We start from the raw sequence: 115,343 nt of genomic DNA on the forward strand, positions 1-115,343 counted from the left end.
TACGACGAAAGGAAGAAAATGCTTATAAAACCAAAAGTCACGAGAAGGAAACAACATTGATCTTTAACCCAAAAAGTGTTACCCATGTGGTGAGTCTATTCTGTTACCTATCTAGTGAAACGTTCATGATTCGAAATAAACCCACCTGTTAGGTGGGGTACCGGAGTTTGATTGATCAAACGCGACATCACGCCTCTTTCTCCCTCGCCCTCCGGGAGAGGGCCGGGGTGAGGGGGGGATGGGTAGATGTCGAGGGAGAGCTCTCTCGTAGGGCGGGTCCGTCTTCGAACCCGCCATGGACAGCGGTATCGACAATTTGTCATTTCTGGGCTTCCGAGAAATCTTTGAAGACAACCATAAGATTTCTCCCTTCGGTCGAAATGACATTGCTCACTGGATTCCGTTTTTCAACGGAATGACTAAACGGAATGACTAAGAAGGGGTGGAATGACTAAGAGGGGTTGGAATGGCCAAAGAGGACTGGAATGACATCGTCCGGGTGGCAGGCTCAAACTTGTTTGGGCCTGACATCAAAAAATACACCTGGCGCATCCGTAGGCGTTTGATTGATCAAACGCAACGTCACGCAAAAATGAAGAAACGAACAAAGGTACCCCACCTAAAGCGTCAGCGGCAGGTGGGAGATGATTCGAGAAAAACCCACCTGTTAGGTGGGGTACCGGAGTTTGATTGATCAAACGCAACATCACGCCTCTTTCTCCCTCGCCCTCCGGGAGAGGGCCGGGGTGAGGGGTCCTAAAAATGATGAAACGAACCCAAACCGATTTGAGAACGACCCAAACCGTTGGCACAAAGAAATTCGGTTGCGATAGCAAAGCGCATGTGTTACCTTCCCGCGTACGAAGGCGTAAGCAAAAGAAAATCAATAGAATCGAGGGAAAAAGTGAAAAAGCATGCCAGGAATCTGTCGCTCGTTGTCGGACTAATAATCATCGCCGCCATTGCCATAATAGCGGGATGCGGCGGTCAGTCCGACAAAACATACGATGACGCTGTCGCGGTGGTCGATCAGGGAAACAAGGCGCTCGAGGACCTCAATTTCAAAGTTTATGCCGATTTGGTCGATCCGACGGATCTGGCGCGGTTCAAGACGATGATATTCACCGAGATCGAGGCTATGGCGGCGCGCACCAAGGCCGACTCTATCAAGCTGTTCGACCGCGATTTCGATCTGGACGATATGCGTCAGTCGGACCCGCGCGATTTCTTCGCCAATCTCATGGAGACAATCTTCGCGATATCGCCGGAACTCGGCCGAAGTTTCTCCGGCATGCAGACCCGCCGGGTGGGCATTGTGGCGGAGAACGACTCGACCATTCACGTTGTGGTGGCGACGCACATGGAAGTCGGGCAGAAGTATGTCGATGAAATGAATGTATCGACGGCGCGTTTGGTGGATGGTCAGTGGAAGGCGGCAATGTCGCCGAAGATCGAGGGCGTGGGGATGATGCTCCAGCAGAGCCTTCAGATGCAAACCCGATAAGACCGCACAAGGGGGATTTCGGGCGATGAGTGTCAGATATAAAATCGGCGTGATGGCGGCGATACTCTCTGTGGTCGCGCTTATGGCGGGGTGCGGCGGGGCGCCGGATGGGATTATATCCGAGGCGGATGAGACCGCGACAGCCGAGCGGGCGGAGAAGGCCAATTTCAAGTATTGTAAGATCGAGTCGGACAGGATGTGTCAGTCGCCAGATGGGTCGGTGGTGTTTCGTTTGCCGCTGGATCTTTTGGTAAGTGCATCGGACAGAATTGTCGAGGCCACAATCAAGGTCAAAAACGAGAGTCTCGATTCGGTGGTGATCGATAATTACTATATCATGATGATTGACAACAAGGGCAACTCGTATAATCCCAATTTCCGCGGGCCGAACAATTACGACGCGTTTTCGAAGAAGACTCCGGCGATGACGCTCAGGCCGGGTGACGAAGAGGATGTCTATTTTTCGCAGCAGCTTGACCGGTTGTCCGAGAGCGTGAAGGCGGTGACGATTTTCTATCGCCTGGAGGGGGATGAGGAATTCACGCAGGTGATGGTGTCGTACCGTCCGCAAAACATCTATCAGTTACAAAAGTAAGCAAGAAGACATCGATGGAACCAGCAGTAAAAGTGTACAGGGGCAGAGCGCTTGAGGCGGTGCATTATGCCTCGGTGGCGGTGGTCGATAAAGACGGCAACCTGACGCATTATCTGGGTGACCCGGATGTTGTGTTCATGACGCGATCATCGATCAAGCCGTTTCAATTGATCGCCCTGGTGCGATCGGGTGGGGCCGATAAGTTCGGGTTTTCGCCGGAGCAGCTTTCGATCATGTGCGGATCGCACGCCGGCACGGATAAGCACCGGGAGGTGGTGCTTTCGAATCTCGCGAAGGCGGGCAACAGTGTGGAGAATCTTCAGTGTGGGACGCATCGGCCGATCTGGATGGAGGTTGACAATGTCTATCCGCAAGGCGGAGAGGACAAAGACCCGGCGCGGCACAATTGTTCGGGGAAGCATTCGGGGTTTCTGGCGCTGGCGCGTTTTGTTGGCGACCCGATCGAGGATTACCTGAAGCCCGACAGCAAAACGCAACAGTTGGTGCGCGAGGCGCTGGTAGAGTACTGCGAGTATGACGCTCAGCCGTTGCCGTGCGGGGTTGATGGATGTTCGGCGCCGAATTATCCGCTTCCGCTGAAGAACCTCGCGCTGGGATTCAAAAAGCTGGCCAACGGTGAGGGCAAAGATGAGAAGACACGAGCGGCGATGAAGCGGATCAAGGAGGCGATGACGGTTTTTCCGTTCATGGTGTCCGGGGAGAAACGGTTCGACTATGATATCAAGCGGAGTTTTCCGGGCAACGCGGTGTCGAAGATCGGCGCGGAAGCGATTCAGGGAGTGGGATTTTCGGAGCCGGCGATGGGGATTGCGGTGAAGGTGTCGGATGGGAATTTCCGGGCGCTGGAACCAATCATGATCGAGGTCTTCAAGCAGCTTGGGATTTTACGAGATGTTGCCGAGAAGCCGTTTTTGAAGCGGTATGAACATCCGGAAATCCGCAACCAACGGGATATTTTGACCGGGTATATCGAGGTTGAGTTTAAGTTGAAAAAATGTTGAAATGTTTTATATTAACGGCATGGAAAGCGCCCATCATTTAGGATTGGATTATCATCGTCGGAGAATCAAAAACGTGATATAGTCGTGCCTTCTTTGTTTGATGTTGTAACCGTTTAACAGAAAACAAGGAGGTACGGGTGAAAGACCGTCGCCAACCCACCGAACCATATCGTATTAAATCCGTAGAGCCGATTAAGCTACTCGGCCGCACCGAGCGCGAGCGCAAGATCGCCGGGGCGCATTACAATATTTTCAAGATAGACGCCGAGGATATTTATATCGACCTGTTGACCGACTCCGGGACAGCCGCGATGTCCAACAAGCAGTGGGCCGCCCTGATGATGGGGGATGAGTCTTACGCCGGGGCGCGGTCGTTTCGCAGGTTCGAGGAAGTGGTAAAAAGCATATTCCGCAAGAAATTCGTTATTCCCTGCCATCAGGGGAGATCGGCTGAGAATCTGATGTTCAGTACGATCCTCAAGCCGGGCCAGTTCGTGCTCAATAACACCCATTTCGATACCACCCGCGGCAATACCGAGCACAAGGGGGGAGTGGCGGTGGATCTTCCTTGTCCGGAGGCGGACGCGCCGGTGCCAATGCCTTTCAAGGGGGACATGGACACGGAGAAGCTTGAGGCTTTTATCCGTGAGCACGGGGTGGAGAATATCCCGATGGTGCTGATGACGATCACCAATAATTCGGTGGGTGGTCAGCCGGTGTCGATGAAAAATATCAAAGCGGTATCATCTATTTGTAAAAAGTATAAGCTGCCGTTTTTCTTCGATTGCGCGCGTTTCGCCGAGAATTGCTATTTCATTCGCCGGGATGAGCCGGGGTATGAGGATAAGTCGATCGAAGAGATTGCGCACGAGATGTTCGAGCAGTGCGACGGGGTGATGATGTCGGCCAAGAAAGACGCGCTGGCGAATATTGGCGGGTTTATCGCGCTCAATGATGAGGATCTCTATCGCAGGGTGACGGATCTGATGATCCTGGTGGAAGGTTTTCCGACTTACGGCGGTCTGGCCGGCCGGGACCTCGAGGTACTGGCGGTGGGTCTTCAGGAAGTTCTGGGGTTGGATTATCTTCATCATCGTGTCGAGCAGGTGCGGTATTTCGGCGAGTGCCTTAAAGAGGCGGGTATGCCGATTGTGGAGCCGACCGGCGGGCATGCGGTGTTTGTCGATGCCGGGCGGCTTTTGAAGCATATACCGGCGGGTCAGTTTCCGGGGCAGTCGCTGACGGTTGCTTTTTATGTCGAGGGGGGGATCAGAGCCGTTGAGATCGGATCACTAATGTTTGGCGGAGTCGATCCGGAGACGGGAAAGGAAATGAAAGCTCCTCGCGAGCTGGTGAGGATGGCGCTTCCGCGCCGGGTGTACACCAATTCGCATCTTGATTATATAGCCGAAATCGCCGAACGCATTGTGGCGGGCAAGGACACTCTGACGGGATACAGGATCAGTTATCAGTCGAGGTTCCTGCGTCATTTTACATGTGAGCTCGAGGCGATTACTTCGGAAAATGTCGAGGTTAATTCCTGATTTTTGACAGGCTGAAAAGACCGGTTATCCGGATGTTGCCGCTATTGGCGGCAGTCTGGGCGAGCGGGTGTGTGAAGATTGAGACCGGTGCGTCGCCCGAAAGAGCCGCCGAGATATCGGAGGAGACGGCCGGGAGGATTCGGCGGGAGTGGGCGGCTCAGGTCAAGCAGGCTACACCGTATCAAGTCGCCGGTCTTCTGGTTGAGCATTTTGACCGGGTGACGGCGGTCTATTTCCATTTTGGACGGGAGCTGGTCGAGAAATGGCGTGAGGGAGAGCAAGGGCGCGGCCAGGTGATCCCGGGGTCGGAAATGCGGGAGATGGTTGACCGTTGGACGGAGACTCAGCAGCCGGTCCTGACGGCTTATGACGATAATCTCGAATTGGCTTACCGGGAATTGACTACCTCAGGGATTTTCGCTGATGATTTCAGGCGGATTCTCAAGCGACTGGTGGATGAGTATTACGGGGTTTACTCGGCGGTATTTCTGCCGATGGGGACGTTAGGCGAGTATGAACACCGGTTGGAGCAAGTCGAATATGAGGCTGAGGCGATTTCTCAGGAATACCGCGATTATCTTGAGAGATTCTGATTCTGATGTTCGTCAGAACCGTAGATAAGAGGATTTTGTTTTTATTTTGTGAAGTGTTTTTCAGCTAAGTGCTGAAATTGGCATACAGATGGAGCTATATGTTGTTTCCGGTACCGGCCTCGCACGTGCGTACTGTGCTGTTTGACAACAACATAGGATGTTTTCAAGCCGTTGGAGCCAATTTGGCTGCTAAATTGCAGTATCGGGTGTCAGGCAACACCCGGCCGGTATTGAGGTAAGTTGTTTCTGCTCTTGACATTTTAGGGGGAACTTCTTACCTATTGAAGTTTAGAAAAGCAGAGGAGATAATATATAGCTCATTGGTTAACGATTTTGCTGCACGTAAGTTAAGAGGCTGATACAAGGTCGATGGAGCTATATATTACTGACTTTCTCCGGAGGATTGTTCCTCTGCGCGCCGGGGCCGGCTTTTTCCCGGCTATCGCAGCCTTGATATTTCTTTGTCTTTCCACCGCAATTTCTTTCGCTGCCACGAAATCCGAGGTAAGAACTATTTCATCGACATCATCCGGTTTTCATTTCGAACTGCCAATCGAATCGGAGAAGCTCAGTTGGTTTGTTGATGGCGATTCGCTGGTGAATGGATATGTGTCGGTGGTAATTGGGTTGCCTTATGGGGCGAGTCCGCAGGTGAGTCTGGTGAGTACCGGTCAGGCGATTCCTTTCAGGAGCCAGAGGGTTGCGGCCGGGGATCTGTCGCGGGTCGTTCACCAGGTTGTTGAGATATCGGATCCTCGCACTTTTAGGGGAAGGCAGTTGGTTACGGTCAGGATCTTTCCGCTGAGTCAGGGCAACTACTTCGACAGGGTGGAGGTTCGGGTTGATTTCACAGGCGGTTCGGTTGCGGGAGTCGCTCCATCCGATGATCCCGTTTTCGATAAGATGTTCAGGGCGGTGGTGGTCAATTATGATGAGTTCAGGACATGGCCAACAGCGCCTCTACCGGTGGCCAAGCCGTCAGCCGCTCTGGCAGGTCCGTTCGGCCAGGATGGGCAGTGGTTGAAGATAGCGGTGAACCAGACAGGGCTTTACAAGATAACGGCCGCACAACTTCAAGCCGCGGGGGTTTCTCTAACAAATCTTGCTTCGAGCGATATTCATCTGTACACCGGCGGCGGTTTGCCTTTGCCAGTTGAGAATGAGATTGACCGCCCCGTACTGACGGAAATTCGGGTCGATATGTATGATGGGGGAGACGGTGAGTTCGGCTCCAGCGATTTCTTTCTGTTTTTTGGAGAGGGGCAGGACAGGTGGGTTTATTCCGCCGGGGATGCAGCCGAGTTCGTTCACAATCCCTATACCGACAGGAATATTTACTGGTTGCATCTAACCTCGAGCAGTATTGGCAAGAGGATGGCCGCGCAGACAGCGGCTCTGAGCGGAGAAGCGATAGATACGCATCGAAGGTACGTTCATGTCGAACAGAGCAATTATTTACGTCGCTATGATGACGGTCATATCAATGATTATTATAACTGGTACTGGTCTAATCTCGAGGATGTTTCGCTGTATGTGTCAACGCCGGACATTGTATCCGGCGACACGGCCGAGGTAAGAGTGGCGGCGCTGACGGCATCGCCGTATGTTGACCTGACTGTAAACGGCACGCCGGCAGCGTTGGACTACGCGTCTTCGGTTGAATGCAGATTTTCCACGATGGCGTTTTACAGCGGTTCGAATCAATTGAATCTTCATCTCTATCCTCCGAGCAATGCTCCGTCATACCTTGACTACGTGGAGGTATCCTATACCAGCGCCAATGCCCCGGCCGCCGACCGTCTCGACTTGACCCTCGGTGTTTATGACGGTTCGTATCAGGTGGAAGTATTGAATGAGTTTTCGGACTGGCCGGAGATTCTCGATGTGACAGATCCGTATAATCCGCAGCGGGTGGCCGCGACCGCTTCAGGGGGAATGCTCAGATTTGGTTTAGAGGGCAACGGTGTCGATTTCAGGAGGTTTTACCTGACGCCCATCGGTGCCGCTCTGGCGCCGCTTTCAATCGAGGCGGCGGACCCGGCGGATCTTTATGTCACAGACCGGCAAGTAGACTTGTTTGTCGTGGCGCCCAGAGTGTTTGCCGGGGCGTTGGAAGATTACGTGCAGTATCGTGAAGAGGACGGTTATTCGATCAGTCTCGCGAGCGTTGAGGACATTATGGACAATTTCGCATACGGGTTGTATGATCCGATAGCCATTCGTGATTTCCTCAAGTTTGCCTATGAGAACTATCCGTCGCCGGCTCCATCGGCGGTACTTTTTGTCGGCGACGGCAATTATGATTTTATGGACTATTTGTCCACCGGAGTGCCGAATTTTGTTCCACCCTGTCTGCATCGTCTGGACCAGTCGGCATCGGATGACAACTACGTTTATTTCGGCGCGTATGGGATTCTGGATAGTGATACATCGTACGCGCTCGACGGTATAGGTTTTGATATGATAACGGCGCGCTGGCCGGTGAAGTCGATCAGTGAATTATCATCGGTAGTGGATAAAATTCGCAGCTACGAGTCGTCATCGCATTTCGGAATCTGGCGCAACAATATAACGCTGGTAGCCGATGATGAGTACAGTGGAGGAGGGGTCACGACCGAGACAATTCACACGATCCAGGCTGAGGAGTTGGCCGACTATCACATTCCTCGTCAGTTTAATTGCGACAAAGTCTATTTGTGGGATTATCCGTTTGTCGGCAACCGGAAACCAGAGGTTAACGCGGCGATTGTAAAGGCGATCAACGATGGAACGCTGATCGTGAACTATATCGGGCACGGCAATCCGGATGTCTGGTCGCACGAGGCGGTGTTCACCCGCACGGATGATTTGCCGCGTTTGTCGAACCCGGAGAATTTGCCGCTGGTATTCGCGGCGTCGTGCGCGATCGGTTTCTTCGATGATCCTGAGCGCGAGGGCATGGCGGAGGATTTTCTTGCTCTTGCGGGGCGTGGCGCGATCGGGGTGATTTCGGCCACGCGGCTGGTGTACTCCAGCGCCAATGCCGACTTTAATCAAACGGTCTATGACGTGCTTCTGAATAATGACTCGCTGTCGATTTGCGAAGCGATGTACGCTGCCAAGCTTATTCGTCAGTATAGCAGTGCGGTGCCGACACCGGTGACCAATGATCGCAAATACCTGTTTTTCGGCGGTCCATTCGTGAAGTTGGCGGTGCCGCGGCTGGAAGTAGAGTTTGCGGAGGTTCCGGATAGCCTGACCGCCCTGGGGTTGACGCGCATCACCGGCAGGGTGGTAGATATTGATGATTCCACTTATGCCCGGGATGGAGTTCTGAGCGTGAACGTATACGACTCGGAGCGGGAGATGGTTCACCGGATAGTGAATTCGAGCGGCGTGGTAACTCAGACAGTTGAGTACAGCGTTACCGGGCCAACGATCTATCGCGGCTCGGCGACGATAGCGCAGGGGGAATTCGAGTTCAGCTTTTTGCCGCCGCTGGATATCGGATATGGCGGCGAGGGGGCGAAGATTTCGGTTTATGCCCGGTTTGACGGTATTGACGCGGCGGGAATTGCCGATTCGATCGCGGTTTCGGATACCATTGCTTCCCTTGTGGATTCAGCCGGTCCGGTCATAGAAGTCGCTTTCGTGGGGCGCAGCAATTTCGCCAGCGGGGATTACATAAGGGCCGATGATCGGATGCAGGTCACGATAACGGATTCATCCGGTATTAATCTGACCGGGGCTCTCGGGCACGGGATTACTCTGGAGGTTGACTATCGTTCGGAGAATGTGGTAAATTTAACATCGATGTTCGAGGCGAATCAGGATGATTATACGACTGGTTCTTTGATATATCAATTGGACGAACTTTCCTCCGGGGATCATCATTTCAAAATAAAGGCATGGGATAACGCCAATAACTCGTCGAATTATGAATTTGACGCCGAGGTGTACGCCGTTGAGGAGCTGGCCATACGGGATTTGTTGAATTACCCGAACCCTATGAGAGAATCGACGAGATTTTCATTTTACCTTACCGAAGCGGTGGAGAGGTTTTCTCTTGAGATATTCACTCTGTCGGGCCGCAGAATCAAGAGTTTTGAGAGATATTCTCTGACCCCGGGCTATTATGACGATATAGAATGGTATGGACAAGATAATGATGGCAGTCGCGTGGCGACTGAGGTATATATATACAAGGCGACGGCTCATCCCGCCAATGGCGGCGAGAAGGTCGAGACATTTGGGAAATTAGTGGTAGTGAATTAATAAATCAGGAGAAACTGTATGAAACCGTCCAAACTTCTTACCGGTTTAATCGCCCTGCTGATGGTCATGGCGATGGTTTCAGAGACGTATGCTGACATATCGAATGCGGCCGTGCTCTATCTGCGAATAGCTCCGGGAGCCCGGGCGGCTGCCATGGGTGAGGCTTATGTGGCGATAGCCGATGACGCCACCGCGACTCACTGGAATCCGGCCGGTCTGGGATCGTATCCGTTGTCGCCGAGCTGGAAGGAGGCCGACATTCCGGCGAGCTTTCAGCCGATTACGGCAGTAGCCGCGCTCAAGACCCGCGGCGGCAACAACTATGCCGCGTACGATGTGTGGGCAATCACGGCCAAGGGTCTGGCTCGTTATGACAACAAGAAGTGGTATGAATACGAGTTGTTCGAAACGCGCACCGATCAGACGGTCGAGAAGATAGTGGGTTCGTATTTTAATATAACCGATCAAACGCGAATCGAGGCTGTGGCCAAAAGGGTCGCGGTCGCCAACAACAAGAAAGATTATGCCTGGCTGGAGGAGTTGATCGGCAAGATAAATGCGGGCATACCTGAAAATTATGGTCTTAAGAAGTCTTTGGCGGAATCGCTCGACACGCTTCTCGCCGGCTACGATCGTTGCCTGATTAACTGGGACGCCGTTTTCGATGCCGAGAAGAAGTACAACGAGGGTATGGAAGACGGCAGCATAAGTGAAGGGGAGATGGACAAGATCACCTTCGCGATCGACAAGGCACGTACGCGGTTTATTCCCGAAGAACTGGTCATAATGTATTCGGCGTATTTCGACGGGGAGCCTACGGCGCTGGCATCGGCGGGTGGCAACCTTCTGGTCGGTACCGACAAAGGGCTGTATTCATTCAATGGGCGTGATTGGATCAGGTTCAACGAGCAGAACGGGCTGCCATCGCTCAACATTACTGCCATTAGCGCTTCGGGGAGCGATTTCTATATCGGAACCGATAAAGGTGTTGTCAAGAGCGACGGTTTTGAAATTATGTCTCTCGGTGAAGGGGAAGGGCTTCCGGAGGGACCGGTCAGCGCGCTCTCCTTTGCGGGTAACGGGGAAATCTGGGCGGTCGTGAAGAGCCATCTTTATCATTTCAACGGAACAAACTGGTCCGGAACTCGCGATTATACCGTTGTGCTCGATGACAGTGTGGAGAAGATTGCCAGGAAGCTTGCCCTTTATGGTTCGGACAAGGAAAAGGAGAGACTTGTTAATCTCATTCAGAGCCTGAACCGTCCGGCGGCCGATGCGACCGACAGCGCCGGGACCCCCGCCGAATTGTTACTTGAACCCGGTCAGACCATCAGGGTGCCGTTTTCGGCCGGTTTTAAGGGGCAGGTGAACGATATCTATGTTGAGCCTTCCGGCCGCGTCTGGTTTGCCACCACGTACGGCGTCATATATTACGAAAATTCTGAGTGGGTTATGCCCGGATATCGGGAATACACCGTTTCCGAGCTGGGGCAGAATCTCGCCGATATACTGTCGTCCGGCGGTTCGGTTCCGATGGATGCCGAAGGCTACAAAGCGACCGTCATGGATATCAACGATCTCGAAAGCGAGTCGCTCAGAGCGGGTAAGACAATAAGGCTGTATCGCAATCCGACGGCCGCCCCGGTCAGGAGCATATCCGCTCGCGGCGGGCACACCTATTTCGCGACGAGTCTCGGTCTGGTTGAGTATGATGGTGTGTCGTGGAGCAAGGTGGATCTTGAGAGTCTCGACAAAGCCAGCATGGTTAAGGTTGAGACCCAGGATGACGAGCTCTGGTTTGCCGGAAGCTCAAGGATAGTGAGTAAGGCGAATGCCCGCACGGATATTTCCGCCATGTACGTCAAGTGGTTGCCGGAACTGGCTGATGATTTGTATTATACCTTTTTCTCGGCCGTGTCTCACAAGGAAGGGTGGGGTACATTTGGCGGCAATTTCACGCTGATTTCCTATGGTACCATAACGCGTACCGGCGAGCAGGGACAGGACCTCGGAACATTTGACTCGTATGATATGGCCCTGACCGGTTCGTATGGAACGTCGTTGACCAAGAAGCTCAAGGGCGGAATCTCGGCCAAGTTTCTCTATTCGCGGTTGGCCGACCAGGGAGCGGGTACGGAGCAGGGCGAGGGTACGGCATCGGGATTTGCCATAGATATGGGACTGCTTTATCACTGGTCATCCCGTCTGTCGCTGGGTCTGGCGGTTACGAACCTTGGCCCGGATATGGCCTATATCGACGCCGCCCAGTCTGACCCCCTGCCGCGCAACTTCGCCGTTGGAGTTGCTTACAAGCTGCTGGAGTCGGACTATTACCATCTGCTGTTGACATCAGAGGTGAATAAGTCGTTGGTTGGCGTGGACGACAGTTTCCGCGAGGAGTTGAAGCAGCTGGTGCTTAACGGAGGCGCCGAATTTTTGTATGCCAACCTGCTTGCCCTGAGAGGCGGATATATCTTCGACGAGGAAGGTGATATCAAGACCGCCACGGTTGGTGTCGGTCTGGGACCGGTGGGCATATTCAAGTTCGATTTCTCGTATATTCCGAGCAACAGCGATGTGGCTCTCGCGAACACGCTGAGGGTATCGCTGGCCATACAACCATAGGATGGGTTACGATATTGACTATCGCGCGACTGAAGAAACTTGCTAGAACCACAGCGCTTTTTGTAATTCTCGCGGCGGCCGGAGTGGTCGCCGCGGAGAACGTTATTCCACTCGGGGAGAAGCGTCCTGTTGAGACGTCCGAAGGGGACAATCAGGTTCTGAGGCGTTGTCTGACTCCGCAGATTCTGGAACGGGAGAGTTCAGAACTGGTTCGTGACAATCAGTGGAGTCTTCCGAAGATGGCGCTGGCGGCGGATTTCGCCGACACTATCAACATCGTTGTTCTCCGGTACAATTTCCAGTATGAGCAGACCGATGACCCGAACACGACGGGCCTGGGACATATGGATGTTACGACGACAGTTGAAGAGTTTTATGATTCGGCGGGGCATTTTATCGACCCGCCGCCACACGATTCGATTTATTTCGATGCCCACATGAAGGCTCTGCGGACGTACTATGAGTTCGTTTCGGATGGAAAGCTGACTCTCACGTGGGACATCTATCCATCGGGCATCGACTCGGTCTGGGAATTGCCCTATCCGATGAGCCACTACGGCAAATGTGATTTCAGCGAGGTGGTGGCGGGGCTGGAGCAGTATTTTATTGATTGCATTCAACTGGCCGATACAGTTGCCCCAGAGATTGATTTCGGTCGGTATGAATCGATATTTTTGTTTCATGCCGGCAGTGACGGACAGAATGATATCGGATTTCCGCCGACGTGTAATGATCTGTTTACCGGGTTTATTCGTTTTGGCGATTCTTTGGCGGTCGATCACGATTCCAATTTTGTTCGCACGGCTCTTTTGATGCCTGAGACCACCAACCAGGATAATCGCGCCACGGCGATGAACGCTGTTATCGCTCACGAGTTCGGCCACCAGCTCGGGTTGGTAGACTTGTACAGCACGAGCACTTTCATGAGCATGCTGGGTGATTTCGCGCTGATGGATAACAACGGGTTCGGCAGCGGGATTGATTTCGGGTTCGAGGTGGGGAGTGTGTTTGGAGCCATACCGCTGTATCCGATGGCATGGTCGCGTGCTTACCTGGGTTTTGTCGATGTTGTTGACTACCGTGAAAAGACGGATGTTCGGCTCGTAGCGGCAGAAATGGTGTCGGATGGCATTAAGGTGGCGCGGGTACCGATTACCGAGTACGAGTATTATCTGCTGGAGAATCGATTGGTCGATATCGACGGCGAGCCGCCGGCCGCCAAGCAGGACACGCTAAGCTATGTGCTTCTCGGGCCGACGGACACGACGCACGGCGAGCTGAACGGGGAATACGATTTTCTTATGCCCGGTTCGGGGGTGCTGGTATATCATGTTGATGAACGGGTGGCAGCGCTTGATTATGATTACGACGGTGTGAATAATTTTCAGGATAATCAGCTTCAGTGGGCGCGGGATATCTATGGCAACGATGTCGATCAGTTCATTACGCTGGTGGAGGCTGACGGTTTTGTCAATTTTGGCGGTTATTACCGGCTGGGTTATGGCAGCGAGGAGGATATGTTCCGCGACGACCGAAACCATTCTTTCACGCCCAATACGAATCCGGCTTCTATAGATAACTCCGGCAACAACACCCACATATTTATAACGGATATAACGCGAGCAACGGACTCTTCCACCGGTAGTCTTATGGATTCGGTGGTGTTTTTCGATGTCGCCACCGATATGATGTCATCGGGTTTCCCGGTTCGTGCCGGTCTGCCAGTGGCGGGAATTTCGCCGATCGCTGACGATCTTGACGGTGACGGCAATCCGGAGATAATAGCGGCGTCCGGCAATCTTCTGTCGGTGATATCGGCGGATGGTGGGCATTTTCTCGCGCAGTATACCGGTTGTGATACGTGCCCGGTTTATTTTGATATTGCCTATGCTTCGGTCAATAGTGGCGTACTCCACGCGCTGCATCTTTATGCCATAGCTGAGAATTTCATCAGCGCCGGTCCCGTTACGGGACGGTTTTCCGATGGTTCGTCCGATTACAGGCTGGTGGCGGTAGGATATCCAACGGGCGAGGGGGCCACCGGTCGAGTGGATTTGTATAGCCTGATGGACGAAGATTTCAACGGTCTGGCCGATCTCGAATCCGGTATCGATACGAGCTTTTTCAATACGATCGGTATGCCGCTGATTCTTTCGTTTGGAGATGTTCTCTATGCGGTGACGGACAGCGGGGTAGTGTATTTCAAGGAAACATTCGAAAGCGCACCGGTAGAGTCGTTTCTCGTCAGCGACGACGAGTTGTTCGGCGCGTGCCGTGTCGGAAACGCGCTGATACTGGCCGGCGGCAGCGATGAGTCCACGAGTCTGTACTATTTCAATAGTTCCGATAGCGTATCGGTTACTATTGACGGTCGCTATTCGCTTGGTCCGGTGGTAGGCGATCTTGATCTGGACGATACGCCCGAGATAGTGATGTGCAGCGAAGATGGCAACGTTGTTGTGGTCAAGTTTGACACAAATTCGTTGAGTACGCCGTTCTCAGTTGCGGACTTGAGAGAAACGGGTTATGAGTTCACGGCAAATCCGATTGTGGGTGACGTTGATATGGATGGTTATCCCGATATAGTGGTTGGTGGCGTGAACGCTGTCTGCGCTTTCAATTATCAGTTGACGCTTAAGACCGATTTCCCGATTGAGATAAATGATCGTTTCCCTATGGACCGGGTGTCATCATCGCCCGTCATTGCTGACCTTCAGGAGGGCGGTCTGGCGGAGATAGTGATGCCAACCGAGGCCGGTAATATTTATTCGTACGGTCCGGACAGGTCATTTGGGTTCCCTCTCTCGGCCGGAGAGCATGCTTCGGGGTCGCCGGTTCTATTCACCGACTCGGTCAGCGGTCGGCTGGGGTATCTTGGCGCCGACGGGTGGTTCTATCTGTGGGATGTCGATGATGATGAGACTTCTGACATGTGGCCGATGTACGGGGCGGATCCCGAGGGGACGTTCGCGTTCGATGCCGCCAAGCTCCCGGGAGTAAAACAGTACGCTACCTCGTTGCCGAAAGAGCGGTTCTACAATTATCCCAATCCCGTCGTTGATGGCAGTACGACGATACGGTATTTTCTCGGGGATGAGGCCAGCAGCGTTATGTTGACAATCTTCGATATGTCGGGGCGCGAGATAACGAAGCTGAGCGGTCCGACAACCGGCATGGTCGATAATGAACTGGTTTGGGATTGCGGCGATGTTACCCCGGGTGTTTACCGGTGCCGGATAGAGGTTGAATTCGGCGGGAACAGTGAAACGGCGTTTACGGATATCGCTATTATACGGTAGGAGGGTATGGTGAGGATAAAGTCGGTTTCTTTGATTATAGTGTTTGTGTTTGCCTGTATCGCGATGAGTGTCGTATCGGGTTTTTGCGCGGTTGACCGTTCGACGGGAAGCGCTCTGTCGAATGACCTGTTGAAGGTGCGGTATAATCTTGTCAACGCGGATATACATGAGTCGCCGGTGTTTGAATTATCGGATGATTTCGCGGCTGAGGATCCGTCGGGGTCTAAGTCCGGATCGGGATACAAATCGCCGGCGAAGGCTTTTATCCTTTCGCTGGCCGTTCCGGGGTTGGGACAGTACTATTATGGCAGCAAGATTAAGCCGCTGGTTTTTCTGGGGGTTGAGGTTACTTCGTGGGTGTTGTATTTCAAGTGGAACAGTGAGGGGGATGACATAACCGCCGAGTTCGAGGCGTTCAACCGGCTTCACTGGTCATCTGAGAGCTATGGGGATTACCTGTATGAGATATATGGCGTTCGAGATGATGACAGTATACCGGCGGGAGTCTCGGCCGTGACACATCATCTGCCCGATACCTACACGCAGCAATACTACGAGATGACGGGCAAATATGACCAGTTCGCCTGGGGATGGGATGACGCTGTTTTTGGAGGCAGTAATCTGGAGACTCTTATCGCGAACGGGACGCTTCAGGAAATAATAACCGGCGAAACCGTACCGTACTCGGCCAATAGAGTTTTTTATGAGACACGTCGCAACGACGCCAATTCAGCTTATGACAGGGCGACGCGCATGGTTTACATGGCTCTGGCTAATCGTCTGGTAAGCGCTTTCGAAGCGTTGTTTGCCACGAAATCGCGCAATGCCGCTATTAAAGAGGATGATGAGACGTTTGGTCGACTTGACGTGAAGCCGTCGTTAAAATCGCTGAACAGCTTGAAAGACACACCTTATTTGACGTTAACGTACAGGTTTTAAAACAGTATGCGAAGTTTGTTACTCTCCATAATAATAGCCACGCTTCTGTGCGGGCGGGTGGTGGCCGTAGAGTTTGCACCGACGCCGGTGCAGGACCAGTTTAAGACCAACCTTTCGATACTCGCGCAGTCCGACGATGATGAGTTTGGCGATCTTGACCGGGAGGGACGGGCGCATACGGATTCTTTTGAAGACGGGGTGAAGAAACCGTCGGTTCTGAAGGCGGCGGCTTTATCGGCGTTGTTGCCGGGGCTGGGTGAGTACTATGTGGGGAATAAGGGGAAGGCCAAGTATTTCTTCGCGGCCGAGGCGGCCACCTGGATAGGTTTTTTCGCGTTTCGCACCTATGGCGCGTGGAAAGAAGACGATTATGTTCGTTTCGCCTCGGAAAAGGCGAACGCATCGCTGGAAGACAAGGATGATGAATTCAGGGACTGGGTAGGGTTTTACGAAGATATTTATCAGTTCAATACACTCGGGCGGGTATCGGACCCGGATCGGCCATATCTGGAGGACACACCCGAGAATCACTGGCTGTGGTTGAGCGAAGCCGACCAGGAGACTTACCGGGACCTTAAGAACCAGAGCCGCGACGCTTTCCGGAAGTCCGAATTCATGATCGGAGTGGCGATCGTGAGCCGGGTTGTATCAATCATAGACGCAGTTCGGGACGCCCGCAGGGCGCGCAGGAGTCTTGATGATTCTTTCGGCAACGAACAGCAACCGCGCTATCGTTTCAGTTTCGATCCGTTAAACAGTCGGCAGATGGTGAGCCTGACGGTTTACACTCCGTTTTAATCGATGAGTATTGTCAGACATATCATATGGATTTTGGTAGTTTTGCCTGCTCTGGTTTCGTGTACGAAGCCGGATAAGGGTGTTCTGCAGCAGGATGGGTCGGATCCGCTACCGGTGGCGCTGCTGGTCGAAAGAGAAATCACGGGCCCAATCCTCAACAGCGACTTACGACGTCCTTTCGGTTTGGCCAGGGACGCACGGGGGAATATATATCTCAATGATTCAGGAAATGACCGTTTGTTGAGACTCAAGGCCGACCTGACCGCAGACCGTGAGATCGGCGGGTACGGGGCGCAGACGGGACTTCTAAACCGTCCGACCTTTGTGGCGGTGGATAATAGTCTGAATCTGATGGTGTCCGATGAGGGTAATCGCAGGGTCTCCCGTTACAATTCGCAGCTTGCTTTCGTGGATGCTTTGTCGTTTTACGATGAGGATGATCCGTTGAAATTCGGGTATCCATCGGGGATCGCCTTCACCGACTACGGCGAGGTGTGGGTGGCTGATCGCGACAACAATCAGATAGCAATCTTCAACAACGTCGGCAAGTTCGATCGATTTCTCGGCGACTATGGTTATTCCGGAGGGCAGCTTTCCAGTCCCGAAAAGATTGCCAGAGACGAGCGGGGTAATTTTATCGTCTGTGACGCCGGGAACGCGCGGGTAGCAGTTTATGACAGCTACGGCAATTTCGCCTATGAGACAGGTCTTGATGGCGACAGCTACCCGATAGCGGCGACAGCCGACAAGACGCTTTTATGGGTGCTGGACAGGCGCAACAGTAAGGTGCTGTGTTTTGACCGGGAGGGTTACCTGGTTTTCGAGGTGGGACCGGCTTTGCCGGGGGGGGAATCGTCGCTTAAGAATCCTTCGGATCTGATTATTCTTTCGTCGGGGATGCTCCTGATTTCGGATACCGGGAATAACCGTCTGGTCCTTTGTCGAATCGTATACGAAGACAAGTAGGATAGCCTATGCGAGGCGCGCCTGTCAGGTCAGCGCTGCTGGCTGGTATCATCTCGATTTTTCTTATATCATCAATCACCGCCAGGACCAATATTACGCTGGTAGGGGAAAAGATCCCGTCGCGCTATTTCATTGGCAGCGTGCTCATATTCGATCAGTCCGATTCGCTCTATCTGAACGCTGAATTGCTCGTCAGAGAGGTAGATTACCGATTCGACTCGCGTCGCGGCGCCTTCGATCTGTCGGGTTTAGAACACGGGACGCAGGACACGCTTCGAATCGTGTACACCGCCGTTCCATCGTGGCTGCGAGCTTCGTATGGCACAACTTTACCGGAAGCTACATCGTCGAGTTCAACACCGGCCGCCATACCGTCTAATATAGTCAATGAAGGCAGTCGTAGCGGGCAGAGTGATATCAGTATCAGCGGGGCGAAGACATTCCGATTTACGACGCGATCGGAGGGAGCATCGGATTTCAGTCAATCGCTTGATATGAAGATTTCAGGAAGACTGAGTCCGGGGCTGGAGTTGAGCGGCAATATCTCCGATCGCGGATACGACCCTTCCTATGGCACGGCCAACAGCCGGTTGAGTGAACTGGACAAACTCAACCTGAAACTCTCCTCAGATCTATTTGTGGCGCAAGTTGGGGATATTGTGGTTGGTGATGCCTATTTCGGGGCACCGTCCAAACAAGTGTCGGGGGCGTCATTTGACCTTCGCGGGCGGGCCGGACATTTCAACGCGGCGGCGGCCAGACCCAAGGGACGCTTTGAGACAGTCAGCTTTTTCGGCCGTGACGGAACCCAGGGACCATATCAAATCAGCTCCGGCACGGCCGGGTTGCCCATCGTGCCGGGTTCCGAGACGGTGTGGCTTGATGGAGAGCTTCTGGAGAGGGGCGCCAACAAAGATTACATCGTGGATTATCCCACCGGTCGGATAACGTTCAATGTGAATCATCCGATTGACGAACGCTCTCGCATAGAGTGCGACTATGAGCCGCTGCTGTCGGATTTCAAGGGGGAGTTATATTCTACCGGCGGCGGGGTGTCTGCGGCGGATTCATCGGTAAATGTCAGTGTGGGTTGGTTGCGAGAGGGGGACGACAAAAATGAACCGCTGATCGGAGAGTTGTCGCAGAGTGATCTGAGTATTCTGGAGATGATGGGAGACAACCTGGGTGACGCTGTTCGTTCGGGAGTGATAGCGGACAGTCTGGGTGATTATGTCATTGTGCCCGACAGCCTGCCCGATACCGTTTATCAGTATGTCGGGGATGGCGAGGGGGATTATTCGGTCGGGTTCAGTTATTTCGGGCAGGGGCAAGGGGATTATGTTTTTCTGGGCGGTTCGCAATATCGCTTCGTGGGTGAGGGCAACGGGGAGTACCGGCCGCTGGTGAAAATTCCGGCGCCGCAACGAACGGATTATTACCAGTCGAAGATTGAATTGCGGGATATCTTGTTCTCCAGTTTCATGGCGAAGATTCAGCAGTCGAAGCTTGACAGGAATCTTTTGTCGGATCGTAATGATGGGGACAACGAGGGATTGTATTATTTGGTCGAGGCACGAAGGGATTGGCGCATCAACAATGCCGTGAGTGATGTCAGTCTCACGACGAGTCGGAAAGAGGCGAATTTCAGTACAAGGGAACGTTTGTACGCCGCGGATTTCAGACGAGAGTACATGTTGCCGGAGGGGTTCGTAGGGGTAACCGATGAAGTGTGGCATGACGCCAGGAGTACTCTGCGGCCCTCGAAGAAGCTGGTTGTTTCGCCGTTTTACTCGCGGTTGGACTATGAGGACAGTCTGACATCCAGGCGGGGCGGAGTGTCACTGGGTTATGAGCTGTCCGATAGAGAGCACGTCAGCGCCGGTTGGAAAACGGTGCGCAGTGACCTTGAGGGCGTATCGCCGGCGAGCGGAGAAGGGGATGTATACAATATCGGGTTGGCCGCACGGCTGGCGCGTTCGTGGAATTTGAGCGCCGACTTTGAGAATGACAGGCGAAGGAACAGTTATTCGGGCGAGATGCGAGGGACGCGCTATTCGGCTGTTCGCACGACCGTATCGGGGCAGCACGAGCGGTTGACACATGAGTATTTCGTTGAAGACAGTCTTTCCGAATCTTGGCAGAGGCAGCTTGAGCGCAATCGTCTATCGGGGTCATCGAACAGGCGGCTGGGCGATCTAAGCTATGGCGCCATGGTCACCTATCAGTGGCTGAGTCGGCCGCTATCAGACGAGAACAGTCTTCTAAGCAGAGTAAGCTTCAATTATAGCAGTTCCCGCCGTCAACTCGGCTTCGGGGCGTCGTACGCCATTTCCGAAGAGACTCGCAACTCTCGTGGTATTACCTATCTCGAGGTACAGGCGGGTGAGGGTGACTATGTTCTCGAGAACGGCGAGTATGTTCCCGACCCGGATGGAAACTATATCCGCGTTGAAGAGACGTTGTCACAACAGGCCCGGGTGAGGCGCGGCGAGAAATCATTTCACTTCAATAAGGTCTGGTCGGCGGCATTACTGCGATTGAACTCAGGTATCGAAGAGGAGCTGCTTGCGGATGGCTCGCGCAATGCGTGGTGGGTGGTTCCTTTCTGGTCGGACCGCACACAGCCGTATTTGTTTTATATTCGCAGGTGGGATGCGGACTTTCGGATAATTCCCATCAAATCGGGCCACGCGGTTAATTTCAGCTATAACGAGGATCGCGAGATTCGCGACATCGCGGGGGCGGCGCGCGAGCGTAACGACTTCAAGGGAGCAGTCACGCTCAAGCAGACAACCGGGAAGAGCTATTTTGAACAAGCCGTCGAAATGTTCAGAAATGATCGTGACAGCTATTACAGCGGCGGAGGGGTGATAGAGGGATACCGGCTATCGGCAGGACTTCGTCAACAGGTCGAATCCAACGAGCTATCGGGGGCGGTGAGTTATCGCCGTGCCGATGCTGAGTCGGGAGAGCGGTCGAAGATATATTCCGCCTCGGCATCGTCGCGAATTCAGGTAGTCCAGCGGGGGGAACTTCGTTCCTCGGTGGAGGTCTATCATCAGACGCTCGATAATTTGAGCGGCGAGCCATCGTTTCTGCTGACAGATAACCGTCCGGGAAAGGACGGAGCGATCTGGTCGGTATCGCTTCGGTATGGTATCAAGGGGGGAATGAGGGTCAATTTCTCTCTATCGGGCAGACACTCGGACGACAGAACAGCCCGCGTCACCGGGCGCGGCGAATTCGTGGCGGGGTTTTAAGATGAGACGGTGGTATCTTTCATGCTTGACAGTGCTTCTGTGCTGCCCGATTTCCATCAGGGCCGAGGTTAATTTCACCGGCGAGCCACCATCGAACCGAAAAGCTGTCGAGCGGCTGGCCGAGCAGGGCGAGGTCGGCATCGACTCTCTCAGAGCACTTCTTGTTAACGAAGGGTATCTGGATGCCGCGGTTTCGGTTGAGCAGGGACGATTTGTTATTGATGCCGGCAGGCAGAACAGGATTGAGAGCATCATTTGGCTCGATGACGTTGTTGACACGGTGGATGTCGATGTCGTCTTCGCGAGGGAGGAAGTCGAAAGGCTCATCGAGCGGAAACTGCATAGCTATCGTCGTGAGGGGTATTTTTATGCTTCGGCGATTGTATCGCGGGTTGATCGGCGCGGTGAAAAGGTAACGATTGAGGCGAGGCTTAATCCGGGACCGGTGCTTGCGCTCGATGGTGTGATATATACGGGTTTGGTGAGGACGAGGCCGGAGATGGTGGAGAGGTATATTCCTCCGCTGGACAGTGCGCCGCTTACGGACGAGAAGCTTGGCGATCTGGAGAGGGCGGCAGGCTCGATACCGTTTTTGGATTTCAGGCCACCTTTGAACATACGACCCAAGCCGGGCTATACGGGGGCCGATATTGAGTTCGTTTTTGCCGAGAAGCGTCAGGCGCTTTTCAGCGGCGGCGCGGGGTACGTGCCGAACAATGCTACCAGTTTCGTGTGGGATTTGAATCTCCGTTTTGAGAATCTCTTTGGCGGTGGTCGTCGGATTGATATCAAATCCGAGCGCAGAGAAGAGGATCGTCAGATACTCGATATCGGTTACAATCAGCCGCTTTTTGTTGTGGGGGTTGGCGAGTTTGACTTAAGAGTCGCGACGCGCGACTATCGTGACAGGTTTTATGAGTTCGCTTTGAGCGGCGGATATACGGCAAGGCTCAGTTCGGATTTCTCAGCCGGGTTGTCTCTGGGATGGAGGAGCGTGGAACCGTCGGATAATACGCCATCGTACTCGAGTTTTTCCGGCGGTTTCACGATAGAGCGGGACAATATCGATAACAAGCTCAACCCAGGTTCCGGGCTTGGCGTAAGCTGGACAGTGATATATTCCTACCGAAGATACTCGGAGGATAGTCTTCTCGAAGTCGGTCAGAGGACCAGCTTTAATGAGACCCGCAATCGGATTGGTATAGATGCTTATCAAAAGATCGGCGGATATCTGGTGGGACATGCGGCTTTTGGATATGTCGGGTTGGAGACGAATGAGTCTTTGCCGCCGCCGGCGGAGTTGTATTATATCGGAGGGCCGGGAACGATTCGCGGTTATCGCAACGAGCAGTTTGCCGCGATTAGATCGGCATACGCGACTCTGGAGCCGCGGCTGCGGTTCGATTCGGGATATCTGTTTGTTTTCTACGAGGGGGCTTATATCAACAACCGTGTCGCCGCAGGTGATGGGGGTACTAGGGCGGATGAGTTTTATCGATCGAGTTACGGGGTCGGCGGGGCGGTAATTGACGGTTCGCGTTCGGTTAGGATTTCGCTGGGGTGGAACCCGGAGGCAAGTTTTGACCAACCGCGGCTATCGCTGGAATTCTCTTCCGAGATATAAAAGTTGACCTTGCGGCTCGTTCGGCATATCGTCATGGTGTGTTCAAACTATTAGAGACGCTCAAGCTCATTCGCGCGGTAAACTGCCTGATCGCCATGGCAGGTGTATGGGTCGGCGCGTATATGACATGGCTTCGCCCGGTTTACTACGCGCCGGCGGCCGCCGGCCTGGCCGCTTTTCTGATCTGCGCGGCGGGGAATATCATAAACGATCTGCTCGATATCGAAATCGACCGGGTGAGTCATCCGGGGCGCGTGCTTGTCAAGGGAACGGTGTCGACCCGCTATGCTCTGATTCTTTCGATCTGTTTCAATGTCGTGGCAATCGGACTGGCGCTAACTGTCAGTCTTCCCCTGACAGGGTTGGCGGTAATAGTGATATGTTTGCTTTACCTTTATAATTACAGACTGAAGAAGATACCGCTGGCGGGGAATGTGGTTATTTCCCTTTTAGCAGGACTGACTTTTCTCACCGGTGGGTTCGCCGTCGACTACCGTATGGCGTTGTACCTTCCCGGACCTCTTATAGCGGCCGTTTTCGCGTTTTTTATGAATCTGGTGCGGGAGATTATAAAGGACGTGCATGATGTTGAGGGCGATCGGGCGCTTGGTGTGAAGACGCTACCTCAGGTGATTGGCGAGCAGAAAGCCATTATGGTGGCTCTTTCGCTGTTTTTTGCCCTGGTACTTTTGACGCTGGCGCCGATTCTTTCCGGCTGGTTTGGCAAATGGTATAAAATCATCACGGTGTATATCGTTGACCTTCCGATTCTGGGTTTTCTCATATTTTTGTGGGGGGATCCCAACCGTCGTATGCTGGCTATCGGCGCGGCGCTGATAAAGGTTGGTATGGCTTTGGGAGTGTTGGCCTTAGTGCTGGCTTGATTTTTTTGAAACAATTCGTATTTTTCGCGGTATAATTGCTGTTGTATGCCATAAGCTGTTATATAGCAGAGCGTTAAACGGCGGCCCGAGAGGGACCAGGAATTTGAGTCTGTAGTTAGATAACGTAATTTTGACCATGACAAAGCTCTTATCGGGATTGATTTTTCTCTTATTGTTGGCGACGCCGCTGTGGGCTCAGAGTATCAGCGTGTCGCAATCGCTGGATAAGTCCAGCATGGGGTTCGATGATTCGGTCAGATTTGAAATAGTCCTGAAGTGGGAAGGCTCGCAGACCGCGTATTTGTTTACCAAGCCGCTTGATCCTTCGTTCGATAACCTCAAAATTCGTAGCTACAGTTCATCGGTGGGATCATCGATTACCGATGGCAAAGAAATTACGACGCGGAAGTTCGATTTTATTCTCGAGCCGACCTCGGCCGGAGTCGGCCGGATCGAACCGGTCGACATCGGTTATATCAGTTGGCCGGACAGTCTGCCGGGGCAGTTAGTGACAGAGGTCGTGACAGTGAATATATCATCGCCGAGAGTCGTTGAACCGCCGGGCAGGCCGGCGTGGTGGATTTGGCTGATTATAGTTGTAGTGGCCGTGGGAGCATTTTTCGCGGCGATATTTTTCGCTCGCAGGAGGTCCCGTGCAGTCGAGGAGCCGGTTAAGACGGCCCGCGAGGAGTTTTTGGACAAATTGAAATCAGTAAAGAACGCGGCCGGGTCGGATATGAAGGTATTTCAGACGGAGCTTCACCGGAGTCTGGTGCAGTTTCTGCGAGGTCAGTATAATTTTGATCCGGTGAATCTTTCTGAAGATAGCTTGATAGAAGAGTTAAAGACGGCCGGTCTGGATGATTTTAAAGCGCGCAAGATAGGCGGCTGGCTGGTCAGAGCTGGGAAAGATAAGTACAGCCCGATTTCATCGGGGCCCGGAGAGACTATCCGGCTGGAGTCGGAGATAAGAGATTTTTTTGAAAAGTTGTAATGTGATTATAAACGGAGGACAGTGAGTTAATGGACACTGACATTCAGCAAATTCAGGCGAAGGTTGAGAAAGAATCGGCATTCGTCGAGAAATTGATGGGCCAGATCAGCAGTGTTATTGTGGGCCAGAATTATCTGGTGGAACGTCTGCTGGTCGGTATCCTGGCGGACGGCCACATATTAATAGAAGGTGTGCCGGGGCTGGCCAAGACGCTTTCGGTGAACACTCTCAGCGCCGCTTTGGAGGCGAAGTTTCAGCGTATTCAATTTACCCCGGATCTTCTCCCGGCGGACCTGATCGGTACGATGATATACAATCCCCAGACGGCGGCGTTCTCGGTCAAGAAGGGGCCGGTGTTCGCCAATATTATTCTCGCCGATGAGATCAACCGCGCTCCCGCCAAAGTGCAGTCGGCTCTTTTGGAGGCCATGCAGGAGAGGCAGGTGACAATCGGGGAGAACACCTATAAGCTGGACGAGCCTTTCCTTGTCCTGGCGACTCAGAATCCGATTGAGCAGGAGGGCACGTATCCACTGCCGGAGGCGCAGATTGACAGGTTCATGTTGATGCTCAAGATCACGTATCCATCGCCTGCCGAAGAGCGGATAATCATGGATCGCAACACGGCTACGGAGAAGATTGCGGTTTCGAAGGTGGTGAGTCCTAAGGATATTATCAAAGCGCGCGAGGTGGTGCGTTCGATATACGTTGATGATAAGGTTAAGGACTATATCGTCAATATCGTCTTCGCGTCGCGTGAGCCGGAGAAATACGGCTTGGCCGAACTCAAGGATTTGATCGCTTATGGTGCGTCGCCGAGAGCCACGATATATCTCAATCTGGCGGCGAAGGCGCACGCTTTCTTGAAAGGACGCGGGTATATCACGCCGGAGGATGTGAAGGCGATAGGCCATGATGTAATGCGTCACCGCATTCTGATTACCTATGAGGCAGAGGCGGAAGAGATCACCAGTGACGACATTGTAACGAAGATATTCGACGCCGTAGAGGTTCCGTAATAGTCGGCTATGATACCGAAAGAGATACTGAAAAAGATTCGACGGATAGAGATCCGGACCAAGAAGCTGGTCAATGACCTTTTCTCGGGAGAGTACCATTCCACGTTCAAGGGGCATGGGATGGAGTTCGAGGAGGTGCGCCAGTATGAGCCGGGTGACGATATCCGGTTGATTGACTGGAACGTCACGGCTCGCACCGGGTATCCGTATATCAAGAAATTCAAGGAGGAGCGTGAGCTGTCGGTGGTGATGCTGGTGGACGCGTCGTCATCGGGCAAGTTCGGTACGCGCGACCGTTTCAAGAGCGAGACGGCCGCGGAGTTGTGCGCTCTTCTGGCTTTTTCGGCAATCAAGAACAATGATAAGGTCGGCTTGATTATTTTCACGGATAAGATCGAGAAATTCATCCCGCCGCAGAAGGGGCGCGGACACGTGCTCAGGTTGATTCGTGAGATACTTTATTTCAAGCCGCAGGGAGTAGGGACAGATATCGGCGGTGCGCTTGAGTATTTCAATAAAGTAATCAAGCGCAAGTCGGTGGTGTTTTTGGTGTCGGATTTTCTTTCGGAGCAGTATATCAAGCCGCTTCAGATCGCGAATAACAAGCATGATCTGGTGGCGGTGAAGATATCGGATCCCAGGGAGACGAGGTTCGACAGTCTTGGATTGATCGAGTTGGAGGATGCCGAGACGGGTGAGGTGATAATGGTCGATACGAGTTCGAAGGAATTTCGCAAGGAGTTTTCGGCCAGGGCGGAGGAAGATAACCTGGCGCTTAAAAAGGCGTTTCAGCTTATCAATGTGGATTTTGTCAATATCAGGACGGATGAGTCATACATCGTGCCGCTGATTAATTTCTTCAAGATGAGGGAGAGGCGTTTGTGATGAGCAGGTCATGGATTTTCGCGATGGGCTTTCTCGGGCTGATAGGGTCGGCCAACTTCTTGTCGTGCGGATCAAAAGCTGACTATGCGGATTCGATCGAGCAGCGCAAAAGGCTCGCGGGTGAGCTTCGTGACGCCAAACTCTACAGCGCGGCTATCGAGGAGTACGGTAAGATACTTGATTATCCCTCGCTTGATGTCAAGACGCAAGCGAACATCAATTATTTAATCGGCAAGATATACTTTGAGAATTTGTCCGATTATGAGGACGCGGCGGCATATTACATCCGTGCCCGCTCGCTGGATCCGGAGGGGTCTTTTGCCGGGGAAGCAACAAAGAACCTCGTGACTTCGCTCGAGCGCATGGGTCGCATGGTTGACGCCAGCCGGGAATTAAAGGCGGCGGTGGATATAGATTATTCCCCGAAGGATGACCAGGATGTCGTCGTCGCTAAAATCGGCGATGAGCCCGTGTGGTTGTCGGCCGTGGAAAAAGAGATGCAGAGTCTTCCGCCTAACGTGCAGCGTGATCTTATGGCGCCTGAAAAGAAGGCGGAGTTCGTAAGGCAGTTTGTGGGGATGGAGTTGATGTACCGCGCGGCCATAAGAGAAGGTTTTGATGATGACCCGGAGATAGCAGAGCAAATTCAGCAGTATCACCGGGACCTTCTGATCAATAAGTATGTAATCGACAAAGTGATGCCATCGGTGAAGATTGACAGTATGGATGTGCGCAATTTCTATCAGGCGAATAAGGATGGCCGATACCGGGGCTCGCCGTATGATTCGGTAAAGGCGCAGGTCTTCCTCGATTATCAGGGACAAAAGACGCAACAGGCGTTCTCGGATTATGTTGCGAAACTGGCCGAAGCAGAGAAGGTGCAGTTTATCGAGGAAAACATAAAATAGAGCGATTATGGCAAGACGATTCACATATATGCTCCCAACTCTGATAGTGCTGGTGTTGTCCGCGATGGTGTCGGCGCAGCAGGCAGATCAGCAGCCGGCGGATACCGTTGGTTCGATGGCCGGCGTATCGATAACGACATCGGTGGATAGGGCAGAGGTCTATATTGGGGATTTGATTACCTACAAGGTGACCATTCAGTATGATTCGACGCTGGAGCTTGTGCCGCCGCCGCTCGGGGCGAATCTGGGAGCGTTTGATGTTAAGGATTATCAGTCGGATATTCTGACGCGTCTCGATGACGGCCGGTTTCAGAGCGAGAATATATTTGTCCTGAGCACGTTCACGACCGGTGACTATGTGATTCCGCCGATTCCGGCGGTGTTCAATCTGCCGGATGGTAGCAGGAAGGTGCTGTTGTCGGATGTGGTGCCGATAAAGGTTTTGTCGCTCCTGGGCGACGCGAACGATTCGACTGATATAAAACCCCTCAAAGCACAGTATGAGTTTAAGCGTGACCTGATCAAATACTATATCTATGGCGGGTTGGGACTGCTGGTTTTGTTGGTAGCAGGTCTATTGATTTGGCTTAAGCTGCGAAAGAAGAAAGTAGCGGCCGAGTCGGTGGATCTTCGTCCTGCGTGGGAGATAGCCTTTGAGAAGCTGGCGATGTTAAAGCAAAAGAACCTCTCCGCCGAGGGACGGTTCAAGCAGTTCTATATCGAATTGACGGAAATAATCAGATCTTATTATGAGAAGATGTATGGCATCAATGTAATGGATATGACCACGGGTGAGTTTTTGACGGCGTTTCGGGGTCTGGAGTTGCCGTCTGGACATTTCGAGCGCACGGAGAAGTTTTTTGCTCATGCCGACCTGGTGAAGTTCGCCAAGTATGTACCGGAGCTGCAGCGGACGGAAAAGGATTTCGAAGAGGTGCATCAGGCGATTGAGACAGTCCGGGTGGAATATGAGCGCAGACTCACCGCTCAGGTAAGTATCAACGGGAAGGCGCGTCAGGCAACAGAGGTGACGTCATGATTCTGGAGTTTGCCGGTCTGAGCCTCAGTGTCTTTGATGTGATAGACACGACCATCCCGGCTATCGCCATATTTATCATCGGCGGTTTAGTAGTCGCGGCCATGGTTTACCACCATTTCAGACGGAAGCGGTTCAAGTCGGCGACGATAAAGTATTCGGACGTGAGGATTGTAAAGAGGGCGGCACGGTCGAGTCGTCAACGGTACCGGTTTCTTTTGAGTGTTTTTCGTGTTCTGGCGGTGATTTTGTTCGTGATCGCCTTCGCTCGTCCGCGATCGGGAACGGAGTACCAGGAGATAACTTCGGAGGGCGTGGATATCATGATGGCGCTCGACGTGTCTTCATCGATGCAGGCCGAGGATTTCAAGCCCAATAATCGATTGTATGTGGCCAAAGAGGAGATGAAGAAATTCATCAACCGTCGCGTGAATGACCGTATTGGTCTGGTTGTGTTTGCTCGTTATTCGTTTACGCAGTGTCCGTTAACGACTGATTACGGGGTGCTGTTGAATTTCGTCGATCAGGTTGATTTCGGTTTGGTTGAGGACGGTACGGCGATAGGCATGGCAATCGCGAACGCGGTGAACCGTTTGAGGGAATCGGAGTCGAAGTCGAAGATTATCGTTCTGCTTACCGATGGTGACAACAACGCCGGGGAGATTGATCCGCTTACGGCGGCCAATCTGGCCGAGGCCATGGGTATAAAGATATATACGATTGGAGCGGGTAAGCCGGGCAATGCCATGTATCCTTATCAGGATCCGGTATTCGGAAAGAGATATATCTACCAGCCGACGAAAATCGATGAAAAGACGTTGAAAGAGATTGCCGACAGGACGGGGGGGAAGTACTTCCGGGCCAGGTCGGGTGAGGAGCTGGAGGAAATTTACGGGATTATCGATAACATGGAAAAAACCGAGGTCAAGGTTGCGGCGCATATACAATACAAAGAGTTGTTCCATTACTTTGCCTACGCCGGACTGATACTTCTGGTCCTCGAGATGATTCTGGCCAATACGTTTTTCAGGAAGCTGCCATAGGGGTGATTTAGATGCGATTCGCGGAGCCGATAAATTTTCTTTTGATAGGCGTGGTGATACTCATCGCAGTATTCGTATTCTGGGCGATCGCGCGCAAGAAAAGGCTGCTTCGGCAGTTTGGTGACCTTCCTCTGATAATGAAGAACGCTCCATACATATCATTTGCCCGTCAGCGGACAAAGGCGTTATTGCTTCTGGTGGGGTTGGTGTTTGTGTCGCTGGCTCTGGCGCGCCTGCAGTTCGGTACGCATCTGGAGGTATTAAAGCGCGAGGGTATCGACATCGTGGTGGCCCTTGATGTATCGAACTCCATGCTCGCCCGCGATATGAAGCCAGACCGCTTGACCAAGGCCAAACAGGAGATAAACGGCATTATAGAGAGGCTCAAGGGGGATCGTGTCGGGTTGGTGGCTTTTGCCGGGCAGGCTTTTGTGCAGTGCCCGTTGACGCTGGATTATTCGGCGGCGCGTTTTCTTCTGGGGGCAATGGACCAGACATCGGTATCCCTTCAGGGGACATCGTTGACAACCGCGATAGAAACCTCGGCGAAGATGTTTGACCAGCAGCAGCGCAAGCACAAGGTTCTTTTGCTGTTGACCGATGGTGAGGATCATGAGCCGGGAGCGATACAGGCCGCGGAAAATGCCCGCAAAGAGGGTATAAAGATATACACCGTAGGAATTGGCGGCGCCGCGGGGGAACCTATACCGGTGATTGACCGTAATGGTAAACAGGTCGGGTTCAAAAAGGATGAAAACGGCGAAGTGGTCGTGACAAAGCTCGATGAGGATATCCTCAGGAAGATCTCGCTGGCGACCGGCGGCGATTACTACCATGCCACGGCCGGTGAGATGGAGCTTGACCGCATCTTTGATGAGATATATAAGATGGAAAAGAAGGAACTCGAGGGTACGCTGGTGACCCGGTATGACGACCGTTTTCAGTGGCCGCTTTTAATTGCCTTGTTTTTTATTGTCGGGGAGTTTTTCTTTTCCGAGCGTAAGAAAGTGAAAAGGAATTCGGTTGATGCTTAGAGCGGTACTGATATTGGCTTTGCTGTTGCCCCCGGCGGGTGTTTTCGCGGCGGATTATGTCGATCTGGTTAAGCAGGGCAACGAAGCATATAGAAAGCAGGATTACAAACAGGCGCTTGAGTATTACCACAGCGCGGAAACGGATTTGCCGGAGTCGCCGCAGTTGGAATACAATATCGCCGGCGCTTTGTATCAGCAGGGCAACTACGAGGAAACCGTTGAGCGTTACACCAGGGCCCTTAACGCCAGCGATTCGGCGCTGGAAGAGCAGGCTCATTATAATCTGGGTAATACCTATTTTCGCATGGCAGATTACGAAAAGGCCATTTCGGCATACCAGGAAGCGCTCACTCTGAACCCTGAGGATGTTGACGCGAAGTTCAATCTTGAGCTGGCGCGAAAGCGCCTGAAAGAGCAGATTAAGCCCGAGCAGCAGCAACAACAGGACGAGCAGCAACAACAGAAGCAGCAGGACCAGCAGCAACAGCAAGATCAGCAAAACCAGGATGAGCAGCAACAGCAGCAGGATCAACAGCAGCAGGATCAGCAGGAAAGCAAACCTGAAGAGCAACAGCAAAAGCAGGATTCCCAGCAGGACACGGAGATGTCGCGCGAGGATGCGGAGCGAATATTGAACGCTCTGCGCGATGACGAACAGGACCTTCAAAAGAAGATCAAGCGGGAAGATAGTGCCCGGGATTACCAGGGTAAGGACTGGTAGAAAGAGAACGATGAGAGCGGATCTGTTGAGATATATAGGATTGGCCGCCGCGGTGTTGACGGTACTCTTCACCGGCGCCGGTGTATCGGCTCAGGATATATCGGTCAGTGTTGCGCTGGACCGTGATAGTATCGGTCTGGATGAGCAGGCGGTTCTTCAGGTGGAGGTTTCGGGTAGCGTGCAGAATCTCCCGGATCCTCAGATGCCGACACTGTCGATGTTTGAGATTTATTCTCAGGGACGTTCGAGCAGTATTTCAATCGTTAATGGGCAGGTGAGTTCATCGGTTACGTATCGGTACGTGATGATTCCCACGAAGGCCGGGACTTTTCCGATAGATCGAATAGCAGTGGTGTATCAGAACAAACGATACAAAGGCAATCCGGTAGAGTTGACTGTTCTGGATAAGGGAGTAGCTACTTCTCCTCAGCTCAGCGAACAGGCCCAGGACACCAGCGGCACGACGAAGGATTATTTCCTTGAGGCGGTGGTAGACAATCGCAACCCGTATGTCAACCAGCAGGTGACTCTCACGCTAAAGTTCTATATCGCCGTTCAATACTACGGCAGCCCGGAGTTGACAGAGCCTACGACGACCGGTTTCTGGACCGAGGTGCTCGGTAACAAGGCGCCTTACTATCAGAGAATAAATGGGCGCAACTATCGGGTGATTGAGCGCAAGTACGCCCTGTTTCCCACTCAGACGGGGGAGTTGACGATAGGCAGGGCGATGATAACGACCACGGTTCCATCGAAGAGCCGCGCCCACAGGGATCCATTCGATGTATTCGGTGATGTGTTCGGTCGCGGGGAAGAGGTGGTGCTGCGGAGCAAGCCGATAATCATTGATGTTAAGCCGCTGCCGACTCTCGGGCGTCCCGATGATTTTAGCGGGACGATCGGTGATTTCAGTATTACCGCCACGGCGAGCAAGTCGGAGGTTGAAGTAAATCAGCCGGTGTCGGTTACGATCAAGATCAGCGGGACGGGGAATATAAAATCGGTGGCGCAGCCTGAAATTGGTGAGCTAATCGATTTCCGGGTGAGGCATGCTTCGAGCAGCGAGAACATATCCAAGGTCAATGACAGAATTGGCGGCACAAAAATTTACGAAGAGGTTTTTATTCCTAATCGACCCGGGGATCTTGAAATACCGCCGATATCGTTCAACTATTTCGATCCACAGCTCGGCAAGTATGAGTCTCTATCTACGAGACCGATCAGGCTGAAGGTGACCAAGCCCGAAGGTTACGTAGCATCGCCGGAGGTGCCCTATGCGCCGCCCGGTCACACTATCGGCAGCGAGGCGCGGGATATTCGTTTTATCAAGACTGATATCGGGGATTTGAGTTCGACGGGGAAGATGGTGATTGCCACGCCGGTCTTCGTAGTGGTCAACGGTTTGCCTGTTCTGGCATTCCTTGGGATCCTCGTCTGGCGAATTCGTCGCGAAAAGATGGCCGGGGATATCGGTTATGCCAGGTCCCGGGCGGCCTCGAAAGCGGCCCGCAAGCGTCTGGCGAAAGCACGGTCTCTGGCACAAACTGACACGGTGGGACAATTCTATGCCGAGATATACACGGCGCTGATATCGTACGTGGCTGACAAGCTGAATATTTCACCACATGGTTTGACCAGTGAGAAAGTCAGTCAGTTGTTATCTGACCGGGGCGCTGGTGAAGAGTTGATAGGGCAATTCGTAGAAATCATGGGGAAGTGTGATTTTGCCAGATACGCGCCATCTTCGATAACAGACCAGGATATTCAGGCCACACTCAGCCAGGCCGAGGCGGTTATGGTAGCGCTTGGGGGGGTGCGTTTTGAGCGGTAAAAGGCTTATTCTTTGCGCCCTGATTCTATTCGGTATGGCCGGTCAGGTGATTGGGGCCGGGGATATCGATGATGAGTTCAAGATGGCCAGCGGCTTTTATGAGAAGAAGGATTACCAGAGCGCTATCCGCTTATATGAAAGTATTCTCAGTCAGGGTAAGGAGTCGGACGCGATCTATTTTAATCTTGGCAATGCCTATTTTAAGACTGGTGACCTTGGACACGCCATATTGAATTACCTCAAGGCGAAACGCCTGAATCCCGGCGATGAGGATATAAGACATAACCTTGAGTTCGCCCGGCGGTATTCGAGAGTCCAGATGGAGGGAGTGGAGTTGAACCCCGTTAACTCATTTTTCAGTTCGCTGGTTGACAATTACGGGTTTGGGACACTGGTCTGGCTATCATCGGCGTTCTTTGTTTTGTTAATGCTGGTTTTGATAGTCCGGTACGGTATAGGAATTAACAGCTTGTTGGTGCGGGTTGCCATCGCTGTGCTTCTGATTTTTCTGATGGTGTCGGCCGGTCTGACCAGCTTCAAGTACCGTGAGGATTATGCTACTTCCCGGGCCGTAATTGTCGCCGAGGAAAGCCCGGTTTATACGGGTCCATCGGAGCAGTCCGGTATTGAACTTGAGGGCGCTCCGGGATTGATTGTCGAGATACTCGATGAGAGTGGCGGGTATTATGACGTGCTGTTCGAGAACAAGCGGCGCGGATGGATCCAAAAAGAATTAGTTGCTGTATTGTAACGATTTAGCCCACCGGACCATCTTTTATTTAATTGACACCCTTCCGGCAAACATCTATCTTTTAGGCCAATTACAGTAGCGTTTATCTGCCAAGGTTTTATGATTTTTAAGAAGAAACAGTTCTGGGGCATCATCATAGCGATTGCATTTCTGGGCTACTGTCTGTGGGGCGTGCGGCTGGAAGAAATAAAGGCATTGTCTGAGAAGCTCGATTTGGCCTTTTTGGTTCCCGCGATTCTGTGTACGTTCGCTTTTATCATAACGAAGGCGTTGCGGTGGCGGCTGATGGTGGCGCAGCAGAAAGAGATTCCCCGGGGCCGGGCGATTACGCTGTATTCAGCCGGTCAGATGCTGAATATCGTTATGCCGGCCTTGACCGGGCAGGTGGGACGTCTGTTTCTTTTCGCCCGCAGTGAGGGGTTGCGCAAGACCTTCGTTTTTTCCACCATAGTGCTCGAGATACTCTTTGACGCCATCAGTCTGATATTGGTTCTGGTGGTAACCTCGCTGGCGTTTGTGCTCCCCGACAAGTATCGTCCGGCGGGATATATCATCTCAGCCATAGTGGTTGTCGTTCTTATTCTGTTGTATTTGATCCTGCACTATCAGCAGTCGTTGGAAAACATGGGGCGCGACAAGCTCAGGGACCGCTGGCCGGGGGCTTATATCGGCATGAAGAAATTCATTCGATCATTCACCCAGGGTATAAACCTGCTTCGAAGCAGCCAGCATTTTCTGGGGAGTCTCGCTTATTCGCTGGGGTCGTGGATAACGCATACGCTGGTGGTGTATTTTCTGCTTCGTTCTTTCGGTTTCGATTTGCCGGAGGCGGCTTTAACGGTGATGATCATCAACACGCTGGCTTTGATGATTCCGATCACGCCGGGGAATGCGGGGACTTTCGAGTTTGCCGTGAGTACTTCTCTGGCGGCTTTTCCGGAGGTGGGACGCAGCGATGCTGTCTTATTTGCTTTGGCGCTGCACCTGCTTGACCTTCTGCCGATATCGGCGTTGGGCTTTATCTTTCTGAGGTCGGAGAAAGTCTCCATCCAGAAATTGAAATCCGAGCATGAGCACCAGGATATATTTGACAAAGTGTCGGAAGAGGGTACTTTAGTGGAGGATGAGGAAACAGTATGATCAAATCTTTCCACTATGTGCCCGGTGACGGGGTCAAGATTTATGACGGGATCGCGGATTTCGACAGTCTGATCGCGGTCGACAACTCGCATCTGTGGGTGGACCTTTGCAAACCGACAGATGAGGAGTCGTATATCCTGACGCACGACTTCAAGTTTCACCCGCTGGCAATCGAGGACGTTATTTCGGAAAAGCCGCGGACGAAGCTCGATGTTTACGACCGGTATATCTTTTTAGTGTTTCAGATAGTGGATTACATAGGCAGGGAGGAGGGGCTGAAGGTCGGGGAAATTGACTTGTTTCTGACGGCCAACGCGCTGGTGACAGTGCACTACGACGAACACCGCATATTCGACTATTTGTATCACCGGGCAGAGCGGGATGAGCGTCTCATCGGACGGGGTGCGGATTTTCTGTTCCATGCCGTTCTGGACACGGTAGTGGACAATTATAATACCACGCTTGACATTCTCGAGTATGAGGTCGATGAGGTGGAGGATGATGTTCTGGGTGAGCCGGACGAGGACACGATCAAGTCAATCTTCACGTTACGTCGCGATATAGTGCACCTCAAACGGATCGTTCTGCCTCAAAAAGAGATTCTCCATCGATTCAGCCGGGAGCAGTTCAAGCAGATTACGTCGGTGGCGGGCGTCTACTTTGCCGATATTCATGACCATCTTATGCGGATTAACGATATAACGGATGTTCACCGCGAGATTCTGAATTCCTCGCTGGAAGTGTACTATTCTTCGGTTTCGACCAAGACCAACGAGATTATCAAGGTTTTGACTATTTTTACCGTTCTGTTCATTCCCCCTACTTTCCTGGTGGGTTTGTGGGGTATGAATTTCAATTTCATGCCGGAGCTTGACTGGGAGTACGGCTATTTTGTGGCTCTGGGGTTTATGCTGCTGGTAGTGGCCGGCCTGGTCATTTTCTTCCGTAAGAAAAAGTGGCTCTGAACGCAATTCTAACATAATCGCAACTTTTTTCAGGCAATTCGTATAAATGTTATTGACAGGCGGAATCGAAGCGGTAGATTAGATACCTACCGGTTAGTATCTAAACCGGTTTTTTGATGGATTTACTTTTTATACGGGTTTTTCTTAATGAGCAAGATAAAGCAGAGTCCGAAAATGCCGGCTGAAGAGAGACGAGATCAGCTTTTGCTTTCGGCCTGGGATCTGTTTTTGAAGCAGGGTTACAGGGATACGACTACCGAGCAGATAGCCCGCCGGGCCGGGCTTACCAAGGGCGCCCTTTACCACCACTTCAAGTGCAAAGAGGATCTTTTGTACGGTCTGATAAAGCGGACCACCGATGAGCGTCTGGAGCGGATGCGGGAGGCCCTGGGCCAGTCGAAAACGCCGGCTGATATGCTGGAGATTTTGATCTCGACCGACAAGGCGTGGGTCCGTCATGATTCGGAGAATCATTTCGATATTTGGATTCAAGCCATGAGGGTGCCAAAAGTGCGTAAGCTGTTGAACCGTCAGTTTGACCGGTATCTTGACACTTTCGTGGCGGCTATGGGGAGTCGGTTCGGGAGTAAAAGTCGTCGTCGGGAGTTGGCCGTGCTTATAATGTCGCTTTTTCACGGTCTTCAGATTCGCAAGACGGTTTACCCGGCCTGTGTTAATATCCCGGCGCAAATAAGGCTTTTTGACAAGCTTGTGGCGGAGGGTATAACGAGGAACTCGGATGGGTAGACAGGTAGATTGAAAGAATATATCATGATAAGGATAACCATGGGGATTCAATTGGACAGTTTTGTCAAACGGATATGGGCGCGATGGGCGGCTGCCCTGCTGGCTGTGACCTTGACTTTCGCGGCCGGAGTCAGGGCCGCGACGCCCTTGACGATTGACGATGTGCGGCGGATGGCGCTTGAGTTCAACCGGACGTATCTGGCTGCGCAGGAGGATGTGATCAAGGCGGAGACCGAGATTACGACTGCCCGGGCGGACGCTTTGCCGGACATCACAGCCTCGAGCCATTACAATCGTAACCTGAAACTGGGTTCGTTTTTTCTCAACCCGGAGGGAGCCGAGACAATCGAGTTCAAGACGGGGTTCAAAAACGAATTTGGGGCCTCGCTATCGCTTCGCCAGTCAATCTGGAAAGGTGGCAAGGTGTTTAAGGCCCTCAAAATAGCCAAGCTTTACAAGGCCTATGCCGAGCAGATCAGCCAGGAGGTCAGGGCGTCGGTTATATACAACGCCGAGTTGTTGTTTTATCAGGCCATACTAGAGCAGTCAAACCTTCAGGTTTTGGAGAAGGCATTTGAGGCCAACAGCTATAATCTGGAGATGGTAGAGAAGTCGTATTCACAGGGGATGGTCAGTGAGTATGAGGTACTCAGGGCGAGGGTAGAGAAATCGAATTTAATGCCGCAAATTCTGGCGTCGCAGTCCAATCTGCGCTTATCGCAAAAACGCCTCAAGTCGTTTTTGGGTATAGACTTAAATGAGGATATCGTGCTGGTTGAAGCGGACGATGATACTTCGATTGTCACTTTGCCGGCGCTTGCCACGCTGACGGACACGGCGCTTGCGGTGCGTCCGGAGGTGAGGCAGGCGGAGAGCCTTACGGAGATAGCAGAGAAGGCGATCGGTGTTGCCCGGGGGGATTATTTCCCCAGTCTGGAAGCGGTTTCGACTTACAGTTGGTCGGCGCAGTCGGATGATCTGACGCTGAGCGAGAACCAAGCGACGGCGTGGACGGCCGGTTTGAACCTGAGCATACCGCTCTTCAAGGGTGGGGCGACGCGCGGCGCCGTGAGGGCTTCACGCGCCGATTACGAGCAGGCTAAACTGGCGGCCCAGGAGACGCGTGACGCGGTCAAGCTTGAGGTGGAAGAGGCTTATGATCTTTTGCTTCAGGCTAAAAAGTCTCTCGATGTGCAGGAGATTACGATTGCGCAGGCGGAGGAGGGGCTGAAGATCGCCAATCTGCGTTATGAGTCGGGTGTGGGAACACAGCTTGAGGTATTATCGGCGCAGACGGCCCTGACGCAGGCGAGAAACGCGCTCGCTCTTGCGAAGTTTTCCTTCCGTCAGGCGAAGGCGCAGCTAAAAAAGGCTACAACTCTTGAAACAATATAATTGGTGGGAATGTTATCCGATGAAACAATACTTTATGAGATTGGCACTTCTTGCTCTGGTGGCGCTCACGATTAATTCGTGCGGCCAGAATGAAACTTCCAAAGGAGAGGAGAATCGCGCGATTTCGGTGAAGGCCGAGATATTGAATCCGCGTGATGTCGAGGTCACGAGAACGTTTACCGGTTCGCTTGAGGGTGAACGTCAGGCGGTAATTTACGCCAAGATTGCCGAGGCCGTTGAGAAGGTTAATGTCAGTGAAGGTGAAAGCGTAGCCGCCAATACGATTCTGGTTTCTCTGGATAAGACCGGTCCCAGCTCAAATTATCTTCAGACCAAATCGTTTTATGCCAACGCTGAAAAGAACTACAAAAAGATGGAGTATCTGTTTGCGGAAGGAGCCGTGAGTGAGACACAGTATGACGCGGCCAGGACCGACTACGAGGTGCAGAAGGCGTCGTTCGATGCTGTCTCGCAGCTGGTGGATATTCCCACGCCGATAGCAGGACTGGTTACATCGGTTGATGTTACCCAGGGTGATTTTGTTCGGGTGGGCCAGAAGCTTGCGACGGTAGCATCGACAGGCAAGCTTCGGGTGAAGTTCGGGGTAAATCCCAACGATATCGGTTACTTCAGGGTTGGTGTGCCGGTCGTGGTTTCATCGGAGACCGCCAGGGGTTCGGCTTTTGGAAAGGTTATCACGGTGGCTAAATCGGCTGATCCGGTTACCCGTGCTTTTGAGGTACAGGCTTTAATTGACAACAGTGACGGCAGCTACAGGCCGGGAATGTTTGTTCGTATAAGCATTGTTCTTGAAGATTTGAAGGGTGTTTTGGCGGTGCCACGCCGTTCGGTAGTGATTTTGGAGGATAAGCCGACACTTTTCACTATTGTTGGCGGACAGGCGGTCAAGAAAGTGGTTGAGCTTGGTCCGGATATTGACGGCCACGTGGTGGTTATATCGGGGGTGTCTGCTGGTGACACGGTTGTCACGCTCGGGCAGGACTATCTCGATGATGGATTCGACGTCAAAATCGCTTCTCTGAGTGAAGGTGAGAGATGAAATTATCTGATATATCAATAAGGCGTCCCGTATTCGCCACGATGATGATTGGCGCCCTTCTCGTGGTGGGGGCATTTTCTTACACTCAGCTTCCGGTGGAGTTGATGCCGGATGTGGATTTCCCGTTCGTCATCGTCAATACCGTTTACCCGGGAGCATCGGCCGAGGCGGTGGAAACCGATGTAACGGAGACTATTGAAGAGGCGGTTAACACGATATCGGGGGTGCGACATATCCAATCCCGGTCGAGAGAGGGTTTCTCGAATGTTGTGGTCGAGTTTGAGCTGGACGTCGATGGCGCCCAGGCGGCTCAGGATGTGCGCGAAAAGGTGGCCACTATTCGCGGTGATCTCCCTGAGGATATTGAAGAGCCGCTGATCATCCAGTATGACAATGACGCTTTTCCGATTTTGTCGCTGGCGATAACCGGCAGTCGTCCGCCGCGCGACATTACCCAGTTGATCAAGGACAGGATCAAGCCGAGGCTGGAGGTAATATCCGGCGTGGGCAATGTCGAGATCGTGGGTGGTTTCGAACGTGAGATTCTGGTCTCGCTCAATCCGCAGAGGATGGAATCATACGGGGTTTCGATCAATGACGTACAGGGGGCGATCGCGGCGGCCAATATGGAGCTGCCGGGCGGCCGTATCGATGAGTCGTCGCGGGAGTACATCGTCAGGGTGATGGGTCGTCTGGATCGGGTAGCCGCTTTCAGCGATATTATCGTTAAGAACGTCGAAGGTATGCCCGTATATCTGCGCAACATTGCCTCGGTGGCGGATACGATTGCCGAGCAGCGGTCGATGTCGCGGTTTAACGGGGAGACATCGATAGGTCTTAATATCGTCAAGCAATCCGGCTCAAACGTGGTTGCGATGGCTGAAAAAGCCAGGCAGACCATCGAGCAGGTCAAAGCGGAACTCCCGCCCGATATCCAGATACACGTCGTGAATGACAACTCGACTTTTATTACGGACTCGATTCACGAGATCAATTTCAACATCTTGATCGGAACCCTGCTGGCCGTGTTTGTGATTTTCCTGTTCTTGCTGGATTTCCGTCCGACGATCATTACCGGTCTGTCTATTCCGATATCGATCATAGCGACTTTTAGTCTGCTGAAGATGCTTGGTTTCACGATCAACGTGATGACTCTGCTGGGGTTGTCATTGTCAGTGGGTATTCTTATTGACGATGCGATTGTGGTGATCGAGAATATTTACCGGCATTTAAGTGAGGGCAAGTCGCCGTTCAAGGCGGCATTTGAGGGTACCAAAGAGATCGGGCTTGCCGTAATGGCGACGACATTCACTATTGTGGTGGTGTTTTTGCCGGTGGCTTTCATGGAGGGGATTGTCGGGCGGTTTTTCTATCAGTTCGGTATGACGGTGGCGTTCGCGGTGATGATATCGCTGTTTGTTGCTTTCTCTCTGACGCCGATGTTGTCGTCGCGGTTTTTGAAAGAGTCACACGGCAGTCCGGAGCATGCGCCGGATCTGGCCGGCAAAAAAGGCGGGATATGGACCTCAATACTGGGCGTGTTGAACTACTGGAACAAGGGGTTTGACGCGATTGTCCCGCGCTACAAGAGCTTGTTGGCCTATTCGCTGAGGATGCGCTGGCTGGTGATGGTGGTTGCGACCCTGGCGTTTATTGCAGCCATCGTGATGGTTCCTTTTGTCGGGGCGGAGTTTTTCCCGCGTACCGACGAAGGGAAAATGGTTGTGACGGTTCAGACGCCTCCCGGTACCACCATTGAAGAAACCGCGGCGCGAATGACCCAGATTGAGAAAGTCGTTAAAACGAACATACCCGAGGTGACGGCATCGCTGGTCACGATCGGCGCCGGTAACAGTCCGGTCACGGAAGGAAACGTTCTGTTTCTGTTGACTGACGCCTCGGTGCGGGAGTTGGGCGCTCTGCAGGCTATTGACTCGACTCGTAAGCTTCTGAAGTCCATAGCGGGTATAAAGTATTCGATCGGCACCGAGGAGCATCGTGGTGGCGGAGGTAAAGCGATTGAGATTTCGATTCGCGGTGATGACCGTGATGATCTCGCGCGGCTGGCCCACCAGGTGCAGCGAGTTCTGGCAAATCAGCCGGGAGCGGTGGATGTCGACAATACGCTTGAAGAGGGGAAACCCGAGATTCAGATTGAGGTTAACCGCAATATTGCCGATGACCTCGGACTTTCTCTGGCGGCCATACCGATGACGGTTAAAGCGCTGGTCGAGGGAGATGTTGTCACCCGCTATAAGGAAGGTAACGACGAATATGACGTCCGCGTGAAACTTGGTGACAGGTTCAGGGAGTCACTTGATCAGGTCGGACGTATTCTTGTCGAGAGCGACAAAAAAATCCCGGGTCAGGAGGTATTCCTGGTGCCGCTTGACAGGGTGGCAAAGCTCAAGAAGGAAACATCGATTGGCGAGTTCCGTCGCTATGACAGGCAGAGCGAAGTTCGTGTCAACGGGAACGTGGCGGCGGGAGCTTTCGCGGGCTCGGTGACGCAGGCGATTATGGCCGAGGTCTCGAATATTGCTTTACCTCCGGGCTACAAGATTCTGGCCGGCGGGGAAGAGGAGATCCGGCAGGAATCCAACAAGAACATCTACAGCGCCCTGATTCTGGCGGTTATCTTCATATATCTCGTGCTGGCGTCGCAATATGAGTCATTCTGGGATCCTCTTTCAATCATGTTCTCGTTGCCGCTGTCGCTGGTCGGAGCCATCTTCGCGCTCTGGGCTACCGGGACTGCGTTATCGATTATGTCGCTGATTGGAATTGTTATGCTCATGGGTCTGGTGACGAAGAACGCCATTCTGCTTATTGATTTTGTTAAACAGCAGCGGGCAAAGGGCGTTTCCCGAACTGATGCTGTCCTGGTGGCCGGTCCAATCAGGTTACGTCCGATTCTGATGACGACCTTTGCGACCGTTTTCGGAATGCTTCCTCTGGCACTGGGGCTTGGTCCCGGGGCGGAGTTGAGGGCGCCGATGGCACGAGCGGCTATAGGTGGTATGATATCATCGACGCTTCTTACGCTGGTGGTCGTACCGATCGTGTATACTCTTATTGATGATTTTGTCGGACTGTTCAGAAGCAAGAAGAAAGAACCTTCCGCCCAATCTGAGGCGGTAACGTCAGAACAAATGGATGAGCAATATAATCGCGCCAAGTAAAACACTGGGCTACACGAGCATCTTTCTTGACTTTCTGACGGGCTCCGGGCCCGCCAGAAGTTTTTTCCATGCGTCGGGTCCTCAGGAGGTAGCGGCCGGGCTGGACGGTCTGGATTATGACCGATCCGCCTTGGTGGATATTCTCGTTGCCCAGAATCAGCTTTATAGGGCTTCAGGCAAGACATTCGAGAACATCAACAAGCTTCGCAAGGATGACGCGGTGTGTGTTTTTGCCGGTCAGCAGGCCGGCTTATTCGGCGGACCGCTTCTGGTGATGTACAAGGCTCTGGCCGTAGTGAAGGCGGCCGCGGAGTATGAGCGGCAGTTGGGGCGACCGGTGGTTCCGATGTTCTGGATCGCCGGAGATGATCACGATTTTGAGGAAGTCAATCACACTTTCGTTATCAACCGAGCATCGGAGGTGGCGCGGATATCCTACGATACCCCGCCGGATGTGGCCGTTTCGGTGTCGAAGGTCGTGTTTGTCGACGAGAACGCTCTTGCGAAAGCCAAGGACTCTTTGAAGCAGTCACTCGGGGAAACCGATTTCACTGGCGAGCTTTACGATCTGATTGATCGGTCATATACCGGCAGCGAGACGTTTGTCAGCGCCTTCGGTAAGATGATGGCTGAATTGACCGCCGATTTTGGATTGGTGTTTTTCTCACCGGGGGATAAGCGGGCAAAACAGCGGGCCGCGAGGCTGTTTAAGGCTATCGTTGAAAACGAGAAAGAGATCGGTGCGTTGTTCAGCGCCACGAATGAGCAGTTGCGCGGTTACGGGTATCATCTGCAGGTCCAAAAGGATGAGACCGCTACCCATCTGTTTTATGAGCACGATGGGCGCAAGGCGATACATCGCAGTAGCGACGGCTATATGGTTGGGGAAATGAAGATGACCAGGGAGCAATTGATTTCTGAAATAGATGCTCATTCGGAGAGATTCTCCCCGGATGTGATGACTCGACCGGTTCTTCAATCGTATCTCTTCCCGGTGGTGAGCCAGAAGGGCGGGGGGGCTGAAATAGCTTATCTGGCTCAGATAAACGGAATATTCGAGATTTTTGACCTGACGGCCCCGTATTATCGGGCGCGGCCTAGCATAACGGTTATCGAGAAGCGTTTCGAGAAGATGATGAAGGAGCACGGGATCGGCTTCGAAGAACTGGCGGGCGATATCGAGCAGGTGATTAACAGGGTGCTGGCCCGGTCTTTCCCCGATGATATCGAGAGCAGGTTCGATGAATTTCGCGGTCGCCTGGGTGAACATTTTCAGCAGTTTGTTGACGAGGCTTTGCAGTTTGATCCCGCGCTCAGAAAAGTCGCGGAACAGACTATGGGCAAAATCGATTATAATGTTAAGGCGTTTGAGGCCAAAGTGTTTTCATCGCACAAGAAGAAGTCCCAGGAGACCAGGGAGAGAATTTATCGGCTGCACGATGCCCTGCGGCCCGGCCGCAACTTTCAGGAAAGAGCCGTCAATATTAGCTATTTTCTTTCCAAATACGGTAGGGGTTTCGTAGATTTTATTTACGACAGGATGGAGTCTGAAGAGATGGCGCACCAACTTGTTTATTTGTCGGAGATGCAAGATTAGATGGTAATAGGCATAACGTGCTATCCCGTGGCCGGGGGGTCAGGCATAGTCGCCACCGAGCTTGGCCAGCAGCTTGCGGTGCGGGGGCATCAAGTTCATTTTATTTCATATGCTTTGCCGTTTCGCCTTGATCGCTATCAGGCCAATCTGATGTATCACGGTGTTGAGACGACGGCGTATCCGCTATTCAAGTATCCTCCCTATACGCTGACACTGGCGGCCAAGATGGCCGAGGTTGCCCGCAACACCAAAATCGATGTCTGGCATGTACACTATGCGATTCCGCACGCGGCTTGTGCTTTCCTGGCTAAACAACTGCTGATGGCTGCCGGCACACCCGCCCCCAAGATAATTACGACACTCCATGGTACCGACATCACGCTGGTGGGTTCGGACCCGTCGTATTATGACATCACCCGCTTTTCGATTCTGGCTTCCGATGGTATCACGGCGGTGTCAAAATATCTCGCGGATGAAACCAGGGAGGTTTTCGCGATCGATAAAGAGATCAGGGTGATTCACAATTTCATAGACAATCATCGGTTCCGGCCGGTGGAGAAGCAGTGTGATCGCAGCGAATTTGCCGAGGACAATGAGTTTCTGCTGGCGCACGTATCCAATTTCCGTCCGGTGAAGCGCACGCTCGACGTAATAGACATTTTTGACAGGATATCCCAACAGGTTCCGGCCAAACTTCTTCTCATAGGTGAAGGTCCCGATACGGTTCTCGCCCGGCGACAGATAAACAAGAGACGTCTTACCGATAAGGTGCATTTTCTCGGTAACCAGAGCCGGGTAGAGGCAATACTGCCTTGCGCTGATCTATTTTTACTGCCGTCGGAGGAGGAATCTTTCGGATTGGCGGCGCTGGAAGCGTTAGCGTGCGGAGTTCCGGTAATCGGCACGACCGGAACGGGCCTGGTTGAGGTTGTCGATGATTACCGCAACGGATTTTTGTTGCCGATCGGTGATACGGCGTCGATGGCGCGGGCGGGCGTATCTCTTCTGAAGGACAAGAAGCGTCTTGACGAGTTCAAGCGAAATGCAGCATCGGTGGCCCTGGAAAAGTTCGGAGCCGACAAGATTGTTTCTGAATACGAAAATTACTACAAAGAGGTGCTTGGTGGCTGAGTCTGGAAAGCTTGATATACTGGCCATCGCGGCGCATCCTGACGATGTGGAGATTACGTGCGGTGGTTTGTTGATTAAGATGTCGCTTCTGGGACGCACGACCGGCGTGCTGGATCTCACGCAGGGGGAGATGGGCAGTTACGGCGACGAAGGCGATCGCCTAAAGGAAGCTGCTATCGCCGCGAAGGTGATGGGGCTGGTTTATCGAGAGAATCTTCGCCTCAATGATTCCGCCGTGGAGGTCAACCAGGAGACTAAGCTTAAGGTGGCACAGATAATTCGCGACACCCGACCGGAACTGGTCGTTCTACCGCACTGGACTCAGCGCCACCCGGATCATGCCGCCTGCCATCAGGTCGGTTACGATGGTTGCTTTCTGGCCGGCTTAAAGAAGGCCAACCTGACGGGGGAGCCGTTTCGACCTCGAAAGATAATTTACGTCTCGTATTTCAGAAATACAGACTACTCTTTTCTTTTTGATATCTCTGATGTTTTCGAGAAAAAGTGTGAGGCCGTGGCAGCCTACGGTTCGCAATTCGATAACCCGGATAACGCGAGAAGGATTTTTCAGCCCGGGGTTGATATCTACGAGTTTATGCGTGCCCGCGCCCGCCAGTTGGGGTTATTGGTGGGTGTCCAATATGCTGAGGCCTATACTGTTAGAGAAAACATCCTGATTGATGACCCGCAGAAAATGCCGGTATCTTCGATTTAACGCGGGGAAAATTAGCTTGCTCGCCATGTCGGTTTTCATATATTGAAAACCGACCATTCAATTGATGGTCGCACCAGGGAGAGCAGTTTGGGAGATAACAATCAACACATACCAGCAGCCGGTACCCCCGACCATGAGGCCCTGATGCGCCGTGAGCTCACTTCGGGTCTCAGGGTGACATGGGCGGGGATGGTGATCAATGTGGTGCTGGTGGTGGTCAAGATAGCGGTCGGTGTTACAGCCCGCAGCCAGGCTCTTATAGCCGATGGTGTTCATTCGCTGTCCGATTTGTTCAGTGATTTTGTTGTATTGATAGGGCTTAAGCTGGGTCGCCGGGAGGAAGACGAAAACCATCCGTTTGGTCACGCCCGCATCGAGACTATATCCAGCATGATTGTCGGCGTCACGTTATTTGTCGTCGGTCTGGGCATCGCTTACAACGCGGTTACATCTATCTACGAACATCGCGAATCAACGCCGGGACTGCTGGCGATCATTGTGGCTTTCGCGAGTATAGTCCTCAAGGAAGCATTGTACTGGTACACGGTAAGAGTGGGCCGGAAAATCAGAAGTCTTGCTCTGATTGGCAACGCGTGGCATCATCGTTCCGATGCTTTTACTTCGGTGGCGGTGCTGATTGGCCTGACGGCCGCTTACTGGAATCCGGATTGGTACCTTGCCGATGCTTATGCGGCGCTGATAGTCACGATTTTCATTCTGAAAGTCGGTATTGACCTGACCTGGGGAGCGATGAAGCAGGTTGTGGACACGGCCCCGGATCGCGAGGTCTTGAATCAACTCGTCGAGATTGCGTGCAAAGTAGACGGCGTATGGCAGGTGCATGATGTGCGGGCGCGCTATTCGGGAAGCCAGATATTCGTCGAGATGCACATAGTAGTTGACCCGGAATTGACCGTGCGAGAGGGGCACCGCATAGCGGCGACAGTAAAATATTACCTTATCAATGAGATTTCCGACGTTACCAGGGTTATTATTCACGTTGACCCGGAGATCAAGAGCGAATAGCTCCCTCGATGCAAAAATGAAGGCCGGAATCCCTGCGTGAATCCCGGCCGAATCTGCTGACGGCAACACCCCACTATTTCACCAGAGTCTCCTGCGCGGATTCCAGACAAGTGTCAGTCATGATACGATACGGGGCAATGCCGTCCGAGGAGGCATTGTACCGAGTGTCTCTGCCGTCCCACATGACAGAGTGCTCGTCAGCAGTGAAGGGCTTTTCCAAGGGCGAGAGGCCCTGAGGTGTAGAGTATATCTTGATCATCTTTAAATCACACATTTCCGACGATTTTACAGCAACTTGTTTGCCAGCAGGGGCCTGCACCTTTTGTTGTTGATATGACATTGCTTACGGAATCGATCTGGCCCTGCTATGGGAAGGCCGTTGCATAGATAATGATGGTTGTGGAAGTTTTGTGTGCGCTGATTCACATGGAAAACTCTATTTGCCAGTGAGTTCGGCTGTTCATATATTGAACACGGAAGCGGATGTCGTCTGGTGGCGATCCCGGCCTTCAAAGCCGTGTGGGGGGCAAAGGTCTTGTCCCCGGTGGGTTCGATTCCCACCCCTTCCGCCAAATTCCACGGGGTTAAGGTGACAGTTAAGACACTCGCGTTCGTGAGATCATCGTTTTTGCTGCTTCTTATCGCGGCAGCTCTGCTGGTAATTTTCAAGCCAAGCCTGCCGGCGGGGGGGTTGCTTGTTATAGTTGCGGTTCTGATGTGGTTAACGGTCAGGTGGCATGCGCGCAAAACAGTTTATCTGTGTCAAAGGTGTCAGCACAAGTTTCAAATTACGCCCTGGACGGATTTCACCAGCCCTCACACCGGCAACAGCAAGTGGCTGAGGTGTCCGTCATGTGACAATCTCTCGTGGTGCGAGTCCAGTGAGACTAGTAGCGTTGAGGGGGTGCCGAGGAAACCTGCGCGGTTCGAAGAACTAATGAAACTAGTGGCCGAATTCAACCGGGAAGAGTTGTTTCTTTGGGCGCAGATAACCTCAATTCATCCCAACAATCAGCGTTATCAGTTGAGGTTGGAGTACCTAACAGCACTCCTCCTGTCTCTGCGCAACGAGACTTATGAGAATCGCCGCCTGCTGCGCGAAGACTTCGTGAGGGTCGTTGACCTTCTTGACTGTGCAGTAGAACACTTGCTGTCTCCCGTTGAGGATTGGCACCCTTTTGATCAACTAAAGACGATACCATTTGTGCTCAGGGGAAGACGTTACTATTTCTTCTATGGTATTTATGAAAAGCCTTATGAATTACTTTGTAAATTTCGAGATTTAATATTTAACGAAGGAACAGACGGAAACGCGGACGCCCTTGAGTATGAATTCCTTGGCAGTCTAAACTTTCAGACATTGTTGATTGAAAAGCTTATTGCGGACGGGGAATCAAAAGAGAAGAGTGAGGCCGTTTACGTACCCTCGCAAAAGTTCTATGAGTCCTTCAGGGGCGATTTCGAGTCGGCAAGTTACAGCCAGCGGGAAGGAGAGGTGTACGAGCTAACCGATTTTGACGTGACGCCAGAGCAAGTGCTTGCGAGGTTGCAGACTTTCTCGCTGTTCGAGAAAACAAAGGTGCGGTTCGATGATAAGTGTTACTTTCTCCTGCCTCAGGTTCATCTCCAGAGCTTTTATCGCTCAGCTAATGAATTTCTGGCGGGCGACGACGCTGTTGGGCTGCGCGCGGCGGAAAACCTGAGAAAACGTTTTCACGCTTCGGGGCTTAGGCACTTTGGCTTGAGAGGATACGTTAAGTCAGTCGAGAATCAGAAAGGTCAAAACCTTGCTACGGATGTCGACTTTATCGCGCATTTCGATGGGAACATACTCTATCTCTTCAAGATTGTGCTTGTCTTGGGAAAGACGGATTGCGTGCATGTAGTTAAGCAAACAGCTGATGAGCTTTATGGTAGAATCAAGGGTGTAAAACGCGAAGCGACGATCGGTCTAATAAAGTGGCCTGAATCGATTGGAGTGCCACCGGCGGAGCTGGAGATCCACGGTTTTGTCGTGTATGCCATCGCTGGACTGGATTTTCATGGAACCGTGCCGATGCCGGACGAAACAACTATTCTCAGTTGGGAAGACATCCTGCGTTTATTCGAGGTCTTTGATTCGCCGGTTTCGCTCCACAAGTTCCTCAGAGATAACAGGAATTTGGAGTTACGGTCGCGGGTAATCGCGATGGATTATCTCGATAAAGTGCCCTATTACGTCCAGAACAACTGCTCGTTCCCTGCGACAGGTGTGTCGCCAACGCACGTGCTCTTTCAACCTCATGATTGGCAGGCTTTTTACTATTCGAAAGAATATCGTCGGCTCCAAGATCCCGGTATTATCTGGCTGTTGTGCCGCTATGGCGAAAAATTCAATAGGTTTGAGGAAAGTGCCGACGGCATTTACAGCTTCGTCGATACGGCTTATTTGGACGGCGGTCTTCTCGTCAAGAATACCTTCTGCGAGTGGGCGATAATCGTATATCCTCTGAACGGCTTCTTGATTGATGGCGATGTTGTCAGTTCATATTGCAAGTTATTGGGTCCGCTGTATGCGGACTACCTCCAAAGATTGAAGCCGAGCCTCCACGGTTTGTTCGAGGAACGAGGGAAGGACTACACCAACTTTACCCTAGCACTGTATCCGAAAGAGATTGTGGTGAAAGAAGATGGTTTGAGACACTTTGTTCCTTGTCTTGAGCGACTCAACTCCGATGACCCAATTTATGTCTGGACCGGCAGCGGCGGCCCAAATGTTTTGAAATCTTGTGTTTTCTACGATCCCGAGAAATTATTAGCTAAGTTCGATTCGCCCAACAACGATGGCGAGAGATATTGTATTCTGAAGCTCTATGAGAGTTTTCTAAGTCACTTAGCACCTCTTGTGCCAGAAGCCCAAAGGCAGACGCAGTCTCGCGCTTTTATCAATAAGGAAGTCAGGCAGGCCACTAAGGGCTATTCTTTTGATGCGGTATCTGTCAGGAACCCTAAGCTCAGGGATTACGGTGTACCGATAAGTCAGTACAATTCCGAGATCATGATGGTGAATAGATCAATTGCTAAGTTCCTGAGGGAGGAAGGCGTCCCTCCCGGTATATACAAGGGAAAGGGGGCAGTTGACATCAATGAGCGCATATTTAAGTTTGTCGGACAGACCATTTTACTGGAGTTGAAAGATTATGCAGCGGAAATTCTTCCATTCGCTTATTACCAGGCAGAATGTGTCGAGGGTCAAAGGGAGACGAACTATATCCAGAGAGATATAGACTCCACTAAACTTGTGCAGTATGACTTCGTTAATGAGTATCTCAAAAAGCAAGAGGGGATTAGCGAGTTGGCTCTCTGCTCGAAATTGCTTGTGCAGCTCATTGCTAAGATAAGTCCAAGTGGAACTAGAGCGATTACGTCCATTGGCTGGAACTATTTACAGGCGCTTGCGATTGTCTATTACGACAGTAGCTTGATATTTGACTACATAAATTTCGGCCTTGAGGAACATGTCATAGAGATCACCGATGCCTATGAGCTGCGCGACCATAGGGAGAATTTGGTTTATAGCTACCAGAACTTTATGTTGGCAGAGGCTGACCTACAGGTGCGCGCACGTCGCGGGCGCAAGGTTTCCCCTATTGATTTAGATCAATTATTCTTGAATTCGATCGATGCCATCAACGCCGCGTTCACGAAGCGCTTTGGATTCCCCCTTGAGCATATACCGAGAATTTTGAGACTACTGGGGCAATCGGACATCGAAACCCCAAGAGCTCCATTAACCTATATTTCTAGCGATAAACTAGTCCAGTACCTTTGCACCCACGTCAGCGGCCTTGACAGCGCTATTGCCAGAAAAGTCATTGATTTCGTGTCTCTACCTACAGACTCTTCTGAGCCGGCGAACCTACCAATTGTGAGTCGAATGAATACCAAGAAGGAAAGATTGAATGTGTCACCGTTGATTGTGACCGACGGGAATATCTTATTCGGGAACCAACTTTGTTTGCTTGCGTCCGACCTGTGGCTCGATAAATTGACGAAGGGGGATTTTCCGTACACCGTTGAGGACAAGGTGATTCAGTCCGAAATTGACAAATACCGAGCATTAATAGAAGCTGAGCTGGAGAGGAGTGCGATCGAAGTAACACGAGCGGCCCTTGGCCCTACGAATGTTCTTGCTAATCTAAGAAAATACAGGACGTTGGGTGTTGAGCGAGATGGCAGTATTGAATGTGGAGAAATAGACATCTTGGCCGCAAATCGCAAGATTAAGCACCTATTCATACTTGAGGTAAAACACAGGCTGAAAAGGAGTTCGCCTTACGACAATAACATGGAGTTTCAGAAGTTCTTTTATGCTAGTAGGTCCTATTTGTCCAAGCTGCTCAAAAAGGAAAAATTTGTTGAACAGTATAGGGAGTCGATACTCGAATACTTTCGGGTATCAGACAAGTCTGGTTGGCAGGTCAAGAGGGGGTTTGTGACGCTTTACAATTATCCGTCAGCTCACCACGAGGCCTTCAAAGCAGAATTCATTGTTCTGCAGGAACTTGACGAGTGGTTGAGAGAACCGTAGAAAGAAATCCCTAGGGGCTTGTATCTGCTGGCACTTTGTAATTGACATCCGGGCCAAAAGAAGACAGACTTAGGCGTGGCAGAAATAAGACTCGATTCCCCGCTTCAATATATAAAAGGTGTTGGACCACGTCGGGCGCAGGCAATGGCCAGTCATGGCATGCACAGTGTGCGCGACCTTCTCCATTACCTTCCCAGGCACTACCTCGATCGAAGCAATATTGTTCCAATTGTGAAACTCCGCCAGAACGAATCGGCCACGATCGTCGGAACGGTGGTAGCCCATGGCATTCTTCACGGAAAGAGACGGCGTTACGAGGTAATTCTGCAGGATGATACCGGCAGGATAAGCCTGATGTGGTTTCAGGGGGTGCGTTATTGGGAAAAGGTGTTCGAGAAGGGTCAGAAGTTCGCGGCTACCGGTATGGTGAGTTATTTCATGGGGCTGCAGATGATTCACCCGGACCTTGAGAGACTTGAGGATGACACGGACAAAATGATACATGCGGGTAGAATCATCCCGGTATACCCGCAGACATCGGAGTTGTCAAAGGCCGGCCTGAACAGTAAGGGGATGCGTCGTCTGACCACTTTTGTGTTCGATAATTTAAGCGAGGCGCTGCCGGATTATCTGCCGCGCATCGAGTGTGAAAAACAGGGTTTGCCGACTCTTGACCGGGCGATACGCAAGATCCATTATCCGGAACATCGCGATGAAATTGAGGTCAGCCGCCGCAGGCTGGCTTTCGATGAACTTCTGAATTTTCAGTTTCTGGTGTTTCAAAATCGCAACCGGAAAGAGCGCACGGTCAAAAGCCGTGACTATAAGGCGCCGGGTGAGGTGACGAAGCGGTTTGTCAAGAACCTCCCGTTCGCACTTACCGAGAGCCAAAAGAGTGTATCAAAGGAGATTATCGGAGATCTTCGTTCGGACCACCCGATGTCCCGCCTTCTTCAGGGTGATGTCGGTTGCGGAAAGACGGTTGTGGCGGTAATGGCCGCTTTGTATGTGGCTGAGAACGGGCTTCAGACGGCCTTCATGGCTCCCACCGAAATTCTGGCCGAGCAGCACTATCGCGTCTGGAAAGAGCCTCTGGCGGCGGTGGGGGTGACATCGGCGCTGCTTACATCGAGCCTCAAACCGGCCGAGAAGAAAGCGACAGCGCAAAGGTGCGCCGAGGGCGAGGTTAAGATTCTGTTCGGGACGCATGCTTTGATTTATGATTATGTCTCTTTCGACAATCTTGGGCTGGTAATAATAGACGAGCAGCATCGGTTTGGCGTTGAACAACGGGGTAAGCTTTATGAGAAAGGGGATAATCCGGATTTACTTGTTATGACCGCCACGCCGATTCCGCGTACCCTGGCTCTGACACTTTATGGCGACCTGGAGATTTCTACCATCAAGGATATGCCCGCCGGCAGAAAGACGGTGCGCACGGTGTGGCGGACGAAAGATGTACGCGATAAGGTGTATCAGTTTGTGGCGGAGGAGGCCGCCAAAAAGGGGCAGACATTCATCGTTTATCCGCTGATAGAGAAATCCGAGCAGATGGAACTCGAGAATGTTGAGGATGCCTACAGGGAGTTGTCGGACGGGGCGTTGAAGGAATTGCGGGTCGGGATGGTTCACGGGAGGGTGAAAGCCGCGGAGCGAGACAAGACATTGAAGGAATTTCGGGACGGCGAACTGGATGTTTTGATGGCGACGACAGTGATTGAAGTGGGTCTGGATAATCCGAACGCGACGATTATGATTATTGAGCATGCCGAGCGATTCGGCCTGGCGCAGCTTCATCAATTGCGGGGCCGTATCGGACGCGGGTCGAGACAGGCTACGCTGGTGGCGATAGCTCACCCGCCGATATCCGATATTGGACGTCAGAGACTCGAGTATTTTACGTCGACGACTGACGGATTTGCCATCGCGGAGGCCGACTTGATACTCCGGGGGCCGGGGGAGATGTTCGGCGTGAGACAATCGGGGCTGCCGGAGTTGAGGACGGCGCGAATCACTCAGGATCGCGACCTGATTGAGTCGTCTCGTCAGCTGCTCGAGAAGCTGTTCTCCAATCAGTCTGGTCTTGACACGGAATACCGCAGACTTTATAACTATCTCGAAAGTAATGTCTCTTCCCGCGATGTCAGTCTTGGCGGGGGGTAACGGTTGGTCAATAACGCAGTTAAAATAAGAACTGGATGCTGTGTATGAGTGAAGAATCGTTTGACAAGATTGATGCTTATCTTTTTCAGCTGATTTTATCGCTTCAGGCGGGAGCGATGCAGCAGATGGGTAAGATAGTCTCACCCATAACCGGCAAGGTCGAACGCGACCTCACGATGGCTCGCAATTCAATCGACATGCTGGATATGCTTCAGAAGAAGACGGCAGGAAATCTTACGGAAGAAGAGGGCAAATTGCTTACGCATGTGCTCTATGAGCTTCGTCTAAACTACGTGGACGAAGCCAAGAAAGGCGATGGCAAGCGGGAATCCCCGAAGGCATCGGAGGAGAAGGCTAAAGAGTCCGGCGAAAACGCGCCCGAATCGGGTGCGGACGAAGAAAAATAGTGAACCTGATGGCAAGATTGGGGCGTAGCGGTGTATAACCTTGCGAAGAGGAACGCCCTGCCGCCAATAACAAAACAAAATTGCTTGCGTTTTGAAACGTCGGATGGTATATAGGACCGATGAAAATGACTGAACAGGTTAGAGTTAGCCCCAATATACCAAGGTCGGCCGTTAAGGAGGCTTTCGGCGATATGGTCGAGTTTGACCGTCCACTGGCTCCCCTGTCGACTTACCGGACCGGTGGTTCGGCAAAGTATTTTATCTGCGCCAAAACCGCGGATTTACTGTCGGGTACGGTCAAGGCCGCGCGCAGGTTGAAAATGCCGTATTTTGTTATCGGTGGCGGCTCGAACATCCTGGTATCCGACCGGGGGTATGACGGCTTGATTGTGAAGGTTGACATCCGGGGTCTTGGGCTTGTTGAGGTTTCGACGGTGAACTGCGGCGCAGGTGAAGATCTGAAATCGCTGGTGGATTTTGCCACGGAGAAATCTCTGACCGGGATGGAGTTCGCCGCCGGCATCTGGGGGACAGTTGGCGGAGCTATTTACGGTAACGCCGGGGCCTACGGTGGCGAGATGAAAGACGTTGTTTCGGAGGTCGAGTACGTTGACACTGCCGGTGATTTGCGGAAGGCGGGCGCTGACCACTGCCGCTTTGGTTATCGTGATTCATATTTCAAACGCAGCGGCGAGATTATCGCTTCGGCGGTGATAAGGTTGAAAGAGGGAACGAAAACGGCCATCGAGGGTAAGGTCAAGGAAATTCTTCGCGACAGAATGACGAAACATCCCGCGGTGGAAAAAACAGCCGGCTGTTTCTTTAAGAATGTTTTGGATTCTCGGGAAAAATACGGGAAATTGCCGGCGGGGAAACTCCTGGACGAGATTGGAGCGAAACAGATGAGAGTTGGCGGCGCGGTTGTTTTTGAAAAACATGCCAACATGATAGTAAATACGGGCAACGCCACTTCAAAAGATATCCGCCAGTTGGCCGATATACTGAAGAAGAAGGTCTATGATAGGTTCGGCATCACCTTAGAGGAAGAGGTAATACAGATAGGTGAGTTTTAGAAAAGAGAGGAGCGGTTATCGTATAATTTCTAAAGAGTTAAGATGTACGTCGAGTTGAGTCTATTGTGAACTCTTTGTTGTTAAGAGCATTTTTTACCCCCCTTCTGCTGTTGTTGACAGCAGTTGCCAGTCAAGCCGGTACAATCGGTTTCCAGGCGAATTTCACCAATCCGCCGTTGATGATATCTCCATACCATGAGGAAGTCTCGGAATTTTCGGCCGCGCTCGTGCCGAAGCACCGGATATTGATTTCTGACCGCCTGCGTTATGTTCCCCGCGTTACGTCTTCCGACTGGGATGACCGCACTCTTCGTCTGGAGGTGGAGGTTTTCAATGTTCGTGACGTTAAATCCGCTCTGACGCCCGTGTCGGTGGACGCGCCCACTTATATGCAGGCGCGGGTGGCCGCCAATGTCGAGCGGGGCTTTGTTGAGTCGGGGGCTTTGTTCGCCAAAGACCGTGAACGGGAGGGAGCCCGGGGGCTTGGTATCTCGGTGGCTCTTCCCAAACGGCTGGACAAGATATTCGGTGAGGGAGGCGCCGGCCTGAAGGTGGCGGGATTCCGGAGAATCACTTTCGCGGGCCGGTCGCAGTGGACCGATGCCGCCGAGACAGAGACCTTTCGGCAGAGTAAGTTTCCATCGCTTCGGATGGAGCAGATATCACGTTTCGATATCACGGGCAATATCGGCTCGAAGATAACCGTCAAGGTGTCGCAGGATAGCCAGACCGATATTCCACTTTCCAACCGGATACAGATTCGGTACAAGGGTGATGATGATGACATCCTGAAATCAATCGAAGCTGGCAATACTACGCTATCGCTTCCGAACACCAAGTTCGTAGGGTATTCGTCGCGCATCCAGGGGCTGTTTGGTTTAAAGGCGGAAGCTCAGGTCGGGCAACTGAAGTTCACGGCCATAGCTTCTCAGGAGAAGGGGACGACAGAAAGCGCTTCGTACACGGCGACCGGTGAAGCGACGGCCAGTTTTATTCGCGATGCCGCGTATGTTGATCGTCGGGTATTCGACCTTGCCAGAGATGGCGAACTGGCGCCGGGTGATAAGGTAGTCAAGTTGCGTGTTTTTGAGTCGGTAGTCACGGTGGGTAGTGAGGATCTTACGGCGACCCCCGCAAAATTCTATGTTAATCCGTTCTATCCGGATTCTTTCCCGGATGAGAGTATAACGACCGAGGGTGTGAAGGTGCTGGAGTTGGAGGTGGAAGCGTTTGAGTTGGTGACCACCGATCGGGATCACCCACAGCCTCATGTGATTTTCAGTCGTTCACGAGACAAAACGCGCATTCTGGGATACTATCTGGAGGTCATAAGAGCAGACAGCACGACGTATGTAGTTGGCGATATCAGCGGTGAGGAATACCAGCTCAAGCTTTTGGCGCCGCTTGCCGCCAACGCGCTGCCGGAGCACGAGACCTGGGATTTGATGTGGCGCAACTGCTACAGCATTCCGGTCAATTCCAAAGTTGAGGAGCTGGGGCTGAAGATATATAAGGGCTTGCCAAACACCGAGCAGACATCTGATAACCTCGAGTATCAGTCGGCGGGCGGACGAAGCGCCACTTATCTTCAGATTTTGGGCCTGGATCAGTACGATGGAACGGACAAACGTTTTCCTGACGGTGTTCTGGATGATCGTCAGGCGGTGTTCCGTCCGGATGACGGTCTTTTAATATTCCCGAGCCGGACGCCATTTGCGTCGGACACGACTTATCCGGCCAGAGAAGGTCTCAGCGAGCCGATGCCGGAACTGGAGGTGAAGGTCCCGAGCCTTTACTACTACACGAATGAGAGTGAAGAGCGGTATAAGGCCAGTCAGTATTACCTGCAGCTTACCGAGACAACGCGTAGCGCTATGATAAAGCTCAATCGCGCCAATATAATCGAAGGTTCTGAGACAATAACGCTCAACGGAAGACAACTGGCAAGGGGTACCGACTACAAGATCAACTATGACTTCGGGCAAATCGAGTTGATGACCGATGAGGCTCTGGACCCGAACGCGAATTTGAATATCGACTATGAATACGCGCCGTTCTTCGCGATACAGAAAAAGACACTTCTGGGGGCACGGGCCGAATACGAATGGAGCAAAGATTTCTCGTTCGGCTCAACGATCCTATACAAGTCCGACAAGACGCAGGAGAGAAAGCCGCGGGTGGGGCAGGAGACGGCCCGGACGGTCGTTCTCGATGGGGATATGAGCATCAAGCTACACCCGAACTTCATGACTTCGATGGCTAACGCCATACCGCTGGTGGAAGCTGATGCGCCGTCGAATATAGCCATCTCCGGCGAAGTGGCGCGTTCGTATCCGAATCCGAACGTTGATGATGTGGCTTATGTGGATGATTTCGAGTCAGCTCTTGAGCAGCTGTCGTTGGGCACCACACGCACCCAGTGGACAATCGCGTCGGAGCCGGCTCAACTCGAGGGGCAGGGTTACGTGAGGGGCAAGATGCTCTGGCACACTCCGGATTCGACGGTGTATGTCGAGGATGTGTATGATCGTGAGTCGGCGCAGGGAGAGGGTACTCTCAGAATTCTCCGACTGATTTATCGGCCGTACAACCACTCGCATCCCACAGAAGCCGCGGTGCCGTCGTGGGCGGGCATCATGCGTTACTTCGGATCTCGCGTTGACGCCGCCCGGGCGCAGTTGTTTGAGGTGCGCGCTCAGGGCAAGCATGGCCGGTTGCATTTCGATTTTGGCAAGATTAGCGAGGACGTTATTCCCAATGGCGGCCCCGACACGGAGGACAGAATTCTTGTCAATGGTGCGGTCGATGAGGACGAGGACACCGGATTGGATTACTTGATGGACGAGGAAGAGGAAGGATACGGTCCGAGTAATCCGGATCCCAGCGGTGATAATTGGTTTTTCAGGGGAAATGGTAAGTGTCCGGTGCCGGGAGGATGTGACGACTGGGAGTACTGGGATGATTCCCTTTACTATGAATTTCTTAATGGCACGGAAGGAAATCGGCTCGATGGCGCGGTGACGGGACTTCCCGACGAGGAGATTCTCTCCAACGGGATGAACCTGAACACCCTGAACGCTTATTATTCCTTCGTGGTAGATTTCGCGTCCGACTCATTCCTCGTTGAGAACTCCGAGCGGAACGGTTGGGTTACTTACCGCATACCCATTCGCGACCCGCTGGCAATTGAAGATTCGGTGGGACGGCCTTTGTGGAACCAGGTTACTCACGTCCGGGTATGGTTCGAGTCCGATCCCGGAGTCACACAAACTGACACGATAAAGATAGCCGACTGGTATTTTGTTCAGTCGAACTGGCAGGATTCCCTGGTGCTGGGTCCCAACTCCGATTCGATTACCACGAAATTTGTCGTAGCGGAGATGAGCGATGACCGCGACAAGGATTTCGTGCCGCCGCCCGGAGTGGAGTCGTACAAAGATCCCACTACGAACGTAACAGAGGCTCAGCGGGCGCTGCTTTTACAGTTCGAGAATATCAAGCCGGGGGACACCTGTTTTGCCACCAAGGACCTGCTTAGCGTTGAACAGTATTCGGGATACCGCCGTATGGAAATGTTTGTTTACGGTGATTTTCTGGATTCGGCCGATGTAGGCGGGATGGAGTTGTTTTTCAGAATCGGTCAGGATGAAGAAAATTACTACGAGTATTACACGCGGGTGTATAACGGCTGGGATGAGCGAAATTATATCAATATTGACTTCAATGAGATAACGGCGATCAAGGATAGTGTAATCAGGGCACGGAAGGATGATGAGATCTCATTTGATGATGGCGGGAAATACCGAATCGGAGGCGCTCCCGATATCAACAAGGTGAGATATTTCGCGGCGGGTCTGGCAAACACCGACAGCATCGCCACCAATGGCATGACGGGGCAGATCTGGCTCGATGAGCTTCGGGTGACAGAGGTGCGCAAGGATGTTGGCACGGCCGGACGTGTGACGGTGCAGGGCAATATATCTGACCTGATCAATTATAATTTCTCGCTGGAATCGCAGGATCCGTATTTCCGTAACATATCCTCGACCACGCGTGGTGGTTCGACGAACAATTTGGGTAGTGGACGCACGAGGACGACCTACAACTACGGGGTTACTCTAAACGTTAACAAGTTCCTGCCGCGTTCGTGGGGTGCGCGGTTACCGGTGACGTTCTCGTATGACAAGTCTATTGAAACACCGTTGCTCCGCACGGGGACAGATATTCTCTTGCCTGAGGATGTTCGTCAGCAGGAGCGCTCGATTCGAGAGACGAGGCGAGTGTCGGTGACGAGTTCGTTCAATAAGAAGGGGCGCAACCCGCTTTTCAGTTTGCTGTTGAACCGGCTGAATACGAGTTTCTCGTACTCGCGCTTTTATCAGCAGACAGTGATCACACCGTACAACTTCGGCGAGACATACAATGTGCGATCGAATTTCGATCTCACGGTGACCAAGCCGCCGGCGGTGCCGCTGTTTGAGTGGATGAAAAATATTCCGATCGCGAAAAAGCTGGCCACGACGAGATTATGGCTGTATCCGGAGAAATGGACAACGAGCGCGACCTTTGCCCGCAATCTGTCGCTTAAGGATGATATCAATTACAATCGCACTTCATCGAACAGTCGGACTTTTACCGGTAACATGAACATCAGTTACCGTATTTTCAACACGCTGATGGCCAACTACACATATACGACCAATCGAGATCTGACGGATCCCGATCTTGTCAATATTTCGTTCAAGGACCCGAAACTCGGTTTGGAGACGCATTTCGGGCAGACGCTTACTGCCAGTTACGACCCTAAGCTGTTCAGTTTTCTCAAGATGAGTTTCAGCCTCAAGGCCAACTACACCGATGACTGGCAGCGTTCGTACGACGCCCGGAAGTCGGTTCTGGCGCGGACGCGGAGTGTGGGCGGTACTTTTGATCACACCAAGCTCCTGGGAGCCGAGAAGAGTGGCGGGCGCAAGCAGGTGAGGCGTCGCCGTGACGTCAAGGAACCCGGCAAGCCGATCTACGTGTTGGCGCTAGATGGTTTGAGGAAGTTAACCGGATGGATTGATCCGTTTGACTACGGGTACGATGAAACCTACAACAATACTCTACCGGCCATGTCGGGGCGGCCGAGCTGGCAGTACCGATTTGGTTTCAAGGATGAGGCCGAGGTCGGCGAGGTTGAGGGGGCGGCCGGAGTGCGGACTACGACCGAGGGCCGCAAGTACAATCTTGGCTCCGGGTTCACGTTCCTTGGAGGTATGGTTACCAAAGTTAAATATGCCCAGTCGGTCAGCGAAGACATTTACAAGCAAGGCAGCCGGTATCGCACCACATCGACCAGCTGGCCGGACCTTACCATTCGGATTCAGAAATTCAAGAGCTTCCCGCTGATCAAAGACTATTTGAACAAGTTTATTGATGTTTTCGCTCCACGCACCGGGTATTCGCGGCAGGTGAGAGAAGCGGAGGATATCGATGCCGGATTCCCTACTTCCCGGACGACATCGAAAAATTACAAACCGCTTTTATCTATCAGCTTCAAGGTGTTCCGGGCGCTGTCACTTTCGGCTTCATATTCATTGACTGAAGAGACGAAGGAGATTTTCAACCCGACCACCGGTGATGAGCAGACAACGACCAACGGTACCAAGGAATCCATCGCGGCAACGACCAAGTATTCGTTTTCGTCGCCCAAGGGAATTACCCTGCCGATTTTCGGCAGCGTGAAGTTCAAGTCGACTGTTGATATCGAGGTGACGGTGCGCATCAATAGTGAAGTGTCGGAAACGAAGAGGCCGGGTGAGTCGTTTGTGCCATCGGTGGACAAGTCGGACTTTCTGCTTACACCGGTAATCTCGTATACGTTCAGTCAACAGATGAAAGGCGGGTTGACACTGCGGTGGCAGGATTCCAATGATAATTATCGCGGAAAGAAGAGCCACACGCGCGAGGTGCAGATCTGGACTGAGATCAGTTTCTGATAATTTCAATTGACTTAATTCTCCATTTCATTGACATTACTCTCATGACTCTTTCGCAAGGGCTTGCCACGACGTTTGTTAGCTCACTTTTGGTCCTCTCGTGCGGCCAAGGTGTGTTCGAGCCGCCGGTTTTCGACGGGCAGCGGGCCTTTGGGTACCTCGAAAAACAGGTTGAGTTCGGTCCCCGGGTACCCGGCAGTGAGGCTTCCGCAAGCTGTCGTGACTACTATTACCGACATTTCTCAGAGCTTGGACTTGAAGTTGATTCGCAGAAATTCGTCTTTTTCGATCCTTACTCGCAGAGTGACATACCCATGGTTAATGTGATCGCGTCTTTCAAGGTAACGCCGGATGACAAATCGCCGGGGATGGTGTTGATGGCGCACTACGATAGTCGTCCCCGCACCGACTTTGCGGAGAATCCCCAACTTCGCGCTCAGCCGATTCAAGGCGCCAACGATGGCGCCTCCGGTGTGGCTGTTTTAATGGAATTGGCGAATCTTTTCGCGCAGACGCCGCCGGAAGGCAATATTGATCTGGTGCTGGTTGACGGTGAGGACTGGGGGAAAGCGGGCGACCACCATCTGTATATGATTGGTTCCAAGGAATTCGCCAAAAGAGGGATACGTGACAAGTATCGATTTGGAATCGTTGTTGATATGGTGGGTGAATCCGATCAGCAGATATATAGAGAAGGTTTCTCCGAAAGGTACGCCAAAGACCTCAATGACATGGTATTCAGCACCGCCCGGGATCTCGGTTTGATGACTTTCATAGACAGCGTCAGGTACCCGATAATGGATGATCACCTTTCGTTGAATATAGCCGGGGTGCCGGCAATAGACATCATTGATTTCGACTACCCTTACTGGCACACGGAGTATGACACTCCCGATAAATGTTCGGCCGAGTCGCTGGCGAATGTAGGGCGTCTTCTGGCGTATGTGGTCTATAACAAATCTTTATGGCTAAAAAAGTAATCAAACAGCTGCGTGATTTCCCCGCCGTCGAACAGTTGCTGCAAAGCTCCAGACTGAGATCGTCCGTGGCTTCGTTGCCGAGACCGGTCGCGGCGGATATTATCAAAGAAGTGGTCGCAGGGATGAAGGAGAGTTTCAAAAAGGGCGACGAACCGGCTGAAGGTGATATCATCCGTGAGATAGAACGCAGGATCGGGGCGCAACGGCGTTTTGAGATTACGAAGGTTATCAATGCCACCGGTATCGTAGTGCACACTAATCTGGGAAGAGCGCCGCTTTCGGAGGCTATTTTCGAGGCCGTCAAGAAGACGGTTGTCGGGTATGGCAATATCGAGTTTGATCTCCAGAAGGGGGAGCGGGGGAGTCGTGGTGTGGCGTGCGAGCAATATTTGGCCCAGCTATCCGGCGCCGAAAGCGCCACAGTCGTGAATAATTGCGCTGCCGCTTTGCTGTTGACGCTCAACTCCCTCTCGGACCGCAAACAGGTGATTATTTCACGGGGAGAACTGGTGCAGATTGGAGGCGGGTTCAGGATTCCCGATATCCTTCGCAAGTCGGGGGCCAGGCTGTGTGAGGTGGGGACGACAAATATTACATCGCTCGATGATTACGAAAGCGCCATCAACGATAAGACGGGTTTGATACTCCGCGTGCACCAGAGCAATTTCGTCCAGAAGGGATTCACCGAGCAGCTGGCTCTCAAGCCGCTGGTGAAACTCGGCAGGAAACATAATCTTCCGGTCGTGAACGATCTTGGCAGCGGGGTTTTCATTCCGACCCGGGAAGTTCTCGGGTACGCCGAGCCAACGGTTCAGCAGTCTGTCCGCGACGGCGCCGATATCACCTGTTTCTCCGGCGACAAGATGCTCGGTGGATGCCAGGCCGGTCTCATAGTGGGGAAACGGGATTTCGTTCACAAGATCAAGCGCAACCCTCTTTATCGGACGGTGCGTGTGGATAAAATTGTCTTTTCCATGCTGGAGAAGATGCTGGCGTATTATCTCAACAACGAGTGGCAAACGGAAATCAAACTGTGGTCGTTGCTTTCGGTGAGTGAGTCTGAGTTGTACAGTCGAGGCAAGCAACTTCTGAAGAAGCTTGGTAACCCTTCGGGAGTCTCAGTAGAGGCGACCAAAGCATTTATCGGTGGCGGGGCGCTTCCGGAAGCCAATATTCCATCGGTAGGGTTGATATTTTCGACAGAATTCAAGGCGTCAGACCTTTTGAGAAAGTTGCGCGAGCTGCCGGTGCCGGTCATCGGGCGAATCGACAGCGACCGCCTTATCCTCGATCTGAAGGCTGTCGACGAGGCCGACCTTGCCTATCTCGAGACGGCCATAAAACAAGTCCTCAAGTAAGGGTGGTCCGAAGAAATGCTGATAATTGGAACAGCAGGCCACATAGACCACGGTAAATCATCAATCGTAAGAATTCTCACCGGTACCGATCCTGACCGTCTCCCGGAAGAGAAGGCGCGGGGAATGACGATCGATCTGGGGTTCGCGTTCTACCGGACTGCGGACGAAGATACGATTGCATTTGTGGATGTTCCCGGACATGAACGGTTCGTAAAGAATATGGTGGCGGGGGTTGGGGCTATTGACGCTGTCATGCTGGTGATCGCGGCCGATGACGGCTGGATGCCGCAGAGTGAAGAGCATTTTCAAATTGTCAGACTGCTCGCTGTGCATCGCGGACTTGTTGTCCTAAACAAGATCGACCTGGTTGATGCCGAATGGCTGCAACTACTGGAGCAGGATATTGCCGGCAAAGTCAAGGACTCGTTCTTACATAAAGCGCCGATCTTCAAGGTTTCAGCGCATACGGGAGAGGGTTTCGGCGAGCTCAGGACTTATCTCGATAAGCTTCCTGCAGAGCATGCTTCTCAAAAGGACATAGGCAAGGCCCGGCTGTATATTGACCGCTCTTTCGTTCGGCCCGGTATCGGCGGTGTTGTTACGGGAACACTTCGCGGCGGCAAGCTGACGATGGGGCAAACCGTTACTATATGGCCGTCGATGAAGCAGGCGAAGATTCGGTCGTTGCATTCGAATAACAGTGATGTCAACGTAGCGGTGCCGGGCCAGCGCACAGCGGTGTCTTTTACGGGGCTCGATAAGGAGAATCTCGTTCGAGGCGGTGTTGTCATCGATCATGCGGAGCCCGATTACTTTCGGCGCCACCAGGTGCTGGCGTTATCGCTGGAGTCCCTTAAGACGGCGCCTGTCGAGATAGAGGACCGTCGTCGTGTTCTGGTTATTGTCGGGACAACCGAGGCTGAGGGGGAACTCCGGCTGTACGACAGAAAGAAACTGGGACCGGGGGAGTCGGGGCTGGTATTTTTCAAACCGGATGAACCGGTTTATTCTTTGATTGGCGACCACTTTATCCTCAGATTACCGACGCCGATGGTTACGATAGGCGGCGGGCAGGTGCTCGATCACCTGGAACATTTTCCGCGTAAGCGACATGCGGAGCGTTATGAGTATCTCTCCAGCCGCATACCGCTCACCGCCCGCACTCTATTGGTCTCGGAACTGAAAAAGCAGACCCTTGTGCCGACCGATGCTCTGCTTATCAATTCAGACTATTCTGCCGAGGAGATTGAGCGGGAGTTGAAGAATTTGTGGCAGGCCAGAACTGTCAAGTTGCACGAGGGCTATGTTTACCACGAAGCTGATTTCAAAAAGTCCCTGGAGCGTTTTCAGAAATTAATTGAAGACCACCTGAAAGAACATTCGCATATCAAAGGTCTGACGGTTGAGCAGGTTTCGCGGCTTACCGGATTAGACAGCGCCCGGTCGCATGTCATGATTAAGTTGCTGATTTCGTCGGGGGAAATGATACAGTTGGGAGAATTATATAATCTCGTTGGTCGGGGCATGGCGCTTAAGGGAGCGGCCAGGCTGGCCCATGATGATATCATGGCGATGATGAAAAGGGAGCCGTATGCGCCGCCATCGCTCGCCATCCTCGCCGACAGAGGCAAAGCCTACAAGGACGCTATCAAGTTCATGCTCGATACCGGGCAAGGCTATAAATGCGGGGCGGATTTTGTTTTTCTGACCGAGGTGTGGGAGGAGCTTGTGACGTTTATCCGCGGCACTCTCAACTCGAGCGGCAAGCTGAATGTTACGGATATGCGCGAGCGGTTCGGGCTTACGCGCAAGTACCTGATTCCCGTCTTGGAAGAAACCGACCGTATCAAACTAACCCGTCGCGAGGGCGACATACGCGTTAAAGGTGATAAATTTGAAGGCTAAGACGCTTTTTTACAATGGGCGGATTCACACGCAGGCCGATTACCTGGTGGTTGACTCCATGGCGCTTTATAGAAGTAGGATTGTCGCAGTCGGCAACAGATTGGAGCATGACTCTGATTTCGATCGGTACGATAAAATTGATCTGAAGGGTCGAACAGTCATCCCGGGGCTGGTGGATGCCCATACGCATTTTCATTATTTCGCCCGTTCGCTGGGAAAGGTGGATCTCGATGGAGTTGACTCTATTGACAAATGTCTTAGCCGCATAAAGGCCTTTGCCGCCACGGTCAAGAAGGGGGCATGGGTAACCGGGGGCGGGTACTCTCCCGACCGGTTCAAGAAAAGAATCGAGCCGGACCGTTTCATGCTCGACAAAATCACCGGTGACAGACCGGCTTTCATTTTCTCAAAAGACCAGCACTCCGCGTGGGTCAACAGCAAAGCGCTGGAGATAGCCGGTATCACCTCGCGTACGAAAGACCCCGATGGAGGTAAAATTGAAAGGTGCGCTGATGGTGAGCCGTCCGGTATCCTTCGGGAGACGGCGTATCAAAAGGTGTACCGCCTCGTTCCGATTCCATCAGGCGCGGAGATCGATCGCTTGTATAAGAAGGCGCTGGATTACGCATACAGAAATGGCGTTACCGGTGTGCATTCGTTTGATGGTTCTAACGGTTTCATTTACTTTCTGCAATTGGCGCAGTCGGGCAAGGTGGGGCTTCGGATAAATTACTACTTTCCGGTTGAAATGCTTCCCCAGATGCACAAGAGCAAGGTGTACTATGGCACAGGCACCGATTTCTTCAGGGTGGCCGGGGTGAAAGTGTTTGCCGATGGTTCACTCGGCAGCCAGACGGCTTTGTGTTTTAATAAATATATTGGGTCGAAGGACAATTTTGGCATCGAAGTGACCCCGCCGCGGGAGTTGGAGCGGGTTGTCAAGTCGGCCGCCAAACTCGGGTTTCCGTGTGCTATTCATGCCATCGGCGACAGAGCGGTGGCCAACGTGCTCGATGCTTTCGAGAAGGGACCACAACTTCATTTCGGAGCGCGTCACCGGATAGAGCATCTCCAGCTCGTGCGTCGTGCGGACCTGGCGAGACTTAAAAGTCTGGGAGTGGTAGCCTCGATGCAGCCGTCGCACTGCCCATCGGATATTCAGATGATTCGTCGCTACTGGGGCAAGAGAGGGGCAAACGCTTTTATTTTCAGGACGCTTATCGACAAGAAAATGGACCTGGCGTTTGGTTCCGATGCTCCAATTGAGCCGTTGAATCCGATCGCCGGTATCGCGGCGGCGGTACGCCGGGCGCGTTCGAACAGCAGAGATGTTTTTTATCCCGACCAGCGCATAACGGCCGCGGAGGCTTTGTACCACTACACGGTCGGCCCGGCCAGAGCGGTTGGTCAGGAGCATTGCCGCGGCTATTTGTTGCCCGGTTACCCGGCGGACTTCGTATTACTTGAAGACGATATCACCAAAGTACCATCGACAAAAATAGAGGGGACGAGGGTATTGGTCACGGTGCTCGATGGCAAGGTCAGGTATACGCATTCGTCGGTCAACTGGTAGGCCGATTGTCGTCGCGTGAAATTGTTTGACATCGCGTTTTTGAGGGGGCATATTATAAACATGCGTACAAAGAGTTACATTGTACTCGTTTTGTGCGGATTTCTGTTGGTAAGCCCAATCATCTCGTTCACCATCAAGTCAGTGCTCGCCTCGGACACCGCCAGGGCGATTTTACAGGAGGATTCGTCGGCAGCCAAGTCTGAGCCGGCGGTGTTGCCTCCGGGGGAACCATCGCTGGTTTATACTATCGTAATAGAGGGGGCGATCGGGACGGTTACGGATGACCGCATTGAGGGCGCCATAGAGATAGCCGAAGAGGACAAGGCGGAGCTCTTGGTGATATATTTGGATACGCCGGGGGGATTTTCGAAGCCGACGTGGTCCATTTCCAAGAATATTCTGAATTCGTATGTGCCGGTTTGTATGTACATAGCGCCATCGGGAGCCCGGGCCGGGTCGGCCGGAGTTTATATGACGTACGCGGCGCATTTTGCCGCTATGGCGCCATCGACAAATATCGGTGCGGCGCATCCTGTTTCCGGCGATGGACAGGAGATCGATTCGGTGATGAACGAGAAAATCACCAACGATGCTGTCGCCCAGATCAGGGCAGCCGCGGAGAAGAGGGGACGGAACGCGGAGTGGGCCGAAAATGCGGTTCGCCAATCGGTCTCGGTTACGGATAACGAGGCGTTGCAGCTGAATGTGATCGATTTCAGGGCCGACAATCTGGACGATTTGCTCAAGCAGATAGATGGTAAGGTGACCGATATTCCTTCGGGCAAAAAGACGATGTCGCTTGGTAATTTTGAGGTCAGGGAGATAAAGAGCACGTTTGTTCACCGGGTTTTGGAGGTCATAACTTCGCCCGATGTGGCTTTTATACTCATGTCGATTGGCGGGCTTGGCATTATTCTGGAATTGTACAACCCCGGATCGATTCTTCCGGGAGTTGTCGGTGCGATCTGCCTGATCCTTGCCTTTTACGCTTTTCAGACTTTGCCAATAAACTACGCGGGGCTGGCGCTGATTGTGCTATCGGCCATATTGTTCATAGCCGAGATAAAGGTTGTCAGTCATGGTCTGTTAACCCTTGGAGGCATAGTCTCCTTCTTCTTTGGAGGCCTCATGTTAATTGATACTGTCGATCCGAACCTGCAGATATCCAAATCGGTGCTCATCACGGTAGTGGTATGTGTCGGTGTGATTGTGGCGGTGGTCTCGTGGTTGGTTATTAAGGCGGCGAAGCACCGGCCGTTTACCGGTGATGAGGGGATGATTGGAAAGTTGGCCGAGGTGAGAACCGAGGATATGGTTTATGTTGATGGCGCTCTGTGGAGGGCTGTCTGTGATCAGGCTCTCGTGAAAGGCGACAAGGTAGAGATAGTCAGTATAGAGGGACTTAAACTCAAAGTGAAGAAGATCAACCCTTAGAGAGGGGGATGGCAAATGCCTTTTCCAGCAATAGCGGTAGTAGCATTTATAGTTTTCTTAATCATCGTAAACGCCATCAAGATTCTAAAAGAATACGAGCGTGGCGTTATCTTCCGGCTTGGTCGCCTTATCGGCGCCAAGGGGCCGGGTTTGATTATCCTGATACCGATGGTCGATAAGATGGTTAAAGTCGACCTGCGCGTGCTTACATTTGATGTACCTCCGCAGGACGTGATCACCAAGGATAACGTCTCCGTGAAAGTCAACGCGGTGCTGTATTTTCAGGTGCTTGACCCCAATAGGGCCATTGTATCAGTAGCTAATTACTTCGAGGCGACATCGCAGATTGCCCAGACGACTCTCAGGTCGGTGTTGGGGCAGGTGGAATTGGATGATCTGCTGGCGAATCGCGAGAAGATCAATGCCGAGCTTCAGCACATTATCGACGATCAGACGGAGCCATGGGGTATCAAGGTTTCGGTTGTGGAAGTGAAAAATGTTGACCTTCCGCCCGAAATGATTCGCGCGATAGCACGTCAGGCCGAAGCCGAACGTGAACGTCGCTCGAAGGTCATTCATGCTGATGGCGAATTCCAGGCCGCGCAAAAGCTGGCTGATGCCGCTCAGGTTATCGGAACAGCTCCCCACGCGATGAATCTCCGATTCCTGCAGACGCTGGTTGAGGTGTCAGCGGAGAAGAATTCGACGCTGATATTCCCGGTGCCGGTTGATCTGCTTCAGTCGCTCAAGAATTTCCTCGACATCAAGTCCGGCAAGGATTCCAGCGCGATGGATGTGTAGGCGGGGACACAAGTGATTCGTAAAGGCAGGGTTCTTTCGAGCCCTGTCTTTTCATAACTGCGGGATCAAAATAAAAAAACGGCCGGTTTCCCGGCCGTTGCTATTTACGCTATCCGTCAAGTGTTACTTGAGCAGTCGCTTTCTGAGTCCCGCTCCGACCAGACCGAGACCGAATAGAAGCAATGTGCCCGGTTCTGGTATGGCAGTCTCGGTATCAGGACGAAGGATTTTAAAATCAACTGAACCATCGGCGGCGGCAAGGAGATGGTCAGCATTGTAAAACCCGGTGTTCCGAATGGTATTGAATTCATCGTAGGTTTGAGAGAACCCATCCTTCGCGTAAAAATCACCCCAGACCGGAGCCTGCCAGCTATAGAAAGAGTAGGTGGTAGCGCCGTCTTCGAGACCCCAATCGAGTTTCATGGAGTTGGTGATGCCATCGTAGCTGCCAAACTCAACATCGCCACCATCCATACTGAAGCCCCAGAAGCGGGACGACGGTACATTGGGGGAGATTTCGAGGGTCAGATGGCTGACTTCGTTGTCGTATAACGGAGCGCCGGCGAGAGTGGTCATGGTGTACTGATAGAACCAGGACTGATCTGCTTGCTGAGTGACATCCCACGAAATCATGAAATTCTGTCCCCAGTCACCGGTGCCCGTAAGACCGCCGTTGTCGGTGCTTAACATTCCGGCAAAGCCAAAAGCGCTCAATGGTGCCAAGGCTATGAGCACTGCCAAAGTTAGCAAAATTCTCTTCAAAATAAGCCCCTTATTGTTGTTTTCTTGTCCACGTCCATTTTGAATACAATTCAACACAATCTGTAAAGCAACTTGCGTACCGCAGACAGCGACCATGCCGGAGTATTTTGGCCTAATATAAGTTGTTTTTGTACAGCCGGTTGTAGGGCCCGGTGAAGTTGTCAGCGGTAACGGTTTGTGTTATCTCTTCCTGGAGTGTGAAATTAAAGTCACATTCTACGTACCCGAATGTCATTTTCTCACCCGATATTTCTTGTTTGTGCCGGGGTTCGTTTTGCTTATATTCCTTTCCATCATGAGAGGCAAACGGACCGACTACATAAGCTGGGAGGAGTATTTTATGGCTATTGCCCAGCTTTCGGCCAAGCGTTCGAAGGATCCTTCGACCCAGGTAGGCGCTTGTATCGTAAACAAAAACAAGCGGATAATCGGAATCGGCTACAACGGGTTTCCCACCGGCTGCTCGGACGACGAACTACCGTGGGACAGGGAAGGGGACTTTTTGAATACGAAATACCCCTACGTTTGCCATGCCGAAATGAACGCCATCACCAATGCCGCGAACAAGCCCGACCTCGATGGCGCCAGTCTCTATGTCTCACTTTTCCCTTGCAATGAGTGCGCTAAACTTATTGTACAGGTGGGGATTAAAGAGGTCGTATTCTTGTCGGACAAGTACAACGGCGATCCCATCTTTGTTGCCGCCCGTAAAATCTTTGATATGGCTGGGGTGACGTACCGGCAGTTGAAGCCGACCCACGGGGCGATCGAGCTGTCGCTTGACATGGACTGAGTCCGCCGGTTTTTCCACAAGGCGCCTCATCACCCAGAACTTTTTTAAGTTTAATGTTGTTAGACACTCATTAAAAATTATATTAGCCGCTTATTAAATACATGAAAAGTATATACCATCCCTGTAACCCCGTTGAGGAGATGTACCCATGACCAAGACCAAGGAAGATATCCTGAGGATGATCGACGAGGCCGGCGTCCGCTATATCCGGCTGTGTTTTACCGACATTCTGGGGAAGATCAAAGGAATGTCGATTACTCGTTCCGAGATAGAGCAAGTACTTGAGGAAGGTCAGGGGTTTGATGGTTCTTCGGTGGAAGGGTTCGCGCGCATTGAAGAATCGGATCTGATGGCCATACCGGATCCGGTTACTTTTCGAATCATACCGTGGGATATCGCCGGGGAGAAGGTCGCGACAATGTTTTGCGACATTCAGAATCCGGACGGCACTCCGTATGAAGGTGATCCCAGATGGGTCCTTCGCAAGAACCTGGCCAGGCTGGTCGACAAGGGCTGGACATATAATGTGGGGCCGGAGATTGAATATTTTTATTTCGAGAATTCGTGTTCCACAGTGCCTATAGATACGGCCGGTTATTTTGACTACGGCACGGTTGATATAGGCACGCGAGTTCGCAAGGAGACAGTGAGGGCGCTCGAGCAGATGGGTATTCCGGTGGAGTGTTCGCATCATGAGGTAGCGCCCAGCCAGCACGAGATTGACCTGAAATATCAGGAAGCTCTGGTCATGGCGGATTTCGCGCAGTTGTACCGTTTTGTGGTCAAAGAGGTGGCCATGGAGAACAGCTTATATGCCACCTTCATGCCCAAGCCCATATACGGTGAGAACGGAAGCGGCATGCATTGCCATATGTCGCTGTTCGACAAGAACCGCAACCTGTTTTTCGATGCCAGGGGACGGTATAACCTCTCCAAGCTGGGTCAGCATTTCACGGCAGGCGTTCTTCGTCATATCAAAGAGTTCACACTGGTCACGAACCAGTGGGTGAACTCTTACAAGCGGCTTGTTCCCGGTTACGAGGCTCCTGTGTATATCAGCTGGGGTCGTCGCAACCGTTCGAGTATGATCAGGGTGCCTATGTATCGTGTGGGTAAAGAACAGGCCACGCGTATCGAACTTCGTTCGCCCGATCCGGCGGCCAACCCGTACCTTGCTTTTGCCTGCATGCTGGCCGCGGGGCTTGATGGTATCGAGAAGGGTTGGGAACTTCCTGATCCGGTGGAAGAAAACATCTTCAATATGACCAGCGAGACAAAAGCGGGTCTTAAGATCGACACTCTTCCCAACTCGCTCGAGAACGCGGTAAATGAGTTCGAGCAATCAGAATTCGCGAGAGAGACATTGGGCGCTCATATCTTTGAGAAGCTGATAGCCAACAAACGCATCGAGTGGGATCGGTATCGCATACATGTCAGCCAGTTCGAGACCGACAAGTATCTCCCGATGTTATAGAGCGGTATTGTCAAGTGTGGTTGATAGGCAGCGCGAGGTCTTGCTATGACTTGGTGACTATGTCTCCCCAATCTGCATGTATGATCTCAAATATCTGACTTCCGAGGTGAGCATCGCCACCTGCGTCATCCCACTCGCAAGTAGGGGCGAAGATTAGCCAGAGTTTTCTCTTGTCCTCATTGGGTATATCACCTTGCGCCAGTCTTATGGACATTTGGCGACAGAATAATCCGAGTTCGTCGGAGTAATGTTGTGAGTCCCAAATATCTGTGTGTCCGCGGGATTCGAAAAAGTCAGAAGCCTTTTCCAAAAGAGGGATCAATCTCTCTAGTGACTGTTTTTCCATTTTTATCCTCCCAAGCGATTACGTCGTGCATTCCGTAAGCTAGGTCCACTTACCACTAATGTCAACAACTGCCGAATGTCAGGACAATGCCCTAGTCAACTGCCAGCCCGCTGGGAGACAAATTCGTTGACTATTGTCTGCCAATATCAGACAATTGGACTGTGGTATTTGCCCGGCACAAGAATTTGACAGAAAAATAACGCAGATGAGGTTACACAGTGCCATACGTTGAACTGAAAGATTTCAAGCTTCATTATATAGATATCCCGGCAAAGCGGGATAACAGCGGCAATTTCCCAATTGTCATGCTGCACGGGTTCACGCTCGATCACCGGATGTGGCTCGACGACGCCGCGTATTTCAGCCAGTGGTACCGGGTGATCCTTCCCGACTTCAAGGGGCATGGGCTGTCTGATGCTCCGCAATCGGGCTACAGTCGGGCCCACCGGGTAGAGGATATGATCGGGCTTCTGGACAGTCTGTCAATCGACAAAGCCCATGTGGTCGGATTGTCTATGGGGGGGACGACGGCACTGGGGATGGCACTCAAGTATCCCGGTCGGTTGGCTTCGATGACGCTGGTATCGACCTCGGCGGCAGGTTTTGACCCGGGGCCGAAAATACGCAAGATTGATGAAATCGCCCGCAGCCAGGGTCTTGAAAGCGCAAAAGAGAAATGGATCAAGTCTTCGCTCAGGTATTTCGGAAGCGACAAGCGCCATATCAGGGATTTGCTTGAGACCATGATGACCGAGCATTCGGGGGCGGTCTGGGCCGACCCGATGAGGGGAAAGTATCCGCGGGAGAGTGATCTTGAGCGGGTACACGAGATCAGGTTACCGACGCTGATATTGGCCGGGGAGTTGGACCGTCCTTTCGTGCCGCTGGCCAGGGAGCTTCATAAGAGGATTCCCGGCAGTCGACTCAGTATTTACGACAATACAGGGCACATGCTCAATTTAGAGACTGTCAACAAGTTCAGGGGTGACCTTAAAGTATTCCTTGAAGGAATTTATTGACCCTGATATCTGATTTCCCGTTCAGACAGGGAATGAGTTTGACAACGCTATCCGTTGGCGTATATTCCATTTTGACCTCGTAGGGAAGCCGTTATCCATAGATTAACAATGTTGATGAAAGGACTCAGGAGGTAGACTTGTTTCACGACGACTGGCCCAATATAGCGGTTTTTATCTCCGGAAGCGGCAGTAATCTTCAGGCTTTAATCGATGCTACCAAGTCGGGTATACTGGCGGCCAGGATTGCCTACGTGGTTTCGAACCGCCGCGATGCCTACGGGCTTGAACGGGCGGCCGGAGAGGGTATTGAGACATTCGTTTTTAAAGAGAAAAAGTTCGCGACAGCTGAGGCGGCCGGTGATGACCTTCTGAGTAAGCTCAAGGAACGTAAAATCGAGTATATCGCCCTGGCGGGATACCTCAAGTTGCTTCCGGTAGCAGTCGTCAAAGGGTATCACAGCAGGATCGTGAACATTCACCCGGCTCTGCTTCCTAAATATGGCGGTAAGGGCATGTACGGGCATTTCGTGCATGAAGCTGTGATTGCCAACGGAGACAAGGAGTCGGGAGTTACCATACATATAGTAGACGAGTTCTACGACCATGGCAGGATTCTCGAACAGGCCAAAGTACCGGTGCATGCGGATGACACGCCGGACACGCTGGCGGCGAGGGTCTTAAAACAGGAACATAAGTTGTACCCCCGGGTACTGGATAAACTTATAAAAGGAAAGTACGATTTAGACAATGGCTGATGTAGTATTGCACACTCATATCGAAGAATATCCTCTTCTTGTGCGCGGCAAGGTGCGCGATGTATATGATCTCGGTGATTCGCTTTTGTTTGTGGCGAGTGACCGTATCTCGGCGTTCGATGTTGTCATGCCGAACGGGATTCCTCACAAGGGGAAGGTTTTGACGGCGATGTCTTTGTTCTGGTTTGACTTTTTGAAAGATTCCGTGGAGAGTCATTTAATAACGGCCGATGTTGATGAGTACCCGGAGCGGCTGCGCAAGCATCGGGAAATGCTCGATGGCCGTTCCATGATAGTGATAAAGGCGGACAGGATTGACTGCGAATGTATTGTTCGCGGATATATTTCGGGTTCGATGTGGAAAGAACTCAAGCAGGCTCGCCAAGAGGGCAGCAATACAGTTCACGGTTTCGAGTTTCCGGCTGATCTTCAGGAGTCACAAAAGCTGCCGGAGGATTTGTTCACACCGTCATCGAAGAACGATTCCGGTCATGACGAGAATATAAGTTACCAGCAGTTGGTGGAACTGATTGGTCCGGAAACCGCGGCTATGTGCCGTGACAAGTCGCTCGAGATATACAAGAAAGCGGCGGATTACGCTCTCACCAAGGGGATCATCATAGCCGACACCAAGTTCGAATTCGGGTTCAAGGATGGTCGTTTTATACTTATCGACGAGGTGCTTTCGCCGGATTCAAGTCGTTTCTGGCCGGTCGACAAATACGAAATCGGCCGGGGGCAGCCGTCGTTCGACAAGCAGCCGATACGCGACTATCTCGACAAGTTGGGTTGGAACAAAAAGCCGCCGGCGCCGGAACTTCCAGATGAGGTAGTCAGCGCTTCGGCCGAGCGATATTTGAAGGCTCAAAAACTTTTGACAGGCAAATAGGAAATGGCAGATTCAGTCAATATCAAGAGGGCGTTGATTTCGGTCTCTGACAAGACCGGCATTGAAAAGTTAGCTAAATCTCTCGAGGAGATGGGGGTGGAGATAATTTCTACGGGGGGTACTCTCAAGGTCCTGAAGAAGGCGGGAGTGCACGTCATTTCCGTTTCGACATTCACCGGCGCTCCGGAGATACTTGGGGGACGCGTCAAAACCCTGCATCCGAGGGTTCACGCGGGCATTCTCTATCGGCGGGATAATGAAGGTGATATCGAGCAGATGCGCCAGACTGACTGCCGCGGTATTGATCTTGTGGTGGTGAATCTCTATCCGTTTCAGCAGACGGTTGCTAAGAAAGAGTCCACTGATTCGGAGATAATCGAGAATATCGATATCGGTGGACCGTCGATGATTCGCGCCGCGGCAAAAAACCACGAGAGTGTGACCGTAATCACCGACCCGTCTGATTATGACACCCTTCTCGGTCAGCTTCGCGACAACGACGGCAACACCACGCTGGCGTTCAGGCGCGAGTGTGCCCGCAAGGCTTTCGCGATGACGTCGGAATATGACACCGCCATAGCCTCGTATTTCACCGCCGGCAAACCGGAACAGGGGGGATTTCCGCAGATACTCAACCTGAATTTCGTTCAGAAGTCAGGGCTTCGCTATGGTGAAAATCCGCACCAGCAGGCGTCGCTATACAAGCTCAGCGGTTTTAAGAATGCCTCGCTTCTCGATGCCGAGCAGCATGCGGGGAAAGAGTTGTCGTTTAACAACTATTATGATCTTGATGCCTGTCTCGAGATGCTTCTGGATTTCGCCGAGCCGTTTGCCTGTGTTCTCAAACATGCCAACCCATGTGGCGCGGCGATCGGGAAGACGCTGGCGGAAGCGTATCAGAAAGCTTATGACAGCGATCCGCTTTCGGCCTACGGATCTATTATCGGGCTGAACAAGCGGGTCGATATCGATTGCGCCCAAATTCTACATGAAACGCCCTTCGTAGAATGTATTCTTGCGCCTTCATTCTCCGACGAGGCTATGACGCTTCTTCAGAAGAAGAAGAACCGCAGAATTCTCACTCTTGAGGCGATTGCCGCCGGACGTCCATCGGGAGAGACGGCCTATCGCTACATTCGCGGCGGGGTTTTAGTGCAAAGCGCTGACGACAGGGTGACCGACAAGGCAGAACTTCAGGTAGTCACCAAGCGTCCTCCAACTCAGAAGGAGATCACGGACCTTCTGTTTGGCTGGAAAGTGGTCAAACACACCAAGTCGAATGCCATTGTGCTGGCTAAAGACGGAGCCACGGTGGGAATAGGAATGGGGCAGACTTCACGCGTGGATTCGGGGTTCATGGCCGTAAAGCGGGCCGGTGAGCGGGCCAAAGGGGCGGTTATGGCGTCGGACGCGTTTTTCCCCATGCCTGATGGGGTGGAAGTGGCTACCGATGCCGGAGTCACGGCTATAATACAGCCGGGAGGCTCGAAGGGTGACGAGCAGGCTATTGAGGCCGCCGACAGGGCCAATGCCGCAATGGTGTTTACCGGCGTGAGGCACTTCAAGCACTAATATAATCCAGCTTTATTGGAGCAGAAACTCGCAATAATGCGGTAAAGCGCATTTCGCGCTGGAACCGACGGTTGGCGTTTGTCGTTTCTAACTCTTGAACGTCATTGGGTTGGTCACTTTCTAAGGCTGGTGGGAAAACACTTGTTGCAAAGTTTTTAACTGGGTGCTATTTTGAAAGAAATTAGGACGCTATTACGAGCTACATGAGAAATAGAATACTTGAGATCGTCGTATTCCTGATGGACTACATGAAGGACGAGCAGGACCGGCAGTCCGAATCCGACGATGTTTCCAATGCCCTGCGCAACCTTGGCTACTCCGAGCAGGAGATAGGGGCGGCCTATTCCTGGTTTTTGGAGCAGTTTAAGGGAGCTCCGGAGCAGTTCTTCTCGAAATTCCCCGAAAAGCATTCATCGCAGCGGATTCTTACGGAATCGGAGAGGCTATATTTGGCTTCGGAGGCGCATGGATTTCTCATCAAGCTTCTTAATGGCGGGATTATTAACGACGAGCAATTTGAATCGATTCTCGAGCGTGCAATTTTCTTCGCGAGCGAGCCGATTACGCTTGAGCAGATGAAGATAATCGCCTCGGCGGTGGTGTTTAACGAAGCCGATGATCTTGAAAGCCCGGCCTTGCTTCGTCCGGCGAATGACCAGTCTCATCTGGTTAACTGATTTCCCATGTCATTGAAAGACAAGAGAATACTGATTGGCTTAACGGGTGGAATCGCCTGTTATAAGATACCTTATCTGGTTCGTTTCCTGTGGAAGGAGAAAGCCGAGGTAAGGGTGATCATGACCGAGGCCGCTACCAGGTTTATCACACCGCTTACTCTTGAGAGCGTATCTAATAATCCTGTCGCTGTGGATATGTTTCCCGCTGACAGGTTCGTGGGTACCCGTCACATCGATATGGCACAATGGCCCGATTTAATCGTGGTTGCTCCTGCTACGGCCAATTTCATGGGCAAAGTTGCTTCGGGGATATCGGATGATCTTTTGACCACCGTTATATGTGCCTCGCCGAAGCCTCTTTTGATCGCCCCCGCGATGAATCCGCAGATGTGGCTCAACAAAATCACTCAGCGCAATTTCGCTGTTTTGAAGGGGTTGGGTTACGGGTTTATCGGTCCCGAAGAGGGTGGCACTGCCTGTGACCACTTTGGAATCGGGCGTATGGCCGAACCGCAGGAAATATTCGAAGTTATAAAAGCCTTCTTTGCCGCGCCCCCTGGCGGCCGAAAAAAAAAAGCCCTAAAAGATAAAAAGTTTGTTATCACGGCCGGTCCGACGCGGGAGGCTATTGACCCGGTCAGGTTCTTGAGCAATCGTTCATCGGGGAAGATGGGTTATGCGCTGGCCGAGGCTGCAGCTCAGCTTGGCGCGGAGACAGTCTTGATTTCCGGGCCGACGAATCTTGTAGCCCCGTCGGGAGTGAGGCTGGTAAACATAGAAACTACCGCCGAACTTCATGCTGCGGTAAAAAAAGAGTTCGCGAAAGCGGATTGTCTCGTGATGGCCGCCGCGCCGGCGGATTACATGCCCGAAAAGGCGGCAGTGAAGAAGATCAAGAAATCGGACAAGGGGTTGAGTCTGCCGTTGAAAGCGACGGTTGATATCCTCAAAGACGTTGGGAGCAGTAAGAAAAAGGGGCAGGTGGTTGTTGGATTCGCGCTGGAGACTGATGACGGCCTGACCAACGCCCGCAGCAAGTTGAAAAGCAAGAACCTTGACATGATTGTTCTTAACAGCCCGAGCGCGACGACCGGGTTTGAGCACGATACGAATGAAGTGACTATTCTGCTTCCGGGGAAGAAACCGATAGCTGTTCCCGTAGCATCAAAATCAGAAATCTCCATGCGAATCCTTGACGTGGTTGCCGGACTTCTTTAATATAGAAAGCCGGGACTAACCTCGTATGAAAGATAGCACTAACAATATTCAGCAGCTTCTGCGCCGTGCCATCGCGGCCCAGGTTGATATGGGTCTGGGGGAGGTTATTCTTCGCGGTGGCAAAGCTGCCGCGCAGATGCCGCAGGTTGGTCAGAAGGAAGTGACAAGGGTGGTATCGGTGATGAACCTCTTCGGGAAACCTGACATGAAAAAAGTATCTGCTTCGTATGAATCGTTGCCATCGCACTGTGCGGCGATATGCAACTGTCAATTGTGTTCTCTCGGGGCGACTCGGAACAAGTTCGTATATGGTGTTGGGAATCCCGATGCTGATCTGATGTTTATCGGGGAGGCTCCGGGCGCCGATGAGGACCGTCTCGGGGAGCCATTCGTGGGCCGCGCCGGGCAGCTACTTGACAAGATTCTGGCGGCGATACAGCTTTCGCGCCAGCAGGTGTATATAGCGAATATCTTAAAGTGTCGTCCTCCGAACAATCGTGACCCGCTTCCGGAGGAGATGGAGAAGTGTTTTCCGTATCTGGATGAGCAGATTCACCTGATTAAGCCAAAGCTTATTTGCGCACTGGGGCGAGTGGCGGCGCAGGCGCTTTTGAAGACGAGCGCTCCGCTGGGTAAATTGCGCAAGAACTGGCACAGCTATGAAGGTATTCCCATGCTCATCACTTATCACCCGGCGGCGTTGTTGAGGTTCCCTACCTACAAAAAGGATACCTGGGAAGATATGCAGATGCTGAAAGCGAGATTGGATTCCCTATAAAAAATGGCGCAACGAACACAATATAACAAGGAAACTGACAATCTTCAGCCGCCGCAGTCGCTCGATGCCGAGCAGGCGGTGCTGGGGTCGCTGCTTAAGGATGCCGAGGCGATCGGCCAGGCCATTGAAATCCTCGATGCCCCCGATAATTTCTATTATCCCAAACATCAGGCGATTTATAGGGCCATAATCGGTCTGTATGATAAAGGTGAGCCGTGTGATATCACCACTGTCTCAAATGCCCTGCTTAAAGACGGCAATCTGGAAAAGATAGGGGGGCGGGTTTACCTTGTCGAGTTGGTAGAAGGTGTGGCCTCGACAGCCAACATAGCGCATCACTGCAATATCGTGCTCGAAAAGGCAGTGCTCCGCAAGCTCATTCAGACCTCCAACGAAATCGTTCGAAGCTGCTATGCGATGGAACAGCCTGTCGACGCTCTACTGGACAGCGCCGAGGCGAACATTTTCTCCATATCGGAGAGTCGTCTGCGCAAGGGCTTTGCTTCGATCAAGGACCTGATGCCGTCAACGTTCGAGCAGATCGAGAATCTTCAGTCGGATCAGTCGGCGCTGGTCGGTATCAAGACAGGATTCACCGACCTCGATACCCTTACCAATGGACTTCATCGCGGCGACCTGATAATTGTGGCCGGCAGGCCATCGATGGGTAAGTCGTCGCTGGTGATGAATATGGCGGAGTATATCGCCGTGAATCTGAAAAAGGGCGTGGGCGTATTTTCTATTGAGATGTCGAGTGAGGCACTGGCGCTGCGTATGCTGTGCGGCCGGGCAAGGGTGTCGCAGCAACGGTTGCGGGCAGGGAAGCTGAGAAAAGAAGAGTGGCCGAAACTCACGGTTGCCGGTGGTTCATTGTCCGAGGCTCCGATTTTCATTGACGATTCTCCGATGTTGTCATCGCTTGAGATGAGAGCGAAGGCGCGGCGTTTGAAGGCCCAGCATGACATAGGTTTGATAATCGTAGACTATATCCAGATGATGCATGCTTCGGGAAGGCACGAGAATCGTCAGCAGGAGATTGCCTCGATCTCGCGCGCCATGAAAGTTCTCGCCAAAGAGATCGATATCCCGGTTATCGCCTGTTCCCAGTTATCGCGTATGGTGGAGCAAAGGGGTGGCGAGAAGAGACCGCAGTTGTCCGACCTGAGAGAATCGGGAGCTATCGAACAGGACGCCGATGTGGTGATGTTTGTGTATCGTTCGGAGCACTACATGAGTCACGTGGAAAAGACCGATCCGAAATATCTTGAGGTCGAAGGCAAGGCGGAGATTATCGTAGCCAAGCAGCGCAACGGCCCTACCGGCGTGGTCAATCTTGCTTTTGTCAAGGATTTCGCGAGGTTCGAGAACCTCGCGGCCGGCTACCGTGAGTTGCCTCCGGGCGCGGAGCCTGTTGAAGGTCAGGAAATACCTTTTTAAGGGGAGCCGATGGCGAGCGGACTGTATGAACTGGGACGACATGGCGTAAACTTCGTACGCACCATAGGCGGTACGTTCATACTCCTCGGCAAGTTTGCAGTTTCACTCAAACAAGTCCACAGGTCGTTTGGCCTGATTGTGGAACAACTCTACGTTGTCGGGGTGCGTTCGCTTCCACTTATTATTATCATATCGGTTTTTGTCGGCGCGGTATCCGCTTGGCAAGCGGCTTATCAGTTTAAATTTATCGGCGCGCCGCTACGGTTTCTGGGTCACGCTGTGGGCAAAGCCGTGGTGATAGAGCTGGCGCCGGTGTTATCGTCGATAGTCTTCGCCGGACGCGTGGGGGCCGGTATCACGGCGGAACTGGGAACGATGAAGGTTACCGAGCAGATCGACGCGCTCGAGTCGATGGGTATCAGCCCGGTGCGGTACCTCGTGATGCCGAGAGTGCTGGCCTGTTTGTTCATGGTGCCGTTTCTGGTGATTTTCGCCAATTTTGTTTCGATTCTGGGCGGGCTGGTGGTTTCGGTTATCGGCGTGGCGGTGTCGTCTGAGACATTTCTGTTCGGATTTCGGGATTCGTTCCAGCTTTCGGATTTCGTCAACGGTCTGGTGAAAGCTGCCGTTTTCGGTTTCATAATTGGGCTTGTGGGATGCTACCAGGGCTTCAACACGCGCGGCGGCGCCCAGGGGGTGGGCACGGCCACGACATCGTCGGTGGTGATCTCCATGGTGCTGATACTGGTCTTTAATTTCATTTTTGCCGTGATTCTATTTAGAGTGTGATATGGATACACCGCTGATAAAGATAGAAGATCTTCATAAGAGTTTCGACACACAAAAGGTACTTGACGGGGTCAGCCTGGAAATTAAGCGTGGCGAATCTATCGTAGTTATCGGACAGTCGGGATGTGGTAAATCAGTGCTGCTTAAGCATCTGATACGCCTGATGGAGCCTGACAGCGGGCAGGTGTTTTTCGATGGCGAGGATATAAGCAAACTCACTTTTGAACAACTGACCTCATTGAGACGCCGCTTCGGGATGCTTTTTCAGTCGGCGGCGCTCTTCGATTCCATGACGGTTGCGGAGAATGTTGGCCTTGGTCTGAAGGAAGCGCGAGAGCACAGCGCTGACGAGATCAGGCGCATTGTCAATGAGAAGCTGGAGATGGTCGGGCTGCAGGAGGCAGGCGACAAGGATCCATCGGAGCTTTCCGGCGGAATGCGCAAGAGAGTCGGGCTGGCCCGGGCCATAGCGAACTCGCCGGAGGTTCTTCTGTACGACGAACCGACCACCGGGCTGGATCCGATAACGTCAGACATGATCAATGAGTTGATTGTGCATCTTCGCGAGCGGCTCAAAGTAACCTCGGTAGCCGTAACGCACGATATGAAATCAGCCTTTCAGATCGCGGATCGTATCGTCATGCTATATAAAGGCCGAATAGAATTCGACGGTACTCCTGAAGAAATCAAGACTACTGATAACGCCGTGGTCCGGCAGTTCATCGCGGGGTCGGCAAGCGGCCCTATTCAGGTCTAAGTGATGGCCAACCTCAAGAAGACAAAGACCGCTTTTTTCTGCACCAATTGCGGGGCGGAGCATTCCAAGTGGCAGGGGCAGTGTCGGGAGTGCGCGCAATGGAATTGTCTGGTAGAGGAGAAGATCATTGTCAAGAAATCCCCGGCCAAATCGTCGTTGACATCCCAACCGAAAAAGCTTCCGGAGATTAAATACGAGACTGAGTCCGGCCATGAGACGGGCATTGTCGAACTTGACCGTGTACTCGGGGGACAACTTCTTGAGGGTATGACCGTCCTGCTGGGCGGCGAACCCGGAATCGGAAAATCCACGCTGCTTTTGCAGGCGGCTGAGGCATACTCGCGCAAAGGATTATCCGTGCTTTATGTTACCGGTGAGGAGTCATTGCCGCAGTTGAAGCTCCGCTCGCAGAGGCTTAAAGTATCCGGTGACAACATTACGGTCTTGAATTCGACTTCTATCGAAGAGACCTTCCAGAGCCTCACCTCGGCACACTACGATATAGTTCTTGTCGATTCCATACAGACGATGGCGACCGACCAGCTGGATTCGCCGCCCGGGACGGTAGCTCAGGTGCGGGAAGTGAGTCATCAGTTGATTACCACCGCCAAGGCGATGGGTTTTGGATTGTTTCTTGTGGGCCATGTAACCAAAGATGGCATGGTGGCCGGTCCGAAGCTTCTGGAACACATGGTTGACACAGTGATATATTTCGAGGGTGATTCGACGCATCTTTACCGGATGCTCCGGGCCACCAAAAACCGTTTCGGTTCGGTGGCCGAAATAGGATTGTTTGAGATGATGCCCCAGGGTTTGGTTGAGGTTGGCAACCCATCGTCGCTGTTTATGTCCCACCAGCCGGATCAGCCCCGAAGCGGGTCGGTGATCGCGGCCATTTGTGAAGGGAACCGTCCGATTCTGGTCGAGGTTCAGGCGCTGGTTACATCGGCAAATTATGGCACTCCTCAGCGCGTCGCGGGTGGTATAGACAACAAACGGCTCGCTTTGCTTCTGGCCATACTTGAAAAACGGTGCGGCTACCCGATGGCTTCGAATGATGTTTTCGTATCGGTGGCAGGCGGACTCAAACTCACAGAGCCGGCGCTGGATCTTCCGCTGCTGACAGCCATTGTGTCCTCGCTGCGAAACAAACCGGTTGACGCCCGGACGGCAATCATTGGGGAAGTGGGGCTTTCAGGAGAGGTGCGCGGCGTTACCATGGTTGACCGGCGCATAAACGAAGCCACCCGGCTTGGTTTTAAAACTATGGTACTTCCGCGTGTAAATACCACGCAATCGAAAGACGCGGGCATAAAGCTCGTTCACGCCGATAACATTCAAGCCGCGCTGGACGCTATACTTGGATAAGATTTACTCGTTACAATCTACTGATGGCAAGGCTCGCCGCGGTGAAATCACGACCGGCCACGGCAAGTTTCAGACTCCCGCGTTTATGCCGGTCGGGACTTCGGGAGCGGTCAAGGCGCTTACGGCGGGTGACCTTGAAGAGATCGGTGCGGAGATTGTACTCGGCAATACTTACCATCTGTATTTGCGTCCCGGTACGGAGATAATCAAATCACAGGGGGGATTATCGAGCTTCTCCGGCTGGAACAGACCGATGCTCACCGATAGCGGCGGTTATCAAGTGTTTTCTCTGAGGGACATATCGAAGATCAGCGACGATGGCGTGACGTTTCAGTCGCACCATGATGGTTCTTATCATACCTTCACGCCTGAGAACGTGATGGAGGTTCAGCACGCTATCGGGGCCGACATAATAATGGCATTCGACCAATGCGTGCCTTATCCGGCGGATGAGGGGCTGGCGGCCACCGGTGTGCGAAGGACGTATGATTGGGCGAAACGATGTTCGGCAAGGTACCGGGAGTTGGAAGGAAAAGGGAATTCAAATTATCGGCAGTATCTGTTCGGTATCGTGCAAGGCTCCACGTACGAAAACCTTCGGACGCAATCCGCCGAACAAATTGTGTCCCTTGATTTGCCGGGTAACGCGATCGGTGGTTTGTCGGTAGGGGAGAGCAAGACGGAAATGGAAGATATGCTGGCGCACACGATCGAATATCTCCCGCCGGATAAACCGCGCTATTTGATGGGTGTCGGGTATCCCGAGGACATTCTCATGGCGGTGTCGTATGGTGTGGATATGTTTGATTGTGTCCTCCCCACCAGAAACGCCCGTACCGGCAACGTGTTTACATCGGAAGGTCAGATTGTCTATCGGAACGCCGATTATGCGCGTGATGAACGTCCCCTTGACCCCAATTGTGACTGCAAAGTGTGCCGTCGCTATAGCCGGGCTTACATCCGGCATCTATACAATCAGTCGGAGATAACCGGCATGGTGCTGGCTTCCTATCATTCGAGTTATTTCTATCAAAATCTCCTGAAAAACATTCGGCAGGCGATTTCCGAGGGCAGATTCGATTCGTTCAAGCGGGAATTTCTTCAAAGATACCGCATCAACCGTGACGCTACATCTTTAGAGTAAACAGATAACCGATACTCACCCGGAAGTCGTTGAATCTGACTTCTCGCTTCGCGACCGAATACTGATTTTCATCAATTCTGGATGTAAAGGTGTAATCGGGGCGCGTGTCGGTGAGGCTTATTTCCAACGAAAAAGACTTGTGCCATCGCAGTCCTCCGGTGATTCGGTATCCGAGAACATCGCTCATACCAACGCTGGTGATGTGCTCGTAATTGAACAGCGAGTCGGACGTCTCCGCGGATACATTGAAGTTGTTCATGGAGTAAACCGGTCCGGCGCCCACGTATCCGGTGATCTTCTTTGTGCCCCGGTAGTAAATGGCTTCGATGGAGAACAGGCCGCGATGGAGGCTGCCGCCGGCGTAGACGGGAGAGTTTATGGAGCCGTAGCGATAGTCGAACGCCGCGCGAACGATGAAGGGATGATAGACCATAAGCTCGTATTTGACGGACAAATCCGGCCCGGCTGAAAGGATTGGGCTTGGACCATTGATGCCGGCGGTGAGGTGCAAGTTCATGTAGGCGATCGTGTCCTGCGCGGTAGGGTTCAGGGGGTATAGGGGCAGGCTCATGAAAGTCGCAAAGACTAAGGCCGTCATATCTGTTCTCCCTGGTTAGTTATTCTATTAGTAAAACGATAAAAGAAGTTAAAACGATGATAGGTAATTGAATATGGCGTAATTTTTTTGTGGTATAACGGCTTAAACGACAGAGGAAAGGCGGGGAAGATGGACCTTGATATCAGTGAAGTCGCCATTAGCGGCGGGCATTGTAAGTCGTTGATACGTAAGACAAAAATCTTATATTTTGGGGGCAAAACCGGTTGACATAGGCGCGGAATACGCTATATTAACAGCTTATGTTTTACGGCTGTGAATAAATTCACAAACACGTATGGTAAATAAGACTTTATCGCAAAATAAGTTAATGGAGTGAAAGATGGCTGACGCAAAGGTATATAAGAACTTCATAAACGGGCAGTGGGTCGAATCGAAATCGGGCAAGACGTTCGAAAACAGAAATCCCGCGAACACCGACGATCTTGTCGGTATTTTCCAGAAGTCAACCGCTGAAGACGTCAACATGGCGATCGATGCTGCGGCGGAGGCCTACAAGAAGTGGCGGCTCGTGCCCGCCCCGAAGCGCGGAGAGATTCTCTACAAAGTGGCTAATCGCCTGTTCAAGGAAAAAGAGGCGATCTCGCAGCAGATGACGCGCGAGATGGGTAAGGTGATCAAAGAGACGCGCGGCGACACCCAGGAAGCCATCGATATGACCTACTACATGGCCGGTGAGGGTCGGCGTTTGTTCGGCATGACGACTCCTTCGGAAATGATGAACAAGTTCAATATGACGATTCGTCAACCGCTGGGAGTTTGTTCGTTCATCACTCCGTGGAATTTCCCGATCGCGATTCCGTCGTGGAAGATGATGCCGGCGCTCATTTGCGGCAACACGATCGTTATCAAGCCGGCTACGGAGACACCGGCTTCGGTGGCTTATCTGATGAAAGTCTGCGAAGAGGAAGGAATTCCGGCGGGAGTCGTCAACATGGTTACCGGTTCGGGCGGTGCGCTTGGTGATGCGCTCATCAATCATCCGGCGGTCAGGGTGGTCTCGTTTACCGGTTCGACCGAGGTCGGCCGCAAGGTATCCGAGGCGTGTTCGACCAGTTTCAAGCATTCCTGTCTGGAGATGGGTGGCAAGAACGTACAGATCGTCATGGATGACGCCAAGCTTGATCTGGCGGTTGACGGCGCTCTGTGGGGCGCTTTCGGTACAACCGGTCAGCGCTGCACCGCGACCAGCCGTTTGATTATCCACAAGAGTGTTGCGGATAAGATGATCTCGATGCTGGTTGAGAGAGCCAAAAAGCTCAAAGTCGGCAATGGTCTTGATGAGTCGGTTGATATGGGCCCGTGCGTCAACAAAGGTCAACTTGAAACGGTTCTCAGCTATATTGAAATCGGCAAGAAAGAGGGCGCGCAGCTTTTGTGTGGCGGCGAGAAACTGACCGGTGGCGATTATGACAAGGGATTCTTCGTGAAACCGACTATCTTCGGCGGTGTTACGCAGAAGATGCGTCTGTGGAAAGAAGAGATCTTCGGTCCGGTGCTGAGCATCGGCACGTTTGACACTTTCGAGCAGGCCATTGAGATGGCTAATGATACCGCTTATGGTCTCTCGGCTTCGATTTACACCCAGGATGTTAACCGGGCGTACACGGCGATGCGCGATGTTTACACGGGTATTTTCTACGTCAACGCTCCGACTATCGGCGCCGAGACACACCTTCCGTTCGGCGGAACGAAGGAGACAGGCAACGGCCATCGCGAGGCCGCCACAGCCGCGCTCGATGTATTCAGTGAGTGGAAATCGATTTACGTGGACTTTTCGGGCGTGCTCCAGAGGGCGCAGATCGATAACGCGTAGGATGATTCCCTGGGTTTTGGAAGGCTATGAGTCGCTGCAAATACATACTTCGTGAGAAATCAGGCTGTACGCTCTGGTACCTGATTCTGTTCATCTGGATGGCTTCTTCGATATGACTGCAGAGGTCCGAGTCTGAGATCATGTAATTGCGATTGAAATGAATATGTATAAAAGCAAGTGGAGATAACAATGGCTACGAAAAGAAGGAAGATAATCATCATGGGAGCCGCCGGGCGCGACTTCCACAATTTCAATACCCTTTATCGTGACAACAACGATGTCGAGGTGGTGGCGTTCACGGCGACGCAGATTCCGGATATCGAAGGGCGTAAGTATCCCGCGGTTCTGGCCGGCAGGCTGTATCCGAAGGGCATTCCGATTTACGAAGAGGCTAAGCTTATCGATCTGATCAAGAAACACGATATCGACGAGGTGGTTTTCTCCTATTCGGATGTTCCGTACCAGTATGTGATGGAGAAGGCGGCGTACGTGATGTCTGCCGGGGCCCGTTTCGCGGTCGAGGGCGGCGAGCCGACAATGATCAAGTCGAGCAAGCCGGTGGTGGCAGTGTGTGCCGTCAGAACCGGATGCGGTAAATCGCAGACGACCCGCAAGGTGGCGGAAGTCCTGCAGGCCATGGGCAAGAAGGTTGTCGCTATCCGGCATCCAATGCCGTACGGCGATCTGGCCAAGCAGGCCTGTCAGCGTTTCGCCAAACTGTCGGACCTCGACAAGCACAAATGCACCATCGAGGAGCGTGAAGAGTACGAACCGCACATCAATCGCGGTATCGTTGTATACGCCGGCGTGGATTATGAAATGATCATCCGCGAAGCCGAAAAAGAGGCCGATATCATTTTGTGGGACGGTGGCAACAACGACATGTCTTTCTACAAGACCGACCTTCTGATTACCGTTGTCGACCCGCACCGTCCGGGACACGAGCTTTCCTATTATCCCGGTCAGAACAATCTGTTGATGGCGGACGTGATCGTTATCAACAAGATCGATTCGGCTGATCCGGATGGTATAGCCGAGGTGCGCGAGAATATCGCCGCGTACAACCCGGATGCGATCGTGATCGACGGTGCTTCGCCCATTGAAATTGATAATCCGAGAGCTATGAAGGGCAAGCGCGTTCTCGTCGTCGAGGACGGTCCGACGCTGACCCACGGTGAGATGCCGTATGGCGCGGGCGTAGTCGCGGCGCAGAAGTACGGCGCTGCGGAACTGGTCGATCCGAGACCGTTTACCGTGAAATCAATCACGAAGACTTTCGAGAAGTATCCCGAGATCGGCATTCTTTTGCCGGCTATGGGATATGGCGACGAGCAGGTCAAGGATCTGGAGACGACCATCAATCGGACCAAGTGCGACCTGGTGGTAGTGGCGACTCCGATTGATCTGACGCGCATAATCAAGATTAAGCAGCCGACGGTGCGGGTGTATTACAGCCTTCAGGAGATCGGCACGCCGGATCTTAAGATGGTTCTCGATGATTTCGTCAAGGGCCAGAAAAAAGGCAAAAACAAATAGGAGCATATTGGGAGCGGGCCGAAGAATATCGGCCCGCTTTCAGTTTGGATATACATTCTGACATATGTCTACGATTAAAACAGCTGTTGTTGCTCTTGGCGGCAATGCCATTACCCGTCCCGAGGAAGAAGACACCATCTACAGACAGTTTGCCAACACGCGCAAATCCCTGGACGGCATTGTTGAGCTCGCGCGGGATGGTTACCGGCTGGTGGTGTCTCACGGCAACGGTCCTCAGGTTGGCAACGCTTTGTTGCGGGTCGAGCTGGCGAGGGGAAAGGCCCCGATTCTTCCTCTGGGCGTACTGGTGGCCGACACCGAGGGCGGTATGGGCTATATGATAGAACAGTCGCTTCAGAACCGGCTCAGGGCGGAAAATATCAACAGGCCGGTGGTGACGATTATTACCCAGATGCTGGTCGATGAGAAGGATCCGGCATCGCTCAATCCCACCAAGTATATCGGGCAGTTCTATACGGAGGCGCAGGCGAAGGAGTATTCCGAGTCACGCGGCTGGCAGATGAAGACTGATGCCAACCGTGGTTGGCGCCGCGTGGTGCCGTCGCCCATTCCCTACAAGGCCGTAGAGGCCGAGACAATCAAGTTGCTGGTGGAGAATGGAACAATCGTTATTGCCGCCGGGGGTGGGGGTATCCCGATTTATATCGATGAGAAGGGCAACTACGAAGGTATCGACGCCGTGATTGACAAAGACCTTGCCTCGGCGGTTCTGGCACAGGAGATAGGCGCGGGGATTCTCTCGATTCTGACGTCGGTGGACCAGGTGGCCGTCAATTTCGGCAAGCCTGACCAGAGAAATCTGGCGAAAGTTACGGTTTCGGAGATCAAGAAACTGTATGAAGACGGACATTTTCCGGCCGGCTCCATGGGGCCGAAGATTACAGCAGCCATCAAATTCATCGAAGGCGGCGGCGAGCTGGTGACAATAACATCGCTGGAAAACGCGGCAGCCGCCATTCGCGGCGAGGCCGGTACGAGGATTGTTCCGGATTGATAATGTGTGAATTGTCACAGGATACTATTGAAGATATCCTGAAAAAGGGTAGAATTTACGAAGTCGGCGGCGCGGTGCGCGACCGATTCCTGCTGTTAGGGAAGTCCGTAAAGGACCGGGACTATCTGGTGACCGGCGTACCGTACGACGATTTGACGGGGATATTGAAGGGGCACGGTCGCGTGGATCTGGTCGGAAGGAGTTTCGGCGTCATCAAGTTCACGGAGTTCCGCGACGGTGCGGCTCATACTTTCGATATTACGTTGCCTCGGAAGGAATACTCCACGGGAATCGGCCATAAGGACTTCAAGGTGGATTTCGATCCGCATCTGAGGGTGGAAGATGATCTTTTGAGGCGCGATTTTACCATAAATGCCATGGCTATATCGCTCGACGATGATGTTTTGATCGATCCGCTCAACGGGCGGCTGGATCTTGACAATCGTCAGATTCGCATGGTTTACGACGGTTCATTTGAAGATGATCCGTTAAGAATGCTTCGGGCCATACAATTCGCGGCCAGGTTCAATTTCATGATTGAGCCCAAGACTTTTGAGGCGCTGCGAAGGAACGCGCATCTAATGAAGTCGGTATCCAGTGAACGTATAGCCGAGGAATTGAATAAACTTCTGGAGCTCGCTCCGCGCCCATCGGAAGGCCTCCGCATAATGCACACAACGGGTCTTCTGCGGGAAATCCTACCGGAACTCGAGGCCTGTATTGATGTGGATCAGCCGGGTGGGTACCACAAGTACGACGTTTTTGAGCATACCTTGCATGTTATAGATGCCGCGAAGCCTGATCTCAGGCTGCGGTGGGCAGCGTTGTTTCACGATATTACCAAGCCAAAGCACAAGCGGGTGGTTGAGGATGGGGCGACCTTCTACGGGCATGAAGTCAGCGCTGCGAAGGTGGCCAGAGAGGTGCTTGGTCGTCTCAAGTACTCCAATGACTTGATCAAGGACGTGAGCACGCTCTGTGAAAGGCATATGTTCACGACAGATGTAACGGACAAGGGATTGCGACGGCTGGTAAAGCGGGTTGGGGTGGATCTCATTTTCGACCTGCTTGACTTGCGGCGCGCCGATGTTGAGGGGCAGGGGATGGGCGGTTCGACGGATGATGTCGATCGGTTCGAGGCGGACATCAGGGCGGAACTCGAGAAAAAGCCGCCGTTCGGCCTATCGGATCTCGCTGTCAATGGCTCCGACTTGATGGCAATGTTCGCCATTCAACCGGGACCGGTAATCGGCGACATCCTCGATTATCTGATGGAACGAGTTCTTGACGAACCCGAGTTGAACACCTTCGAGCAGCTTAAGACTATAGCGACGGAATATTATCAAAAAATAGCGAAATATAAACATAGCGACAAGGAAACGAATCAATGAAAATTCACGAGTACCAGGCGAAAGAGATCTTCGCGGACGCCAAGATTCCGGTGCCGGGTGGCGGCATCGCCACGAATCCGGTTGAGGCTTTTGAGATTGCGGAAAGGTACCACAAGCCGGTGATGGTCAAGTCACAGGTGCACGTTGGCGGTAGAGGCAAAGCGGGCGGAATCAAGTTCGCGGAGAACGCCGAGGCCGCCAAAGTGCTGGCGCAGCAGATTATCGGAATGGATATAAAAGGTCTGACGGTCAAGAAGGTTCTCGTGACTGTCGCCGAGGATATCATCTCCGAGTCCTATGTCGGCATCATTCTCGACCGTTCTACGAAGAAGCCGGTGATCATGGTTTCCCCGGCGGGCGGTGTGGATATTGAAGAGGTCGCGGCCAAGACGCCGGAGAAGATTTTCAAGCTGTACGTCGATCCCGTTTTGGGACTGAAGAGCTATCAGGCAAGGAATCTCGCATACAAGCTTTATCGCGATATCGGCCAGGTGCGGGCCGCGGCCGACATAATCATGAAGCTTTACAATGTGTTCTGGAAAGTGGATGCTTCACTTGTGGAGATAAACCCCCTGATTACGAATACAGCCGGTGAAGTTATTGCGCTGGATGCCAAGATCAATATCGATGACAACGCGTTGTATCGCCAGAAGAACATAGCCGCCATGCGTGATCTCGACGCCGAGGACCCGGCGGAAGTGGAAGCGCGCGAGGGTGACCTGTCGTTCGTGAAACTGGACGGTAATATCGGGTGTATCGTCAACGGAGCCGGTCTGGCGATGGCCACGATGGACCTTGTCAAGCGCTACGGCGGCGAACCGGCCAACTTTCTCGATATCGGCGGCTCTTCCAATCCGCAAAAGGTCGTAACGGCCATGAAGATTATCCTTTCGGACCCGAAAGTGAAGGCTATCCTGATAAATATCTTTGGCGGTATTACCCGTTGCGATGATGTCGCGACCGGCATTGTCGCCGCCTTCAAGGAACTCAATCCCACCGTGCCGGTGGTTGTGAGATTGACCGGCACCAACGAGAAAGAAGCGTACAAGATTCTCAAGGCAGTCAATCTTCCCACCGAGGATACGCTGGATAAAGTAGTCAAGAAAGCCATCGAACTGGCGGGTGTAGAGTAACAACTCAACGAGGAAGAGGATAAGAAAATGTCAGTCTTCATAAATAAGAAAACTAAAGTAATCGTTCAGGGAATCACCGGCCGGGATGGTTCCTTTCACGCCGAACAGATGAAAGCCTACGGCACCGATGTCGTGGGCGGTGTTACTCCCGGAAAAGGCGGTACCAAAGTAGGCAGTATCCCGGTGTTCAACACCATGGAAGAGGCTGTCGAAAAGACAAAAGCGAATACCTCTGTTATCTATGTGCCGCCGGCCTTCGCGGTTGACGCCATTTATGAGGCGGTTGACGCTGGAATCAAGACTATCGTATGTATTACGGAGGGTGTACCGGCTAACGATATGATGAAGGTGTACCCTTATGTCAAAGAGCGCGGTGTGAGACTGATTGGGCCGAATTGTCCGGGATTGATATCACCCGGTGAGTCCAAGGTCGGTATTATGCCCGGCTCGATCGTGAAGAAGGGCAATATCGGCGTTGTTTCCCGCTCGGGCACCTTGACCTATGAAGCAATCTGGGCCCTGACGACCGAAGGGATGGGTCAGACGACATGTATTGGAATCGGTGGCGATCAGGTGATCGGCACCAATTTCATTGATTGTCTTGAAGCTTTTCAGGCTGATAACGCCACTAAGGCTATTGTCATGATAGGTGAGATTGGCGGCAGTGATGAAGAGGATGCGGCGGCCTATATCAAGAAGCGCGTCACCAAGCCGGTGGTGTCGTTTATCGCCGGCCAGACAGCCCCTCCCGGCAAGCGTATGGGACATGCCGGAGCCATTATTTCAGGTGGCACCGGCACGGCTGCGGAAAAAATAGCCGCTCTGAACAAGGTGGGTATTCCGGTAGCGTTTTCACCGACTGAGATTCCGGGCTTGTTGAAGGAGTTGATGTCCGGGAAGAAAAAGACCCCGGCCAAAAAGGCAAAGAAAACGCCGGCTAGAAAGACCTCAGCCAAGAAGGTGTTAGCCAAGAAGACGCCAGATAGGAAGACGGTCGGAAACAAAAAGACCACGCTGAAGAAAGCGGCCAGGAAAACGAAGAAATCGACCAAGAGACAGCCCGGTTCGGACATGAATAAGAAACCGAAACGTAGATAGAGCGTTTTATATAATAATTGATACCTTTGAGGAACAAATATGACAGATTCGAACAAGATTGATGAGTCAGCTTCTAAGCCCAAGGTAAAGAGCAAATATGACTATTCCGTCGGTCCGCCGCCGCTGAAGATCAATCTGAGTTGGTGCAAGGCGTGCAACCTGTGTATCGCTTTATGCCCCCAGCAGGTTTTTGAGCCCGACCGTGACGGAAAGCCGGTTCAGGCCAGGCCTGAAAATTGTACGCAGTGCACGATATGCTGGGTACATTGTCCCGATTTCGCAATAACGTCTAATTATAAGTGAGGTAGAACAGGTATTAAAATGGCAGAAGCAGTAAAGAAACTACTCCAGGGTAATGGTGCCTGTGTTGAGGGCGCCATTTATGCCGGACTTCAGTTCTATGCCGGTTACCCTATAACTCCCTCTACCGAGATTGCCGAATCCTGTGCTCGCCAGCTTCCCAGAATCGGTGGCCGGTTCATCCAGATGGAGGACGAGATTGCGTCTATGGCCGCAATTATCGGTGCTTCCGTGACAGGACTGAAATCGATGACCGCCACTTCCGGTCCGGGTTATTCTCTGATGCTGGAAAACATTGGATATGCATACATGACTGAGACGCCCTGCGTTATTGTAAACGTGCAGCGCGGGGGTCCGTCCACCGGATTGCCGACCAAAGTCAGTCAGTCCGATACCATGCAGGCCCGCTGGGGTTCTCACGGTGATTATACCGCCATCGCGGTCGCTCCATCGACCGTCAATGACACGGTAACCGAGACAATTCGAGCCTTCAATCTCGCGGAAAGATTCAGAACGCCGGTGACGGTACTTCTGGATGAAGTCATCGGTCATATGCGGGAGATGGTGACGATTCCGCGGCCGGGTGAGTATGAGGTAATCAACCGCGTAAAGCCGACGAGCAAGCCGGAAGAATTTGTACCTTTCGAGATGACGCCGAACCTGGTGTCCCCGATGCCGTCGTACGGCGAGGGTTATCGCTATAATGTCACCGGGTTGACACACGACACGATGGGTTTTGCGACCAACCGTGCGGACGAGATTTTTGTCAAACTCGACAAACTCAAAAACAAAATAGAGAACTACAAAGACGAGATATTCAAACTTCGCGCCGAGAAGATGGATGACGCTGAAGTGGTCTTTATTACATACGGTTCGGTGTCCAGAGCCGCCCTCCAGGCTACATCGCTGGCTCGACAGGCAGGATACAAAGTTGGGTCGATTCAACTATACACGATTTGGCCGTTTGCTTATGACCAAATCAGGGATCTTTGTTCCCGCTGCAAGAAGGTCATCGTTGCCGAATTGAACATGGGTCAGGTCATCGATGAGGTCAAGAAAGCGGTGTGCGGAGACGTGGACATCATTCCGCTGCAGCGTTACGATGGTGAAATTCTCACTCCCGCCGAGCTGCTCGGCAAGCTCGAGGAGGTGCTCTAATGGCTACGACAGAACAACACAAATCCGATTCGATGCTGAACTATCTGCGGCCACGCAAGAAATTCCCGAGCGTCTGGTGTCCGGGATGTGGCAACGGTATCGTGATGGGCGCCTTTATCCGGGCGGTCGAGAAGCTTGGATACTCCAAGGACGAGGTGGCTATGGTCTCAGGTATCGGATGTACCAGCCGGATGCCGGTCTACCTGGACTTTAACTCGCTTCACACCACGCACGGCAGGGCGCTTGCCTTCGCGACCGGCGTGAAGTTCGCGCGGCCGAACATGAAGGTGGTTGTGATTACGGGCGATGGTGATGCTCTTGCTATCGGCGGTAACCACTTCATTCATGCCTGCCGGAGAAATATCGACATTACCGCCATTCTGATTAATAACTATATCTATGGCATGACCGGTGGTCAGGGTTCGCCCACGACCCCCGGCGGTTCGTTCTCCACAACCACGCCATACGGCAACGTGGAGAAGCATTTCGAGCCATGTCATCTGGCTATCGGCGCGGGAGCGTCTTTCGTTGGGCGTTCCACCGTATATCACTATCCTCAGATGGAGAAAATGATTATGCAGGCGTTGGAGCACAAGGGCTTTTCGCTCGTGGAAATCATCTCCAACTGTCACACCTACTATGGCCGGTTGAATCGCAAGGGTGATGCCACCGCCATGTTAAACTTCATGAAAGAAAACTCCGTCACTACGGCCAGGGCCAAGAGTATGACGGAGGAAGAGTTGAAGGGCAAGTACCTAATCGGCACCCTCCACGAGGATACTGTTAAAACCGAATTCTGCGACGAGTACCAGAGAGTCGTCGATGCCCAGAAAGGATAGAGAGGAAACCTATGGCTGGAAAAATACTCGGTAAAGTTGGTATTCCCCAGGATCGTTTCGAGATCCGGCTATCCGGTTCGGGCGGCCAGGGAATGATCTTCGCGTCGGTCGTTCTTTGTGAGGCCATCGGCAAAGCCGGCGGAAAGAATGTGGTGCAATCACAATCCTACGGCCCGGAGGCCCGCGGAGGCGCTTCCAAGGCGGATGTGGTAGTTTCTTCCGAGGAGATTTACTACCCCAAGGCGATGAAACTTGATCTGCTCCTGGCTATGACCCAGGAGTCCCTGGACAAGTATTATCCGGATCTCAAGGAAGGCGGCACGCTGGTGGTCGATACGTCGATGATCACGGAATTTCCGACGGAGAAATACTACGGATTGCCTTTCACCCGGCTGGCGCGTGAAGAAGTCGGGCATATCATGGTAGCCAACGTGATTGCTCTCGGTTCCATTTGCGCTCTTACCGGTATCGTGCCGTTGGACGTTTTGACGGATGCCGTGCTGGCGCGCGCGCCGCGGGGTACCGAGGACAGAAACAAGAAAGCTCTTCAGATTGGCCATGACGAAGCCATGAAGCTAAAGAAGTAGCCCGTTGAGGTAAACAGGTTGAACCGAACATTATTGATCATTAAGCCTGATGCCACAGAGCGAAACCTGGTCGGGCACATCATCAGTCGTCTTGAAAAAGCCCGCTTCAAGATCGTTGAGATGAAAATGGTGCGTCTGACAAAAACGCAGGCGCGCCAGTTCTACGCGGTCCATGAAGGTAAACCGTTCCTTGACGCCCTCGTCGAGTTCATGACATCGGGGCCGGTGGTGCCGATGGTTCTTGAGAAAGAGGGCGCGGTTTCCCAGTTGCGGACGCTCGTGGGCGCCACCAATCCGGAGAAGGCGGATTGCGGCACCATTCGTTACGAGATTGGAATGGATATTCAGAGGAATTCCGTTCATGCCTCCGACTCCGACGAGAACGCCGCAAAAGAAATAGCTTTCTTTTTCTGAGAAACACAGGGGTCGCTACGGACAAAGATCGGTGCTTAGCGGCCAAACGACAGAAAGCAAACAGGTCGTCGAGATGGATATCAAGCTGGCCTATAACGCGGGTGAGATTGTCATTCACTTGCCTGATGATGTGAGTGTCACCGAATATTCGCCGAAATTGGCGCCACGGGAAGTTGATCTGTCGACTTTTCGTCGCGGCCTATCCGATGCCGGCGGTGAAGAATTACTTGCTTCGAATAGCCTCCTGTTTGTGGTCAACGATGGTCATCGCAATACGCCAACACCGAGGATCCTGAGCCTGCTTGATCAAATCAACCCGACTGTTTTAGACCGGGCATCGTTTGTGGTGGCCTGCGGCACCCATGAGCCGCCGACCGAGCAGCACTATCTCAAGATATTCGGGGATCACCGCGAAAGGGTCGAGCCGCGGGTGCGGATTCACGACTGTCGCGATTACTCGACGATGACAAAGATCGGGCGCGACCATTTCGGTGAAGAGGTCTGGCTCGATAGCGTCTTGTTTGAGTACGACGAGGTGGTCATGATAAGTTCGGCTGAGCCGCATTACTTCGCCGGTATGACAGGCGGGAGGAAGTCGCTTGTTCCGGGGCTGACTGATTTCGCCACGGTCGAACGCAATCACAATCAGGCAATATCGCTGGATGCCGCGCCGTTGAGGCTAAAAGGGAACCCGGTTGCCGAGCACATGGCGTCGGTTCTCGACATGATGGGCGCCCGGAAGTTCTTCGGGATTCAGGCTGTTATCGACGCGTCAAAGAAAATGGCCGCTGTGTTTTTCGGAGATCTGAAGACCTCTTTCGAAAGCGCCTATGAGTATTCGTGCGCGATGTATGCCAATCGTGTCGATAGCTACTACGATACCGTCATTTGCGAAATGCTGCCTCCGCTGGACAATAATCTGTATCAGCTTCAGAAGGCGCTTGAAAACTGCCAGAGGGCGGTAAAAGATGGCGGCCGAATTATACTCGTGTCATCATGCGCCGGCGGAATAGGCTCTGAAAATTTCTACAGGCTGGCCGACAACTGGGATCGGGAAAAGAACGAGCCGAAGGATGGAGTTATCAGGTTTGGCTCACATAAGCTGTCACGGGTTAACGCGATGCAGCGTCGCATTGACGTGAGGGTGTATTCAACTTTGCCTGATGATACCGTGAGGCACGTTTTTTATGAGCCGCTTCACAGTCCGGACGAATGTTTTGCGTCAATAAACGTTGCTGAACATAAGATAGCCGTTGTCCGGGATGCCGGACATACTGTTTTGACAACTTAAAACTTAACTAAACACCATACCCAATTAGGGAGAGGTACCATGAACAAGAAGATAGCAGTTATCGGTGCCGGAAATGTAGGCGCCAGCACCGCCATGTATCTGGCCGAAGCAAATTTTGCCGACGTCGTAATGGTCGACATTATCGAAGGCGTACCGCAGGGCAAAGGTCTCGATCTCTCGCAGGCCGGGCCGGTCCGTGGGTACAATGCGATGGTTAAAGGCACGAACAAGTTCTCCGACCTTAAGGGTGCCGACATCGTAATCATGACAGCCGGGCTTCCGCGCAAGCCGGGGATGTCACGCGAGGATCTGTTGAACATGAACGCCGATATCGTCGGCTCGGTGGCCAAAAATATCAAAAAATATGCCCCGAAGAGCTTTGTTATCGTGGTGTCGAACCCCCTCGATCTGATGACTTATCACATGCAGCAGGTCACGGGGTTCGAGAAGAACCGCGTTTGCGGGCAGGCCGGTGTGCTCGACTCGACTCGTTTCCGCACGTTCGTGGCGATGGAACTCGGCGTTGCGATGACGGATGTGCAGGCGATGGTACTCGGCGGTCATGGCGATACCATGGTTCCTCTGCCGCGCTATACCACTGTTGCCGGTATTCCAATCGGCGAACTTATTCCCAAGGACCGTATAAAGGCGATATCCGACCGCACCGCTGACGGCGGCGGCGAAATCGTAAGATTGCTCAAGTCCGGATCGGCATATTATGCCCCGGCCGCTGCCTCGGTTGACATGTGCCGCGCCATCTTCAACGATGAGAAGAGAGTTCTGCCGGCGTCGGCCTACCTGACCGGACAATACGGCATCAAGGATATTTACATCGGCGTTCCAGTCGTGCTTGGGGCCAACGGTGTGGAGAAGATTATCGAGCTCAAACTTGCCAAGGGTGAGATAGCCGCTCTGCAGAAATCGGCCGCTACGTACAAAGAACATCTCAAGATTCTTGGCTACTAAAAGGAGTATCGATGGCAAATTATAAGCATATCCAGGTTCCGAAAGACGGTAAGAAGATCACGGTCAAAAACAAGAAGCTGCAGGTCCCCGACAACCCGATTATTCCGGTAATCGAGGGTGATGGTACCGGGCGCGACATCATGAAGGCTACCAGACGCGTGGTCGATGCGGCCGTGGAAAAGGCATACGGCGGCAAGAAGAAGATTGCCTGGATGGATGTGTATGCCGGTGAGAAAGCCTTTGAGCTTTATGGCGAATGGCTGCCCGATGAAACTGTCAAGGCTATCAAGACCCATCTTGTGGCATTGAAAGGCCCTCTGACGACACCGATCGGCGGTGGGTTTCGCTCGCTCAATGTCTCTCTGCGCCAGATTCTGAATCTGTATGCCTGCGTGCGTCCGGTCAAGTGGTTTAAGGGTGTCGGCTCACCCGTAACTCATCCGGAGAAACTGAACGTCATCATCTTCCGTGAGAATACCGAAGACGTTTACGCGGGCATTGAATGGAAGAAGGGTACCCCTGAGGCGAAAATGGTCATTAACTGGCTCAACAAGACGATGAAACGCAACATCCGTCTGGACTCCGGCATCGGCATCAAACCGATCTCGGTGACCGGTACTCGTCAGCTGGTTCGCAAGGCCATACAACATGCCATAAAGAAGGGACTGCCGTCTGTCACTCTGGTCCACAAGGGTAACATAATGAAGTTCACCGAAGGGGCCTTTAGAGACTGGGGTTATGAGATTGCAAAGAAGGAATTTCGGAGCCAGATCGTAACCGAAGACGAGGTCTGGGCGAAGTACAAGGGCAAGGCCCCTAAGGGTAAAGTGGTCATCCAGGATCGTATAGCAGACTCTATCTTCCAGCAGGTATTGACCCGACCGGATGAATATAGTGTCTTGGCTACGCCGAATCTGAACGGTGACTATTTGTCCGACGCTTGTGCGGCTCAGGTGGGTGGTCTTGGTATGGCTCCCGGCGCCAACATTGGCGACTATATCGGATTGTTCGAAGCCACTCACGGCACGGCCCCGAAGTATGCCGACAAGGATGTCATCAATCCGTCATCGGTGATCCTCTCGGCGGTCATGATGCTCGAATATCTGGGCTGGGACAAGGCCGGCAATATGATTGAAGACGCCATTCAGAAGACGATCAATAAAAAGACGGTCACTTATGATTTAGAGCGGCAGATGAAGGGCGCCAAGAAAGTTGGTACTTCGGAGTTCGCGACTAACATCATCAAGAACATGTAACGAGGCTGTCCTATCGTTGGCTAAAGAAAGGAAGGCTTTAGAGCCTTCCTTTTCTTATTTCTGACCGTACGGTTATTGTCCGGGGCGCAGCCTCGTCAGCGCAGTACTGGCATTGGTATTCTCAGGGTTGAGTTTCAGAGACTTCTGATAGTTTGCCACAGAACCAGTAGTATCTCCCGCTGCTAACAATGCCTCGGCATAGCTGTCGTACACATTGGCGGATTGCGGATACAGATCCACGTTGAGTTGGAACAATTCAAGTGCATCTTCGAGCTTGCCAGCCAGAAGATATTCATAGCCCATGCGGTTGAGCCTGTTTTCACTGAGAATGTCAATGCCCGGGTCCCGTTTATGCATGGAACGGTATAGGTTCACTGCCGGCTTTACGCCTGATGCGTTCATCACTCTGAAGAACTCCCGGCCAGAGAGGAATCCAATCACGGTCTGGCTCAGCAGTTCAGGCTGCTCCATGGGGATCCTGTGGGCGCAGTCCTTAAGTACTACCCGCTCCGAACCTCTGATCCCTGCCGCAATGGCGCCGGCGTTGGCATGAATATCGGGAAGGTCATACTCTCCAGAGATAATCAGCGCGGGGATATCCAATTCGTCCAGAGAATCGAGAGTCGTATAAGAAGGTGCTTGTTCGAGCCTGTTGAATATCTGGTCAACGTTGTTCAGGTAACCTTCCATCAAGGTGTGGGCTTCCTCGCGGACCTGCGGATTGCCACTGTAGATCTCGTAGGGATCTTCGTCGAGATAGTAATTCAGGAGAAGAACCGGGTCCGAGAAAATCGCCGGATCCTGATGTCCACCTCTGGTGAGAAAGTGGTCTGTTAAAGGCAGTCCGCGCACCACCGGACTGACGAGAATGAGATGAGTAATTCGGTCCTGGTGCTCGACCGCAAAATCAAGGGCAAGGCGGGCCCCGGCGGACATACCGATTACGATTGCACTATCAATTCCGAGTTTTTCGAAGAGCGTCAGCAGGTCATCAACGTTAGAATATGGTTTCGTGGGCACGGGAGATTTGCCGAATCCGCGGCGATCGTAGCGAATCATTGTGAAGCGGTTTGCGCAGTTTTCCCACTGGTGGTTCCATACGGCAGAGTGAATAAGACCGTCGTGCAGCATTATCATTGTTGGTCCCTGCCCGGCAACTTCATAATACAGTTGTCCATCGGGGACCTCGACATATCCCGTTTCTCCGCTCTGAAAGCCGCGGGCCGGTTGTGATGGCAACATCAGTCCCAAAACAAAAACTATTGTTGCTGTGAAGTGTTTAGACATGAAATGTATCTCCATTTCCTCCAGGTGTTGTCTCCGGCCGGAACTGTCAATGGCCGGATTTATCTGGTAGACGTGCGAGTAGCCGTAAGGTGTTTAGCACTTTGACTGAGATGCTGCAGATTGCTGCGGCGGGAGGATAGAAAGGTCCACGATAACAATTCTTTTCGCGCGTCCCCTTTTTTCATGGCGTGAAAGCCATAACTGCTTATCTGACTGTCTGGTACGGACCAGTGTTTTTTCAGCGTTCTTTGCCACGTTTTAGTTGACTTAATATTGAAAAATTCTTACCCCTGAACCGTCTTGAGACTTGAATGCGAGTCTCGGACAAGAGGTAATAAAATTGCTCAGGAAGCCGACAATAAGGGAAGAGATGTCGGTTTCTTGAACGACACCGGGCATATTGTTACAAGTACTCGACTTATTGAACGCCTGAGTCGATTTGCGAGCGGTTGTTGTTCAGAAAGCGGACACGAGCGCAAATAATAGGGACAGGCAAATCGAATCAAGGCTAAGACAGAACCTGTTACTGATGGTCTCGCGTGTTTGGGAATGGATTGTAAACAAGGCACTTATGTTCATATCAGGGGGCTGGGAAAATCCCTGTCAAATAAATCCACCCAGAACCGTTTCCGGCATTGGGATTGCCAATACAGGACAATTGGAACAATCGTGGATGAGGTAGACCATGGATGTTAGGATTCTGGTGAAGAGGATTATCGTAGGGTGGATCATTCTGCTGCTTCTGGTGGCGTTTTTTGGCAGAGTGACAATAGCGGAGACGAATGCGGGGAACACGGCCGCGGAGTTTCTTCTTATAGGTGCCGGAGCGAGGCCCTCCGCAATGGGCGGAGCCTTTTCGGCCGTATCAGAGGGCGCGGTAGCTTCTTATTGGAATCCCGCCGGTCTCACAAGTGTTGAGACCAGCGAGTTTCTTCTGAGTCACTTCGCCTGGTACCAGGACATGACCGTTGAATATGGTGCGTATGCCAGACAAATGTCGGACAGGATGACCCTGGCAGCGTCAGTCACATATTTCAATTATGGCGCTATCGATGGATTCGATTTGAGCGGCCTGCCGACAGGGGAGATCAGCGCCTACGATATTGCCGGCGCGATTTCGCTGGGGTATAAGACGAGTGAAAAGCTGTCCCTTGGCTTGACCGGCAAAGTGATTAATCAGAAACTCGACGATATCAGCGCAACGACTTTCGCTGTCGATTTCGGCACCAAATATGACCTGGGTCGTATCGCTCTTGCCGGTGTGCTGACCAATCTGGGGCCGGACATTTCGTTTGACGGAACCACCGAGAATCTTCCGGCGGCGCTTCATCTGGGTTTAGCCGGATATCCGGTTGAAGACAGGCTTCTGCTCACCGCCGATGTTGAAAAGAGACTTCACGGTGAAACGGTTGTTCATCAGGGGGTAGAGTTTAATCACAACGGCCAATATTTCCTCAGATCCGGTTACAGTTACTATCCGAGTGCCGATGAAAGGAATTTTGCCACTGGAATCACGCTGGGAGCGGGTTTGAAATTCAATAACGCCGCTTTCGATTATGCCTATACGTTCGAAGAAAAATACAGCTCTGAGGACCTTCACAGGTTCACCATAATCTTTCAAATTGGCCCTTGATCCGGCACGCAGAAACAGACTCGAATTAGCAGAAGAAACCAGCCCGACGGCTGGTTTTTTCTTTGCCAACCGTCGTTTTCGGACTAGGCAATTCGTTGCATGTTTTGTGTTCAAAATTCGCACTATGTTTCCGCCATTGCAGAAACACGGGGTAACGGACCAAATTAGTCCACGCTTCGATTTTCGAGCGAAATCTTATGCTGCTGCCTGCCAACCGCTTACAATAGTGTCAAAATTGGTATTACTTTTCTGTTAGTCCTTTACACGCTGGCAGAAGTTTTGCTTCACGGAAAGTAACGCAGTGATTGTATACTCCTCGTTATTTTAAAAAATATGGAAAACATTCAGAGTAACAGCAGTAATATACAAGCTCAGAGTACGGTCGCGGTCCCAAGGAGGGCTTATTCTTATGGAGTTGCTTCCGGGTTGACCGTATCACCCTCTGTAACTTTGCCTCAGTCGCAATCCTTGACTTTTTCGGGGTATGTAAATTTCTTGTTCTCGGAATATTTTAAGGGATTGCTGTTTATCCTGGTGACTTCGCTTTTCATCTTTGCCATGCCGATGGCGGTGACCAGGGGGGGCAGCCTTAAGGGGATATTGATGGGATTTGGAAAGAGATTCATGGATATTGTGGGCTCGACAGTCGGGCTGATTCTCACATTGCCGTTTTGGCTTGTCGTACCCATACTGATAAAACTCGATTCTCCCGGTCCGGTGTTTTACTCGCAGGTCAGGGTTGGAGTTAACCGTCGTAAAGGTCAGCGTCGCGTTTATCAGAAGTCCGATGTAGGGGAGAGTCGCCATCGGGAGCGTCGCCGTGAAGATCTTATGGGCCGCCCGTTCAAGCTTCACAAGTTCCGTACGATGGTGAGTGATGCTGAGAAAGAATCGGGACCGGTGTGGGCCACCAAGAGTGATCCGCGAATAACCCGGATTGGTAAGTTTTTGCGCAAGACGAGAATAGATGAAATCCCCCAGTTCTGGAATGTGCTGAAGGGTGATATGTCGTTGGTGGGTCCCAGGCCGGAACGTCCGAGCTTCGTGCTGGATTTGTCTGCCAAGATAAAAGGATATACTAATCGCTTGAATGTCAAGCCGGGTCTTACGGGATTGGCTCAAGTGGAGAATGGTTATGACTCTTCCCTGGCGTCGGTGGTACGCAAAGTACGCTATGACCTTGAGTATATTGAAAAAAGGTCATTTTGGACCGACATCAGGATTCTGCTTAAGACAGTGGTGGTTGTGATTACCGGCAAGGGCGCCTGTTAATTTGTTAGAAAAATTCGTGGCCGTGGCGGATGTCACGGCCTTTTTTTATGACTTGTTTTTGAATATTCATTTTTATATTGTTAAATCATTCCAAGGGGTTTTAACCTTTACTTCAGGGAAGAAGATGACGTCAAAGAAACTCGCATTCATCATATTAGCCGCTTGTGCTATTCCTGTTTCCGCGGCGGGTCAGGCCAGCATGACCGGCGACCTTACCGTTCGCACTGATCCCCAGGGAGCCCAGGTTCGACTATCCGGTGGGGCCAGGGTTTCGGGAGTGACTCCGGTTCGCTTCAGACATCTTCTAGTCGGTGACTATGAACTCACTTTAAAGAAGCACGGGTACGAAACATATAAGACCCGAATCGAGCTTGACCCGACTCGTCAGATGGAAGTCGACATCAAGTTATCTCCAAAGACCCGGTTCAAGACGGCCGTCAGGTCACTTTTTATCCCCGGCTGGGGTCAGCGGTATGCTGATCGCAAGACGAAAGGGTGGGCTTTTACTTTTCTGACAGTCGCTGCCGGGGTAAGTTATCTTTACGCCGATGACGAGTTCGATTTCAGGTTCGATGAGTTCAAGAAGATCGAAAGGGAATACGACTCGCTGGCAGTTGATGGAAATATTGAGGAGTTACGCCGCGTTCAACCGCTTCTGGCAGCGGCGCAGGAAAGCGCTTACGATGCTGAGAATGTCAGGCGGATTGTTATCGGGGTCGGTATCGGAATCTGGGCGCTGAACGTAATCGACGCTCTGTTTTTCTTTCCGGAAGAAAAAGGGACGTTTACGGTGAAGGGCCTCACCATGACCCCCACAGCCGATTCTGAAAGTGTCGGGCTGTCCATTTCCATGAAGTTATAGTCGAGGAAGATAGGGAATGAAAAGATATTTACCTTTGCTGGCAGTTCTTGTCGTAGGTATCGGTGGTTGCGATCGTACCATAGAGTCAAAGGATCCTGTCAGGTCGGTGCCAGAGGCTACGCCGGTGCCATACGATGTGGAGGTATTCATCAATACGGAGACGGTTGATCTCCAATGGAAAGTCTCGGACAGTTCGAATATAGCCCGCTATCGCATTTATGTGGCTGATATCGAGCCGGTGGATTTCAGGATTCACGATTCTTCTTCCAATACGAGCGCGACTTTGAGTAATCTGGTAATCAACCGTCTTTACTACTTCAAAATAGCATCTGTCTCCCGCGAGGGTATTGAAGGTGAATCCTCAATTGCTTTGCCGCTGACTCTCGGACGGTCTTCGATTACGATTAATTCCGACGCCGAGTTCACCAACAGTCGCAGTGTGCGTATCCAGGTGAACACGTCGGCTACTGCGGCTCAGGTGATACTCTCTGAGGAGGCCGACTTCTCGGGATCTGAGTTTGTGGCTTTTGCCCCCGAGCGCACCTATACGCTTTCTGAGGGCGACGGCGCAAAAACGGTCTATGCCCGGCTGGTGTATGCTGATGGTTCGGAGTCGAGTGAGGTTTTATCCGATGATATTATTCTGGACACTCGGGCTGAGATAAGCTCCGTTTTTTATGCTCCGACCGGCAGCGTATTTTCAGCGGGGCAGACAATTACGTTTGGTCTGGATGCCGGTGAACTCTCGGGTCGGGCCACTGTGTCGTTTACCGGTGTCAGTGGTTTGAGATTGTACGACGATGGCACGGACGGGGACGATACGGCCGATGATGGTGTTTATCATGGCCAGTATGTGGTGCCGGTTGGCAGCAATCTTTTTGAGGCGGTGGTCACCGGTAATTTCACCGATGCCGCGGGCAATTCCGCCGTAGCGGTTCGAGGCGAGCAACTGCTGAGTATCAATACTCCCCCTGATGCGGTTGAAATCGTTCTGGTGGCGGGAGTTGACTCCGTTCGTTTTCAGTGGACTCGTAGTGAAGAAGACGATTTCGCGTCTTATCAGATTTATTCGGCGGCAAATTCAAGCGTCGACCTGGCCGATACGAGGGTAGCCATTATCAATGCGGTCGAGCCGCCTTCACCCTGGTACGCGGTCGCGGCTCCGGCTGTTAACACTTATTATCGAGTCTATGTTTTTGATCAGCATGGTGCATCGACCGGTTCCAACGTGGTGCTCTTCGAGCCATAGGACAGGGTTGTGCGCTTATTAGACTCGATCAACTATTTCCTATCGCTTTTCCTGGAGACGCTATCGCAGGTCAAGCGGGGCCGAATATGGTCGCTTCTGCTCGCCTATTTCGCTCTCCAGTGGCTGGTACTTTTCGCTCACGACAGGTTTTATTCCCCGGCCTTTTTCGGGGTTATCCATTTGTGGGTGAACGCGATCGACTCGCAGAACGCCGTTGGCTTTATGCATTATCCCGGACATTTCGCTGTCCTGCCGTATTTCTTCGGTTGGGCCAAGTTCGTGGTTTCGGCGTTGCTTGAAGGGTCTGTTCTGGGGGCGGTTTCAATATTGTTTTATCGCGGGCTCCCCGGCGACAACGCTCGCCCTAAAGTTAATTCTGCGCAGATGCCATTTTTGTGGCTTCAATTGACGCTGGCATGGCTGGCCATTAATGGTTTAATCTTGCTGGCGAATTTATACCTGCCGGCTTTGCTGAGTCCTCTACTGACAAATTCACCACGCCGGATCATCGTGTTTCAGTATCTGTTTATGCCCGGGCTTTATATCGTGATAGTGGCCCTTTTCTACTTCTCCATATCATACTGCGCCTTATATGGCGCCAGTGTCTGGACGGCTTTGAAACGATCTCTTCAGATTTTCTGGAATCGTCCTATTATGTGCTTGTGCCTGGCTGCCGTTATTCTGGCAGCTCCCGTGCTCATGTCAATTATTGGCCAGCAACAAAACATCATTATTAATAAGTTCTATCCTGAACTCATGTACTGGGTCCTGGTAGTCGGTCTTGCGGTGGACGCTGTCGTGTATTTTTTCTGGATGGGCACTGCCGTGCGTTTCTTGTCGGACCAGGAATAATCCAAACGATATACCAAATTGAAACAGTCTGAGGCCTTCGGACCTTTAATCTGTAAATTTTGTGCAAAAGGATGACGGGGACTGTTTCATAATTAAATCGTCCCGCGATTGCGTTGTCCGGATTACCGAATGGGACCGTTACACCGTAGTCTGCTGGTGATTCGGTCGAACCTGCTTCAAGCGACTTTTCTTAACAAAATCAGCCATTTACGTCAAAATTTGTCTATAAAAAATACAGCAAACGCCGATATAAAAGGTGAATACCCTAAGGACGAAAAAGCGCATGAAAAATATACTACTGGTTGACGACGATAAAGACTTATCGCAATCACTGGCTAACCTGTTTGATCCGGACAAGTTCAATTTCGACTTCCTCGACGATGGCTTGGAAGTGGGTGAATATGTACGTGCTCATGACAATGTAGATCTGGTGATGCTCGATGTGAATCTTCCTTCCCTTTCCGGTCTTGATGTTCTTAAACAAATCAAACAGATCAGAAACGAACTTCCCGTAATAGTCATTTCGGGATTCGTTTCCACCGAGAACGCCATCGAGGCTATGAGAGAGGGTGCCTTTGAGTATTTGACGAAACCTTTTGAGATTCAGAAGCTCATTGATATGGTCAACAAGGCTTGTGGTTATTCTGCCAGACCGCGTCCGGTTGTTGCGGTACCGTCGGCACACGGTGACCATGAGGTGGGCGAGATAATGGGTCAATCGCCCGAGATAGTCGAGATTGCCAAACTGATCGGACAGGTCGCCAAAACAGACGCGGCCGTCCTTATTTTTGGCGAGTCCGGCACAGGTAAAGAGCTTGTGGCCAGGGCTATCCACCGAAATTCCAACCGCAGGAGCAATTCCTTTTTATCGGTCAATTGCGCCGCTCTCCCGGAAACGCTGTTGGAATCCGAGCTTTTCGGTCACGAAAAAGGCGCTTTCACCGGAGCCTATTTCAAGCGAATCGGCAAATTCGAGCAGGCACACGGGGGCACCCTTTTCCTCGACGAAATCGGCGACATGTCGATGCTGACGCAATCGAAGCTTTTGAGGGTGCTTCAGGAGAAGCAGTTTGAGAGGGTCGGCGGCAACGAGTCGATTTCCACCGATGTCCGAATAATCGCCGCCACCAACAAGTCACTCGTACAGTGCATGAAAGAGGGTTCTTTCAGAGTAGATCTGTTTTATCGTCTCAAGGTTGTATCCGTTTACATCCCGCCGCTTCGTGAGCGCAAGGGTGATGTGCCTCTGCTTGTCGATCACTTTACCGAGAAATTCGCCAATCAGCTGCAAGTTCAGCCGAAAAAGGTCTCCAAAAAGGCGATGCAGATTCTCACGAAATATCATTGGCCGGGCAACGTGAGGGAACTCGAGAACAACATCCACACCGCTATGGTGATGTCCAAGAGCGAGACGCTTCAGCCCGAGGATCTGCCCATTTTCTCAGAGGATAACGGGAGGCTCGAGATCGACATCGATGTCCTTAAAGACGATTACACCGAAACCTTCAAAAAGATCATCGATCCGGTTATGGCCAAGCTGATTAGCAGTTCACCGGGGCAGATATACCAGTTCATGGAATCGGCCTTCGAACGAGCTATCATTTCTTCATGTCTGAGACATTTTGACGGTAACCAGGTGAAAACGGCTGAGACCCTGGGAATCTCACGAAATACGCTCAGGGACCGTATTGCCCGGTATAACTTGTACTGATCCGGTCGAACCGAACCAACCGACTTTTTTTACATTTGTGATTTCGCGGACATCCGTCCGGCTTTATATTCATCGTCATGAAGATATGCCATGTCTCCGATAGTCATCTGGGGGCGGGGGAGAATCACCCGCGGCGTGGCGAGTCCGGGCTGACCCTTCGGCAGGAGGATATTATCGACAGCTTCACCCGGGCCGTTGATGCTATTATTGCCTTGCGACCTGATTTGTGTATACACTCCGGTGACCTTTTTCATACGGTGCGTCCGTCCAACCGGATAATGGCTTTGGCGGGAGAGCAACTTTATCGACTCGCCGAAGAGAACTCAATTCCCACAGTTATTATCAGCGGAAATCACGATGCTCCCAAACAGCCGCACATCGGCGCGGCTCTTGACGTTTTTGAGTATATTGACAATCTTCATATAGCGGCCGGTACGCAGCTTAAGGCATTTCAAATCGGTCAGGCGAAGATACTGGCTTTGCCGCACTGCCTTACGGCTCAGTCTTTAAAGGAGCAGCTCGTACTGTGCCGTCCCGATCCGGATTTCAAGTACAACATACTCGTACTCCACGGTGTTGTTGCCGGAATGCCGGAGTTCTCGATGGCGGATCTCGGCGAACAGGAATTTCCGGTGGAACTGATGGAGCGGTTCGACTATGTCGCCCTGGGGCACTATCACAACCAAACACAGGTTGCGTCGAGAGCGTGGTACGCCGGCTCCACCGACCGCCTTTCTCAGGCCGAGAGAGATGTCGCCAAGGGATTTGCCGAGATTCATCTGGAGCCTTTTGAGGTTTTATTTCATGCCGTGCGATGCCGGGATATGGTCAGCCTGGATGTTATCGATGCCTCGGGCATGAGAGGGGATCAGCTGGCGGCCATTATACAGGAAAAAGTCAGCCGGCTGGACAGCAGGGATAAAATTGTGCGACTGAAAATTGAGGGGGTGTCGGAGGAATCTCTCAAGACCTTGCCTGTGGGTGTGATCTCTTCGCTCAAGCAAAAATCCTTTTCGCTCGACATAGCGTTTGAGAAAGAGAAGTCAGATGATGCGGCGGCATCGTTTGGAAGATCCGCGATCGGACGGCTCGACGAGGGCTTTGTGAAATTCTTGGATACGGTTGATCTCAAAGGATTTGACAAGGAATGGCTCAGGACGGAAGGCCTCAAATATCTCTCTTCAGAGGATTAAAAAAAGCCGACTCTCGGGCCGGCCTTTTTTTCTATCTCTTTGGATCAATAATCCATGAAGGGCAGGAGCTCCAATCCGTGCAGCAGTACGATGAACACCGCTATTGGCGTTACGTATCTCAGGACAAAAATGAGCCCCTTGTAGAGAGGACCTTTTCTGCCGAGCTCCGCGACTTTGTCGGACTCTTTCATAACCCAGGCAGCGAACAAACAGGTGAAAAGGCCGCCGATGGGGAGCATATAGTTGGTGCTGATGAAGTCGAAGATGTCGAAGAAGCCCTGCTCGCGCCCCCTGAACGGGACTGTAATTGCGGCTATCGCTGACAACAAGCCCAGCGCCCAGATGATACCGCCCATAAGGAGAGTGGCTTTGTGCCTGCTCCAGCCGCGTTCATCGATAAAATACGCGACGACAACCTCAAGCAGGCTTATGCCGGACGTAAGTGCGGCAAAAGTGAGAAGAACGAAGAAGGGCACGGATACCAAGGGTCCTGTCTGAGCGAACAATACCGGCAGAGTTTTAAAAATAAGCCCAGGTCCTGCGGCGGGGTCGGTTTGGTAATTGAACACCAGAGAGTATATAGCCACACCGGCAATCAGCGCAACAACCGTATCCAGCACAGAGACGACGACAGCGTCGCGCGTAATGCTCTCATCTCTTCGCATATAGCTGCCATATGTCAGCATGGCTCCCATACCCAGTGACAACGTGAAGAAGGCATGACCGAGAGCTGACAAGACTGCCTCGGCGGAGAGTTTGTGAAAATCAGGTTTGAAGAGAAAGTCAATCGCCTTGCCCCCGCCGTGAGTAAAAAACAATCCGTAAAACATAAGGCCGAGCAAAATCAGAAATAGCGATGGCATCAGGATTTTGGACCATCGTTCAATACCGCGCTGGACACCACCAATGACGATACCGATACACAGCACCATGAAGACAGTGTGCCAGAGGATGGAAGCGAAGGGGTGATTCACCAGTGATTCGAAGCCGGCTTGAATTTGCTCGGGAGTACCGCTGAATCCGGCGAATGATTTGAAAATGTATGCCATGGCCCAGCCGGCCACCACCGAGTAAAAGGATAGTATCACGAATCCCGATGCTACTCCCAGCCATCCCGTCATCTGCCAGGGGGAGGAAGGTTTGTGCAGGGCCTTGAAGGCTCCTACGGGGTTTTTCATTGAGTGTCGGCCGATCATCAGTTCAGCCATCATCAACGGCAGTCCGACTATAACAACGCATCCCAGATACACCAGTACAAAAGCAGCACCCCCGTACACACCTGTTATATAGGGGAATTTCCAGATGTTTCCCAATCCGATTGCCGAGCCGCTGGCAGCCAGAATAAAGCCTAGTCGACTGCCCCAGTTTCCCCTGGTAGATTGTTCGCCTGAAATAAACCCGCTTGATTCCGAGCTGATCGACATTAGAAAGTCTCCCGTTTGTGAATATGTATAGAACTAATCACCTGTTTTTCACCGTCGAAAGCGCCGCAACCGCAAGCAGCACTTCACCAAACAACGCCTCATCAGATAATGTGTCAAGTAATAATATCCCAATGAAACCTTTGTTGATTTCGTTAGTAGATAGATAAATATAGAGGGTCTTTTTTTATTTGACGGCGTAAATACGAAAAACTAATTTGGCTCAGTTAATTTTTTTGAACCATTAGACAGGGGAAACCTCATGAAGAAAGTCCTTGTAGTTGTTGGCAGTATCTTGCTATTGACATCGGTTAGTGGTTTCGGGTTTGAAGCGGCCGGTTCAGCGTTCGGCGGTCTGAGCACGGCCAGCACGCTTGGCATGGGAACCGGTAACTTTGGCTTGGCGGTTGGTCTGGCTGATGCTACTTCGTTCAGCGGATATTTCAACTATGGCCTCTCAGCGCACACTGATGGCAGGATTAAAATCGGGCTCATTGACTACGACGGCGCTGATACGGAGTTGGCCCTCGGCGCGGATTTCAAATATCAGATAGTCAGTGTCGATGGAGCCGGCAGCGGGCCGTTCGATATGGCGGTCGGCGGATTTGGTGAGTATTACGATGTCGGTCCGTTCTCCGTCGTGCAGCTTGGCGGCCATTACACTGGCTCCTATCCCGTCAGGCTGAAAAGCGGGGGAACGCTGACGCCGTATGGTCGTTTCAACGTCAGGGTTGAAGTAGTGGATTATGACGTTTTCGATGAATCCGATTCGAACCTTGAGATCGGATTGAATGCCGGAGTGCATTGGCAAGTCAACAGGAACATAGGCTTCTTCGGTGAATTCCAAATCGATGGCAACGATGGTCTCTTTCTCGGGATAGAATTCGGTGCGCTCTAAGGCGAACCTGCGTTCACCCGATCTGGGTAGTCAAATTGCGAGGATGGCGGTGTGATGTCTTATTTCGACGCCGCCATACTTGGTATTCTACAGGGACTCACCGAGTTCTTACCGGTGTCATCCTCGGGGCATCTTGTGCTCGCTCAAGCCATCCTCGGAGTGAAACAATCCGGTGTGTCTTTTGAGGTCCTGGTACACCTCGGTTCTCTGCTGGCGGTGCTGGTATATTTCCGAAGCCGCATATTCAGATTAGTCAAAAGTCTTTTCGATAACGGGATGGTCGCTGAGCGGAAGATTGTGTTGGGTTTGATTGTCGCCACCCTTCCGGCGGTTATCGCCGCTCTTTTGTTTAAGGACTTTTTTGAAGCCGCGTTTTCCAATCCGCTGATGACATCGATTATGCTCTTCGTCACGGGTATCATCTTGATCTCCACGGTGCTGGTAAAGAAGCGGAGTGGGGTGGTAACGATTCCAAAGGCGCTGCTGATGGGGATTGGACAGGCGGTGGCTATTATACCGGGTATTTCTCGCTCCGGGACCACAATCGCCACTGGCATAATGGCGGGAGTGGAACCGGCGGTCGCTGCAGAGTTCTCGTTCCTGCTTTCCATACCGGCCATTCTTGGCGCGGTTGTCTTCAAATCGAGAGATCTTCTGGCCTTGGAACCATCCTTGATGCCGCAATATGTACTGGGAATGATTACAACTTTCGTAGCGTCGTTGTTTGCCGTTTACGCGGTTCTGGCGGTAATCAAGAGAGGGAAATTTGTCCTCTTTGGTTATTATTGTTTTGCTGCCGGTGCTCTCGGTTTGTATCTTTTCCTTTAGATGAAACAGAATATCCTCGTTATACGTCTCGGCTCGCTGGGTGATATTGTTCTTACCTCGGCCGCGCTGGTCAATCTGAAAATAAAATATCCTCGCTCTCACCTGACCTTCCTTTGCAAAGAAAAGTATGCCGAGGTGGTTGGGTGTATGGGTACCGTTGATGAAATCCGCGCCGTACCCGATAATGTTGGTCTGCCCGCGTATGTGCGGCTTCTGATGCAGCTCGACAAGCGCAATTACAATTTCGTCATCGATCTCCACGGTAATGCGCGTTCCTGGATGGCACGGGAGGCTGTAACGGCCGATCGAACGGTACGGTATCCCAAGCGGCGGCTTGAGCGCATTCTGGCTGTCAAGGGCAGGTCACTGCCGGTGTCCTGGCCGCATACTATCGACCTTTATAATGAAGCGGTTATTGAGGCCGGCGGCGCTGCCTTCTGCCGGCGGCCGATCATGTCTGTTCCGGGAGTCGTTGATGGCGAAAAACTCGAATCCCCACAATTGTCCCGGCATGATTACGTCGTGGTGGCACCGGGCGCCGCGCACGAGAACAAACGCTGGCCTATAGAGAGGTTTGTCGAAACGGCAGTGGAGCTTCATCGCCATCGAGGCGTTTCGATTGTCTGGATGGTTACCGGGTCTGATAGAGAGAAAGAATCGCCCAGAGCCAGGATACCTACGCGGAATTTCTATGAGGCGGTTGATTGTTCGTTTGCCGAAGTGTTAAGGATATTGTCGGGAGCTGCTTTGACGATAGCAAATGACTCCGGTATTGCTCATGCTTCATCAGCCGTAGGAGTGCCGGTAATCGCCATTTTCGGGCCTACCCATCCAACGCTCGGTTTTGCTCCCCGGGGGATGTATGACCGTGTGATGCAAGTTGACGAATACTGCCGACCATGTTCGCTGCACGGTAAGAAGCCTTGCTATCGCGATAAAAGACACTGTTTCGAACGGATTAGCGCCGAGATGGTCGTCGCTGAAGCGTCCGAGATTCACCACCGGAGACTTGGGGAAGCAAAGGCTGTATTTGTTGATCGTGACGGTACGATTATTCGCGATAAGAATTTTCTTTCGGATCCCGACGATATTGAATTCGAGACAGGATCTGTGGAAGGCCTTAGGATACTAGAACAGGCTGGATTTAAATTAGTCATCGTTTCCAATCAGTCGGGTGTGGCGAGGGGCTTTTTTGGCGCGGAGACGGTGGACAGGGTAAATGGTCGGTTACTGGAGATGCTGGCAGCGGGACATGTAGATATCGCGTCGGTGCAGTACTGTCCTCATCATCCGATGGGTAGCGTAAATCGGTACGCGATCAAGTGTGAATGCCGCAAGCCGGGCGCAGCGATGGCGGAGGATGCCGCCCATCAGCTTGGCATCAATATCCGTAAATCTTATGTGATTGGCGACAAGCTGGACGATGTCAATTTTGGCCGGGTGGTGGGGGCGCAGCCTATTATGGTGAAAACGGGTTACGGGATAACTCAGGCGGCGGATCTGGAAGGCCCTGCCTTCTACCGGGGAGTTCCGGTTGTCGCCAATCTTTTGGAGGCGGCGCGGATGATTGTGTCGCGAAAATGAAATGATTAAAACGGCTCAATATTTCGA

89 protein-coding genes, 1 tRNA gene and 1 pseudogene (1 of these 91 running past the window's edge) are annotated in these 115,343 nt (G+C 52.2%); 86 read left to right on the forward strand and 5 right to left on the reverse strand.

Annotation, left to right across the window (positions count from 1 at the left end; all coding sequences use genetic code 11):
• Positions 1 to 466: 466 nt before the first annotated feature.
• The 35 genes from AB1483_12860 to AB1483_13030 all read left to right on the forward strand — a co-directional run bounded on the left by AB1483_12860 (position 467) and on the right by AB1483_13030 (position 47,087).
• Positions 467 to 694 (forward strand): hypothetical protein, encoded by a 228-nt coding sequence (locus AB1483_12860; GenBank protein ID MEW6413340.1) that lies wholly within the window; start codon positions 467 to 469, stop codon positions 692 to 694.
• 147 nt (positions 695 to 841) lie between these two features.
• On the forward strand, positions 842 to 1,504 hold the full coding sequence (locus AB1483_12865) for a hypothetical protein (GenBank protein ID MEW6413341.1): 663 nt from the start codon (positions 842 to 844) through the stop codon (positions 1,502 to 1,504).
• A gap of 25 nt (positions 1,505 to 1,529) precedes the next feature.
• Positions 1,530 to 2,099: a hypothetical protein gene (locus tag AB1483_12870; protein MEW6413342.1), complete on the forward strand. Its 570-nt coding sequence runs from the start codon at positions 1,530 to 1,532 to the stop codon at positions 2,097 to 2,099.
• A 14-nt stretch (positions 2,100 to 2,113) separates the two neighbouring features.
• Positions 2,114 to 3,121 carry an asparaginase gene (locus AB1483_12875; protein ID MEW6413343.1) on the forward strand — a complete coding sequence of 336 codons (1,008 nt, stop codon included), beginning with the start codon at positions 2,114 to 2,116 and terminating at the stop codon, positions 3,119 to 3,121.
• A 137-nt stretch (positions 3,122 to 3,258) separates the two neighbouring features.
• Positions 3,259 to 4,665, forward strand: coding sequence for a tryptophanase (locus AB1483_12880; GenBank protein MEW6413344.1), 1,407 nt, complete (start codon positions 3,259 to 3,261; stop codon positions 4,663 to 4,665).
• A 71-nt stretch (positions 4,666 to 4,736) separates the two neighbouring features.
• The gene (locus AB1483_12885; GenBank protein ID MEW6413345.1) at positions 4,737 to 5,258 is read left to right on the forward strand and encodes a hypothetical protein; all 522 of its coding nucleotides are present in this window, start codon (positions 4,737 to 4,739) and stop codon (positions 5,256 to 5,258) included.
• Between the two features lie 369 nt (positions 5,259 to 5,627).
• Entirely contained in the window at positions 5,628 to 9,512 is a 3,885-nt protein-coding gene (gene porU, locus AB1483_12890) for a type IX secretion system sortase PorU (protein ID MEW6413346.1), read from the forward strand.
• 18 nt (positions 9,513 to 9,530) lie between these two features.
• Complete coding sequence (locus AB1483_12895) at positions 9,531 to 12,137, forward strand: PorV/PorQ family protein (protein ID MEW6413347.1); 2,607 nt, start codon at positions 9,531 to 9,533, stop codon at positions 12,135 to 12,137.
• A 14-nt stretch (positions 12,138 to 12,151) separates the two neighbouring features.
• Positions 12,152 to 15,436 (forward strand): hypothetical protein, encoded by a 3,285-nt coding sequence (locus AB1483_12900; protein MEW6413348.1) that lies wholly within the window; start codon positions 12,152 to 12,154, stop codon positions 15,434 to 15,436.
• Between the two features lie 6 nt (positions 15,437 to 15,442).
• The gene (locus tag AB1483_12905; GenBank protein ID MEW6413349.1) at positions 15,443 to 16,375 is read left to right on the forward strand and encodes a hypothetical protein; all 933 of its coding nucleotides are present in this window, start codon (positions 15,443 to 15,445) and stop codon (positions 16,373 to 16,375) included.
• Positions 16,376 to 16,381: 6 nt separating this feature from the next.
• Positions 16,382 to 17,173: a DUF5683 domain-containing protein gene (locus AB1483_12910; protein ID MEW6413350.1), complete on the forward strand. Its 792-nt coding sequence runs from the start codon at positions 16,382 to 16,384 to the stop codon at positions 17,171 to 17,173.
• A 42-nt stretch (positions 17,174 to 17,215) separates the two neighbouring features.
• On the forward strand, positions 17,216 to 18,139 hold the full coding sequence (locus AB1483_12915) for an NHL repeat-containing protein (protein MEW6413351.1): 924 nt from the start codon (positions 17,216 to 17,218) through the stop codon (positions 18,137 to 18,139).
• 8 nt (positions 18,140 to 18,147) lie between these two features.
• Positions 18,148 to 21,399 (forward strand): hypothetical protein, encoded by a 3,252-nt coding sequence (locus AB1483_12920; protein MEW6413352.1) that lies wholly within the window; start codon positions 18,148 to 18,150, stop codon positions 21,397 to 21,399.
• Between the two features lies 1 nt (position 21,400).
• On the forward strand, positions 21,401 to 23,023 hold the full coding sequence (locus AB1483_12925; GenBank protein MEW6413353.1) for a BamA/TamA family outer membrane protein: 1,623 nt from the start codon (positions 21,401 to 21,403) through the stop codon (positions 23,021 to 23,023).
• Positions 23,024 to 23,061: 38 nt separating this feature from the next.
• A complete protein-coding gene (locus AB1483_12930) occupies positions 23,062 to 23,907 on the forward strand; it encodes a geranylgeranylglycerol-phosphate geranylgeranyltransferase (GenBank protein ID MEW6413354.1) in 846 nt (281 codons plus the stop codon).
• A 136-nt stretch (positions 23,908 to 24,043) separates the two neighbouring features.
• A complete protein-coding gene (locus tag AB1483_12935) occupies positions 24,044 to 24,901 on the forward strand; it encodes a BatD family protein (GenBank protein ID MEW6413355.1) in 858 nt (285 codons plus the stop codon).
• Between the two features lie 29 nt (positions 24,902 to 24,930).
• Complete coding sequence (locus AB1483_12940; GenBank protein MEW6413356.1) at positions 24,931 to 25,920, forward strand: MoxR family ATPase; 990 nt, start codon at positions 24,931 to 24,933, stop codon at positions 25,918 to 25,920.
• Positions 25,921 to 25,929: 9 nt separating this feature from the next.
• Positions 25,930 to 26,805 carry a DUF58 domain-containing protein gene (locus AB1483_12945; GenBank protein ID MEW6413357.1) on the forward strand — a complete coding sequence of 292 codons (876 nt, stop codon included), beginning with the start codon at positions 25,930 to 25,932 and terminating at the stop codon, positions 26,803 to 26,805.
• A complete protein-coding gene (locus AB1483_12950; GenBank protein MEW6413358.1) occupies positions 26,805 to 27,713 on the forward strand; it encodes a hypothetical protein in 909 nt (302 codons plus the stop codon). Before AB1483_12945 ends, AB1483_12950 begins: the two co-directional genes overlap by 1 nt.
• Before the next feature lie 7 nt (positions 27,714 to 27,720).
• Complete coding sequence (locus AB1483_12955; GenBank protein MEW6413359.1) at positions 27,721 to 28,752, forward strand: hypothetical protein; 1,032 nt, start codon at positions 27,721 to 27,723, stop codon at positions 28,750 to 28,752.
• The gene (locus AB1483_12960) at positions 28,749 to 29,792 is read left to right on the forward strand and encodes a VWA domain-containing protein (protein ID MEW6413360.1); all 1,044 of its coding nucleotides are present in this window, start codon (positions 28,749 to 28,751) and stop codon (positions 29,790 to 29,792) included. Before AB1483_12955 ends, AB1483_12960 begins: the two co-directional genes overlap by 4 nt.
• Before the next feature lie 11 nt (positions 29,793 to 29,803).
• Positions 29,804 to 30,826 carry a VWA domain-containing protein gene (locus AB1483_12965; GenBank protein MEW6413361.1) on the forward strand — a complete coding sequence of 341 codons (1,023 nt, stop codon included), beginning with the start codon at positions 29,804 to 29,806 and terminating at the stop codon, positions 30,824 to 30,826.
• Positions 30,819 to 31,547, forward strand: a complete 729-nt coding sequence (locus AB1483_12970) for a tetratricopeptide repeat protein (GenBank protein ID MEW6413362.1) — start codon at positions 30,819 to 30,821, stop codon at positions 31,545 to 31,547. The genes AB1483_12965 and AB1483_12970 overlap by 8 nt, the downstream gene beginning before the upstream one ends.
• Positions 31,548 to 31,557: 10 nt before the next feature.
• The gene (locus tag AB1483_12975; protein ID MEW6413363.1) at positions 31,558 to 33,378 is read left to right on the forward strand and encodes a BatD family protein; all 1,821 of its coding nucleotides are present in this window, start codon (positions 31,558 to 31,560) and stop codon (positions 33,376 to 33,378) included.
• A complete protein-coding gene (locus AB1483_12980; protein MEW6413364.1) occupies positions 33,368 to 34,129 on the forward strand; it encodes a tetratricopeptide repeat protein in 762 nt (253 codons plus the stop codon). Before AB1483_12975 ends, AB1483_12980 begins: the two co-directional genes overlap by 11 nt.
• Positions 34,130 to 34,228: 99 nt before the next feature.
• Positions 34,229 to 35,269, forward strand: coding sequence for a lysylphosphatidylglycerol synthase transmembrane domain-containing protein (locus tag AB1483_12985; GenBank protein MEW6413365.1), 1,041 nt, complete (start codon positions 34,229 to 34,231; stop codon positions 35,267 to 35,269).
• Positions 35,266 to 36,234: a magnesium/cobalt transporter CorA gene (corA, locus tag AB1483_12990; GenBank protein ID MEW6413366.1), complete on the forward strand. Its 969-nt coding sequence runs from the start codon at positions 35,266 to 35,268 to the stop codon at positions 36,232 to 36,234. The genes AB1483_12985 and corA overlap by 4 nt, the downstream gene beginning before the upstream one ends.
• A gap of 147 nt (positions 36,235 to 36,381) precedes the next feature.
• Positions 36,382 to 36,981 (forward strand): TetR/AcrR family transcriptional regulator, encoded by a 600-nt coding sequence (locus AB1483_12995; protein ID MEW6413367.1) that lies wholly within the window; start codon positions 36,382 to 36,384, stop codon positions 36,979 to 36,981.
• A gap of 24 nt (positions 36,982 to 37,005) precedes the next feature.
• Positions 37,006 to 38,376, forward strand: a complete 1,371-nt coding sequence (locus AB1483_13000; protein MEW6413368.1) for a TolC family protein — start codon at positions 37,006 to 37,008, stop codon at positions 38,374 to 38,376.
• A gap of 34 nt (positions 38,377 to 38,410) precedes the next feature.
• Positions 38,411 to 39,436 carry an efflux RND transporter periplasmic adaptor subunit gene (locus AB1483_13005; protein MEW6413369.1) on the forward strand — a complete coding sequence of 342 codons (1,026 nt, stop codon included), beginning with the start codon at positions 38,411 to 38,413 and terminating at the stop codon, positions 39,434 to 39,436.
• Entirely contained in the window at positions 39,433 to 42,618 is a 3,186-nt protein-coding gene (locus AB1483_13010; protein ID MEW6413370.1) for an efflux RND transporter permease subunit, read from the forward strand. The genes AB1483_13005 and AB1483_13010 overlap by 4 nt, the downstream gene beginning before the upstream one ends.
• Positions 42,593 to 44,215 carry a bacillithiol biosynthesis cysteine-adding enzyme BshC gene (gene bshC, locus AB1483_13015; GenBank protein ID MEW6413371.1) on the forward strand — a complete coding sequence of 541 codons (1,623 nt, stop codon included), beginning with the start codon at positions 42,593 to 42,595 and terminating at the stop codon, positions 44,213 to 44,215. The genes AB1483_13010 and bshC overlap by 26 nt, the downstream gene beginning before the upstream one ends.
• Positions 44,216 to 45,346, forward strand: a complete 1,131-nt coding sequence (gene bshA, locus AB1483_13020) for an N-acetyl-alpha-D-glucosaminyl L-malate synthase BshA (protein ID MEW6413372.1) — start codon at positions 44,216 to 44,218, stop codon at positions 45,344 to 45,346.
• A complete protein-coding gene (gene bshB1, locus AB1483_13025) occupies positions 45,339 to 46,061 on the forward strand; it encodes a bacillithiol biosynthesis deacetylase BshB1 (protein ID MEW6413373.1) in 723 nt (240 codons plus the stop codon). The genes bshA and bshB1 overlap by 8 nt, the downstream gene beginning before the upstream one ends.
• 87 nt (positions 46,062 to 46,148) lie before the next feature.
• Complete coding sequence (locus AB1483_13030; GenBank protein ID MEW6413374.1) at positions 46,149 to 47,087, forward strand: cation diffusion facilitator family transporter; 939 nt, start codon at positions 46,149 to 46,151, stop codon at positions 47,085 to 47,087.
• A 73-nt stretch (positions 47,088 to 47,160) separates the two neighbouring features.
• On the opposite strand, the gene AB1483_13035 is transcribed toward AB1483_13030, so the two are convergent.
• Entirely contained in the window at positions 47,161 to 47,346 is a 186-nt protein-coding gene (locus tag AB1483_13035; GenBank protein ID MEW6413375.1) for a hypothetical protein, read from the reverse strand.
• Between the two features lie 216 nt (positions 47,347 to 47,562).
• Here AB1483_13035 and AB1483_13040 point away from each other — a divergent pair.
• The 12 genes from AB1483_13040 (at position 47,563) to AB1483_13095 (ending at position 69,332) form a co-directional block, all read left to right on the forward strand.
• Positions 47,563 to 47,659, forward strand: a tRNA-Sec gene (locus AB1483_13040).
• 365 nt (positions 47,660 to 48,024) lie between these two features.
• Complete coding sequence (locus tag AB1483_13045; protein ID MEW6413376.1) at positions 48,025 to 51,657, forward strand: hypothetical protein; 3,633 nt, start codon at positions 48,025 to 48,027, stop codon at positions 51,655 to 51,657.
• Positions 51,658 to 51,732: 75 nt separating this feature from the next.
• Positions 51,733 to 53,820, forward strand: coding sequence for an ATP-dependent DNA helicase RecG (gene recG / locus AB1483_13050; protein MEW6413377.1), 2,088 nt, complete (start codon positions 51,733 to 51,735; stop codon positions 53,818 to 53,820).
• A gap of 44 nt (positions 53,821 to 53,864) precedes the next feature.
• Complete coding sequence (locus AB1483_13055) at positions 53,865 to 54,227, forward strand: DUF1844 domain-containing protein (GenBank protein ID MEW6413378.1); 363 nt, start codon at positions 53,865 to 53,867, stop codon at positions 54,225 to 54,227.
• Between the two features lie 125 nt (positions 54,228 to 54,352).
• Positions 54,353 to 55,300, forward strand: a complete 948-nt coding sequence (gene murB / locus AB1483_13060; protein MEW6413379.1) for a UDP-N-acetylmuramate dehydrogenase — start codon at positions 54,353 to 54,355, stop codon at positions 55,298 to 55,300.
• Between the two features lie 74 nt (positions 55,301 to 55,374).
• The gene (gene sprA, locus AB1483_13065) at positions 55,375 to 61,281 is read left to right on the forward strand and encodes a cell surface protein SprA (protein MEW6413380.1); all 5,907 of its coding nucleotides are present in this window, start codon (positions 55,375 to 55,377) and stop codon (positions 61,279 to 61,281) included.
• A gap of 44 nt (positions 61,282 to 61,325) precedes the next feature.
• On the forward strand, positions 61,326 to 62,261 hold the full coding sequence (locus AB1483_13070; GenBank protein ID MEW6413381.1) for a M28 family peptidase: 936 nt from the start codon (positions 61,326 to 61,328) through the stop codon (positions 62,259 to 62,261).
• Positions 62,246 to 63,619: an L-seryl-tRNA(Sec) selenium transferase gene (gene selA / locus AB1483_13075; GenBank protein MEW6413382.1), complete on the forward strand. Its 1,374-nt coding sequence runs from the start codon at positions 62,246 to 62,248 to the stop codon at positions 63,617 to 63,619. Before AB1483_13070 ends, selA begins: the two co-directional genes overlap by 16 nt.
• A 15-nt stretch (positions 63,620 to 63,634) precedes the next feature.
• Positions 63,635 to 65,524: a selenocysteine-specific translation elongation factor gene (selB, locus tag AB1483_13080; GenBank protein MEW6413383.1), complete on the forward strand. Its 1,890-nt coding sequence runs from the start codon at positions 63,635 to 63,637 to the stop codon at positions 65,522 to 65,524.
• Entirely contained in the window at positions 65,514 to 67,097 is a 1,584-nt protein-coding gene (locus tag AB1483_13085; GenBank protein MEW6413384.1) for an amidohydrolase, read from the forward strand. Before selB ends, AB1483_13085 begins: the two co-directional genes overlap by 11 nt.
• A gap of 60 nt (positions 67,098 to 67,157) precedes the next feature.
• On the forward strand, positions 67,158 to 68,531 hold the full coding sequence (locus tag AB1483_13090) for a nodulation protein NfeD (protein MEW6413385.1): 1,374 nt from the start codon (positions 67,158 to 67,160) through the stop codon (positions 68,529 to 68,531).
• 15 nt (positions 68,532 to 68,546) lie between these two features.
• Positions 68,547 to 69,332 carry a slipin family protein gene (locus AB1483_13095; GenBank protein ID MEW6413386.1) on the forward strand — a complete coding sequence of 262 codons (786 nt, stop codon included), beginning with the start codon at positions 68,547 to 68,549 and terminating at the stop codon, positions 69,330 to 69,332.
• Between the two features lie 123 nt (positions 69,333 to 69,455).
• Here AB1483_13095 and AB1483_13100 read toward each other — a convergent pair whose 3' ends face one another.
• Positions 69,456 to 70,094, reverse strand: coding sequence for a PEP-CTERM sorting domain-containing protein (locus tag AB1483_13100; protein ID MEW6413387.1), 639 nt, complete (start codon positions 70,092 to 70,094; stop codon positions 69,456 to 69,458).
• A gap of 295 nt (positions 70,095 to 70,389) precedes the next feature.
• Between AB1483_13100 and AB1483_13105 the strand changes: the two genes are divergently transcribed.
• The 14 genes from AB1483_13105 (at position 70,390) to tgt (ending at position 85,110) form a co-directional block, all read left to right on the forward strand.
• On the forward strand, positions 70,390 to 70,887 hold the full coding sequence (locus AB1483_13105; GenBank protein MEW6413388.1) for a dCMP deaminase family protein: 498 nt from the start codon (positions 70,390 to 70,392) through the stop codon (positions 70,885 to 70,887).
• 148 nt (positions 70,888 to 71,035) lie between these two features.
• A complete protein-coding gene (locus AB1483_13110) occupies positions 71,036 to 72,361 on the forward strand; it encodes a glutamine synthetase family protein (protein ID MEW6413389.1) in 1,326 nt (441 codons plus the stop codon).
• A 564-nt stretch (positions 72,362 to 72,925) separates the two neighbouring features.
• Positions 72,926 to 73,726, forward strand: a complete 801-nt coding sequence (locus AB1483_13115) for an alpha/beta fold hydrolase (GenBank protein ID MEW6413390.1) — start codon at positions 72,926 to 72,928, stop codon at positions 73,724 to 73,726.
• Between the two features lie 137 nt (positions 73,727 to 73,863).
• Positions 73,864 to 74,481, forward strand: a complete 618-nt coding sequence (purN, locus tag AB1483_13120; GenBank protein MEW6413391.1) for a phosphoribosylglycinamide formyltransferase — start codon at positions 73,864 to 73,866, stop codon at positions 74,479 to 74,481.
• A complete protein-coding gene (locus AB1483_13125) occupies positions 74,474 to 75,370 on the forward strand; it encodes a phosphoribosylaminoimidazolesuccinocarboxamide synthase (protein MEW6413392.1) in 897 nt (298 codons plus the stop codon). The genes purN and AB1483_13125 overlap by 8 nt, the downstream gene beginning before the upstream one ends.
• A gap of 3 nt (positions 75,371 to 75,373) precedes the next feature.
• Positions 75,374 to 76,942, forward strand: coding sequence for a bifunctional phosphoribosylaminoimidazolecarboxamide formyltransferase/IMP cyclohydrolase (purH, locus tag AB1483_13130; protein MEW6413393.1), 1,569 nt, complete (start codon positions 75,374 to 75,376; stop codon positions 76,940 to 76,942).
• Between the two features lie 203 nt (positions 76,943 to 77,145).
• On the forward strand, positions 77,146 to 77,619 hold the full coding sequence (locus tag AB1483_13135) for a DUF494 family protein (protein ID MEW6413394.1): 474 nt from the start codon (positions 77,146 to 77,148) through the stop codon (positions 77,617 to 77,619).
• A gap of 6 nt (positions 77,620 to 77,625) precedes the next feature.
• Positions 77,626 to 78,837, forward strand: a complete 1,212-nt coding sequence (gene coaBC, locus AB1483_13140) for a bifunctional phosphopantothenoylcysteine decarboxylase/phosphopantothenate--cysteine ligase CoaBC (protein MEW6413395.1) — start codon at positions 77,626 to 77,628, stop codon at positions 78,835 to 78,837.
• A gap of 25 nt (positions 78,838 to 78,862) precedes the next feature.
• Entirely contained in the window at positions 78,863 to 79,615 is a 753-nt protein-coding gene (locus tag AB1483_13145) for a uracil-DNA glycosylase (GenBank protein ID MEW6413396.1), read from the forward strand.
• 3 nt (positions 79,616 to 79,618) lie between these two features.
• A complete protein-coding gene (gene dnaB / locus AB1483_13150) occupies positions 79,619 to 81,052 on the forward strand; it encodes a replicative DNA helicase (GenBank protein MEW6413397.1) in 1,434 nt (477 codons plus the stop codon).
• A gap of 9 nt (positions 81,053 to 81,061) precedes the next feature.
• Positions 81,062 to 81,841 carry an ABC transporter permease gene (locus tag AB1483_13155; GenBank protein ID MEW6413398.1) on the forward strand — a complete coding sequence of 260 codons (780 nt, stop codon included), beginning with the start codon at positions 81,062 to 81,064 and terminating at the stop codon, positions 81,839 to 81,841.
• 1 nt (position 81,842) lies between these two features.
• Complete coding sequence (locus AB1483_13160; GenBank protein ID MEW6413399.1) at positions 81,843 to 82,598, forward strand: ABC transporter ATP-binding protein; 756 nt, start codon at positions 81,843 to 81,845, stop codon at positions 82,596 to 82,598.
• Positions 82,599 to 82,601: 3 nt separating this feature from the next.
• Complete coding sequence (gene radA, locus AB1483_13165) at positions 82,602 to 83,966, forward strand: DNA repair protein RadA (protein ID MEW6413400.1); 1,365 nt, start codon at positions 82,602 to 82,604, stop codon at positions 83,964 to 83,966.
• Entirely contained in the window at positions 83,959 to 85,110 is a 1,152-nt protein-coding gene (gene tgt, locus AB1483_13170; protein ID MEW6413401.1) for a tRNA guanosine(34) transglycosylase Tgt, read from the forward strand. The genes radA and tgt overlap by 8 nt, the downstream gene beginning before the upstream one ends.
• Here the strand turns inward: tgt and AB1483_13175 are convergent.
• Positions 85,094 to 85,708 carry a hypothetical protein gene (locus AB1483_13175; protein MEW6413402.1) on the reverse strand — a complete coding sequence of 205 codons (615 nt, stop codon included), beginning with the start codon at positions 85,706 to 85,708 and terminating at the stop codon, positions 85,094 to 85,096. The genes tgt and AB1483_13175 overlap by 17 nt on opposite strands.
• A 340-nt stretch (positions 85,709 to 86,048) precedes the next feature.
• Between AB1483_13175 and AB1483_13180 the strand changes: the two genes are divergently transcribed.
• The 14 genes and pseudogenes from AB1483_13180 (at position 86,049) to icd (ending at position 100,526) form a co-directional block, all read left to right on the forward strand.
• Positions 86,049 to 87,542, forward strand: coding sequence for an aldehyde dehydrogenase family protein (locus AB1483_13180; protein ID MEW6413403.1), 1,494 nt, complete (start codon positions 86,049 to 86,051; stop codon positions 87,540 to 87,542).
• Positions 87,543 to 87,731: 189 nt separating this feature from the next.
• Positions 87,732 to 89,078 (forward strand): cyclic 2,3-diphosphoglycerate synthase, encoded by a 1,347-nt coding sequence (locus tag AB1483_13185; GenBank protein ID MEW6413404.1) that lies wholly within the window; start codon positions 87,732 to 87,734, stop codon positions 89,076 to 89,078.
• 64 nt (positions 89,079 to 89,142) lie between these two features.
• On the forward strand, positions 89,143 to 90,093 hold the full coding sequence (gene arcC / locus AB1483_13190) for a carbamate kinase (GenBank protein MEW6413405.1): 951 nt from the start codon (positions 89,143 to 89,145) through the stop codon (positions 90,091 to 90,093).
• Positions 90,094 to 90,095: 2 nt separating this feature from the next.
• On the forward strand, positions 90,096 to 91,484 hold the full coding sequence (locus tag AB1483_13195; GenBank protein MEW6413406.1) for an HD domain-containing protein: 1,389 nt from the start codon (positions 90,096 to 90,098) through the stop codon (positions 91,482 to 91,484).
• Positions 91,481 to 92,617: an ADP-forming succinate--CoA ligase subunit beta gene (gene sucC / locus AB1483_13200; protein ID MEW6413407.1), complete on the forward strand. Its 1,137-nt coding sequence runs from the start codon at positions 91,481 to 91,483 to the stop codon at positions 92,615 to 92,617. Before AB1483_13195 ends, sucC begins: the two co-directional genes overlap by 4 nt.
• Positions 92,618 to 92,644: 27 nt before the next feature.
• Positions 92,645 to 93,508 (forward strand): annotated as a pseudogene (sucD, locus tag AB1483_13205) (succinate--CoA ligase subunit alpha).
• 246 nt (positions 93,509 to 93,754) lie between these two features.
• Positions 93,755 to 94,018: a 4Fe-4S dicluster domain-containing protein gene (locus tag AB1483_13210; protein MEW6413408.1), complete on the forward strand. Its 264-nt coding sequence runs from the start codon at positions 93,755 to 93,757 to the stop codon at positions 94,016 to 94,018.
• A gap of 18 nt (positions 94,019 to 94,036) precedes the next feature.
• Positions 94,037 to 95,173, forward strand: a complete 1,137-nt coding sequence (locus AB1483_13215) for a 2-oxoacid:acceptor oxidoreductase subunit alpha (protein MEW6413409.1) — start codon at positions 94,037 to 94,039, stop codon at positions 95,171 to 95,173.
• Positions 95,173 to 96,012, forward strand: coding sequence for a 2-oxoacid:ferredoxin oxidoreductase subunit beta (locus AB1483_13220; protein ID MEW6413410.1), 840 nt, complete (start codon positions 95,173 to 95,175; stop codon positions 96,010 to 96,012). Before AB1483_13215 ends, AB1483_13220 begins: the two co-directional genes overlap by 1 nt.
• An 11-nt stretch (positions 96,013 to 96,023) precedes the next feature.
• Positions 96,024 to 96,599, forward strand: coding sequence for a 2-oxoacid:acceptor oxidoreductase family protein (locus AB1483_13225; protein MEW6413411.1), 576 nt, complete (start codon positions 96,024 to 96,026; stop codon positions 96,597 to 96,599).
• Between the two features lie 18 nt (positions 96,600 to 96,617).
• The gene (gene ndk / locus AB1483_13230) at positions 96,618 to 97,013 is read left to right on the forward strand and encodes a nucleoside-diphosphate kinase (GenBank protein ID MEW6413412.1); all 396 of its coding nucleotides are present in this window, start codon (positions 96,618 to 96,620) and stop codon (positions 97,011 to 97,013) included.
• A gap of 31 nt (positions 97,014 to 97,044) precedes the next feature.
• A complete protein-coding gene (locus tag AB1483_13235; GenBank protein ID MEW6413413.1) occupies positions 97,045 to 98,304 on the forward strand; it encodes a lactate racemase domain-containing protein in 1,260 nt (419 codons plus the stop codon).
• Between the two features lie 39 nt (positions 98,305 to 98,343).
• Entirely contained in the window at positions 98,344 to 99,270 is a 927-nt protein-coding gene (mdh, locus tag AB1483_13240; protein ID MEW6413414.1) for a malate dehydrogenase, read from the forward strand.
• Between the two features lie 11 nt (positions 99,271 to 99,281).
• Positions 99,282 to 100,526, forward strand: a complete 1,245-nt coding sequence (icd, locus tag AB1483_13245; protein ID MEW6413415.1) for an isocitrate dehydrogenase (NADP(+)) — start codon at positions 99,282 to 99,284, stop codon at positions 100,524 to 100,526.
• A 72-nt stretch (positions 100,527 to 100,598) separates the two neighbouring features.
• Here the strand turns inward: icd and AB1483_13250 are convergent, their stop codons facing one another.
• On the reverse strand, positions 100,599 to 101,813 hold the full coding sequence (locus tag AB1483_13250) for an alpha/beta fold hydrolase (protein ID MEW6413416.1): 1,215 nt from the start codon (positions 101,811 to 101,813) through the stop codon (positions 100,599 to 100,601).
• Between the two features lie 685 nt (positions 101,814 to 102,498).
• On the opposite strand from AB1483_13250, the gene AB1483_13255 reads away from it, so the two are divergent.
• From AB1483_13255 to AB1483_13285, 7 genes are all read left to right on the forward strand, one after another.
• Positions 102,499 to 103,446 (forward strand): PorV/PorQ family protein, encoded by a 948-nt coding sequence (locus AB1483_13255; GenBank protein MEW6413417.1) that lies wholly within the window; start codon positions 102,499 to 102,501, stop codon positions 103,444 to 103,446.
• Positions 103,447 to 103,941: 495 nt separating this feature from the next.
• A complete protein-coding gene (locus tag AB1483_13260) occupies positions 103,942 to 104,718 on the forward strand; it encodes a sugar transferase (protein MEW6413418.1) in 777 nt (258 codons plus the stop codon).
• A 124-nt stretch (positions 104,719 to 104,842) separates the two neighbouring features.
• A complete protein-coding gene (locus tag AB1483_13265) occupies positions 104,843 to 105,580 on the forward strand; it encodes a PEGA domain-containing protein (protein ID MEW6413419.1) in 738 nt (245 codons plus the stop codon).
• A gap of 16 nt (positions 105,581 to 105,596) precedes the next feature.
• Entirely contained in the window at positions 105,597 to 106,829 is a 1,233-nt protein-coding gene (locus AB1483_13270; GenBank protein MEW6413420.1) for a fibronectin type III domain-containing protein, read from the forward strand.
• Between the two features lie 9 nt (positions 106,830 to 106,838).
• Positions 106,839 to 107,681, forward strand: coding sequence for a hypothetical protein (locus AB1483_13275; GenBank protein MEW6413421.1), 843 nt, complete (start codon positions 106,839 to 106,841; stop codon positions 107,679 to 107,681).
• A 283-nt stretch (positions 107,682 to 107,964) separates the two neighbouring features.
• Positions 107,965 to 109,392 (forward strand): sigma-54 dependent transcriptional regulator, encoded by a 1,428-nt coding sequence (locus tag AB1483_13280; protein MEW6413422.1) that lies wholly within the window; start codon positions 107,965 to 107,967, stop codon positions 109,390 to 109,392.
• Positions 109,393 to 109,469: 77 nt separating this feature from the next.
• A complete protein-coding gene (locus AB1483_13285; GenBank protein ID MEW6413423.1) occupies positions 109,470 to 110,585 on the forward strand; it encodes a DNA repair exonuclease in 1,116 nt (371 codons plus the stop codon).
• A gap of 44 nt (positions 110,586 to 110,629) precedes the next feature.
• On the opposite strand, the gene AB1483_13290 is transcribed toward AB1483_13285, so the two are convergent.
• Positions 110,630 to 112,009, reverse strand: coding sequence for a sodium-dependent transporter (locus AB1483_13290; GenBank protein MEW6413424.1), 1,380 nt, complete (start codon positions 112,007 to 112,009; stop codon positions 110,630 to 110,632).
• Positions 112,010 to 112,268: 259 nt separating this feature from the next.
• On the opposite strand from AB1483_13290, the gene AB1483_13295 reads away from it, so the two are divergent.
• The 4 genes in view from AB1483_13295 to amrS are tightly spaced (at most 54 nt apart) and all read left to right on the forward strand, a layout consistent with a single transcriptional unit that may run on beyond the window.
• Positions 112,269 to 112,904 (forward strand): hypothetical protein, encoded by a 636-nt coding sequence (locus tag AB1483_13295; GenBank protein ID MEW6413425.1) that lies wholly within the window; start codon positions 112,269 to 112,271, stop codon positions 112,902 to 112,904.
• 54 nt (positions 112,905 to 112,958) lie between these two features.
• A complete protein-coding gene (locus AB1483_13300; GenBank protein ID MEW6413426.1) occupies positions 112,959 to 113,732 on the forward strand; it encodes an undecaprenyl-diphosphate phosphatase in 774 nt (257 codons plus the stop codon).
• Complete coding sequence (locus tag AB1483_13305) at positions 113,733 to 115,316, forward strand: HAD-IIIA family hydrolase (protein ID MEW6413427.1); 1,584 nt, start codon at positions 113,733 to 113,735, stop codon at positions 115,314 to 115,316.
• Position 115,317: 1 nt separating this feature from the next.
• Positions 115,318 to 115,343 carry the 5' portion of an AmmeMemoRadiSam system radical SAM enzyme gene (gene amrS / locus AB1483_13310; protein MEW6413428.1) on the forward strand. 964 nt of this gene lie beyond the right edge of the window, so only the first 26 of its 990 coding nucleotides appear in the window; it begins with the start codon at positions 115,318 to 115,320; the stop codon falls past the right edge of the window.

This window comes from Candidatus Zixiibacteriota bacterium (assembly GCA_040756055.1).
Classification (GTDB): Bacteria; Zixibacteria; MSB-5A5; order GN15; family FEB-12.

What these genes read in the sequence shown, in the direction of transcription:
- AB1483_12860 (MEW6413340.1), top strand. Translation starts at nt 467, where the DNA reads ATGGCCAAAGAGGACTGGAATGACATCGTCCGGGTGGCAGGCTCAAAC.
- AB1483_12865 (MEW6413341.1), top strand. Translation starts at nt 842, where the DNA reads ATGTGTTACCTTCCCGCGTACGAAGGCGTAAGCAAAAGAAAATCAATA.
- AB1483_12870 (MEW6413342.1), top strand. Translation starts at nt 1,530, where the DNA reads ATGAGTGTCAGATATAAAATCGGCGTGATGGCGGCGATACTCTCTGTG.
- AB1483_12875 (MEW6413343.1), top strand. Translation starts at nt 2,114, where the DNA reads ATGGAACCAGCAGTAAAAGTGTACAGGGGCAGAGCGCTTGAGGCGGTG.
- porU (MEW6413346.1), top strand. Translation starts at nt 5,628, where the DNA reads ATGGAGCTATATATTACTGACTTTCTCCGGAGGATTGTTCCTCTGCGC.
- AB1483_12895 (MEW6413347.1), top strand. Translation starts at nt 9,531, where the DNA reads ATGAAACCGTCCAAACTTCTTACCGGTTTAATCGCCCTGCTGATGGTC.
- AB1483_12905 (MEW6413349.1), top strand. Translation starts at nt 15,443, where the DNA reads ATGGTGAGGATAAAGTCGGTTTCTTTGATTATAGTGTTTGTGTTTGCC.
- AB1483_12910 (MEW6413350.1), top strand. Translation starts at nt 16,382, where the DNA reads ATGCGAAGTTTGTTACTCTCCATAATAATAGCCACGCTTCTGTGCGGG.
- AB1483_12920 (MEW6413352.1), top strand. Translation starts at nt 18,148, where the DNA reads ATGCGAGGCGCGCCTGTCAGGTCAGCGCTGCTGGCTGGTATCATCTCG.
- AB1483_12925 (MEW6413353.1), top strand. Translation starts at nt 21,401, where the DNA reads ATGAGACGGTGGTATCTTTCATGCTTGACAGTGCTTCTGTGCTGCCCG.
- AB1483_12935 (MEW6413355.1), top strand. Translation starts at nt 24,044, where the DNA reads ATGACAAAGCTCTTATCGGGATTGATTTTTCTCTTATTGTTGGCGACG.
- AB1483_12940 (MEW6413356.1), top strand. Translation starts at nt 24,931, where the DNA reads ATGGACACTGACATTCAGCAAATTCAGGCGAAGGTTGAGAAAGAATCG.
- AB1483_12945 (MEW6413357.1), top strand. Translation starts at nt 25,930, where the DNA reads ATGATACCGAAAGAGATACTGAAAAAGATTCGACGGATAGAGATCCGG.
- AB1483_12950 (MEW6413358.1), top strand. Translation starts at nt 26,805, where the DNA reads ATGAGCAGGTCATGGATTTTCGCGATGGGCTTTCTCGGGCTGATAGGG.
- AB1483_12955 (MEW6413359.1), top strand. Translation starts at nt 27,721, where the DNA reads ATGGCAAGACGATTCACATATATGCTCCCAACTCTGATAGTGCTGGTG.
- AB1483_12960 (MEW6413360.1), top strand. Translation starts at nt 28,749, where the DNA reads ATGATTCTGGAGTTTGCCGGTCTGAGCCTCAGTGTCTTTGATGTGATA.
- AB1483_12965 (MEW6413361.1), top strand. Translation starts at nt 29,804, where the DNA reads ATGCGATTCGCGGAGCCGATAAATTTTCTTTTGATAGGCGTGGTGATA.
- AB1483_12970 (MEW6413362.1), top strand. Translation starts at nt 30,819, where the DNA reads ATGCTTAGAGCGGTACTGATATTGGCTTTGCTGTTGCCCCCGGCGGGT.
- AB1483_12975 (MEW6413363.1), top strand. Translation starts at nt 31,558, where the DNA reads ATGAGAGCGGATCTGTTGAGATATATAGGATTGGCCGCCGCGGTGTTG.
- AB1483_12985 (MEW6413365.1), top strand. Translation starts at nt 34,229, where the DNA reads ATGATTTTTAAGAAGAAACAGTTCTGGGGCATCATCATAGCGATTGCA.
- corA (MEW6413366.1), top strand. Translation starts at nt 35,266, where the DNA reads ATGATCAAATCTTTCCACTATGTGCCCGGTGACGGGGTCAAGATTTAT.
- AB1483_12995 (MEW6413367.1), top strand. Translation starts at nt 36,382, where the DNA reads ATGAGCAAGATAAAGCAGAGTCCGAAAATGCCGGCTGAAGAGAGACGA.
- AB1483_13000 (MEW6413368.1), top strand. Translation starts at nt 37,006, where the DNA reads ATGATAAGGATAACCATGGGGATTCAATTGGACAGTTTTGTCAAACGG.
- AB1483_13005 (MEW6413369.1), top strand. Translation starts at nt 38,411, where the DNA reads ATGAGATTGGCACTTCTTGCTCTGGTGGCGCTCACGATTAATTCGTGC.
- AB1483_13010 (MEW6413370.1), top strand. Translation starts at nt 39,433, where the DNA reads ATGAAATTATCTGATATATCAATAAGGCGTCCCGTATTCGCCACGATG.
- bshC (MEW6413371.1), top strand. Translation starts at nt 42,593, where the DNA reads ATGAGCAATATAATCGCGCCAAGTAAAACACTGGGCTACACGAGCATC.
- bshA (MEW6413372.1), top strand. Translation starts at nt 44,216, where the DNA reads ATGGTAATAGGCATAACGTGCTATCCCGTGGCCGGGGGGTCAGGCATA.
- AB1483_13035 (MEW6413375.1), bottom strand. Translation starts at nt 47,346, where the DNA reads ATGATCAAGATATACTCTACACCTCAGGGCCTCTCGCCCTTGGAAAAG.
- AB1483_13045 (MEW6413376.1), top strand. Translation starts at nt 48,025, where the DNA reads ATGAAACTAGTGGCCGAATTCAACCGGGAAGAGTTGTTTCTTTGGGCG.
- AB1483_13055 (MEW6413378.1), top strand. Translation starts at nt 53,865, where the DNA reads ATGAGTGAAGAATCGTTTGACAAGATTGATGCTTATCTTTTTCAGCTG.
- murB (MEW6413379.1), top strand. Translation starts at nt 54,353, where the DNA reads ATGACTGAACAGGTTAGAGTTAGCCCCAATATACCAAGGTCGGCCGTT.
- AB1483_13070 (MEW6413381.1), top strand. Translation starts at nt 61,326, where the DNA reads ATGACTCTTTCGCAAGGGCTTGCCACGACGTTTGTTAGCTCACTTTTG.
- selA (MEW6413382.1), top strand. Translation starts at nt 62,246, where the DNA reads ATGGCTAAAAAAGTAATCAAACAGCTGCGTGATTTCCCCGCCGTCGAA.
- selB (MEW6413383.1), top strand. Translation starts at nt 63,635, where the DNA reads ATGCTGATAATTGGAACAGCAGGCCACATAGACCACGGTAAATCATCA.
- AB1483_13090 (MEW6413385.1), top strand. Translation starts at nt 67,158, where the DNA reads ATGCGTACAAAGAGTTACATTGTACTCGTTTTGTGCGGATTTCTGTTG.
- AB1483_13095 (MEW6413386.1), top strand. Translation starts at nt 68,547, where the DNA reads ATGCCTTTTCCAGCAATAGCGGTAGTAGCATTTATAGTTTTCTTAATC.
- AB1483_13105 (MEW6413388.1), top strand. Translation starts at nt 70,390, where the DNA reads ATGAGAGGCAAACGGACCGACTACATAAGCTGGGAGGAGTATTTTATG.
- AB1483_13110 (MEW6413389.1), top strand. Translation starts at nt 71,036, where the DNA reads ATGACCAAGACCAAGGAAGATATCCTGAGGATGATCGACGAGGCCGGC.
- AB1483_13125 (MEW6413392.1), top strand. Translation starts at nt 74,474, where the DNA reads ATGGCTGATGTAGTATTGCACACTCATATCGAAGAATATCCTCTTCTT.
- purH (MEW6413393.1), top strand. Translation starts at nt 75,374, where the DNA reads ATGGCAGATTCAGTCAATATCAAGAGGGCGTTGATTTCGGTCTCTGAC.
- AB1483_13135 (MEW6413394.1), top strand. Translation starts at nt 77,146, where the DNA reads ATGAGAAATAGAATACTTGAGATCGTCGTATTCCTGATGGACTACATG.
- coaBC (MEW6413395.1), top strand. Translation starts at nt 77,626, where the DNA reads ATGTCATTGAAAGACAAGAGAATACTGATTGGCTTAACGGGTGGAATC.
- AB1483_13145 (MEW6413396.1), top strand. Translation starts at nt 78,863, where the DNA reads ATGAAAGATAGCACTAACAATATTCAGCAGCTTCTGCGCCGTGCCATC.
- dnaB (MEW6413397.1), top strand. Translation starts at nt 79,619, where the DNA reads ATGGCGCAACGAACACAATATAACAAGGAAACTGACAATCTTCAGCCG.
- AB1483_13155 (MEW6413398.1), top strand. Translation starts at nt 81,062, where the DNA reads ATGGCGAGCGGACTGTATGAACTGGGACGACATGGCGTAAACTTCGTA.
- AB1483_13160 (MEW6413399.1), top strand. Translation starts at nt 81,843, where the DNA reads ATGGATACACCGCTGATAAAGATAGAAGATCTTCATAAGAGTTTCGAC.
- radA (MEW6413400.1), top strand. Translation starts at nt 82,602, where the DNA reads ATGGCCAACCTCAAGAAGACAAAGACCGCTTTTTTCTGCACCAATTGC.
- AB1483_13175 (MEW6413402.1), bottom strand. Translation starts at nt 85,708, where the DNA reads ATGACGGCCTTAGTCTTTGCGACTTTCATGAGCCTGCCCCTATACCCC.
- AB1483_13180 (MEW6413403.1), top strand. Translation starts at nt 86,049, where the DNA reads ATGGCTGACGCAAAGGTATATAAGAACTTCATAAACGGGCAGTGGGTC.
- AB1483_13185 (MEW6413404.1), top strand. Translation starts at nt 87,732, where the DNA reads ATGGCTACGAAAAGAAGGAAGATAATCATCATGGGAGCCGCCGGGCGC.
- arcC (MEW6413405.1), top strand. Translation starts at nt 89,143, where the DNA reads ATGTCTACGATTAAAACAGCTGTTGTTGCTCTTGGCGGCAATGCCATT.
- AB1483_13195 (MEW6413406.1), top strand. Translation starts at nt 90,096, where the DNA reads ATGTGTGAATTGTCACAGGATACTATTGAAGATATCCTGAAAAAGGGT.
- sucC (MEW6413407.1), top strand. Translation starts at nt 91,481, where the DNA reads ATGAAAATTCACGAGTACCAGGCGAAAGAGATCTTCGCGGACGCCAAG.
- AB1483_13210 (MEW6413408.1), top strand. Translation starts at nt 93,755, where the DNA reads ATGACAGATTCGAACAAGATTGATGAGTCAGCTTCTAAGCCCAAGGTA.
- AB1483_13215 (MEW6413409.1), top strand. Translation starts at nt 94,037, where the DNA reads ATGGCAGAAGCAGTAAAGAAACTACTCCAGGGTAATGGTGCCTGTGTT.
- AB1483_13220 (MEW6413410.1), top strand. Translation starts at nt 95,173, where the DNA reads ATGGCTACGACAGAACAACACAAATCCGATTCGATGCTGAACTATCTG.
- AB1483_13225 (MEW6413411.1), top strand. Translation starts at nt 96,024, where the DNA reads ATGGCTGGAAAAATACTCGGTAAAGTTGGTATTCCCCAGGATCGTTTC.
- mdh (MEW6413414.1), top strand. Translation starts at nt 98,344, where the DNA reads ATGAACAAGAAGATAGCAGTTATCGGTGCCGGAAATGTAGGCGCCAGC.
- icd (MEW6413415.1), top strand. Translation starts at nt 99,282, where the DNA reads ATGGCAAATTATAAGCATATCCAGGTTCCGAAAGACGGTAAGAAGATC.
- AB1483_13250 (MEW6413416.1), bottom strand. Translation starts at nt 101,813, where the DNA reads ATGTCTAAACACTTCACAGCAACAATAGTTTTTGTTTTGGGACTGATG.
- AB1483_13255 (MEW6413417.1), top strand. Translation starts at nt 102,499, where the DNA reads ATGGATGTTAGGATTCTGGTGAAGAGGATTATCGTAGGGTGGATCATT.
- AB1483_13265 (MEW6413419.1), top strand. Translation starts at nt 104,843, where the DNA reads ATGACGTCAAAGAAACTCGCATTCATCATATTAGCCGCTTGTGCTATT.
- AB1483_13270 (MEW6413420.1), top strand. Translation starts at nt 105,597, where the DNA reads ATGAAAAGATATTTACCTTTGCTGGCAGTTCTTGTCGTAGGTATCGGT.
- AB1483_13280 (MEW6413422.1), top strand. Translation starts at nt 107,965, where the DNA reads ATGAAAAATATACTACTGGTTGACGACGATAAAGACTTATCGCAATCA.
- AB1483_13285 (MEW6413423.1), top strand. Translation starts at nt 109,470, where the DNA reads ATGAAGATATGCCATGTCTCCGATAGTCATCTGGGGGCGGGGGAGAAT.
- AB1483_13290 (MEW6413424.1), bottom strand. Translation starts at nt 112,009, where the DNA reads ATGTCGATCAGCTCGGAATCAAGCGGGTTTATTTCAGGCGAACAATCT.
- AB1483_13295 (MEW6413425.1), top strand. Translation starts at nt 112,269, where the DNA reads ATGAAGAAAGTCCTTGTAGTTGTTGGCAGTATCTTGCTATTGACATCG.
- AB1483_13300 (MEW6413426.1), top strand. Translation starts at nt 112,959, where the DNA reads ATGTCTTATTTCGACGCCGCCATACTTGGTATTCTACAGGGACTCACC.
- AB1483_13305 (MEW6413427.1), top strand. Translation starts at nt 113,733, where the DNA reads ATGAAACAGAATATCCTCGTTATACGTCTCGGCTCGCTGGGTGATATT.